Genomic DNA, 115,343 nt, shown 5'->3' with positions numbered 1-115,343 from the left:
TCAGCGCCTGCGGAGGCTGGGGCGGGGACACACGACCGGGCGGTACGAGCAGTACCGGCAGGACCGCGAGCAGCGGGAACGGCAGGAGGACACGGATCACCTTCTGGTCCGCCCTCCGGGGCAGCCAGGAGGTCGTCGACGCGTTCAATCGCGGCCACGACACCATTCAGGTCGACTACCAGCAGGTCCCCGGAGGGATGCAGGGTGGTTACGCCAAGCTCAGCAACGCGGCCCGGGCCGGCAACGCCCCGGACATCGCCACCATCGAATACCCCCAGGTCCCAGGCTTCGCCATCGACGGAGTCTGTCTCGACATCACGGACCTGGTCGGCGAGGGGCTCCGCGCCAGGATGCTGCCGCAGGCCCTGGGGCTGACCACTTTCGAGAAGCGGGTGTTCAGCGTCCCGCTCGACATCGAGCCCATGGTGCTGCACTACCGTACCGACCTCTTCGAGCGGTACGGGCTTGCGGTCCCCCGCACCTGGGAGGACTTCGAGGAGGCCGCAAGGACCGTACGCCGCAAGAGCGGCGACCGCCGGATGGCGCTCTTCCCGACGGACGGTGACACCCATCTCGCCGCGTACGCCTGGCAGGCGGGGGCCCGGTGGTTCGACACGGCGGGCGGTGCCTGGAACGTCTCGCTCGCCGACGCGTCCACCCGCCGTGTGGCGGCCTTCTGGCAGCGCCTCACCGACGAGGACCTGGTCTTCATGAACGCGGTGGAGAGCCGGCACAGCGACGTCCAGATCGGCGACGGCCTGGTGGTCAGCCGGCTCAGCGGGGCGTGGGACGCCGGTGCGCAGATGAAGGCCCGGCCGGGGCAGAAGGGACAGTGGGCGCTCGCACCACTCCCCCAGTGGGACCTTGCCGACCCCGGGGTCGGCACCCACGGCGGGTCGACCTTCGCGGTCACCAAGGACAGTGCGCACCCGGAGGCCGCGATGGAGTTCATCGAGTGGCAGGTGTCGCATCCGGACGCCCTCCGTGCCCGGCTCTCCAGCGGAGCCAGCAGCCAGTACCCCGCGGCGCCCGGGCTGGTCGAGGTGGGCCGCAAGGCCTTCGACCGCGCCTACTACAGCGGCCAGGACATCTACACCCTCTTCGAGCAGGAGGCCCGCAAGGTCCGCCCGGGCTGGATCTGGGGCCCCCGGATGACGGCCACCGGCAAGATCCTGAGGGACGGGCTGGCGCAGGTGAGCGGAGGCCGGGGTTCCATCCTCGGGGCGGTCCGTGCGGCCCAGGAGGGCACGATGCCGGACCTCAGGGCGCTCGGTCTCTCCACCACCCGGCGCTCCACCTGACCGGCGGTCCGCATCCCGTTCCCAGCAGCAGAGAGGCAGGTGACACCATGACCGGCGCCACCCCCGCGTCCGTACCGGCGGAAACCGCCGTTCGGCCGTCACCGAAGAGTCCGGCCTCCGCCGTACCGCCCCCCGCGGCCCGCAAACCCGCCCGACGGCGTGAACTCGGCGCCTGCGGCGTCCTGATGACCCCGTTCTTCATCCTTCTGGCGACCGTCTTCCTGATCCCGGTCGCCACCGCCGTCCAGCTGAGCTTCTTCAGCGACGACCAGCCCGGACTCGGCTTCGGACCTGAACGGACGGTCTTCGCCGGACTCCGCAACTACACCGCCGTACTGGCCGACCCCACCTTCCTCGGCGGTCTCGGCATCGTCGCCCTGTACTGCCTGGTCTACATCCCGCTGATGGTGGCCGGCGCCCTCGTGCTGGCGCTGCTGCTCGACTCCGGGGTGGTGCGCCTGCGGGGCACCGTCCAGCTCGCCCTGTTCCTGCCGCACGCCGTGCCGGGCATCATCGCGGCCCTGATCTGGCTGTACCTGTACACCCCCGGCATCAGCCCGGTCATCGACCTGCTCGGCAGGGCCGACATCACCATCGACTTCCTCGGGGTGCACACGGTGCTCCCGTCCATCGTGAACATCGCGCTGTGGAGCAACCTCGGCTACAACATGGTCGTGTTCTACGCCGCCCTGCAGGCGGTCCCCCGCGAGGTGATCGAGGCGTCCGTCGTCGACGGCGCGGGCCCCGTCCGCACGGCCCTCCAGGTCAAGACTCCGCTGGTGCGCTCGTCGATCGTGATGGTCGCGATGTTCACCCTCATCTTCGCGCTCCAGCTCTTCACCGAGCCGATGCTGCTCAGCCAGTCGACCCCGATGATCAACTCGCGTTTCTCCCCCAGCATGTACATCTACGACGCCGCCTTCACCCGCAACAACTACGGCCTCGCGGCCGCCGCCTCCGTCATCCTGCTCCTGTGCACCATCGCCCTCTCCTACGGCGTCACCCGCTGGACCAACCGCGCCGACGCCGCCGAGGGGGGCGCCCGATGAGCGCGTCGACCGTATCCCGCACCGCCTCGCCCCGGCGGCCCCGGCTCCTCGGACGCTCCGTCGTCAACCTGGTGGTCTTCGTCTCGGTCCTGTACACCCTGCTGCCGGTTCTGTGGCTGGTGCTCGCCTCGACGAAGGACAGGGACGCGTTGTTCAGCAGCGACATCCTGTCGCTGAGCGGCTTCTCCTTCGTCCGGAACATGAAGGACCTCTTCGCCACCGACGGCGGGCTGTACGGCCGCTGGTACGGCAACAGCCTGCTGTACGCGGTGCTCGGCGCGGCCCTGGGGGCGCTGATCAGCGTCGCCTGCGGCTACGCCTTCGACAAGTACCGCTTCGCGCACAAGGAGAAGCTGTTCGGCCTGGTGCTGGCCGCCGTCATGGTGCCGCAGACCGTACTCGCCCTGCCGCTCTACCTGATGGCCTCCGGCGCCGGCCTCGTGAACACCTTCTGGGCGGTCTTCATCCCCGTCCTGTTCAATCCGTTCGGTGTCTACCTGGGCCGGATCTTCAGCCGGGGATACGTACCCGACGAGGTGCTCGAGGCCGCGCGGATGGACGGCGCGGGCGAACTGGCCGCCTACTTCCGGGTGGCGCTCCGCATGCTGGGGCCGGGACTGGTGACCGTGTTCCTCTTCCAGCTCACCGCCATCTGGAACAACTTCTTCCTGCCCATGGTGATGCTCTCCGACCAGGACCTGTATCCGGTCAGCCTCGGCCTGTACTCCTGGAACAGCGCCGCGTCCGTGTCACCCGAGTACTACCCGGTCGTCGTCATGGGCTCGCTGCTTGCGGTCCTGCCTCTGATCCTCGCCTTCGCCCTGCTCCAGCGATTCTGGCGGTCCGGACTGACGGCGGGCGCCGTCAAGTGACCGCGCCGCCCCGCCCGGACCACCGCACAGGAGAACCATGCCCAGCACTCCCCCCGCACCCCGCCGGCCGCGCGCCGCGCTCGCCATGGGAGCGGACACCGCCGCCGCGGTGCTCACCCCCGACTCCCTGGCGGCGCTGGCCGAAGTGTGCGATCTCGCGCCTCTGCCCGCGATCGACGACTTCACGACCGACGAGGCCAGGGCCGTACTCGCGGACACGGAGGTCCTGATCACCGGCTGGGGCTGCCCGCCGGTCCACGCGGGCGTCCTGGCCGCCGCTCCCGCGCTGCGGGCCGTCGTGCACACGGCAGGCTCGGTACGCGGCCATGTCACCGACGCCTGCTGGGACAGGGGCATCGAGGTGTCGTCGGCCGCGGCGGCCAACGCGCTCCCGGTCGCCGAGTACACCGTCGCGATGATCCTGCTGTCCGGCAAGCGGGTCCTTGAGCGGGCCCGCGACTTCAGGGCCGCCCGCATGCGCGACGCGTGGCTCGCCACACCGGCCGACGTGGGCAACTACCGCCGCACGGTGGGCATCCTGTCCGCCTCGCTGATCGGCCGACGGGTGATCGAGCTGCTGCGGCCCTACGACCTGCGGGTGTTGCTGCACGATCCGTACGTCACGGACGAGGAGGCCGACGGGCTCGGCGTCCGCCCCGTCACCCTGGCCTCTCTCTTCGCGGAGAGCGACGTGGTCAGTGTCCACACCCCGCTGCTGTCCGAGACGACCGGGCTGGTCAGCTGCGGGCTCCTCGCTTCCATGCGGCCGGACGCCGTCCTGATCAACACCTCACGGGGGGCCGTCGTCGACCAGGACGCCCTCACCGACGCACTGCGGGCGGACCGGATCCGGGCGGTTCTGGACGTGACCGACCCCGACCCGCTTCCGGCCGACCACCCGCTGTGGAACTGCGACAACGCGACCATCACCCCTCACCTCGCAGGTTCCCAGGGCAACGAACTGCGGCGGCTGGCCGGCCTGGCGGTCGGCGAGGTCGCCCGCTGGGCCGCGGGCGACGGCTTCGCCCATCCCGTACGACGCGAAAGGCTGGCATTTCTCGCATGACCTCCACTCCCTTCCGGCTCCCCTCCGAGGACCGCGCGCGGAGCCCGCACACCGGCTACACCCGGGACCACTGGGAAGCGGTGGCGGACGGACTGCTGGGCGCCGCCTGGAAGTGGGCCACCCCCGGCCGGGCCCTCCTCGACCTGCCGGGCCGCCCCTCCCGCTCCGGGGTCCGGTCCGACGGCCTGGAGGGCTATGCCCGTACGTTCCTCACCGCCGCGTTCCGGGTCGCCGGCGCGAAGGGCGAGGACCCGCACGGCTGGCTGGAGCGGTACGCCGACGGGCTCACCGCCGGAACGCGCTCGGCCGGGCGGGACGACGCGGAGTCATGGCCACTGGTCCTGGACCACACCGTCTTCGGCCAGCCGATGGTGGAGTCGGCCTCGGTGGCGATCGGGCTGAGGCTGACCCGGCCGTGGCTGTGGGACCGGCTGGACGCCACCACGCAGGACCGTGCGGAGGAGTGGCTGCGGGGCGCCCTGCGGCACACACCCGCCCCCAACAACTGGTACCTCTTCCCCTTCTCCGTCGCCGGGTTCCTGGAGTCGGTGGACCGGGGCGACGCGGAGACGGCACGGGTCCGGCAGCGGGCGCTCGACCTGCTGGAGGTCTGGTATCGCGGCGAGGGCTGGTACGCCGACGGGGACGGGCGTGCCTTCGACCACTACAACGGCTGGGCGCTGCACCTGTATCCGGTGCTGGACGCGTACCTGTCGGGCGACGCGGGGCTGTCCGCGCACTACGGGGCACGGCTGAGCGAACATCTGGAGAGCTTCTCGCTGATGTTCGGCGCGGACGGCTCGCCACTGCACTTCGGGCGCTCCCTCACCTATCGTTTCGCGGCGGGCGCGGCGGTCGGGATGGGCGCGGTGTCCGGGCACACCCCGCTGGCGCCGGGCGTCTCGCGCCGGCTGATCAGCGGCTCGCTGCGGTATTTCCTGGAGCGTGGCTCGGTCGGTGACGACGGCCTGCTCAGCCTGGGCTGGCACGGCCCGCACGAGGCGACGCTCCAGGTGTACTCCGGTCCGTCGTCGCCGTACTGGGCGTCGAAGGCCTTCGTCGCCCTGCTCGCTCCGGCGGGACACCCGCTGTGGACCGCGGCCGAGGAACCGGCCCCGGGCGAGGGCCCGGACCGGGTACTGTCCCTGCCTTCTCCGGGGCTGCTGGTGCAGTCCACGCAGGCGGACGGCATCGTGCGGCTGCACAACCACGGGAGCGACCATGTCCGGCCGCACGAGGGCGAGACGGCGGATGTGTCGGATCCGCTCTACGCCCGCCTCGCCTACTCGACGGCCACCGGCCCCACGGCCTCCGCGAACGCCGCGGACAATCATCTCTCGCTACGGATCTCGGGTTCGCGCAGCAGCCGGGTCCGTATCCATCCTCTCGGGGCCGGGCACGGGGCGGGCTGGGGCTGGGCGGCGTCCTGGCACCGCCCGGTCTTCCCGGAGGGTCCGCCGGCCTGGCCCGGACTGCGGGTGGAGAGTGTGACCGTCGTCCGGGGGCGGTACGAACTGCGGGTGCACCGGATCCTGGGCGCCCCCGCAGGGACACTGGCCGAGCAGACGGGATGGGCGGCGGATCCGGGGGGCACGGTGCGCTCCGCGTTGCACGGGCTGCACGGCTGGGCGGGGTCGGAGGACGTACGGGCCCCGCAGGGCACGGCGTTCACCCGCTGGGCTGTGCTGCCCCGACTGGCCGCGGACGTGAAGGGCACCGAGGCGCTGGTGGCCCTGGCCTCACTCACCGCGGACCCCGAGGCCGGTCCTCTCGCCTCGGCGGCGAGCGTCCTGGAGGCGAGCGGGGAGGCGGTCGCGGTGCGGTGGGCCGACGACGGCGCGACGACCCGCGTCGGCTTCGCCCCGCTGGAGGTCACCCACGGCCCCTGAGAGCCGCGGCGCCGGGCACAGACGGCCGCCGTCGCGTGCGGGTCGCACGACGGCCGCCGTCGTGCCCGTGGCCGGTGACGCACGACCGCGAGGGAAACGGAAAGCGTCACTCGCCCTAACGGAAGACCACGGAATCAGTAATGCAGAGAAACGGTGCCCGAGGATTCGCGAAATACCCTCGAATCATTTTCAAAAAGCGCGTCGCGAGGTTACGCTGAGGCCGCTTCGCCGAGTGGCGCGGCGGCTGCGGAAACGCCTGGAGAGGGCGTCGGACTCAGCCTTCGGGGGGTGCGGGGGATCCGGGCTCGGCTCTGCCGTGCGGTGGAAGTGGCTGATGACACACATTCGTCCGCCCGCGCCGTTCATTCATCGAACGGCCCGACGGGAGCACCACCGAGCCATTACGAACCTTTCTCCGCAGACCTGGAATTTCCCTGACGACGAGCGAGGAATACCTGTGCGACGCATTACGTCCGTTTTTCTGTCCCTGAGCGCCGTTCTTGCCGCCTCCGTACTGGCCTCGCCCGCGGCCGGAGCCGCGCCCCTGGCCGGCAGACCGGCCGCCGTGCCCAGCGGCTGGGAGGCGGTGGACGGCGCCGAGCTGGCGCGCATCTCCGGGGAGGCAGCCACCCGGCGGACCCCGCTCACGGCCGGTGACGGCCTCTCCACCACGGCTGCGGAGACCGGACTCCTGGCCCTGCAGTCGGCCCGGAACGGACAGTTCGTCGCGACCGAGATGAATTACGCCGCCCCGAACACCGGGGTGCTGCGAGCCCGTTCCGCCGAGGTCGGCGGCGCCTGGGAGGGCTTCGGCTTCGAGTGGGACGAGGCTTCCCAGACGTACGCCGTCAAGTCCCTGGCGAACAACCGCTATGTGGCGGTCGAGAAGAACTTCACCGGCAGCGCGCAGAACGTGCTGCGTGCCCGCTCCACCAGCGCGGGCGGCTGGGAGCGGTTCGTCCTCTACCACAACGAGGTCCTGGACCGCTGGGCGCTCCAGTCCACGCTGAACGGGCTCTTCGTCGCCATGGAGAACAGTTACACCGGGACGCTCCAGTACTCGCTGCGCGCCCGCTCCACCGAGATCACCGGGTCCTGGGAGGAGTTCGCGCTCTACGGCCTCGGCGCCTGACACACGGCCGGCGTGCCTCGGTGCCTGCGGGTGCACGGGCACCGAGGCACGAGCCTTGCCAGGGTGTGTGGGAGGGCGTTCGCGATTCCGGGACGCCCCCCCGCATCCTGTTCACAGCAGCCACAGATGTCGGCTGAAAGATCGATCAGCCCACCGGGTCGGTGCCGTTCCAGCGCGGTGACGTCGAGGTCGGGGCCCGGGCCACGGCGACGGGCCCGGACTGCCAGCAGCCGGTGACCGTCAGCGAGACGGCTGCCGTCCGCCTGAGCCGGGGCTGACGTATCCCGGGGCCACGCCCGCCGGCCCCGCCCCCTGGATGCCGGGCCGGGGCCGCCCCGCGCCCTTCGTCCGGACCGGGTCTGGACCTGGGCGCGCGAGCCCGGCACGGTCCGGACGTGGGGCCCTAGGCGTCGGTGCGGATCACCACGGCGAGGGTGCGGGGGCCGTGGACGCCTTCCACCCGTTCCAGTTCGATGTCGGACGTCGCGGACGGGCCGCTGATCAGGGTCGTCGGCCTTTCCGGTACCAGGCGGGCGACCGCCTCCGGGACGCCCGCCACGACCGAGGACAGGTCGACGACGCACACATGGAGGTCGGGGACGAGGGAGAGCGCACGCCGGCCCTGGTCGGGTGATCCGTCCAGGAAGATCGTACCGGTCTCGGCGCAGCTGACGGCGGAGGCCGTCACCACGCCGTCCAGTGCGTCGAGGCCCGGCGCGGGGATGTCCGCGGAGTCCCGCTGGACCTCGCCGTCGTAGGCGCTGAGCCAGTGTGCGTCCAGCCCGTCCGGGACACCGATCCGCCGGGCGCCGCGCCCGCGCAGGATTCCGGCGATCACCTCGGCCGTGCGGTCGCCCGCGCAGGGGTGGACCTGCGCCTTGTAGTCGACCAGGCGGGCGGTGAGGAGCGCGAGGCGTTCACCGTCCGGGAGGGTGCGGCCGGTGCGGTACTCGCGGGGAATCCCGGTGCCGGGGGCGGGTGCGGGTGCGAGGGCCAAGGCGTCCCTGATCCGTCCGAGGACCGTGTCACGCGCGGTGGTCGTCACTGTTCCTCCTGATGGTCGCCGGCGCGTCGGGCTGCGCCCTCCTTCGCGGCTTCCCGCAGGGCGGCCGTGCCCTCGGCGGAAGCCAGCCAGGCGCGGAAGGACTGCCCGGGCGGGGCGGCGGTGTCGCGGCTGTCGCTCCAGCCGTCGAACGGTGCGGGCAGGTGCGAGAGGGTACGGTCGCGTCCGCCGACGCCGAGGGAACGGCTGAAGGAGGCGGCCTTCTGCGCGGCCGTGTAGATCCTGGGTGACTTCATCACGGCGGCGGCGGCTTTCATGGCCAGCTTCTCCGCCGTGGTTCCGGACCGTTCGGTGTGCTGGTGGCGCAGCTCGACGAGCATCGAGGGGATGTCGATCTTCACGGGGCAGGCGTCGAAGCATGCTCCGCAGAGGCTGGAGGCGTACGGCAGCGAGCTGTTGGGGTCGTCCTTCGCCTCGTGCATCCCGGCGAGCTGCGGGGTGAGTACCGCGCCGATCGGACCGGGGTACGTCGACCCGTAGGCATGGCCGCCCGCGCGTTCGTAGACGGGGCAGACGTTGAGGCAGGCCGAGCAGCGGATGCAGTTGAGCGCCTCGCGGCCGGTCGTGTCGGCGAGCGCGGCGGTACGGCCGTTGTCGAGGAGGACCAGGTGGAAGTCCTGCGGTCCGTCGCCCGGTGTCACGCCGGTCCACATCGAGGTGTACGGGTTCATCCGCTCGCCGGTCGAGGAGCGGGGCAGGAGCTGGAGGAAGACCTCCAGGTCCTGGTAGCGCGGCAGGACCTTCTCGATGCCCATCACCGTGATGAGGGTGTCCGGCAGGGTCAGGCACATCCGGCCGTTCCCCTCCGACTCGACCACCGTCAGGGTGCCGGTCTCGGCGATGCCGAAGTTGGCACCGGAGACGGCCACCTTGGTCGTCATGAACTTCTCACGCAGATAGGCGCGGGCCGCGGCGGCGAGGTGCGCGGGCACGTTGTCGAGATCCGGGTCGACGCCGGGGATCTCGTCCAGGAAGATCTGCCGGATCTCGTCGCGGTTGCGGTGGATCGCGGGTACGAGGATGTGCGAGGGCTTGTCGCCGGCGAGCTGCACGATGAGCTCGGCCAGGTCGGTCTCGTACGGGGTGATGCCGGCCGCTTCGAGGTGCTCGTTGAGGCCGATCTCCTGGGTGGCCATCGACTTGACCTTGATGACCTCGCTGCTGCCGGTCTCCCTGATCAGCCGCGTGACGATCTCGTTGGCCTCGACGCCGTCGCGCGCCCAGTGGACGGTGCCGCCGCGTTCGGTGACCTTCCGCTCCAGTTGTTCCAGGAGTTCGGGAAGCCGGTTCATGGTGTCGGTCTTGATGGCCGCTCCCGCGTCGCGCAGCCGCTCCCAGTCGGGGAGTTCACCGGTGACGTCGAGGTGCTTGGCCCGGATGGTGCGGGTGGCCCTGCCGAGGTTGCGGCGCAGCTGCTCGTCGCGGAGCTCGTCGTGGGCCGCCTCGGGGAACTTCCTGTCACCGCGCAGGTTTCCCGTGCCGTACGGGGAGCGGGGCGGGGTGGCGGGCATGCCGAGGAACGTGCTCATCGGGCGGCCTCCGTCAGGGTGTACGGCGCGGTGCGGGTGGATCCGAGGACCTGGGCGAGATGCAGGGTGCGGGTACCGGACTTGATGCGGGAGAGCCCGCCGCCGATGTGCATCAGGCAGGAGGAGTCACCGGCGGTGCACACGGCGGCGCCGGTGGACAGGACGTGACGCATCTTGTCCTGGAGCATGGCGGTGGAGGTCTCGGCGTTCTTCACCGCGAAGGTCCCGCCGAAGCCGCAGCAGGAGTCGGCCTCGGGAAGCTCGGCCAGGTCGATCCCCTCGACGGCGCGCAGGAGCTTCAGCGGCTTGTCACCGACCCGGAGCATGCGCAGGGAGTGACAGGTGGGGTGGTAAGTGACACGGTGCGGGAAGTACGCGCCGACGTGGGTGACTCCGAGGACGTCGACGAGGAGTTCGGAGAGCTCGTACGTCTTGGCCTTGACCGTGGCGACCCCGGCGCGCAGCGCGGCGTCCCCGTAGCGCTCGGCGACGATCTCGTGCTGGTGGCGGACCGACCCGGCGCACGAGCCGGACGGCATGACGACCGCGTCGATCGAGGCGTCACCGAACTGTTCGGCGAAGTTGCGCACCAGTGGAACGGGTTCGCGCTGGTAGCCGGTGTTGACGTGCATCTGGCCGCAGCAGGTCTGGTCCGGCGGGAAGACCACCTCGTGGCCCAGGCGGGCAAGCAGCACCGCGGTGGATTTCACCGCCTCCGGGAAGAGCGTGTCTCCCAGGCAGGTGGCGAAGAGTCCGATACGCATGGGGCCTCCCCGGTCTCTTTATGGTCCGACCATACTAGCCTCGGTCCTAGTGAGGAAGCCCGCGGGCACGCCCGGTGGTGGAGAACGCAACGGGGGCGGGGGCGGTGCGTCCGCACCGCCCCCGCCCCCGCCCCCGTTCGCAGCAGCGTGGCCGCGCTACCGGGCGTCGTTCCCGTCCACCAGCGTTCCGTGCAGGCCCCGGATGTGCTCTTCGACCAGGTCCGCCGCCTCGCCGCCCCGCCCCTCGCGCACCAGCCGCAGCAGCTGCGCGTGCTGGGAGTTCAGGGCACCCGCCGTCGCCGGCCAGTCCCCGGCCTCCTCCAGGGCCCGCAGGATCAGCGGCCGGACGGATTCGCGCACCGCCGAAGTGAGCGTGGAAGTGAGGGCGTTGCCCGAACTCCCGGCGATCAGCACGTGGAAGCGGGTGTCGAGATCGTTGAAGTCGGCGACCCCCACGTCCGGTTCGCCCATCCGCCGGACGAGTTCCGCCGCCGCGTCGAGGTCCTCGGTCCGGGCGTGCCGGGCGGCGGCCTCCCAGCTCGAGCGCTCCAGGACGACGCGTGCCTCCAGCACGTCGTGCAGGCCGTAACTGCCCAGCGCGAAGTGCAGACGCAGCAGACGGCCGAGCGCGTCGTCCGGGTTGCGGACGATGCGGGCTCCGGAGTCCGGGCCCCGGCCGGGCTGGGCGACCAGGACGCCGATGGTCTCCAGCACCCTGAGCGCCTCGCGCAGCGCGGACCGGCTGACGCCGAGCACGGGCGCGAGCTCCCGCTCGGGCGGCAGGCGGTCGCCCGCCTTGAGCTCTCCGGCGAAGACCCGCTCCTCGATGCTCTGGAGCACGAGCTCGTGAGTACGGGACTGCCGTACGGGTTGCCACTCCACGGGCATCCGCTACTCCCTGTTCCGGGCGATAAGCATGTTCCGACTATGTCACACAGATCGTGTGGTCGGACCAAAGTCCCGGAGGGAGCTCAACGGGAACCCGGCAGGCTGCCACGTGGCCTGTTCCGCTGCGGGTCGAGGAGCTGTCCCGCCATCCCCGCCACCACCAGCCCTGCGGCGATGAGCAGACCGTGACCGATGACGATGCCGGCCACCAGGCCGACGATCCCGGCGGCGAGCCACAGCCATGTCCGGCTGGGGCGGTGTCCGCGGGGCGTGCCGGCGTGTTCGGGGTGGTCGCTGCGGAGCCGGTCCTCGACACCGCGCAGCCGCTCGTCGTAGTGGGGCATGGTGACTCCCTCCCGGATCAGGATCCGTTGGGCTGGACTCCATCGTCCGGCCGTGCGGGTGCCCGGGACCATCGGGGCTGACACCCATGTCCGAGGGGGTGCGCCATGCAGACGTGGCCGGGAGGCCCGGGCCCGAGGGCCTGACCGGCGATAGTGGAGGGGGCGTCCGCCCGCAGACCCGTCCGAGGAGGCCGTGCGGTCTTGTCCCTGTTCTGGCGCATCTTCCTGCTCAACGCCGCGGTGCTGGTCGCTGCGGGGGCCCTGCTGCTGCTGGGCCCGATCACCGTGTCCGCACCGGTGGTGCTGACCGAGGCCCTGATCCTGGCCGGCGGCATGGCCCTGATGCTCGGTGCGAACGCGCTGCTCCTGCGCCTGGGACTCGCACCGCTGCAACGGGTCACCCGCGCGATGACGACCATCGACCTGTTGAGCCCGCGGCCGCGCCCGGAGGTCGCGGGCGAGGGCGAGGTGGCGGCCCTGATCGAGACGTTCAACAGCATGCTCGACCGCTTGGAGGCTGAGCGCGCGACCAGCAGCGCCCGTGCTCTCAAAGCCCAGGAGGCCGAGCGCCGCCGGGTCGCGCAGGAGCTGCACGACGAGGTGGGCCAGACCCTGACCGCGGTCCTGCTCGAGCTGAAGCGGGTGACCGGTCACGCCCCTGAACCTCTGCGCGAGGAGCTGGCCCAGGTCCAGGAGATCACCCGGGGGAGTCTCGACGAGATCCGCCGGATCGCACGCCGTCTGCGCCCCGGGGTACTGGAGGAGCTGGGACTGGTCAGCGCGTTGACGGCTCTCGCCACGGAGACGCCGGTACCGAACGGCCTGACGATCAGGCGGCGGCTGGAGAGGGACCTGCCACCGCTCGGCGAGGAAGCGGAACTCGTCGTCTACCGCATCGCGCAGGAAGCGGTCACGAACACCGTCCGTCACGCCGGGGCCACCCTGCTCGAACTCTCCCTGTACCGCAGCGCCGACGGGGTGGAACTCCGCATCCGTGACGACGGCCGGGGCCTGGGGGACGCCGCCGAGGGAGCCGGCCTGCGCGGCATGCGCGAACGCGCCCTGCTCATCGGTGCCACACTCGGTATCGCCGCCGGTGTGACGGGCGGCACCGACGTACGCCTCGACGTGCCCGTACGGAACGGAAGCGCCTGACCATGCCGCACTCCCCCGCCGGGTCCGGGAGGACCCGCATCCTGCTCGCCGATGATCACGCCCTGGTCCGTCGCGGGGTGCGGCTGATCCTCGACGGCGAACCGGACCTCCAGGTCGTCGCCGAGGCGGGTGACGGCGCCGAGGCCGTCGAAATGGCGCGCGCCGAGCGCCCCGACCTGGCCGTCCTCGATATCGCCATGCCGCGCATGACGGGCCTCCAGGCGGCCCGGGAGCTGTCCCGGGTCATGCCGGAGCTGCGGATCCTGATGCTCACCATGTACGACAACGAGCAGTACTTCTTCGAGGCACTGAAGGCCGGCGCCTCGGGCTTCGTACTGAAGTCCGTCGCCGACCGGGACCTCGTCGAGGCGTGCCGTGCGGCCATGCGCGACGAGCCGTTCCTCTATCCGGGTGCGGTCACCGCCCTCATCCGTAACTACCTGGAGCGGGTCAGGGACGGCGGCGGCGTACCGGAGCGGACGATCACCGAGCGCGAGGAGGAGATCCTCAAGCTGGTCGCCGAGGGCCACTCGTCGAAGGAGATCGCCGGCCTGCTCGTGATCAGCGTCAAGACCGTCGAACGCCACCGGGCCAACCTGCTGCAGAAGCTGGGGCTCCGTGACCGCCTGGAACTCACCCGGTACGCGATCCGGGCCGGTCTGATCGAACCGTGAGGGCCGGGGCCCCGCATGCGCGCACCCGGCACGGGCAGCGGCCGGGTGGCCGCCACCCGCACACGACCGGCGGATCCCGGCGACCGTTCGCCAGGAACGCCGCCTGCGGGACGGGTTGTTGCGGCCGTGGAGAAACGGGCACGACTGCCGGCACCGCTCCCCGGCCCGGAGGCCACGCCGAGGAGTTTCGAGCGCGTCCGGGGCCGGACTCGCACGACGGCGCCTGAAGTCGTGGTTTCGCCGGGGCCGGCGGCCCGGAGGACGTGACTGCGGCCACGCTGTGCGTTTCATGCGATTCTCACGCGGTGCGCCTACGGTGCTCCTGTGACCCAGACGACACCGCCCGGCTGGCATCCAGACCCCGGGCACTCAGGAATCGGCCCCCTTCATGAACGCTGGTGGGACGGGAGCCGCTGGACCGACCAGCTCCGGATACCCCCCGCGACGGTCCGGCGCCGTCGCATACGCATCGGCGCGGGCATCGCCGCAGGCATCGTCGTACTGGCGGCCGTCGGTGGCGGTGCCTACCTGCTGGGCGACAGGCCGGACGACCGCACCGGCACCTCCGCCACCGCCCCCTCGGAGAGCCCGCGTCCCCCGGGTGCTCCGGGCGGGGGCGGGCAGGACGGCGACGGCGGCCGGGGCCAGCAGATGCCACAGACGGAGGAGGGGTACGCCACCGACGCGGCCAGCGGGATCAGCATTCCCGTACCCGATGGCTGGACCGGTCGGTCCGGGCCGATCGGCGCCGGGGTGACGACCGGCGAGCACGCCTGCCCCGGCGACAAGGCCCAGACCTGTGTGCGCGGCGGGGTGGTCTCCGCACCGGCTCAGGCCCTGGAGGTCGAGGCGACCACGGCGAAGGCCGCGGCGGAGGCCGACATCGAGGCGAACGCCGAGGAGTCCTACGGCGAGAAGATCTACGGTGGCATCACCTCGCACGAGGAACTCAAGTCCGAGGCGGTCACGGTCGCCGGGCAGAAGGGTTACCTGGTGCGCTGGAAGGTGGTGACGAAGAACGGCGACGACGGATACGTCGAATCGCTGGCCTTTCCCTCTCCCCGCATCAGAAGCATGCTGGTGGTGGTCCGCTCGGGCTTCGACATCAGCGCCGAGGCACCGAAGCTCTCGGTCCTGGACGACATCACCAAGGGCATCAAGAAAGCGGAAGGAACCGGCTCGGCTTCCGGTTCCGGCCGGACCGCCTGAGGCATCCGGCCGTCCCCCGGAGGCCGTACCGGACAGTCCCGGTGCGGTCTCCGCTCTCGTGGGTGCTGGAAGCACCCGGGAGGCCGGCCGCGGCTCTCGTCGGGCCGGGCCCGCGTTCCGGGCGCCGCCGTGGGAGACGCGGCCGAAACCGCTCCCGGCGGCAGCTCCGCCCCGGTTCCCGTGCGGGCAGCGGGCCCGCGACTCCGCCCGGCGTCCCGTGACACCCCGGGCCCACCGCACCGGCGTCCGCACCTCTCGTCGTTCTCGTACCGTTGGAGGTGACGTGACACATCCCGGAGGCGGAAGCCATGCACACCCCCCAGTTCCCCGGCGACACCGGTCCGGTGCAGGACGGACTCTTCGGTTTCGAGGACCTGAGCGAGCGGCCCGAGGGCCACCGGCACGCCGGGCCCTCCTTCCGCGACTCCGGGCAGGCGCGCCGGATGCTCTCGGTGCGCGAGATCCATGCCGAGCCGGGGGCCGCGGCCTCGCCGAGAGGACTGCAGGTCATCGCACGCTTCCCTGAGGCCGACGTGCTGCCGATCGAGTCCCACTGGCGTATCCCGGAACTGCACGGGAACAGGGGGAACGTCGAACGCTGGGTCCGGATCAAGAGCACGGTCCTGGTGCTCGGTGAGAAGAAGACGCTCACCGTCCGGGCCAACGGCCGGTCCGCGGACTGGATCGCCCCCGGGGCCTCCAACGGCTGTGCCATGGCCTGCGCCTACTGCTACGTACCGCGGCGCAAGGGGTACGCGAACCCCGTCACCGTCTTCACCAACATCGATCACATCGTTGCCCGACTGCGCCGGCACGTCGCCGGCCAGGGCCCCAAGAGGGAGCCGAACCAGTGCGACCCCGAGGCGTGGGTGTACGACATCGGGGAGAACAACGACTGCTCCGTCGACGCGTTGATCAGCGAGAACACCGCCGACCTGGTGCGGGCCTTCTCGCGGTGGCGCACGGCCAAGGCGTCCTTCGCGACCAAATTCGTCAATCCGGATCTCCTCCTGCTCGAACCCCGTGGGCGCACCCGTGTGCGGTTCTCCGTGATGCCGCCGGAAGACTCACGCCTGCTGGACATCCGCACCAGCCCCGTCGAGGAGCGCATCGCGGCGGCGGCGGACTTCGTCGAGGCCGGGTACGAGGTGCACTTCAACCTCTCCCCCGTCGTCATCAGACCCGGCTGGGAGCAGGCCTGGGGCCAGCTGCTCCAGCACATGGACGACGTCCTGCCGGCCACGGTCAAGGAACAGGCTGCAGCTGAAGTGATCATGCTGACGCACAACCGGGACCTTCATGACGTCAACATGTCCTGGCACCCGCGCGCCGAGGACACCATCTGGCGTCCGGAGCTCCAGCAGGCGAAGCTCTCGCAGAACGGCAGCTGGAACGTGCGCTACCGCGAAGCCGCCAAGGCCGCGGCGGTGGAGACGGTGCGCCACCTGGTGCGCACACATGCTCCGTGGCTGCCGATCCGCTACGCGTTCTGACACCCCCGAGGGCGGATCCGACACCTCCGAGGGCGGAACGGCCGACGGGGAGGCCGGGCCCCAAGAACGGCCGAGGGCCGGTTTCGGATACTTCCGAAACCGGCCCTCACCTACGACTGTCTCCAGTCGGGACGACAGGATTTGAACCTGCGACCCCTTGACCCCCAGTCAAGTGCGCTACCAAGCTGCGCCACGTCCCGATGCCCGTCTGACCTGGGGTTTCCCACCTGGCTGAACGCGCATGAGAACAATACCGCATTTCAACCGGTGCTCACGAACCCGTTTACGGCCACCCCGCCTCGACCATGTTCGGCGCCGGACACCGGGCCCCGGCGAACAGCGCACCCGCGCCGGTCGCGGCCAGGACGAGCCGGACCGTTCGGCCCTCCGGCCGCGGCCGGCCCCCCTCTCCGCAGGGCACGTCGTGACGTGTCGGCCATGTGGCTCCACGGCCGATCCGGCCACCCGGCACCCACGCGGGCCCGGGGCACCGAGGGGCCGCTACGCGCCCCGGCACCCATTGACCCGGCCATGCCATGAACCTACGCTGAACCACGCGCTTTCCAGAAAGCGCTTTCTGTCCCCTGCACGGCCCCACACCGCACCGGGAGCGCGCTCATGGACAGCCGACCGTTACCCAGCAGTCCCTCGCCCCCCGTTCTCCCCCCGGCGTCGATCGCCGTCATGACGATCTTCGCGCTTCTGGTCGTGATCACCGGCTCGGTGGCTGCGGCTTCGTTCCCGAGGCCTCCGGCAGCGGCTTTCCGTGTGCTGGTGTATTCCGGGGAAGGGCCCACCTCCCCGGACGCGGCCCGTGCCGGTGCCGAGGCGGTGAGGGAACTCGGAGCCCGAAACGGATTCGCGGTCGAGGCGACGGATGACCCGGGCGTGTTCCACGGCACCCGCCTGGAGCGGTTCCACGCGGTCGTCTTCAACAACGCCTCGTCCGCACAGGACGGGAAGAACGGTCTCGACGAGGAAGGGCGCACAGCCCTGCAGAGGTACATCCGGGCCGGTGGCGGCTGGGTCGGTCTGCATGACGCCTCCGCCGGCATGCGTGACTGGGACTGGTACGAAGGGCTGGTCGGTGCGGTCCTCGACCGGGGCACACCGGTACAGGCCGGAAGGATCAAGGTCCTCGACCACGCGCATCCCTCGACGGTGACGCTGCCCGACCTCTGGGAGCGTACGGAGGAGTGGTACAACTGGCGCACCAATCCGGTCTCCACGGTGCACGCCCTCGCGCAGATCAGGGTGCGCGACGGCATCACGGGCCTCGACGAGGGTGTGGACCACCCCTGGTCATGGTGCCAGGACTACGACGGCGGGCGCTCATGGTTCACCGCCGGCGGCCACGCGCCCTCGGCCTTCCGGGAGGAAGGCTTCCTCGCCCATCTGCTGGGCGGTATCGAATGGGCCGCGGGAGTGAAGCCGGGCGACTGCACCGCGACCCGGGCCGATGCCTTCCAGCGGACCCCGCTCGCGGCCGGTGGTCCCAGCGATCCCGTCGACATGGCGGTCGCCCCCGACCGCCGCGTGTTCGTCGCCCGGCGCAGCGGCGAACTCGAGGTCGTCGACCAGCGGACGACGAAGGTCTCCACAGCCCTTGACCTGGCGTACACACCGAAGACGGCCGCCCGTTCGGACGGGCTGACCGGCCTCGCACTGGATCCGGGCTTCGCGAAGAACAACTGGCTCTATCTGCTGCGTTCCGACACGACGGGGAAACGGCTGGCTCTCTCCCGTTTCACGGCCGACGGGGACACGGTCGATCCCGCGTCGGAAAGGGTCCTGCTCACCCTTCCGGGGAGGCGGTCCATCCGCAGCGGGGAGACCCTGCCCTCCGGCTCGCTCGCGTTCGACCGGGAGGGCCGTCTGTACGCGGCCTCGGGCGACGTCACGCTCCCCCTCGCCTCGGGCGCCCCGAATGATCTGCGGGGCGCGATCCTGCGCATCACGCCGCAGGACGACGGCACCTACACCGTGCCGGAGGGCAATCTCTTCGGACCGGACACCGCCGGTACCCGCCCGGAGATCTACGCGATGGGCATGCGGAACCCCTACCGCGTCACCGTGGACCCGGCGAGCGGCACGCTGCTGGCCGCCGACACCGGTGCGGACGGCACGGTGGGGCACTTCCGGATCACCGGGGCGGGGCGGATCGGCCGGCCGTACTGCACCGGCCGCACCGCCCGTGGACCGGCGGACTGCGCCCCGCCCGTCCACGGCGCGCCGGCCGCCCTCGACGAGGGCGGCGGCGGTGCGATGAGCGGCCCCGTCTACGCCTACGACCCGGGGAACCCCTACCGCACCAAGTTCCCCGAATACTTCGCCGGAAAGTGGCTGACGTACGACCCGGCCGGCCGGCACTTCACCACGCTCTCCTTCCAACGGGAGGACCAGACGTTCACCGATCCTCGGTTCGGGCCGGTCAGGGCCGGTGAACTCCAGTCCGTCAACGGCGTGTTCGAGGACATCGAGTGGAAGCGTCCGACGGCCGCCGTCTTCGGCCCGGACGGCGCCCTGTACGTCATCGATGCGGGACTCGGCAGCGGCACGGGCCGCGACGGCGGCAACGAGGGCTCCGGAGTCTTCCGGATCGACCACGTCGGTGACGCCCGGCTGCCCGGCGCGGCCGTCACCGCCGATCGCGACAACGGCCCGGCGCCGCTCACGGTGGCTTTCACGGGTGCGGGATCCGGGCTTCCCGGAGACGACCCGGTCACATACGCCTGGGACTTCGACGGTGACGGCGCCACCGACTCGACGGAGGCGGACCCTTCGTACACCTACCGCGCCGAAGGCCGGTTCACGGCGCGCCTCACAGTGACCGGGCCCGAAGGTACGACGGCCATGGCCGGCCAGGAGATCACCGTCGGCAACACCCGGCCCCGGATCTCCGTCCACCGGCCGCCGGACGGAGGGGTGTTCCGCCCCGGCGACACCCTCGTCTTCACGGTGGAGGTGTCGGACGACGAGGACGGGAAGGGCGCTTCGGTCGACTGCTCACGGGTCCTCGTACGCTCAGGAGCCGGCCGTACCGGCGTGCTGCGCCGCCTCGCAGGCTCCACGCGGTGCCGGGGCTCGATCGTCACGGAGGCCGGGGACGCCTCGGCGTCCGGCACCCACCGGATCACGGCGCTGTACACGGACAGGGGCACCCCGGGCGCCCCTCAGCTCACGGGGGCCACCTCGTTCACCCTGCGCACGGCGTTCCAGGAGGCGGAGCAGTTCACGTCGACCGGGGGCGCACACGGCGGAGCCGTGGCCGGCAGCCGTGCGCAGGCCTCGGGCGGCAGGGCACTGACGGAGATCGAGGACGGCGACTGGATCGCCTTCGATCCGGTGCACCTGGGAAACACCGGGTCGGTGACGGTCGGTGCGACGCCGTGCGGTACCGGCGGAACCGTCGAATTCCGGGCCGGGTCCCCTGAGGGCCCTCTCCTCGGCTCGCTGCGCGTCCCCGGAGCAGAGGGCGAGGGCGAAGCCGTGTCTCCGGCAGCCGCCTTGAAGGACCCCGGCGGAAGCGTGCCGTTGTACCTGGTGTTCACCAGCTCGGCCTGGAGCAGCGAGAAGCCGGACCTGTTCACCCTGGACTGGCTGCGCTTCCACGGGCCGGGGGCGCGGAAGCCCGGGCCGCCGTGACGACGGAGCCGCCGCCTGCGCGGTCGGTGGCCCGACGCCTCACGGCACTCGATCTGTACGACGGCCTCCCGGACCGGCAGCCTGATGGTGTCGCGTCCGGCCCGGCCCCGGGCGCGACACGGCGTCCACGGCGCGGACCGTACCGGACACCGTGTCCGTACGGCCGGTGGTCGGGGCGCCGGGGTGGGAGCGGAGGCCTGTGCTGTCGGCCACCGGATCGCCCGCGAACCGTGGGTAAGTGCAGGCGTCCTCCAGCACCAGGACCTTGCGGCGTACCAGTACGTACGGGCAGTGACCGCGGTTCCGGGCCGGATGGCGGTCGCTGCGGCTCCCGGCCGCGGGGGCCGGGAAGAGGCCGGCCACTCCGCACGGGGTGTGCGGTGCCGCGGAGAACCGCCGGTTCCCGTCGACGAAGCCGACTGCCGGGAACGGCGTACCGGTCACCTCGGCCACCCGGTGGGCGAAGGCGTCGCAGCTGTCGAACGGGGCGCCGGCACGCTCCCCGGGCCGCGCCTCCGCAACCGCGCGCTCCGGCGCGGTCCGTCCTGGCCGACGGGGGTGAGCAGCGACCGGTCCGTCCCGTACGGAGTCACGGACGGGCTCCGGAAGCCGGGAGCGGCGCGGGGGCCGTGGCGTTGATGAGGTGCTGGACGAGGGTGACCAGCGTCCCGGTGCCCGAACTGGCGATCCGGGCGTCACAGAGGACGACCGGTACTTCGGGCCGCAGATCGAGCGCCGCCCGCACCTCTTCCGGTTCGTAACGGTAGGCGCCGTCGAACTCGTTGACCGCGACGATGAATCCGATGCCGCGCCGCTCGAAGAAGTCGACGGCGGCGAAGCACTCGGCCAGACGACGCGTGTCGGCCAGCACGACCGCGCCGAGGGCGCCCTTGGACAGCTCGTCCCACATGAACCAGAACCGCTCCTGCCCCGGGGTGCCGAAGAGGTAGAGCACGTGCTGCTCGGAGAGCGTGATACGGCCGAAGTCCATGGCCACGGTGGTCGCCGACTTGGATTCGATGCCTTCGAGGCTGTCGGTCGCCGCGCCGGCCTGCGTCAGGAGCTCCTCGGTGCTGAGCGGCGCGATCTCGCTGACGGCCCCCACGAACGTCGTTTTGCCGACGCCGAAACCGCCCGCGACCAGGACCTTGAGGGCCACGGGAAAGTATTCGGAGCTGTCAGAGCTGTCGTCGTAGACCATCAAGCACTGCCTCCAGCAGGGATCGGTCGGTTGGCATGTCGTGGAACGCGGGGGCGTGTGCGGTGACCGCCCCGCAGTCGACCAGGTCGGACAGGAGGACCTTGGTGACGACGGCGGGCAGCCGGAGATGGGCGGCGATCTCCGCCACGGACGTAGGTCCGTCGCAGAGCTCCAGGGCAATGGTGTGTTCGGGGCCGAGAGGGGCCTGGGGCTCCCTCCCCGTGGCCATCACCAGGGAGAGCAGATCGAGCACGGTGGTCGGCCTCGTCCGGCCGTCGATCACGGTGTACGGGCGGATGAGCCGGCCTGCCGCGTCGTCGAGCAACGGCCCGTCCTGCGGGGCCGGCATCTTCACAGCCCCGGGGTGAACGGTGCTCCGGCCGGCTGCCGGAGCGGCGTCGTCAGGTAGGGGCGGACGCTCTTGACCAGCATGGCCATCTCGTACCCCAGGACGGCGGCGTCCGCCTCGCGGCTCGCGAGGACGGCGAGACAGGTGCCGGATCCGGCGGTCGAGACGAACAGGAGGGTCGAGTCGAGTTCGACCACGACCTGTCTCACGCCGCCGTTGTCACCGAACCGGGCGCCGGCACTCCGGCCGAGCGAGTACAGGCCTGCGGCCAGGGCGGCCATGTGATCGGCACTGTCGGCGTCCATGCCGTGGACGGATCTCACCAGGCCGTCCGCCGAGAGGAGGACGGCGCTGCGCGTGTGGGGCACGCGTTGGACCAGGCCGCTCAGCAGCCAGTCGAGGTCCGCGACCTGGCCGGACGGCATTTCGCTCGTCATGGTGCATCTACTCCTTGAAGGTGTTCTCGGTTCGTGGGTCCGGCTCGGGCCGCTGCGGTGCCCGGTGCCCCGGGTTCGCTCGCTCTGCGCCGGCTGCCGAGGTGGTGCCGGTCCCGCGGAGCGGCAGCGGGGCGAGGCCGTGGGGCCGCTGTGCGCCGACAGTAGTGGCGGGCCCCGCGGCAGCGGTCTCGGAACCGGGAACGCCGTACGCGCCCGCCGTTTCCGGATCCTCGGCGGTCTGGGCCTCGGCGAGTTCGACCCCACGCCGGAAGGCGGCCATCAGGCCTGGATCGTGCAGGGTGTTCCTGCTCTCGGCGCGTGGAGCAGGGGCCTCCCTGAGCTGCGGGGCCAGGTGCTCCTGGTTGCTGCGTCTGGGGAGCTGCGGGCGGCCGGGGCCGGCCACAGCGGGTGCGGGTGCTTCGGCGGGAGCACCGGTGTCCGCGACGGACCGCACGGATGCGGCGGGCTCCGGGGCCTGAGCGGGCCGGGGCACGGCGGCGGGCCCGGCCGGCGGGGTGGGCCCGGCGGTCTCCACGGGTACGCCGGCGGGCGGGGGTGCGGCGAGGTTCGGCCGGTCGACCCGCTCGGCGCGCAGCGGCAGCCCCTCCCCTCGGCGCCGGTCCTGCCGGGGCTTCGTGTCCAGCGGCGGCGGGTGCTGCACGGCTTGCGGTGAAGTCACCGAGGACATGTCGTGGGCAGGCGGCCGGTGCACGGCTCCGGGCGGCGGTACCGGCACGGCTCCGGGAGCCGTCATGGCATCGATGTCGATGCCCAGGAGGATCTCGGGGAGCACGAGTACCGCCTGCGTGCCCCCGTAGATGTTGCTCTGCAGACGTACGGCGATGCCGTGTCTGCGGGCCAGGGAGGCGACCACGAAGAGTCCGATCCGCCCGTCCTGCAACAGGTGGGCGACATTGACCTGGTCGGGGTCGGCGAGCAGGGTGTTCATCCGCTTCTGCTCGGGGCCGGGCATGCCGAGGCCCCGGTCCTCCACCTCCAGGGCGAGTCCGGCGGTGACGCGCTGCGCGCGCAGCAGGACCTGGGTGTGCGGGGCCGAGAACACCGTGGCGTTCTCGACGAGTTCGGCCAGGAGGTGGATCACGTCGGCGACCGCGTGCCCGCGCAGGGTCCCGTCGATCGGTGGGACCAGCTTGACCCGTGGGTACTGTTCGACCTCGGCGATCGCGGAGCGCAGCACCTCGGTCATGGTCACGGGGCTGCTCCACTGCCGCCGTGAGACGGCTCCGCCGAGCACGGCGAGGTTCTCCGCGTGCCTGCGGATGCGGGTGGCGAGATGGTCGACGTGGAAGAGGCCCTTGAGCAGGTCGGGGTCCTCGACCTCGTGCTCCAGCTCGTCGAGGATCTGGATCTCACGGTGCACGAGGGACTGCAGTCGCCTGGCGAGGTTGACGAACACCTCGACCTTCTGTTCGCTCTCCTCGTTCCCGTTGCCGCGGAACAGCTGCGAGGCCTGGACGACGGCCGCTACCGCGGCGTCCTGGGAGCGGTTCGTCTCCTGGGCGAGGAGTTCGAAGGCGTCAGCGCCGGGCCCGGCCGCGGGTACCGCCCGGCGGGCCGGCAGGGGCTCGCCTTCGCGAAGGTGCTCCACGACGCGCTGGAGCTCGGCGCGGTGCTCGGCACCGGCTCGCCGGAGCGTCAGAGCGCGGTCGAGTACCCCGTTCGCGACACGGCCGGCACCGAGGAAGGCAGCCGCCACGGCCGCCACGGCGAGGGCCCCGGATCCGCCGAGCGCCGCCAGGAGACTGCTGGACGGGCGCACCCCGGAGGCCCGGATGGTGAAGATGACGGCCGCGGCTCCGCTGAGCACGGCGGCCACGGCCGGCAGGACGGCGGTGCGCAGCAGCTGTGGTCGCAGACGGCCTTCGGAAGCGGGCTGCGGGGCGCGCGGCCTGCTCGCGGCCGAGTGCGAACGGCCACCCGGACGGCCGTGCCGTCCGCCTTCGCGGCGTTCCGGTCGCGCGGTGGGTGCGCGAAGTTGAGACATCATCGTCCTCGGTACATGGGGGCACCAGGAATCGGCGTTCGTGTGGTGACACCTACGGTGGTCGGTCAGGCCCGGGTCAACTGCTGGGCGGGCTCGCCGATAGGAGCCCATCGTTGATCACCGGCAACACACGGTAGTCGTCAATCGCCCGCGCGCGGCGTGCAGTTGTCGAAGTTGCCCGCCAGGCGTCCCGCTCTGGTATGACACCTCGCACGAGCAGCCGAATTCACCTGTCGTCAACCTCGAAAAAGAACAGGAATATCGTCTTCGTGTGCGGATCGTCGGGCCGCCTCCCGCAAAGACGCCGGACACGGGAGATCTCCGGCGGTGACGAGCAGGACCGGTGACCCGCCACGCGCCCTTCGCCGCCCCTCCGGCATCGCCCACCGGTCGGCCGGTGCGCCTGCCCCGTCAGGACGCTCCTGTCAACAGCCGGTTCGGGGCGGTGCTTCGCGTCACCTCGGACGGGCGGGCTGGAGCCCCGCGTACACACCGTCCGCGCTCAGCAGTTCCTCGTGCGTACCCACCTCCGCGATCCTGCCGCCCTCCATGGCCACGATGCGGTCGGCACCCTGGATCGTGGAGAGGCGGTGGGCGACGACGAAGACCGTCCGGCCCTGCACGAGCCTGGTGAGGGCCTCCTGCACGAGGGCCTCGGAGCGGTTGTCGAGCGCGGACGTGGCCTCGTCGAGCACCAGCACCCTCGGGTCACGGATCAGTGCCCTGGCGATGGCGAGGCGTTGCTTCTGACCGCCCGACAGCTGTGCTCCGCGCTCTCCGACGACCGTGTCGAGGCCGCGCGGCAGGCCGTCCACGAACTCCAGCGCGTTGGCATCACGGAGGGCGCTCATCAGCGTCTCCTCGTCCGTGTCCCCCATGCCGTACGTGACGTTGTCGCGGATGCTGCCCTCGAAGAGGATCGATTCCTGGGGCACGACCGACAGGAAGCGCCGGTAGGTCCGCAGGTCGAGCCCGGCCATGTCGGCACCGTCGAGCAGGATGCGGCCCGAGGCGGGCCTGATGAACCCGATGAGCAGGTTGAGCACGGTGGACTTGCCCGCGCCCGAGGCCCCGACGAGTGCGATGGTCTCCCCCGGCCGTGCGGAGAGGGTGAACCCGTCGACCGCCGGCTCCCCGTCCTCGTAGGCGAATCCGACGTCCTCGAAGTCGATGCGCCCGACGACGTTCTCGACGCGTGCTTTGCCGGCGTTGTTCTCCAGGTCCGGTGCCTGCAGCACCTCACCCGCCGAACGCACCGACTCCAGGCCCTTGGTCAGGATGGGCGCCAGGCCCAGCAGCGTCGTCACGGAGCCCGTCAGCACGGTGAAGAAGGAGCTGAGCATCACCACGTCTCCGGGGGTGACGGCCATCCAGCCGTGGTACGCCACAAGAGCGGAGCCGGTCAGGCACAGGACGCCCAGCGTGTTGAGGATGACCCAGGCCAGTGACCCGAAACGGCCGTTGAGCATGTCCAGGCGCATTCCGGCCGCGAACACCTGACGCAGCGACCCGTCGACACGGCCGAGCGCGGTCCGTTCCAGGCCGTGTGCGCGAGTGATGGGGATGAGGGCGGTCATCTCGCCGACGCGGGAGGAGAGCCGCTCGACCTCGCGGCGAAAGGACTCGTTGTGGCTGCGCAGCCGACCTCGCAGCTTCATCACCAGAAAGCCGGAGGCGGGCACCACGACGAGGAAGACGGGCAGGAACTCGGGTACGCGCACACCGATGACGACCAGCCCGCCGGTCAGCGTGACGACGGCACCGAGACCCATGTCGGAACTCTGCTGCACCATTTGTTCCACGGCTTCGACGTCGCGGACCACCTTGGCCTGCAGCACGCTCGAACTCACGCGTGAGTGATAGCCGATGGACAGTTGCTGCATCCGGCGGCAGAGGGCCGACCGCAGAGTCGTGCCCATGCGCCGGATACTGCCGGCCAGGCACCGTACGTACCACTGGTGGAGCGGATAGTTGATCACGAGGATGAACAGCAGGACGCCGCTCGCCTTCCAGATGCCCGACTCGGGGCCGTGCTGGACGACCACATCGAGGACGGTGGCGGTGATCAGCGGCAGCAGCCAGATGGGGCTGTGCTTCACGGCGAATATGGCGACCGCCAGAGCCAGTCGGCCACGGTCGGGGCGGAAAAGGTGTCCGAGGGTACGGACGGGGTTCTCGCCGCGGTAGCGGTGATCGAGGTGGTCGAAGGACGCCTGAGGTTCGGCGGCGAGCGATGAAAGCGCTTTCTCCATAGGATCATCCCACCCGTTCCCGGCGCTGCCGACAAGCCCCGTCCGCGGGAAGAGACGGCGGACCGGGCGGGACCTGCACCCGCGTCGGCCGTTCACGCCCCTGGGCCGGCGGAACTGGCCGACATCTTTCGGAATCACACTGCGTAATCCCTCGTCGACCGGGTATCGGGCCGGGATGTTCAGATATAGGCGTGTACGAGTTCTGACCGTCCTGCTCAGCGGCTGGGCGGTGCTGGCCGCCGTGGAACGATGGGCGGAACGGGCCTCTTGGCCGGACGCGGTGCTGAGCGGGCTCCTGTGGGCGTGCGTCGTGGCCGGCGTCTGGTGGTTCGCAGAGTGGACCCAGGCACCGTTGAGCACCGCACGCGAGGCGGCGGCGCGCAAGGCAGCGGTCCGTGCGGCGGCGCACCCGCAGAACGAGGCGCCGCACGGGCGGGGGGCGGGCACCGGGGACCCGGCCGCTCGTCCGCCCGGCTCCACCACGCCGTCACGGCACTGATCCCCGTTGCCGCACCGTACGACACACGGGACCGCCCGCACGCACTCCGCAGGTGCGTACGGGCGGTCGCTGTCTGCGGGGCTCCCGCGCCTCGGCGGACGGTCCGTGGTCACAGGCCCCTGGAGCCGTCGCCCGCCGCCGTGGACTCGGCCAGCTTCTGGAACTCGCCCAGGTCGTAATTGGCGAGTGCGGAGTCGAGGTTGGTCAGGGCACCCAGGTGCTCCACGAATCCGCTGGGGTCGTACTCGATCTGCAGCGCGACCCGGCTGGAGGTTTCGTCGAGCCGGTGGAAGGTGACCACGCCCGCATGGTGCACACCCTCGATCGTCTTCCAGGCGATCCGGTCCTGCGGGACGACCTCGGTGAGCTCCGCGACGAAGCCCTTGTCGGCGCCCGGCAGGGACAACTGCCAGGAGAACCGGCGCTCGTCCAGCGGATCGACCCGTCGCACATGGCTCAGGAACTTCGGCCACTGTGTCACGTCGCTCCACAGAGCCCAGGTGACACCGACCGGTGCCTTGATGTCGACAGTTTCGACGAGGGAGGAGGACATGAGGAGAACAACCCCTTCTTTCGCTCGGTGACGCCTTGCGGTGCCGACTACCCGATCGTCGGCAGCGCACGCGTCCCCCGTCTTCCCTATCGCGCCGGGCGCCGCCCGGCGGTACTCGCGGCACCGGACCACGGCTCTGCACAGCCCCGCCTCACGGCCGCCGGACACCGTCCGACGCTCACGGGGCGTCGAGCGCGGCTCGCCAGACGGCGCTCTCCACATAGTGGTTGTCGAAGCGCTGGGCGGACCCGGCGGTCTCACCCGGGTCCGCCTCCCCCCGCATCACCCTGCCGAGCAGGCGCAGGTACGCGAAGCGGTCCATGTGGCGGTCGAACACGAACAGGACGTCCGCCGTGGAGCCGGGAGCAGCGGCGAAGGCGTGCGGGGTGCGGGGCGGGACCGCCAGGAAGTCACCTTCCCGCAGGACGGTGACCTCTTCGCCCACGAGCACGCGCAGGGCTCCGCCGAGAACGAAGAACAGTTCGGTCGCCTTGGTGTGGAAGTGGGCCGGTGCCCCCACTGCGCCCTCGGCGAAGGTGGACCGGTAGCTCGTGAAGCCGTCGCCGGCGTGGCGGGCCTCGCCGAGCAGGCGCATCGTGCTGCTCGGGTCGGCACAGGTCTCGGCGTCGGCGTGACGGGTGAACACCGGAGGGAACGAGGTGGTCGCGTTCTCGGTCATGGCACGACTCTACGGCCGTACATACCCAGAGCTGAGAGCCATTCGACCTTGATGGAACTGGGCCAATTCTGCGCTTCTGCGCGCTGCTCCGGCCAAGCCTGTCCGGTCCTGTCCCACGCTCCGGTCCTGTCCCGCGCTCCGCCCCGGGGCCGCCGTGACGAACCACGCGGTGATGTGCCAAGCGTGCGGGTCCGTCGGCCGGCGCCGGCTTCCGCTCGTCCCGAGAGGGTCGGTCCGGTGACCCTCGCATCGGCACCACGGCGGGGCTCCGGCATACCGCAGGCCGGGGCAACGGCTGCGGTGCGGTGTGCGAGCGGTCGTACGAGCCGCCGCGTATGACCGGCCGGCGCGGTCCCACGTGCGCGCCGCCACGGCCCACCGCCCGCTGTCCTTCGGCCGTTGCCCGGTGGACGAGCGTGTGCAGTCCGCAGGAGAGCGTGCTTCAGTGGACCGGTGAACTGCCACAGGGACGAGGACGTCCGCCGGCGGAAGGGCCTGGCATGAAATTCGCGGTGCTCGGTGGTACGGGGCTGATCGGTTCGAAGGTCGTCAGGAAACTGAACGACGGCGGTCACGAAGCGGCGCCCCGTTCGCGGTCCACGGGCGTGGACGTCGTCACCGGTGAGGGTGTGGAGCAGGCGGTCGCCGGGGCCGATGTCATCGTCGACCTGACGAACTCCCCGACCTTCGACGAGGCCGCCCCAGCCTTCTTCCGACGGTCGATGGACAACCTGCTGGACGCCGCCGGGAAGGCCGCGGTGCGCCACTTCGTCGGCGTCGACCAGGTCCCCGCATTGGACTACTACCGCGCCAAGGCCCTCCAGGAGGAGATCCTCGCAGCGGGCCCGGTCCCGTATTCGATCGTCCGCGCCACACAGTTCATGGAGTTCGTCGACGCGGTCCTGAGCTGGACGGCGGACGGTGGCACCGTCCGGCTGCCCGCCGTCCCGATCCAGCCGGTCGCCGCCCAGGACGTCGCCGACGTGGTGGCCGAAGTCGCCGCGGGCGCTCCCCTGAAGGGGATCCGCGACATCGCGGGACCCGAGGTCTTCCCCCTCGACGAACTCGGCAGGATCACCCTCGCGGCCCGTGCGGACAGCCGTACCGTCACCACGGACGACACCGCCGGTATGTTCGCCGGCGTTCGAGGAGACGTCCTCACGGGCAGGGGCGACGCCTCGATCGCCCCCACGCGCTACAGGGACTGGCTGGCGTCACACCAGGAAGAGGCGTCCCCTCCCGGATGAGGCGCCTCCCGCGCCCGTCTGGCTCGCCGAGCCTCGCACACGTAATCGCCTTTCGTGCTGAGCTGCCGGGCGCTACTGTCCGGGTACAGCGAGTTGTCCCACGAGGAGTCGCAGACATGCCCGGTCGTCCGAGCACGCCTTGACGTCACAGGCCGTCATCGGCTTGTCATCGCGTGCCGTTCTCGAGGTCACGGCACAGCGAGCCTTCTCCTGCCCGCATCGCGGGCGCACTCCGTGTGCGCCGGACAACGGGCTCGTCATCGGCAACCCGAGGAATCTCCGTGCCGTCCCCTTCCTCCGCTGCGCCCGGCTCCTCCCGGCCTGTTCCGCCGGGTCTGTGGCGGGACCGTGACTTCCGCAGACTCTGGACGGGCCAGACGGCCTCCCAGTTGGGCGAACACACCACTCTGATCGTTCTTCCGCTCCTCGCCGTCCTGACGCTCGGCGCCGGTGCCGGCGAGTTGGGTGTCCTGCGCGCGGTGGGGCAGGCGCCGGTCCTTCTGCTCTCGCTCTTCGTGGGCGCGTGGGTGGACCGGTGCCGGACCCGTACCGTGATGGTGGTGACGGACGCCGGCCGGACCCTCGTACTGGCCGCCGCCGCCGTTGCCGGTCTCCTGGGCCTGCTCGGCCTGCCCGCTCTGCTCGTGGTCACGTTCGCCGTCGGGGCGCTCTCCGTGTTCTTCGACGTGGCCTATCAGGCGTCTCTCGTGCGGCTGGTGAGGCGTGATCAGTTACTGCAGGGCAACAGTGTCCTCGAGGGCAGCCGGTCGGCGGCGCAGATCGGTGGTCCCGCCCTCGGCGGTGCGCTGGTGTCCCTGCTGTCGGCGCCGGTCGCTGCCGCCTCCAACGCGGTGTTCTTCGCGTTGTCCTTCCTGTCGATCCGGCGGATCCGTCGCACCGAATCGATCCCGGAACGCCCGGGACATCCCCCTCGGGTGTCGAAACGAATCCATGAGGGCCTCCGTTTCGTCATCAGCGACCCCTCGCTGCGGGCCGTGTGCCTCGCCTCGGCCGTGTTCCAGTTCTCCTTCGCCGCCATGATGACCACCTATCTGCTCTTCCTTCCGCGGGAACTGCACCTGCCCGGGACCACCGTCGGACTGGCCCTTGCGGCGATGGGCCCGGGCGCGCTGCTGGGCTCGATGCTGGCCGCTCACCTGCCGGGCCGGTTCGGTCACGGCACGGTGCTCGTGTCGGCGGCGGCACTCGGCGACGGGGCGTTCCTGGGTGTGCCCGCGCTGCACGGTTCCTCGACGGTGACGGTTTCCGTACTCCTGGCGGTCAGCATCGTGTTCGGGGCGGGCGGCCAGTTGGTCAATGTGACGGTCATGGCGGTGCGGCAGTCCGTCACTCCGGACGGACTGCAGGGCCGTACGGCGGCGACGATCACATTCGTCGGCATGGGGACCGCCCCGCTCGGCTCCCTGCTCGGAGGGTTCCTCGCGATGGAATGGGGGGTGCGCACCAGCCTCCTGGTGACGGCCGCGGCCATGATGTCGTCCCCGGTGGTGATGGCTCTGTCCCCGCTCGCCCGCCTCGGACGGACGCTTCCGACCGCTCGGATCATGCCGCCGGCGGCTGACCGCTGCGGAACCCGCGAATCCAGCAGGCCCCCTTCAGGGGATGCCGGCTGACTCGCTCGTCTGCAGGGCCGCGCCGGAGTCCGTGCCGGTCGGCTGACCGTGCCGTGGCCGCCGAAGCCGATGCCGTTCGTCGGTACGTAGTCAGCGTGCCTTCGTGACCGGCGCCGGTCACGAAGGCACGGAGGCGCTGCCCTCCGGGGTGCTGCCCTCCGTCACCGCCACTTCCGCCGCGCCGAGTGCGCCGAAGGCGGTGACATGGCCGTACGGGAATGGGCGCGGGCATCTGCGCATGCGAATCCGATACCGGGTGCGGCGTTCCGTCCCCCGGTAATTCCTCACTCCGGAAATTTCCCGTGTGCGAGTGCCCTTTGGCCGGCCTGTCCGTCACCACTGGCTTGTCCGTCAAACCCTCGGCCCGTCCGAAGAGGGCGCCTCGGCCGACGGTCGTCGCTCACTGGCCGGCATGATGCGCCTGGGGGTGGTCACCCCTCATGAGCTGGGCTGATCCGCGCGTGCACCCGGCAAGAGGCGGCAGAAAGGGCAGTTCCGTATCTACGTGAGGGCACTGCGGAAAGTCAAGTGTTGACATGCGCCTGAGCCGTGACTGATCATCACCAATGCATCACGAAGTTTTCCGGCGAGCCGCAATCCCACCATCTTTCCTTTCGAGAGCGGATCACCGGGCAGTATTTCTTCCGTCGTATCCCCTTACGACCACTCGACGACGATCCGACGCACCCTCCCCTGCCCACTCCCGCGCGCCCTCACTCCCCCCGACACCGGGCACGCCCCTCTCGGGCCCCGGCCGTCCGGTGGTCCCGGACCGCCGTGTCCCTCCCCTCCCTCCAGTCCTCTTTGACGGGAAGACCAGGTAAGCCGGTGCAGCACACCCCCGCCTCCGTCCCCGCGCCCCGCTCGTGCGCGGCCCCCGAGAACCGCGCCGAGACCACCCCCCGCTTCCGGCCGGCCTCCTTCGCCCAGCAACGCCTGTGGTTCCTCGCCCAGTTGCCTGGTGCGAATGCCGCGTACAACGAGACCGTGGCGCTCTCGCTCACCGGCCCGCTCGACCACCGGGTGCTGGCCAGGGCCCTGGACGCCCTCAGCGATCGCCACGAGACGCTGCGCACCCGGCTGGTGGCCGAGGCCGGGAGCGTCCAGCAGCTCATCGATCCGCCCGGCACCGGCTTCGCGCTGACCTCGCAGGACCTCAGCGGCCTCGCCGACCCCGACGCCCAGGTCACTGCCCTGCAACGCCGGGAAGCGGAGCAGGAGTTCGACCTGGAAGCCGGTCCCCTCGGGCGCGGCCGCCTGCTGACGCTGGCTCCCGGGCGCCACGTGCTGCTCCTGACGTTCCATCACAGCGTGTACGACGGCGCGTCGATGAACGTCATGATGCGGGAAACCGGACTGATCTACGCGGCCTTGTGTGCGGGCGGCCCGGTTCCCCTGGCACCGCTCGCCACGCAGTATGCCGACCACGCGCGAGCCCAGCGCGAGGCGGTACCGGCCGGTGCCCTCGCGGACCAGGAACGCTACTGGGAGCAGGCGCTGTCGGACGCGCCGCCCGTTCTCGACCTGCCGGCCGACCGGCCGCGCCCGGTGGAGCAGCGGTACGAGGGGGGCCGGGTCGAGTTCGAGCTGGACGCGGACGTGGTATCGGCGCTGCGCGCGCTGGCCCGGGCGCACAGCGCCACCCCGTTCGTGGCCGTGCTGACCGGCTGGAGCGTCCTGCTCTCCCGCCTGTCCGGCCAGGACGACATCGTTGTCGGCAGTCCGGTGGCGAACCGGCGCGGGCCCGGCGCCGCCGGTCTCATCGGCTTCCTGGTCAACTCGCTTCCGCTGCGCGTCGATCTGTCCGGTGCGCCGACCGCCGCCGAGGCACTCGTCCGTACTCGGGCTGTCGTCCGCGAAGCACTGGCCCACCAGGACCTGCCCTTCGAACGCATCGTCGAGCTGGTCAATCCGCCTCGCAGCGCCGCTCACACCCCGCTGTTCCAGACCATGCTGGCCTGGGTCCCGGACCGCCGGAACCTGCTGGACCTCCCGGGCGTCGAGACCCGGCCGCTGCCGATCGCCGACGCCCCGGCCAAGTTCGATCTCGCGCTGTCGGTGACCGAGTCCGAGGGGCGTCTGCTCGGCCATCTCGACTACGCGACCGCCTTGTTCGACGACGCCACTGCGCGGCGCTGGGCGGAGTATCTGCGGCGGCTGCTGACCGACATGGCCCACCGTCCCGACCGTGACATCCGGGATCTGGAACTGATGGGCCCCGAGGAGTCGCGGCGGCTGGTGCGCGAGGGCGACGCCACACCGCCGGGTGGCGGGGGGCCGGAGAACGATCCGCAGGCCGCCGACGCGGTGGCCGATCCGGTCGCCCTCGCCCTGCGGTCGGCGTCCGGGATCGCGGCGCTCTTCGAGGCCCAGGCGCGGGCGCGCGGCGGACTGACCGCGGTGGTCGACGGTGAGCGGTCGCTCGACTACGCGACCGTGGACCGCCGCGCCAACCGGCTGGCGCACGCCCTCGTCGCCAGGTCCGTGCGCCCCGGTGACGTGGTGGGACTGCACGCCGGACGGTCGTGCGACCTCGTGGTCGGCATCCTGGGCATCCTCAAGGCGGGCGCCGCCTACCTTCCGCTCGACCCCGGGCAGCCCCGTGAGCGGCTCGCCGGCATGGTCGAGGACGCCGCCTGCCCCGTCGTCCTGAGCGATCAGGGCGATGACACGGACCGGTCCGGCAGCTGGCTCGCGCTCGCCGCCGTCGAGGCCGAGGGGACGGAGAGCGAACGGCCGCCGTCCGGCACCGACCGCGCGCCGGACCGCACGGCGTACGTGATCTTCACCTCCGGGTCCACGGGGCGGCCCAAGGGCGTCGCGGTGGAGCACCGCAGTGTCCTCAACCTCTTCGCCACCTGGCACGACCGTATGGGCACGACCCCCGGCGAGGCCGGTTCGGCCTGGTCCAGCATCGGCTTCGACGCCTCCGTCCACGAACTGCTGCTCCCCCTGACCACCGGCGGTGTGCTGCACCTCGTCCCCGAGGCGCTGCGCGGCGACCCGGAGGCCCTGCTGGAGTGGCTGCGCGAGCGCCGGGTGGCCCAGGCGTTCCTGCCGCCGGCTTACGTCAAGTGGATCGACGAGGACCCCGCCGTACGGCTGCGCGGGCTGGCGCTGCGCAAGCTGCTCACCGGGGTGGAGTCGCTCACCGAGGCCGCCCTGCACCGCATGACCCTGCACCTGCCCGGCCTGCGGATCTGCTTCGGCTACGGGCCCACCGAGGCGACGCTGTACAGCACCGCCTACTACGCGCCGCGTCCGCTGGAGCGCCCCTGCCCCATCGGCCGTCCGCTCCCCGGCACCCGTCTCTACCTGCTCGACACCCGTATGCGGCCCGTGCCGCCGGGCGTGGTGGGAGAGGTGTACCTCGGCGGGTCCTCCCTCGCCCGCGGCTACCTCAACCGCCCCGACCTGACCGAGGAGCGGTTCCTGCCCGACCCGTTCGTGCCCGGCGAACGGATCTACCGCACCGGCGACCTGGCCAGGCGGCAGCCGGACGGCGAGGCGGTCTACGCGGGGCGCGCGGACGACCAGGTCAAGCTGCGCGGGTTCCGGATCGAACCGGCGGAGGTCGAGGCGGCGTTCATGGCACTGCCCGGTGTCCGGGAGGCCGTGGTCCTCGCCGACCGCGACGCCGCGGGGCAGATCCGGCTGGTCGCCGGGGTCGGCCGGGGTACGGCACCGGCGCGTGCCACCGGCGACTGGCGCACCGCGCTCTCCCGCCGTCTGCCCGACTACATGATCCCCGCCGTCGTGGTCGACCTCGACACCCTGCCGCTCAACCGCAGCGGCAAGGTCGACCGTGCCGCCCTGCTGGCGCTGGCCCGCGAGCGGACCGCCACGCAGGTCAACACCGCCAGCCCACGCGACCACGTCGAGCATGCCCTGTACCGGATATGGCGGAGCGTGCTGCTCCACCCGGACATAGGCGTCGGCGACGACTTCTTCGAGGTGGGCGGCACTTCCCTGTCGGCCATCAAGATGGCCCACGCCGCCACGGAGGCGTTCGGCCGGCATCTGCCGGTGGCCGAGGTCATGACGCGGCCCACGATCGAGGCGCTCGCCGCGCTGCTGCGCGAGGACGGCGCCGACTCCGCCCCGGGCAGTCTCATCGAGTTCCGGCGTGGTGCGGGGCCGCGGGTGGTCTGTGTCCACCCGGCCGGGGGCACCGCGTTCTGCTACCTGCCGCTGGCCGAGCAGCTGCCCGCCGAGGCGGGGCTCTACGGTATCCAGTCGCCGGGCGTGAACCCCGGCGAGGACGTCCTGCCCACGGTGGAGGCCATGGCGGAGGAGTATCTGCGCCTCCTCGGCCCGATGGACGACGGCCCCGTGGTACTGACCGGCCTGTCCTACGGGGGGCTGGTCGCCCACCGGATGGGGGAGGTCCTCGGCCGGGCCGGGCGCCGTGACGTCAGTGTCGTCCTCCTCGACACCCAGGCCACCGACGACGCCGCGGCCCGTGCGGCGATCACCGCCGTCGACGAGGCGGAGTTCCGCGACAAGCTTGTGAGGTTCAACGGGATGTACCCCGGCATGGACGACGCGCAGATCGAGCGCTACTTCCGGCTGTACAACCACAACCGGTCGACGGCCCGGGAATACCTGCCCGCCGCCTCCCCGGCCCGCCTGGTCCTCGCCCAGGCCGTGCCGGACGGCGACGACACGCCGTTCCACGCCGAGGTCCGTGCCTTCTGGCGGCGGCGGGCCGAGGGCGACTTCCAGGTCGAGACCCTCGCCTGTGACCACTGGGAGATCCTCGAAGGTGCCGAAGCGGTCCGTGTCGGTGCCCTGCTGACGGCGGAACTGGCCCACCACGGCGACCGGTCCGCCCCGGCGTCCGCCGCCGCCCTCCCCGTGGCGGGAGCCCGATGAACACCGACGTCACCTCCCCTTCCGGCGACGCCTCCCCGAGCCGGCCGGCCTCCGCTCTCGCCGACGCGGTGCTCGCCCGGGCCCGGCGCACCCCGTCCGCCGTCGCCGTCGAGGACGACACGCACCTGCTCGACCGCGCCGGCCTCGACCGCCTCAGCGGCCGGGTGGCCGCGCGGCTGCGCGGCCTCGGGGTGGGCCCGGGGCAGGCCGTCGCCGTCTGCCTGCCGCGCTCCTGGCGACTGGTGTGCGTGATGCTCGGCATCCGTCGCGCCGGCGCCGTCGTCGTCCCCCTGGACCGGCTCAGCCCGTCCGACCGGCAGCGGCACATCCTCGACGACTCGGGCGCCGTCGCCGTCGTCCACGACGAACTCCCGGACACCGGCGGGGATTTCCTCGCCCTCGACGCCGACCTGCTCCTGCGTGACGAGGAACCGGACGCGGTGCGGGAGGCCCGGACCGCTCCGCCCGCGAAAGCGCCGGCGGATACCGGGACGGGTTTCCTCTTCTACACCTCCGGCAGTACGGGCCGCCCCAAGGGCGTCGAGGTCACCGACGCGGGCGTGCTGCGGCTTGCCGAGCCCGGTTACCTCGGCCTGCGACCCGGCGCCCGGTACGCCTGCCTGTCCAACCCGGCCTTCGACGCCCTCAGCTTCGAGGTCTGGGTACCGCTGCTGACCGGCGGTGCCTGCGTGATCCTCGACGACGAGCAGGTGCACAGCCCGCACCGGCTCGCCAGGGCGCTGACGGACCGGCGCATCGACACACTGTTCATCACGGTCGCGTTGTTCAACACCGTCGTCGAGAAGGTGCCCGACTGTTTCGGCAGCGTCTCCCAGGTCCTCGTCGGCGGCGAGCAGCTCGACGCGCGGCTGATCCGCCGGTGGTACGAGGCCAACACCGCCTCGCGCACCGTCCTGCACAACGTGTACGGGCCGACGGAGGCGACCACGTTCGCCCTCTGCCATCCGATCCCCCGGGACTTCGCGGGCGCCACCGTCCCCCTCGGCACCCCGCTGCCCGGCACGCGCACGTTGCTGCGCACCGAGGACGGACGCACCGCGGAGCCGGACGAGATCGCCGAACTGCTCCTCGCGGGACCTGCGTTGGCCCGGGGTTACCGCAACCTGCCCACGCAGACCGAGCAGAGCTTCGTCATGCTGCCGAACCCGGAGGGCGGGGCGGGCGGCGAGGAGCGCTGGTACCGCACGGGCGACCTCGTGCGCCGGGACACCGAGGGCCGGGTGACCTACGTCGGCCGGGCGGACCGCCAGGTGAAGGTGCGCGGCTTCCGCATCGAGCCCGGGGAGGTGGAGCGACGCGTCCTCGCCCATCCGGCCGTGCGCCAGGCGTACGTGTGCACCCGTCGCGACGAGGCGGGCCGCAACGAACTGCTCGCCTTCGTCGTCCCGGGCGGCGGTCCCGGAGACCTCTCCTTCGACGCCTACGACCGGCACCTCACGACCGGGCTGCCCCCGTACATGCGGCCCCATCACACCCATCTCGTACCGGAACTGCCGCTCACCGCCAACGGCAAGGTCGACCGGGACGCACTGCTGCGCGACGCCCCGGCACCGTGGCGGCGCCCGTACGAGGACGAGGCGCGCGTCAGCGACGAGCAGCGGCCCGTGCTCGATCTCGCCGAGGGCGTCCTCGGCGTGGCCGGCCTGCGCCCCGACGACCGGTGGATACCGCACGGCGGCGACTCCCTGAAGGCGCTGCGCTTCCGCTTCGAGGTCATGCGGCGTTTCCACGTCGACCTGCCGCAGAACCTGGTGCTCACCGCCGACTTCGCCGCCCTGGCCGAGACCGTGCACGCCCGGGACGCCGCGGCCGGCGAGCACCCGCCCGTGCCCGCCGCCTCCGGTGAACCGACCGCGCCGGCCACCAGGGAGCAGGAACGCCTCTGGTTCCTGCACCAGCGGGACCCCGAGGACCGCGCCTACGACGTACCTCTCGTCCTCCGCCTCCGGGGCGGCGTCGACCGGGCTGCCCTGCGCCGGGCGGTGCGCGGGCTGGTGGAACGGCACACGGCCCTGCGGACACGACTGGTCCCCACCCCGCACGGGCTGCGCCAGCGGGCGGGGGATCCGTACGACCCCTGGGAGCCGCTCGACGGCGGCGAGGCCCTGGATCCGCGGGGCCTCGACGACGGCGAGGGCGAGGGGTGGCGGGACCTCGCCGACCGGTTCTTCGACCACCGCTTCGACCTCACGGACACCCGTATGCTGCGCGCCGCGTGGGCGGGCGGTCCGGACGCGGGGGTGCTCCTGCTGCACCTGCACCACGTCGCCGTGGACGGCTGGTCGCTCAACCTCCTCTTCCGCGACCTCGGCGACACCTACTCCGCCGCGCTGCGGGGCGAGCCGGGCGGGTCCGGCACCACGTCCGCGTGCACGCCGCTGGACTTCGCACGCTGGCAGCGGGAGTGGCAGGCGAGCACCGCGTACGGACGGCGACGGGCCCGGCTCGGCGAACGCTACGGTCGTGACGGCGAACTGTCGCCCGTCCTGCCCGCCGCGGAGGCGGTGGCCGTCCGGCCCCGGGCGAGGCTGCTGCGGACCTCCCTCGACTTGGTCCGCCGGGCCGCCCTGGACCGGCTCGCCGCCGAACGCGGGCTGACCCGCTTCCAGGTGCTGGTGTCCGCATTCGCCGCGAGCGTGTACGGCGTGACCGGCCAGGAGCGTCCCCTCGTCGCGTCGCCGGTCTCCGGCCGGTCGCGTCCCGAGTTCGCCGACACCGTCGGCATGTTCGCCAACACCGTGCTGCTGAAGTTGGAGCTGTGCCCCCGCGACGGTCTGGCCGCCCAGCTCGCGTCGCACGCCGACACCGTCCGGGACGTCCTGGAGGACCAGGAGGTGGCCCTGGCCGACCTGTTGTCCGATCCGGTGCTCCGCGAGCGCACCCCCCTCTTCGACTACCTGTTCGTCCTGGAGAACACCGACTTCTCCGCGCTGCGGCTGGACGGCTGCGAGGTGCGGCCCCTGTGGCCCGAACCGCTCGGCGCCAAGTGCGCACTCACCCTGTCCGTCGTCGAACACGAGTCCGGCTTCGACTGCCTGTGGGAGTACCGCGACGACCTCGGCGCCGAGCGCGCGGAGGCGGCGGCGCGGCTGTTCCGCCGGTGCCTGGACCACTTGACCGGCGACGACGTCACCTTGCGCGAACTGGTCGCCGACCATCGCCGCGGTCTGCCCGACACCGGCCGGGGCGAGGCGCTCGTCCCCGACTTCCCGACCGTCGCCGACGGCTTCGCCCGGCAGGTGGCCGCCACCCCGCACGCTCCGGCCCTCACGGACGGCGGGACGACCCTCACGTACGCCGAACTCGACGCGCAGGCACACGCGCTGGCGGCCGATCTGCGTGCCCGCCATCCGCTGCCGGCCGACCTCACCACTCCGGCGTCCGTCGCGCTCTACCTCCAGCCGTCCGTCGAGCACATCGTGGCGCTGCTGGCCGCCGCCCGGCTGGGCGTGACCGTCGTTCCCCTCGACCCCGCCTATCCCTCGGCCCTGCTGCGGCACGTGCTCGAGCAGGCGGCCCCCCTGTGCGTGCTGGTGACCCGGCGGGACCTCGGTGTCCTGGAGACCCTCGCGCCGCCGTCGCTCCCCCGCCACGTCGTCACCCTCACCGACACACCCGCCGACATGTCCGCCGGCACCCCCGCCGCACTGCCCGTGCCGTACGCGCACGAGAGGACGCGCCCGCTGTACACGCTCTTCACGTCGGGCTCCACCGGCGTCCCCAAGGGCGTCCAGGTCCCCGACCGGACCCTGTGCAACCTGCTGACCTGGCAGCGCGTCGCGGGCGGACTGGACCGGCCGGCCCGTACCCAGCAGTTCTCGATGCTCTCCTTCGACGTCTCCTTCCAGGAGATCTTCACCACGCTGTGCTCCGGGGGCCTGCTGCACCTGGTCGATCCCGGCTGGCGGCACGACGCGCCGGCCCTGCTCGAACAGTTGGAGTCGGCGGCGGTGGAACGTGTCTTCCTTCCGTACGTGGCGCTCCAGTTGCTCGCCGAACACGGTGTCCGCACCGGGCGGTATCCGTCACGGCTACGCGAAGTCGTCACCGCGGGCGAGCAGTTGGTGTGCACCGACGCGATCCGCCGTTGGTTCGCCGGACTGCCGGGCGCGCGTCTGTTCAACCACTACGGTCCCACCGAGACCCATGTCGTCAGCGCTCTGTGCCTGGAGGGTGACCCGGCCGGCTGGCCGCTGCGCCCCGCCATCGGACGGCCCGTGGCGGGCGCGGTCCTCCGGGTGGTGGACGGCAGCGGTCTCCCCGTCCCGCCGGGGGCCACCGGCGCGCTGCTGATCGGCGGACCGATGGCGGGCCGTTGCTACCTCGGCGACCAGGCCGCGCACCGTGAACGCTTCACCGACGACCCCGAGCTGGGTGTGCTGTACCGGACGGGCGATCTCGCCCGCTTCGACGCGCGGGGCCTCCTCCACTACGCGGGGCGGGACGACGCCCAGATAAAAATCGCCGGTCACCGGCTGGAGCTGGGGCAGGTCGAGGCCGCGCTCCTTCAGTACCCGGGCGTGGTCAACGCGGTCGCGGCCGTGGCGGACGGCCGCCTGGTCACCGCGCTGGAGTGCCGGGGCGAGGACCCCGATCCGGCCCGGCTCGCGGAACACCTGTCGGCGTTGCTGCCCGCCCATGTACGCGTCGCCCGTTTCCGTCGTGTGACCACGCTGCCGCGCACCCCGAGCGGCAAGCTGGACCGGCGCGCGACACTCACCGCCCCCGGTCACGATCTGCGCCGGGGAGAACCGGCCGCCGCCGTCCTGTCCCCGCTGGAGGAGCGTCTGACGGCGCTGTTCGAAGACGTCACCGGCGCACCGGTCGGCATACGGCAGCGGTACTTCGACGCCGGTGCCACCAGCCTGGACCTCATGCGGTTCCAGCTCGCCTGCGCGGGCGAGGACGGGCTCTCCTTCTCCGTACCGGACCTCTTCGAACACGTCACGCTCCGCGCCCTCGCCGGTTTCCTGGAGGGGCGGCGCGGAGGGGAGGACGCGGTGGCTCATGTGGCGGTGACACCGGACGGGAAGACGGACGGGGCCCTTCCCGTCCGGGTGACGGGCGTGACCGCACCGGACCGGGACGGCGGCGCGATCCGGTCCGGCCGGGACACCGGCGGGGTGCGGCCGGCCCCGGAGGCCGCCGACGAACCCGTCGCCGTCATCGGCATGGCCGTACGGCTGCCGGGCGCGCCCGACCTGGCCGCCTTCTGGGACCTGGTGGCCTCCGGCCGCCGTGGCATCGAGCACTTCTCCGCGGCGGACGGCCGTGTCGGTGCCCGCAGCCAGATGAAGGGGCTTCTCACCTTCGACGCGGGACGCTTCACCCTCAGTCCGGGCGAGGCCCGGCTCATGGACCCGCAACAGCGCCACCTGCTGATGAGCTGCGTCGAGGCGCTCGCCCATGCCGGCATCGGCGACCCGGCCGGCCGGGGGGTGGGGCTGATCGCGGCGTGCGGGGAGAACACCTACTTCCAGAACATGCTGCGCGAGGGCGATCCGGACACGCTGCCCGACGCCTTCCGGCTGGCCCTGCACCACGAGAAGGACTTCCTCGCCACCAAGGCGGCCTACCACCTGGGGCTGACCGGCCCCGCCTTCACCGTGCAGTCGGCGTGCTCCAGTTCGCTCGTCGGCGTGCACCTCGCGGCAGGACTGCTGCGCCAGGGCGACGCCGAGGTCATGCTCGTCGGCGGTGTCCTCGTCGACACCGAACTGACCGGCGGCTACACCTACCGGCCGCAGCACATCTTCTCCCCCGACGGGCACTGCCGGCCGTTCAGCGCGGACGCCGCGGGCACCGTGGGGGCCAGCGGCACCGGTGTGGTCGTCCTGAAACCCCTCGCCGCCGCCCGCCGCGACGGCGACACGGTGTACGCGGTCGTGACGGGCTCCGGTATCAACAACGACGGCTCGGACAAGCTCAGTTACAGCGCGCCCGCCCGCTCCGGCCAACGGGCCGCGATCCGTGCCGCCCTGCGCCGCAGCGGCCGTACGGGAACCGACCTCGGCTATGTGGAGGCGCACGGCACCGGCACCGCCCTGGGCGACCCGGTGGAGGCCGCCGCGCTGCGCGACGCGTACGGCCTGGCGGACGACGCAGGTGTGGCGTTGTCCTCCGTCAAGAGCCAGATCGGGCACCTGGGCGCCGCTGCGGGCGTCGTCGGCATGGTCCGTGCCGTGCTCGCGGTCCACCACGGAGTGGTCCCGCCCACCGCGGACTTCGACCGCCTCAACCCGGAGATCGACGCGGGACCGTTCCGGGTGCCGGTGACGGCCGAACCCTGGCCCCAGGACGTGCCCCGGGTGGCCGCCGTCAGCAGTTTCGGGATCGGCGGGACCAACGCCCACCTGCTCCTGGAGCACCCCGCCGACCGGCCGTCCGGACCGGCGTCCGGCACCGCCACGCCCGCCGCTGTGCCGTGCGTGGTGCTCTCCGCGAGCAGCGAGGCCGCCCTGCGTGCCGACGGCCGCCGCATCGCCGACTACCTGGACGCACACCCCGCCGCCTACCCGCAGGTGCTGCGGCACCTCCAGGCCGGGCGCCCCGCGCTCGGTCACCGTGCGGCGGCGGCGTGCCCGGACGCCGCGTCGGCCTCGGCCTGGCTGCGCGCGCCGTCGCCGGTCGCCGCTCCGGTCGCCGTCCAGGCCGCCGGGGAGGAGGTGCCGGTGCGGAGCTGCGACCCGCGTCAGCTCGCGGAGGCGTGGACGGCCGGTCGCACCGTCGCCTGGCCCGAGGGACCGGCCTGCGCTCCCTGGGACTTCCCGCCGCCCGCTCTCGACCTGTCCGAGTACGACTTCCCGCGTGTCCCCGGCCGGGCCGCGCCCGCACCGGTCCCGGAGGACGCCGGCCCGCCCTCTCGACGGTTGCCCGCCGATCAGTGGCTGCACCAGCCGCAGTGGACCCGGCTGCGCCGGGCCCGTACCGGTGTTCCCTCGGGGCCGGGCACGGCCACCGGTGCGGTCCCCGGCGCCGTGAACGTCCCGGGGGTGCCGGCGGACAGCCCCGCGGAGTCCCGTACCGCACGGCGTACCGCCCTCGTCGTCACCGCGGACATCGGCGGCGGCACCGGTGCGGACACCTGGCGCTTCCTCGAAGACCACTACGCCCGGGTGGTGCGGGTGCGTCCCGCGTCGGCTCTCGGCCGACTCGCCGGCGACCGTTACGAGGTCGCCCCCGACGACGCGGCCCAGCTCGCGGCCCTGCTCACCCTCGTCGGCGACAGTTCCGCCCGGACGGACGGCGGAGCCGACGGCATCGACTGGCTGCACGCGCTGCCCCTGGCCCTGGACGGCCGGGTCGACGAGCGCGCGCTGGAGGACGCCCAGCGGGTCTGCCTCGACGCGGTGGCCGCGCTGGGCAAGGCCCTCGCCGGCCTGCCGGAGGTCTCGAGGCCCCGCGTGTGGCTGCTGTCGCACCGGGCACAGCCCGTCACCGGCGCCGTCGCCACCCCCCTGGCCGGCCTCCTCGCTGCGGGCGTCGAGACACCCCGCCAGGAACTGGGGGTGGTCCCCCGCTGGATCGACCTGCCCGGCCCCGACCCGGCGGACTGGGCACCGTACCTGCCGGAACTACTGCGCGACGACACGCTCGCCCCGCGCGTGGTCGCCCTGCGCGACGGCTACTGGTGGCATCGCCCGGTCCAGCCGGTCCCCGCGCCCGCGTTCCCGTCCACCGCCGACCGGGTGGCGGAGCCGGGTACGCATCTGGTCCTCGGCGGGACCGGCGGCATCGGTGTCACCCTCGCCGCCCGTCTGCTGGCGGATCCCGCCAACCGCGTGGTCCTGGTCGCCCGCGGCACCGAGGTGCCGGCGAGGCTACGGCCGTACGGGGACCGTGTGTCCCTGGTCGGCGCCGACCTCGCCGTGGAGGACCTGGACGCGATCGCCGACCGGCTCGCCCCGCACCTCGACGGCCTCGCCGGTGTCGTGCACGCGGCGGGCACGGCCGCGGGCGGTCTCCTCGCCGGGCGGGTGGCCGCCACGGCCCGCCTCGTCACCGCGGCCAAGCTGCGCGGCGCCCTGCTCGTCGAACGGCTCACGGCCCGCCACACCCCGGCGTACGTGGCCTACTGCTCGTCGATGGCGGCTCACCACGGCGGGGTCGGCCAGTTCGACTACGCGGCGGCCAACGCCTGCCTGGACGCCTTCGCCCACCACGCGCCACCGGTGGGCGGCGGGGCGACCGTCCGGTTGAGCATCGGCTGGGACATCTGGGGCGAGGTCGGCATGGCGCGGCAGGCGCCGGCCGGCGGCACCCGCCACCAGGAGCACCTGAAGGTCGCGCTCACCCCCGAGGACGGCGCGGCGGTCTTCGCGCACGCCCTGAGCCTGCGGCTGCCGCACCTGATGGTCAGCACGACACCTCTGCCGCAGGCCCAGCTCTTCTACGAGGCAAGGCCCGCCGCCCACCGGACCCGGTCGGGGGAAGGCGCGACGGAGGTCGCGGCCGAGGGAGCCCTGCCGGGTGAACCGGCGGCCGGCCTCACCGAGGTCCTGTGCGAACTGCTCGGCGTCGACACCGTCGACCCCGACACTCCCCTGTACGACCTGGGGGCCGACTCGCTGACCCTCCTGGAACTGCTGGAGGAGGTGAAACGCCGTCACGGCACCGACATCGACCTCGCCGCCCTCGGTCACCGCGTGACCCTCACGGAGATCCTGGGGAAGCTGGGCGGCGACGCCCGTCGACCCGCCCGGTCGGGCGCCGAGGCGGAGGTCGAGGTCTGGCAGCGCGGCACCGGTGAGGACGTCCTGTGCCTGGTCCATCCGGTCGGCGGCGACATCCAGGCGTACCGGCCGCTGGTCTCGGCCCTGCCCGGCGAACTGACGGTCTGCCTGATCCCCGACCCGACGCTGCGCGACCCGCGGCTGCCCGCCCGGTCGATCGCCGACCGCGCCGCCGACTATCTGCGGGCCGTGCGGGCCGCCTTCCCCGACGCGGGTCCCCGGCTGCGGCTGGCGGGCTGGTCGTTCGGGGCGTGGACCGCCCTGTCGATGGCGGCCCTCGCCGAACGGGACGGGCGGCCCGCGGCGGGCCTGTACCTTCTCGACCCTCCGCCGCCCGGCGCCGGAACGGAGTTCGCCGCGTACGAAAAGGCGCAGGTGGACGAGGTCTTCGCCCGTGAGCTGGGCGGCAGCCGCGCCGACGGCCTGACCGATCCGGGCCGCGCGTACGCCGAGCGCCTCGCCCGCTGCTGCCGGGCCAACCTGGCCGCCATGGCCGAGCACCGGCTGCCGCGGATCACCACGACACCCACCACGGTGTGGCTCGCCGAACGCCCGGTGGACACCCAGGTGCTCGCCCCGCGCCCGACACCGCCGGGTGCCTGGGACGCACACCTGCCCCGGACCTCGCGGGTGCGCCGGGTCGACGCCGACCACTACGGCCTCGTCGCCGCGCCGCACGCACGGGACGTCGCCGCCGTACTCGCCGCCGGCCCGCGTCCCTCCACCCGGCAGCCCTGAGGAGGCACTCCCCCATGGCATCACACCCTTATACGAGCCTGCCGGAGCGCTCCTTCTGGCGCAGCGCGGTCGCCGAACGGGACCCGCTGGACATCGCTGACCTGTGGACGCCGAAGTGGCCGATCGGGCAGGACGCGCCCGTCATCACCGCGGGGTCCTGCTTCGCCGGCCACATCGGACGCGCCCTGCTGGAGGAGGGCATGCACTGGTACGACGCGGAGCCGCCGCCCCCGGGGCTGACCGCCGAGCAGCGGTCGGCCCGCGGCTACCGCCGGTTCTCCTTCCGTACGGGGAACATCTACACCGCCGCCGCGCTGCGCCAGTGGATCGCCTGGGCGCTCGGCTCCCGCAGGCCCCCCGGGGAGGTCTGGGAGGAGGACGGGCGCTTCTACGACCCGTACCGGCCCACGGTGGAGCCGGGAGGATTCGCCTCGCCCGGTGAGCTGCTGCGCTCCCGCGAGGTCACCCTCGCCGCGCTGCGCACCGCGCTGGCCGAGGCGGAGGTCTTCGTCTTCACCCTCGGCCTGACCGAGGCGTGGCACGACACGGAGCGGGACACCGTGCTGCCGATGTGCCCCGGGACCGTCCGCGGTTCCTTCGACGCCGGCCGGCACATCCTGTGCAACCACACGGTCTCGCAGGTGCACGAGGACCTCACGGAGGCACTGGCCATGGCCCGGGGTGTCAACCCCGGGCTGCGGACGGTCCTCACGGTCTCTCCTGTGCCGCTGACGGCCACCGCCACCGGACGGCACGCCCTGGTCGCGACCACCTTCTCGAAGTCGGTGCTGCGGGCGGCGGCCGGGCAGCTCGCGGACGAGGACGACCACGTCGACTACTTCCCGTCGTACGAGATCGTCACGGGCCTGCCGGGGCTCCCGGTCCTCCCGGCCCCTCCGGGTGACCGGGACCCGTCGGGTGCCTCGGACACGCCGGATTCCGGGGGCCGGCGGGGCTTCTTCGAGGCCAACCTGCGTACCGTCCGTCCCGAGGGCGTGGCCTACGTGATGGGGCACTTCTTCCGGGCCCTGCGGGGCGGACCGCCCCGCACACCGCACACTCCCCCGCAGTCGCCGCCCACCGGCGGAGAGGACCACTCCTGTGACGACGCCCTGCTCGACTACTACGGCCCCCGCCCGGTTCCTCCTGCTCGGTGACTCCCACGCGGCCTGCGTCGGTCAGGCCGCGCGGGCCGCCGGACTGCCCTTCGCGGGCGGGCCGCTCGGTTCGGGCCGGGATTTCCTGGGCCCCTTCTTCGACACCGACGGCGCCGAAATCCGCTTCCGCGCGCCCGAAGGACAGCGGCTCTACCGGGAGTTCCTCGACGCCCTGGGCGCCGGAGGGCTCGCCGGGCTGCCGGTGCCGCTGGTGTGCACCTTCGGGTTCAGCGCCCACACGGTGGCCACCCGGCAGAACTGGGATGTCCACCGCGACCGCCGCGGTGACTTCCCGGAGCCCTTCCTGCTCAGCGCGTTCTTCTCGGCCCTGGTGCGGGCCATGACCCGCGGCGCGCTCGCCTTCTACGACCACACGGCCGCGCTCGGTCTGCGGGTGGTGGCGGTCATGCCGCCGCAGCGCGTCCCCGGCATGTCGGACGCCCGGGTGTTCCACGCCGCGCAGGACGTCGTCCGTGACGAGATCGCCGCGCGCGGCGTCGAGGTCGTCGACCTGCGCGCCCGGGTGACCGACCACTCGGGGGACCAGCGCCCCGCCTTCTGCCTGCCGGACGACACGATCCACGGCAACCTCGCCTTCGGCCGCCTCGTGGTCGCCGAACTCCTCGACCGGGGACTGTGATCCGCCCCCGCCGCCGTCCGTTCCAGTCCTCTCCCCCGCCCCGACCCGGAGGTCCCCATGGAGCAGTACGCCCTTCAGGCTGTCGAACGTCTGACCACCCGGCCCGCCGAGCCGTACGAGACCCTCTCGGTCAGCCCCCTCACCCCGCTGCTGGGCGCGGAGGTCTCGGGCCTCGACCTGTCGCAGGAGCTGACGCCCCAGCAGGAGAAGGAGGTCAAGCACGCCTTCCAGTCCCACCACGTCCTGGTCTTCCGCGACCAGGACCTCACCCCCGAGCAGCACAAGCGGTTCGCGGGCGTCTTCGGTGAACTGCACCCGGTCACCCTCCCCGTGGAGGGTTCCGACCCGTACATCCTGGAGATCAGCGCGGACAAGGACTCCCGGGCCGTGGCCGGCAACGGCTGGCACTCCGACGGTACGGCGGACCCTGCGCCTTCCCTCGGGTCTTTGCTGTACCTCACGACCGTTCCCGAGGGGGGCAGCGGTGGCGACACCCTGTTCGCCAACATGCACCTCGCCTACGAACTGCTCTCCCCGGCGATGAAGGAGTTCCTCGGCGGACTGACCGCCCTGCACGACGGCGCCCTGCCGTGGACCGCCGCCGGGCAGAACCCTCCGGCCGAGTACGACGTGCCGCGCACCGAGCACCCCGTCGTCGTCCGGCACCCGGAGACCGACCGTGAGCTGCTCTTCGTGAACGCCCCCTACACCTCGCACATCACCCAGCTCTCCCGCACCGAGAGCGACACGCTGCTGGGCATGCTGTACGCGCACGTAGCCCGCACCCCGTTGCTGCAGTGCCGCGTGCGGTGGCAGTCGCGCACCCTGGTGGTCTGGGACAACCGCAGCGTGCAGCACCACGCCGTGTGGGACTACTTCCCCCTCACGCGGCTCGGCCGCCGGATCGCCGTCGAGGGCACGCCCCTGCACCGCTGATCCGTTCCGCGCACATCATCGATCCTCTGGGAAAAGGAGGGCGGTACCGCATGACTTCCATGACCGACGGGGTGGCGGGGTTCCTGACCGCGCTGAGGTCACCGGACGCCGGGCCCGGGTCCGTGTCCGGCCCGGCATCTCCCTTAGGGCTGTGGCCTGTTGCGACCGCCCTTCACGACGAGTTGCCGGCCGGCGCCCGCGGCGGCTGGGCCCTTCGTCTGCACACGCTGCTCCGGGAGCGGTACGGGGAGGACACGGTCACCGGTCTGTCGGTGGGCTCCGGCCTGTCGGTGGTCCACGACTGGCACCGCCACACGGTCCTGCCCCTCGTCGCCGAGGCGGTGCCCGGCGCGGAGGCGGTGCCGGTCTCCTCACTCGCCCGTCTGCACACCGGGGCGGCCGCGGGGCGACCGGCTGCCCCGGACGCCTGGCGGACCGCGCTGCATCCGGTCCTGCTCCACCTCCACGCCGCGGCGTACGACCGGACGGCCGCCTACACCGAGGGCCACGCGGGGGCCCGCGACTACGCGCTGTCCCAGGGCCGGTCCCCGGCCGAGGCCGACGCCTACGGTCACGAGTACGCCGAACTGAGCTGCGCCGCCGGCGCGCGCGCCTTCGCCGAGGCGCACGCGCTGGCCCTGAGCGACGCGTTGGCGCTCGCCTACTCCGCAGACGACCGCGGGGCCTATGCGGACACCTTCCCCGGTTCCCACGTACGAGCGGTGGTCCGTGCCTGTGAACAGGCCGGGCCGCATGCACCGGCCGCCGGGAATCCGGCCGCGCGTCTGTCCGAGGGGTTCCTCACGGCACTGGCCGGGGCGCGGCCGCTCCGGAACCGGTGATCGCGCGGTCGCGGGGCCCTGCAACCGCCGGCGGCGGGCCGGCCGCAGGGAGCCTCGCTCGGCCTTCGACGCGTCCGGGGCGGCCAGGGCGAGGGTCACGATCCGCCGCCGGACCAGCGGCGGTTCCGGTGGCGCGGCGCCCGGCCCGTCCCGGGGCACCAGGACGCGCAGGGCACGCGGCCGAATGGTGCAGGCCACGGGTGTAAGCAGCATCAGGGCCTCGGCGTCGGCGGCCACCGGGATGGTCGCGGCGCCGGTGACCTCACCCCTGCGCGGCCTCGGGAGGGTCGGCGCCCCGTCGCCGGCGGGGCCGGGGCCGGAACGGTGGAGTGCGGCGGTCCGGGCTCCCCGGTGATCCAGGGCCCGGCGCTCCAGCACGCGCCGCGCGCCGAATCCCCCTCGTGGATCACCGACCCGACCACGGCCGGTTACCAGCGGCGAACGACCCAGCTCATCGGCCGGAAGACGCTCCGGTACCCGGACCGTCTCACCAAGCTCGTCCCGGCCGACGTCACCGCTCACCCGCGAGGTCCAGATCACCCCTGCTCGTCCCGGCCGCACCCCCAGCGATCCGGGGACGCCGCCAGGGGTGTGCGATCGGACCGGAGACCGCCCGCCACCACGGCTGGACCGGCAGCTCCCCCGCCGGCTCGAACGGCTCGCCCGGCCTCGGGAACGCCACCGTCTGGCCGGCTTCCTCGGCCGCGTCCTTCATCCACTCCCCCGGCTCCGCCCACGCATGCGGCGCGAGGTTGAACGTGCCCCAGTGGATCGGCATCAGCGCACCATGCGGCCGGCCTCCCTGGAGGTCCAGGTGCGCCCGCAGTCCTTCTGCCGGTGTCATGTGGATGTCGGGCCAGTACTCCGAATAGGCGCCGACCTGGATCATCGTCACGTCGAAGGGGCCGTGTTCGGCGCCGATGTCCTGGAAACCGGAGAAGTAACCGGTGTCCCCGCTGTGGTAGACCCGGTGCTCCGGGCCGGCCACGGCCCACGACGCCCAGAGCGTGTGCTGCTGGTTGCGCAGCCCTCGTCCGCAGAAATGCCGCGCGGGGGTGGCGGTCAGGCTGAGGCCTGCGATCTGCGCGGTCTCGTTCCAGTCGAGTTCGCGGACGCGGTCCGGGAGCACCCCCCACCGCTCCAGGTGGGCACCCACGCCGAGCGGCACCGCGAACACCGTGTCCGTCCTGGAGAGGGCCCTGATCGTGGGCAGGTCCAGGTGGTCGTAATGGTCATGGGAGATCACGACGGCATCGACGGACCCGAGCGAGGCGAGAGGCAGCGGGACAGGGTGCAGCCGCTTCGGCCCGGCGAACGCGAACGGCGAGCACCGCTCACCCCAGACCGGGTCGAACAGCACTCGCCGTCCGTCGATCTCGACGAGCACGCTGGAGTGGCCCAGCCAGGTCACCCGCAGGCCCGTGGCCGACGGCGCGGCCAGGTCGGCCAGGGTCGTGGCATGGACGGGCACGGCGCCGAGGGGGGCTCTGCGGGCCCGTTCCTCCTTGCGGAAGTACACCTTGGCGAAGTCGAGCATGGAGCCGGACGGCCTGGTCCGCGCTCCTTCCGGGTTCTGGAACACTCCGTCGGTGAAATTGGGCGAGCGGCGGATCCGCTCCATCCGCGCCCCGGCCGGGTCCGCCCCGAAGGCATCGGGGCGGAGTGAGCGGAGTCGGGTACGGAGTGAGGGCTGGGGGTCGGCGCCGGTCACAGCATCTCCTGAGGGAGTCGGTCGTCTCATTATGGTCGGGAGGCGCGACAGAGCGAGAGCCCGGCGGTGGGAGGAGCAGCGTCGAGCGTTTTCCCCGGAGCCGTGTCGCAGGGGCGTCGCATCAGGTACGCGGTTGGCCGTAGACGTGCTCGATCCGCAGAGTCAGGACGACTCTGCGGTCCTGGACCATCACCCGACGGTAGTCGTCCCAGTCGGGATGCTCTCCCCGCACGTCCTGGTAGAGGGTGACCAACTGCTCCACGGTCGCGTCGTGGGGGTCGGCGGCGGGCGGAGTCAGCTCGGCGGTGACGTCGGCGACGGTCCAGGCCCACCGGTCGTCGCTGGTCACGTGGTAGCTCGCCCGTGGGTCGCGGCGGAGGTTGCGGGTCTTCGCCCGGCCTTCCGTGATGGAGACACGGATGACCCCTTCTTCGGGGTAATAGGCGTGGTTCACATTGGACAGCTGGGGCCTACCATCACTCTTGAGAGTGACCAGCACCCCGCCGTCGCACTCTCCGACGAGTCGGAGCAGCGCCTCGCGCCCGGGTTCGGTGTCCGTCATGCCGACTCCAACGTCCGTACCCTCCGCAGGATTCCGCATTCTGGGTACGAGGACGTCACATCCGGTGCTCCGCGGCGTCGGCCGCTGCCCCATGACGCCCCTGCCCCGCCCCTGCTGATCTCCGCGAACTGTGGTCCTCGGGCGCGCCGCCTCCCGCCGGGCGGCGCCAGGGGCGGTACCGGCTGTGACCCGCGCGCCCGCGTCGCCCGTGTCCTGGAGCGGACGGCTGCGGGCAGCCGCGCACGCGCTCGTGACGGCCCGGCTTCCGGGGATGGCGGAACCGCTCGGCTGGTGCCGGTGGCCGACGGGGTCCTGGGGCCGGCAGCCAGGATCTGGGAATTGGCTAAGGTAACCGAGTGGCGAGAGTACGGCTGAGCGTGGCGGAGCGTCGTGAGGACCTCCTGCGCGCTGCCGTCGAGCAGATCGAGGTACGGGGCGTGTCCGCCGTCCGTATCGCCGATGTGGCCGCTGTTCTCGGGGTGAGCAACGCCCTGGTGCTCTACCACTTCTCGTCCAAGGAGAAACTGGTGGCCGCCGCCTTCGCCTACGCCGCCGAGGCCGATCTCGCGCATCTGCGCAAGCTGCTGACCCGTCGCACCAGCGCGGTCCGGCGGCTTCGGGCGGCCGTTCGTTGGTATGCGCCGACCGGCCGGGCCAAGGGATGGCGGTTGTGGATCGAGGGCTGGGCCTCGTCCCTGCGTGATCCTGCGCTGCGTGAGGTGGCCGGAGATCTCGACCAGCAGTGGAAGGCGGAGCTGGCCGAGGTCATCGAGGAGGGTGCTGCGGCGGGTGAGTTCCACTGCGAGGACCCGATGTCCGTGGCCTGGCGGCTGACTGCGTTGCTGGACGGACTGGCCGTCCAGATGATGTCGTACGCGGGTCCGCTCTCCCGGGCCACGATGCTGCAGTGGACCGAAGAGGCGCTCGCCCGCGAACTCGGCATCGCCCACGAGGCTCTGACCGCCTGAGGCGCCGGGCACAGGTCGCCCGGGCACCGGGCTCGACCTGTCCGGACGGGGCGCGGGGGCCCCGGAGGAGCCGCCTGCCCGGTCCAGGGCCGGCACGCAGACCGTTCGAGGACACCGGGGCCCAGGACCGGCCGGCGGGGGCGGCACGCATCCGGTCAGGTCTGGCGCACCGGCGCGTAGGCCTCGCCCTCGAGACCGAAGGTCCAGGCGACGCCCTCCTTCGCGGTCCGGGTCCTGGGCGGTACGCGCAGCCAGTAGGTGCGGTGCGTGCCATCCGGCTCGGGGGTGGAGTTGACGACTTCGACCATCACGACGTCCTCGTCGCCCTCCATCGCTATGCGCCAGAGGACCCCGGTCCCGTCCCGGTGCACCGGCTCCGCGCCCGACTCCGCGAGGTAGCGGTCGTAGCCGTAGTACTCGAGCATCACGCGGCGCAGCTCCGCGTTCTCCTCGGCGCGGATCCGGTCCGGGGTCAGGCTCGCCAGACCGCCCAGGAATTCGGCCGGCACAGGCATCCCTCGCCAGGCGTACAGGGCGAAGCCGTCCGGGTAGGCGACAGCCGGCCCGTCACCCCGGTCGAGCCGCCCCGCCTCGTCACGGTGGAGCACCTCGGGCCGGTCGCTGATCACCACCGCGTGCTCGTAGGGCCACCACCAGCCGGCGTTCCTGGCCACCTCCGCCAGACCGGTCAGCCGGTCGCCGTGGCCGTCGAAGGCTGCGAGCCAGGCAGCGTCGTGCTGTCCGAGGACCGCGTCGAGCAGCACGAGACGGATGCCGGATTCGTCCTCGGGGCGTGACGCGAGCTCGGTGACGACCCCTGTCCGTATCCGCTCGGCCAGTGCGGCCGTGGTCTCCCAGAGCTGGGCCCCGGTGGCGGACCACAGGGAGGACCAGCCGGCCGGGCCCAGTTCGTCGTACATCCGGCGCCGTTCCTCCGCCCAGGGCCGGGTACGGACCTCTTCGCGCACCGAGCGGCCCGCGCCGGAGAGCTTCTCCACCGCCTCGACCGCTGCCCTGGGCGAATCCGCCCAGATGATGCGCTCGGGCTCGTCGAGCCCCGCGCTGCGGTAGGCGAGCCGAACCCCGTCCTCGGCCGCGTCCCGGTCGGCCCTGCCCGTGGCCGCCGCCACGGCCCGCCACGTGTTCACATGCTGCATCGGTGTTCCCCGTCCCCTGTTCCTGTTCCCTGTCCGCACATCACCGCACGCCCCACACGGTGGGTCAGTCCGCGACGATCCGGACCGCGCCCGGGGCGTACTCGCGCTGGCGCACGACGCGGTACCAGCCCTGCGGCAGCGCTATCGCGGCGTGCTCCTCGTGGACCACGCGCCCGCCTTCCGGGAGATGGAGCAGCATCGGGCCGAAGGGTCCCGCCTCCCTCATCAGCCGGCCCGGCCCCTGCACGGCGTGCGCGTGGCCGGTGACCTCACCCAGCGCCAGGACCAGCCTCCCCCGCCCGTCGCGCGGTTCGCCCGGTGCGTCGAGGAGATGCGCGGGCACCTCCGACTCCTCCAGCGCCATCATCAGCACGTCGCCCTGCCGGTACACAGACGTCTCCCCTCCGGCTCGGCACCCCTTGTGCCGGCCACGGGGAAGACGCTACGAGAGGGGTCTGACATCGGCGGGAACCCGGGCCCGGTCACGCCGTTGTCAGTGACGCTTGATAGACCTTGCGGACATCAGCCGTCCCCAGTATCAGGAGCTCAGTGCCATGTCCGACGCGGACCGTCTGCACGAGTTGCTCGGCCTCCCGGCCGTCGATTTCCGGCGCGAGACCGACGGGACGGCCCTTCCACCGGCCGATTCCGCGGCCTGGCGCATCAGCGTCGACCCGTTCGACCCCGACGAGGGGGGCGTCAGCTGGGAGGAGGAGTTCAAGGCCTTCCTCGAAACCGTCGACCCGTCAGGCGTCCAGGCTCTGATCATCGGGCAGTGGGGCGAGTGCTACGAGGAGACCTCCGCCTACCCCATCGGGCTCGTCATCGCCGCGGCCCGTCGGCTGACCTCCCTCAGGGCGGTTTTCGTCGGGGACCTCGTGGTGGAGGAGGCCGAGATCTCGTGGATCGAGCAGTCGGACGTCACCGCTCTGCTCACCGCCTTCCCGGATCTGACCCATCTCGGTGTACGTGGTGGCACCGGCCTGGCGTTCCCTCCCGTCGAGCACGAGTCCCTGCGAGGGCTCGTCATCGAGAGCGGTGGGCTGCCCGCGGAGGCGTTGCGCGGAATTCTGGGCAGCGAGCTGCCGGCTCTGGAGCGCCTGGAGCTCTGGCTCGGTGTCTCCGCGTACGGGGGCGACGTGGTCGTTCCGGACCTCGCGCCACTGCTCACCGGCACCCGCTTCCCCCGGCTCCGCCACCTGGGCCTGTGCAACAGCGAGTTGCAGAACGAGATCGCCGCCGCGGTCGCTTCGGCACCGGTCGTCGCGCAGCTCCGTTCGCTCGACCTGTCGAACGGCACACTGGGAGACGAGGGCGCGGCGGCGCTGCTCGAGGGCCAGCCGCTCACCCACCTCACCTCACTCGACCTGCACCACCACTTCCTGACCGTTGCCATGGAGCGCCGCACGGCGGAGGCGCTGGAGCCGCACGGTGTGTCGGTGAATCTGTCCGATCGATGCGAACCGTGGGACGACCGCGGCCCGGAGGGCCGCTACACCGCGGTCGCGGAGTGAGGGCACGATGACCGGCATCATTCACCCCGACGTCTTTCACGGCCCGCCGGTCCACGCCTCCGTGCTGGATTCGCGCCGTCACCACCTCCCGGACCCCGCCCTCTCCCGCATCGAGGAGCTGGTCTCCCCGGCAGGTGCCCGGGTCGGGCCGGACGAGGCGGTCGACCGGGACCCCGAGGACGACGAGGCCCGCCATGTCACCGTCGGCGCATAGCGAACCGCCGCGCTTCGCGGTCGTCGGCAATCCCGCCAACCGCAGGGTCGGCCTCTTCCAGGACGCCGTGCGCGCCGCGGGTCTGCCCGCCGCGCGCACGGTGTCCTGGCTGGAGGTGCTGCGGGAGGGGGCCGTCTTCCTCCCCGGGGAGACCGTGCGCATCGATTCGCCCGGTGAGGACGCAGAGGTGGACCGGCTGTTGCGTGGGGGCGACGACCCGGCCAGGGTCGAGGGGTCGGCCCGCTGGTACGCACGGTTCACCTCGGCGGTGCAGGAGGTCGCGCGGGTGGCCCGGGCGGCGGGTGCGGTGCTGCTGGACGGCCCGCAGGACATCGCTGTGCTGTTCGACAAGCGGCTCTGCCACGGCGTACTGGACTCTGCCGGGGTTCCGGTGCCGGACTCCCCCACCTCGGGACCCGGCGCGAGCCCCGTGCGGGGGTGGGCGGATGTGCGTCGGCTGATGGCGGAACACCGCATGCCGCGGGTGTTCCTGAAACCCGCGCACGGTTCCTCCGCCTCCGGCGTGATGGCCCTGGAGACGGCGGGGCCGGGCAGGATCCAGGCGTCCACCTCCGTGGAGCGGGACGAGGAGGGCCGGCTGTTCAACTCGCTGCGGGTGCGCCGCTGCACGACGGAGCACGAGGTGGCGGCGCTCGTCGATGCCCTGGCCCCGGACGGACTGCACGTCGAGCGCTGGCTGCCCAAGGCGTCCCAGCGGGGCCGCGTCGCCGACCTCCGGGTCGTGGTGGTCGCGGGACGGGCGACCCATGCTGTCGTGAGGACGAGCCGGTCCCCCATGACCAACCTGCACCTGGGGGGTGCGCGGGGGGATCTGGACGAGGTGCGGGCCGCCGTCGAAGCCGCGGGCGGCAGTTGGAGCGCCGCACTCGCCGTGTGCGAGCGGGCTGCGGCCTGCTTTCCGGACACGTTGTGCGTGGGCGTCGATCTGCTGCCCGCGACGGGGTGGCGGCGTTTCGCCGTGGGCGAGGTGAACGCCTTCGGGGACCTCCTGCCGCGGCTGACCGGTCTGCCGGGCAGCGGCGCGGAGGCGCTGGACACCTACGGTGCGCAGGTCGCCGCCGTACTGGCGGCCGTGTCACACGACGACCGGTCCGACGGCGTCCGCCGTGGGACCGGCCCGACGAACAACGAGCGAGCAAGGAACGACCGTGTCAGAGAAGTCTCCTGATCCCACGTCCTGTGACGGGCAGCCCCCCGGTCCCGACATGAACGCGATCGTGGGCAGCCACGACCTTCTCCTCGTCACCCTGGACACCCTGCGGTTCGACGTGGCCGAGGAGCTGGCAGCGGCCGGGCGCATCCCGAACCTCCTCCGGCACCTGCCCGGCGGTGTCTGGGAGAAGAGGCACGCCCCGGGCAGCTTCACCTACGCCTCCCACCAGGCGATCTTCGCCGGATTCCTGCCGACGCCCGCCGCTCCCGGCCCTCACCCGAGGCTGTTCGCCGCGCGTTTCGCGGGCAGCGAGTCGACCGCGGACGGCACCTTCGTCCACGAAACCCCCGACTTCCTCTCCGGTCTCACCGCCGTGGGCTATCGCACGGTGTGTGTCGGTGGAGTGGGTTTCTTCAACCGCCGCCCACCACTCGGCTCGGTGCTGCCGGACATGTTCCAGGAGAGCCACTGGGAGCCGGAGTTCGGTGTCACTTCTCCGACGTCCTTCGAGGCCCAGGTCTCGCGGGCCGAACGCGTCGTCGCGGAACTCCCGCACGAACAGCGGTTGTTCCTCTTCGTGAATGTGTCGGCGCTGCACCAGCCCAACTGGTTCCACCTGCGTGGTGCCACCGCCGGCTCCGGTGACTCCAGGGCCACCCACGCCGCAGCGCTGGAGTACGTGGACCGGCACATCGGGCGTCTCTTCGCGGCGGCGAGCAGTCGTCGCAGGTGTTTCGCCATCGTCTGCTCCGATCACGGCACGGCGTACGGCGAAGACGGCCACACCGGTCACCGGATCGGTCACGAATCCGTCTGGACCGTGCCCTATGCCCATTTCTTCCTCGAACCAGGGGCGACCCGATGACCACCACGGCCCGCATCCGTCCGTACCGCAGCTACGTCTACGCCTACCCGCACAAGACGGCCTACCGCCCTCTCGCCGACTCCCCCGCCGGACGTCCGTCGCTGAGCGAGCTCTGGGCGGCGGAGCGCAAGGACGCGCTCTCGCTCTACCTCCACATACCGTTCTGCGAAGTCCGCTGCGGGTTCTGCAATCTGTTCACCCGGATCGGCGCGCCCGAGGAGCTGACGACGCGTTACCTCGACGCGCTGGACCGGCAGGCCGCCGCCGTCCGGGATGCCCTGGGTGACGAGGAGCCTGTTCGTTTCGCCGCCGCCGCGTTCGGTGGCGGTACCCCCACGTTCCTCACCGCCGACGAGCTGGAGCGCCTCTGCGACATCGCGGAGAAGCGGATGGGCGCCGGCCTCAAGGGGATGCCCCTGTCGGTCGAGACCTCGCCGTCGACGGCCACGGCGGACCGGCTGGCCGTGCTGGCCGGCCGGGGCACCACCCGGATCAGCATCGGCGTGCAGAGCTTCGTGGACGCCGAGGCACGGGCCGCCGTCCGCCCGCAGCACCGTTTCGAGGTGGAGGCGGCCCTCGGCCGGATCCGCGACGCCGGCGTCCCGGTCCTCAACATCGATCTGATCTACGGCATCGAGGGGCAGACCGGGGCGACCTGGCGCGCCTCGCTGGATGCCGCCCTGGCCTGGCGCCCGGAGGAGCTCTACCTCTACCCGCTGTACGTGCGGCCGCTGACCGGTCTCGGAAGGCTGGGTTCCGGAGCAGAGGCATCGGACACCGCATGGGACGAACAGCGGCTGCGGCTGTACCGCACGGGCCGCGACCACCTGCTGGCCCATGGCTACGAGCAGGTGTCGATGCGGATGTTCCGCCGCACCGGGGCCCCGCACGCGGGCCCCGACGACCACGCCTGCCAGACGGACGGCATGATCGGGCTCGGCTGCGGCGCCCGCTCGTACACCTCCTCCCTGCACTACTCCTTCGACTACGCCGTGGAGATGCGGGAGATCCGGGGCATCATCGACGACTTCACCGCCACCGAGGACTTCTCCCGTGCGGAGGTCGGCCGGTACGTCGACGACGGCGAGGCGCGCCGGCGCCACCTTCTCCAGTCGCTCCTCCAGGCCGAGGGCATGCGCGCTGCCGGGTACCGCGAGCGTTTCGCCACCGACGTGTACGAGGACTTCCCGGCCGAGCTGGAGCTCTTCACGGCGCGCGGCTGGCTGGATGATTCGGCGGCCCCCGACCTGCTGCGTCTCTCCCCCGAGGGCCTGGCCCATTCGGACGCCCTGGGCCCGGAGCTGTTCTCCCCGGCGGTGCGGGCCGCCATGGCCGCCTACGAGGCGAAGTGAGCCCTCCGATGAGCATGGACCTGACGATTCTTTACCGGGGCCCGCTCGCCTCGTGCGACTACGACTGTCCCTACTGTCCGTTCGCCAAGCGGCGGGACAGCAGGGAGCAGCTGCGGACGGACCGCGCGGCCCTGGAGAGGTTCACTGCGTGGGCGGCCGAGCAGACCGGCGACCGGTTGTCGGTGCTGTTCACCCCGTGGGGCGAGGGTCTGGTCCGGTCCTGGTACCGGAGGGCGCTCGTCGAGCTGTCGCGATTGCCGCACATCGGCCGGGTCGCCGTACAGACCAACCTCAGCGGCCGTACCGGCTGGCTGGCCGAGGCGGAACGCGACAAGGTCGCCCTGTGGTGCACCTACCACCCCGGTCAGACGCCGTACGAACGGTTCCTGGGCCGGTGCCGGGAGCTGACGGCCCTCGGGGTGCGGTACAGCGTCGGGATCGTCGGTCTCGACGAGCATCTGGGGGAGGCCCGCCGGCTGCGTGCCGCGCTGCCGCCCGAGGTGTATCTCTGGGTCAACGCCGCCGAGGGGCACGCCTATTCGGACGAACAGGCGGGCCGGTGGACGGCCCTGGACCCGCTGTTCCCGTACAGCAGGCATCCGCACCGCTCGGCCGGGCTGCCCTGCCGGACCGGCCGGTCGGTCATATCGGTGGACGGTGACGGGACGGTGCGCCGCTGTCACTTCGTCCGTGCGGAACTGGGCAATCTCTACGACGGCAGCTACCGCGGCTCGCTCGGCCCGCGCGGCTGTCCGCTCGATGTGTGCGACTGCCACATCGGCTACGTGCACCTGGAGACACTGCCGCTGTACGACGTCTTCGCGGGCGGCGTGCTGGAGCGGATACCCGCCCGCCCGCTACGGGTACCCGCCCCGGGCGGGCTCGTGCCCCCCGGCCCCACCCGGCGTCCGCTCCCCGTCGTCAGCCGCTGACGGAGCGACAGCGGCCAGGGGGCGGCATCCGGAGACGAAGGGTCAGAGCGGCAGCAGATCGGGACGCTTGGCCGCGATGTGGTCCCCGGAGGACTCCCCGCGCAGCCGGCGGCCGATCCACGGAACGAGATATTCACGCGCCCACTGGATGTCGTCGCGCCGCAGGTCCAGTGCCCCGCGCTGGGCCTGCGGGGGCCACACCTGGTCGGGGTCGGCCGGTACCTCGATGCCGAGGACCTGGGCGGCACGCAGCGCGACGCGGGTGTGCCCCTCCGCCGAGAGGTGCAGCCGGTCGTTGTCCCAGGCGCGCCTGTCCTGCACGGACCGCAGGGACCACAGGTCCAGCACCGGGCAGCCGTAGCGGTCGGCGATGGACCGGACGTGCGCGGTGTACATGGCGATCTTGCCCCGCAGGTGCTTGAGCACGGGGATGCCGCGGGTGTCGAAGCCGGTGGTGACCATGACCGTGCCGACCGTCCGTGTCAGATCGGCGACCGCGCGCTCGAACCGGATCGCGACGTCGTCGGGGTCGGAGCCGGGACGGAGGATGTCGTTGCCGCCCGCGCAGAAGCTCACCAGATCAGGTGCCAGCTCCTTGGCGCGAGGGACCTGTTCCTCGACTATCTGGTCGAGGAGACGTCCGCGTACGGCGAGATTGGCGTAACGGAAGTTCCCGTGCGTGTCGTCCGCCGGACCTACCACCGCATCGGAGCCGGGGAGCTGGTCCGCGAGGAGAACCGCGAGCCGGTCCGCCCAGCCGACGAGCGTCCCGCCGGGACCGGGGTCTCCGACTCCCTCGGTGAAGCTGTCGCCAATCGCTGCGTACGACCCGATGATGCCTCGTCGTCTGTTTCTCGAATCGTCTGCCACAAGGGTTTATCTTGCACCTTCGATTGTGACCTACGCGACCGTAATAAGGGGTTGACGGGTGGTGAGAAAGACCACCCGGTCAGTTTTTGGTAAAGCCGGAACAAGGAGAGGGGCGGTGCGCCGCCGCGCACCGCCCCTCTCGCCCGCCTTCGGGTGGTGTGCCTCAGACGGAGACTCCGTGCGAACGCAGGTAGGCGATCGGGTCGACGTCCGAGCCGTAGCCCGGGCCGGTCCGGACCTCGAAGTGGAGGTGCGGACCGGTGGAGTTGCCGGTGGAGCCGGAGAGGCCGATCTGCTGGCCACCCGTGACGGCCTGGCCGGCCGACACCCCGAGCGAGGACAGGTGCGCGTACTGGGAGTACATGCCGTCGCTGTGCTGGATGACGACCTCGTTGCCGTACGAGCCGCTCCAGCCCGCGGAGACCACCGTGCCCGGGCCGATGGACCTGACGCTGGTGCCGGAGGCCGCCTGGAAGTCGGCACCGGTGTGGTAACCGCTGGACCAGCTGGCGCCGGAGGCGCGGTACTGGGTGGTGACACCGGCGCCCTCGACCGGAGCGGCGTAACCGGAGCTGCCGCTCTCCGACGCACCGGCGTCGGTGGTCGCCGCGGCCGCCTTCTCGGCCGGAGCTGCCGGGGCGGCGGCCTTCTCGGCCGGGGCCGCCTTCCCCGCCGTCGAGGGGACGGCCTCGGAGGCCTTCTCCGCGGAGCCGGACACCTTGGCGCCGAGGGTCAGCTTCATGCCCGGGAGGATCAGGCCCGGGTCCTCGCCGACGACCTCACGGTTGTCCTGGTACAGCTTCTGCCAGCCGCCCTTGACCTTCTTGTCGGCAGCGATCTTCGAGAGGTAGTCGCCGGAGACCACGGAGTAGGTCTTCGGGGCACCCTTCGCCGCGGCCGCGGAGCTGAGGGTGCTGTGCGCGGCGGCGGACTTGGCAGCCGGAGCGGCCTGCTCGGCGGCGTGGGCGCCGGTGGCGCCGATCAGCGGGAGGGCGAGAACGGCGCCGCCGGTCCCTGCGGCGAGGACGCCTCGGGAGATCGGGCCGGTCTTCGTACGACGGTGCTTGCCTTTTGCGGGCATGGGGGGTTTCCTCTCCGGCGCCTGCGAGGTGAGCTGTCGGGTTCGGACTGGAGATGCCCGGCCGCGCGGTGCGTGCGGCTTGACCCCTAGCCGTACCGGATCCCTCCGGCCGGCGGCCTACCTGGTTCCCCCGCTCCTGCCACACGTGAGTCGGTGCGGATTCCGGGCGGCGGCAGGATTAGGCGTTCCGTCCGGATTGACCGTGACCGTAAGCGAGCCGGGACGCCACGGACAAGCCGCGGATCACGGACCGGAATCCGCTCTTCATTTCCGGTACGGAATTCCCGTCACACTCCGTGGATTACGGATCTTGGCTTTCCGCTCGGCGTCCGGAATAGTCGTCGGCACCTTCACCACGCACCGTCACAGATATGATCCCGCTCACCTGCCTCGACCCATCTACTGAATAAGTAGGGCATGTTCACAAAAAAGCACCAATACGGACATGCGGCGACCGTCATCTCCGGTGAGGCCCGCACCGGGCGGCCAAGACGGTTGCCCGATGCAGCCATGTCGTATCGTCGCGGGCGTGCCCCGTCGGCGAGCGGCGCCGACGCCTGACACTCCAGGAGCCCTTGTGACGCAGTTGCCAGAGGTCCCGCCGGCCCGCCCCGAGCCGACGGACGTCGACCTGACCGGCGTCCGCAACTTCCGTGACGTCGGCGGACTTCCGACCGTGGACGGCCGCACCGTGCGGTACGGGCGCCTCTACCGCAGCGGTCACCTCGCCCACGCCACCGAGGCCGACGCCGCCTTCCTCGCCGGACTCGGGCTGCACACGATCTTCGACTTCCGCAATGCCGCCGACCACAAGCTCGACGGCCTCGACATCGAGCTTCCCGGTGTCCGGAACGTCAGCATCCCCCTCTCCGATCCCGCCGACGGCGCGGAGTTCTGGCGGCTGGTGCGTGACGGGAACATCCAGCAACTGCGCTCGATCCTGGCCGACGGCAGGGGGACGGAGCGGATGGTCGCCTCGTACCGCTCGATCATCAAGGACCGCACCGCCGAACACAGCCGCGTGCTGCACGCGCTGGCCGAGGACAGCGTGCCGGCGCTGATGCACTGTGCGGCGGGCAAGGACCGGGCCGGCCTGTCGATCGCGGTCTCACTGCTCGCGGTCGGCGTCGAGAAGGAGGCCATCGAGGCCGACTACCTCAAGTCGAACGACGCGCACCGCCGCTACAAGGTGAAGCGCAGCGACACCTCGCCCGCAGGGATGTCCGACGAGGTGATGGAGCTGCTCAATCCGCTCTTCGGCGCCCACGCCGAATACCTCGACGCGGCGTTCGCCACCATCGAGGAGATCTGGGGCAGCACGGACCGCTACCTCTTCGAGGGACTGAAGATCAGCGACGAGACCCGCGCGAAACTGCGCGAACGCCTCGTCGAGGAGGCGTGACGCCGGAGGTCAGCCCTCCCCCGCCACGGTGAAGAGAAGGAAGAGGAAGGCCGCGACGACGTGTCCGGCCACCAGGTAGGCGACGAGCCGGATCACGAGACCGCGGGGGATGCGCCGCTCCTGCGTGTCCGCGCTCTTCGCCTTGCGCGGGTTGCGCGGGGTGAGCGGGTCGTAGTACTCCGAATCGGACATGTCAGTCCTCTCTTCCGGCCGCTCGGGCCAGGGTGACGAAGGGGGGCGCGATCGCGGAGAGCGCGCGGTGGTGAAAGGTGCGGACGGTGGGTGCGCGGGATCAGAGCCGGTGGATCCCGCCGCCCAGGCACAGCTCGGCGGCCGGGCTCTGCAGCAGTGTGTGGACGAAGAGCAGGCGCGTCCCAGCGGTGTCGAGCGCCGCGATCCGGTGCGGGGTGAGCGAGTCGAAGTGCGCGCTGTCACCCGGATCGAGGTCGTGCACGGTCTCCCCGAGCACGATCCGCAGTCGGCCGTCGAGGACGTACAGCCACTCCTCTCCGGGGTGGACACGCACGAGATCGCCTTCGGCACCGTAGGGGACCTGGACGCGCAGCGCCTGCATGGCACGGCCCGGTCCGCCCGCCTGCCGGTAGAGCCAGCCGCCCGTTTCGGCGCCGCGCGACGGACCCTCGGGCGGACCGCCGCGCACGATCGCGTCACGCTCGGGGGGCAGCTCTCCCAGGAGCTCGGAGACAGTCGTACCGTAGACACGGGCAAGGCCGAGGAGCATCGGCAGCGAGGGCTGCCTACGACCCGTTTCGAGCCGGGAGAGGTGGGCCGGGGAGAGGCCCGCCCGTCCGGCTGCGGCCTCCAGGGTGAGGCCGCGACCACGACGCAGGTCGCGCAGGCGTGGCGCGATCCCCGGAAGCTCGTCGGCCGCCTCTGTGCCAGGAGGGTTCATGGCTCCATTGGGCCAGGAACTTTCCTCTGAGGCAAATAATTTGCCTCAGAGGCAAGCCGCTCAGCGATCGGCGAGGGCCTGCTTCACCAGTGTCCTGCCGAAGTCCCACATCAGCCCGCCCCCGTTGTGCGCGTCGTCCATGACGGCGGTGAAGGCGGTCACGAAGCGATCGACCTCCGGTTCCCCGATGACCAGCGGCGGAATCAGCTTGATCACTTCCAGGTGATCACCGGAGACCTGGGTGAGGATCCGGTGCTTCCGCAACAGCGGCACCACCACCATCTGCGCGAACAGGCCTTTGCGCGCGGCCTGCAGCATCGCCCAGCGGCTGCGGAGTCCGAAGGAGGACGGTCTGCCGAATTCGATGCCGATCATCAGTCCGCGGCCGCGGACCGCGTGCAGCAGTTCGTAACGGCCCACGAGCGCGGTGAGCCGTTCCCGCAGCAGATCGCCGGTGCGGCGGGCGTTGGCGACCGTCTCCTCCTGCTCCATCACGTCGAGGACGGCGAGCCCGGCCGCCATGGCCTGGGCATTGGATCCGAAGCTCGCGGAGTGGACGAGGACCCGGTCCATGGACGAGTAGACGCGCTTGAAGATCCAGTCCTTGCCGAGCGTCGCACCGACCGGTACGTAACCGCCGGAGAGCGCCTTGGCGACACAGAGCAGATCGGGTTCGACTCCCTCCTCGTGCTGGTAGGCGTAGAAGTCACCGGTCCTGCCGAGCCCGGTCTGCACCTCGTCGGCGATGAGCACGGCCTCGTGCCGGTGCAGCAGCTCCTGTGCCTCCCGCAGGAATCCGGGCGGTGCGGTGTGGACGCCCTTGCCCTGGACCGGCTCCACGACCAGCCCGGCCACATCACCGTGCTTCAGCTCACGTCGCAGCGCGTCGAGGTCGCCGAGCGCGATGGCCGTGTCGGGCAGCAGGGGCGCGAACCCCTCCCGGAAACCCTTCTCGCCGTTGACGGACAGCGAGCCGGCCGTCAGCCCGTGGAAGGCGTGGTCGCAGTAGAGGATCCGTGGCTTGCCGGTGGCGTACCGGGCGAACTTCAGCGCGGTCTCGACCGCCTCCGTACCGCTGTTGCCGAAGAACACCCGGTCCAGGTGCGGGCTGTGTGCCAGCAGCTTCTCGGCCAGCAGCCCGGGAAGCGGCTGGCAGTCGAAGCGGGTGAGGTCGGCCAGCGAGGCGTCCAGGACGTCGTGGAGCGCCTTGCGCACGACGGGGTGGTGCCTGCCCAGCCCCATCACACCGAAGCCGGCGAGCATGTCGAGGTAGTCGTTGCCTTCCGCGTCCCAGAAGTACGCTCCCTCGGCCCGCTCGTAGACCTTGTCGAAACCGAGGGTGTGCAGCATCCTCGGCAGCTGGTGGTTGAGGTGCCGGGTGTGCAGCTCGTAGCGTTCGGCGCCCCGCTCCGCGAGGATCCGCGTCAGATCGAAGTCCGGCCGTTCGTCCTTCATGCCCCGTTCCCCTTCCTCGGCGTGTTCCGCCCTCCCGCTGCCACCGTCGGGCGCCGCCGGCCCGGCCCGGACGTGAGGCGAAGGGCTGCTCTCCGCGAACGGCCCGGCCGGCAGCGCGGGGGGCCCGGTGCGACCGCCTCCCCCGTGGTCACGCCGTCACCGGCTCCCGCCGCCGACGGTCTCCCTCGCCGCTCGCAGGGACTCCTTGAGCGATCCCATGGTGGCGAGCACCGCGGTGGGCTCGTACCCGCAGTGCGCCATGCAGTTGGCGCATCGCGGGTCCTTGCCCCGGCCGTACTCGTCCCAGTCGGTGTCCTCGACGAGTTCCCGGTACGTGGGCACGTACCCGTCGCTCATCAGGTAGCAGGGCCGCTGCCAGCCGAAGAGCGAGTAGTTGGGGATGGCCCAGGCCGTGCACGGGAAGTCGGCCTTGCCCTCCAGGAAGTCGAGGAAGAGCGGTGAGTGGTTGAGGCGCCACCGGCTGCGGTTGCCGCCCGCGAAGGACTTCTTGAAGAGCTCGCGGGTCTGCTCGACGCCCAGGAAGTGTTCCTGGTCGGGTGCCTTCTCGTAGGCGTAGGCAGGCGAGATCATCATTTCGTCGACCTTCAGTTCGTCGTTGAGGTAGTCGAGGACCTCGATGACCGTCTGAGGGGTGTCGGTGTTGAAGAAGGTGGAGTTGGTCGTCACCCGGAAGCCGCGGCGCTTGGCCTCCTTCATCGCCTCCACCGCTTCGTCGAAGACGCCTTCCTTGGCGACCGACTCGTCGTGCCGCTCACGCAGTCCGTCGATGTGCACGGCGAAGGCGAAGTAGGGCGACGGAGTGAACTTGTCGAGCTTCTTGCGCATCAGCATGGCATTGGTGCAGAGGAAGACGTACTTCTTCCTTGCCACCAGCTGGCGCACGATCTCGTCGATCTGCGGATGCATGAGCGGCTCGCCACCGGCGATGGAAACCATCGGAGCGCCCGATTCCAGGACCGCCCCGACCGCCTGCGCGACCGGCATGCGCTGTTTGAGCACTCCGGCCGGGTGCTGGATCTTGCCGCAGCCCTCGCACGCCAGGTTGCAGGCGAACAAGGGTTCCAGCTCGACGATCAGCGGGAACTTCTCCCGCTTGCGGAGCTTCTGTTCGAAGAGATACGTCGCAACCTTGATGGACTGACGGAGCGGCATGGCCATCTGGGCTCACCTCCTGGGGAGCAGCAAAGATCGGTGCCATTCATGAAAAGCCGGAAGCACGGCACGGAGAACGCGGAATGCTGATATTCCACCGCGGAACGTGCCGATGCGGACGAGCTCATGCTCCGGAGCGTCCACGACCACCCGTACGGCCGCAACCGGGCGTGGCCCCGTCCGCACCGCGGTGCGGAGGGTCGCCGCGGACTCCATGTCCACCGCGATGGCACCGGCGGCCCTGAGCCCGGCCCGCTCCGGCCCCCGGACGACATGTCCGGAGCCGGTCAGCGGGCCGGTGTGGACCGTGCGGCCGGGCACCGCCCTGACCAGGGCGTCGACCAGCAGGCCGGTGCCGGTGCAGACCGTGGTGCCGCCGGAGTCCCGGGTCTCTTCGGCCACCACGAGATCACCCGGGTGCATGCCGGGTTCCAGTCCCGCGCAGAAGCCGGAGGCGATGACCGCGGTGCCTCCGGCGCCGTTCGGTCCCAGCGCGCGGCGCACGGCGCTCTCCGCTGCCCGCGGGCCCATCCCGGACCTGATGATACTCACGGGCCCGGGGCCCGGGACGGCACTCCTCCTGCCGGTACGCAGGGCGAAGCGCTCGATGCCGAGCGCACACGCGATCAGCAGTGGCGTGACGGGACCGGGCGGCTCCTGTGCACCACCCATCGGCTCAGGCCCCCTTGCCCGTACGGGCGCCGGCCCCGGCAGCGGTGACGAAGGGGTCGCCGTACACGTACCGGCCGAGTGCGGTGAGCGGGAAGACCTGCCGGTACAGGTGGTAGTTGATGGAGAAGTCCCAGGGGAAGCCGGTCCCGGTGAAGTGCGGCTCGTCCCAGGATCCGTCCGCCTGCTGGGTCTCCGCCAGCCAGGCGACCCCCCGCTCCACGGACCTGCTCTCCCGTTCACCCGCGGCCAGGAGGGCCAGAAGCGCCCACGCGGTCTGGGAGGCGGTCGAACTGCCGTGCCCGATCCACTTCTCCTCACGGTAGGACCGCAGGTCCTCGCCCCAGCCTCCGTCGTCGTTCTGGACGGACTTCAGCCAGTCGGCGGCCCTTCGCACCGAGGGGTGCGCGGCCGGCAGTCCGGCGGCGACGAGGGCGGGTACCACGGAACCGGTTCCGTAGATGTAGTTGACACCCCATCGGCCGAACCACGCGCCGCTCGCCTCCTGTTCGGCGAGAAGCCACTCGATGCCCCGGCGGGTGCGGGGGTGGTGGGCCCGTCCCTCGACGGCGAGCATCTCCACCACGTGTCCCGTCACATCGGCCGACGGCGGGTCGATGACCTCGCCGAAGTCGCAGAACGGCAGCCGGTTGGGGAACGGGCTGGTGTTGTCCGCGTCGAAGGCTCCCCAGGCGCCGTTGCGTGACTGCATGCCGAGGCTCCAGCGCACCCCGCGCTCGATGGCGGCCTCGACCCTGGCGGGGTCGGGGTGGCGGACACGGCGCAGCGCCAGCACGACTTCGGCGGTGTCGTCGATGTCGGGGTAGTTGTCGTTGTGGAATTCGAACGCCCAGCCACCCGGGGCGAGTCCGGGTCTGCGTACGGACCAGTCGCCGGGCCGTACGATCTCCTCGGCGAGCATCCAGTCGGCCGCCCGTACGAGCGCCGGATGACCAGGGCTCACACCCGCGTCGGCGAGGGCGATGGTCGCGAGGCAGGTGTCCCAGACCGGGGACTGACAGGCCTCGATCATGCGGGCACCGTCCTCGCGCCACACGGCGAACCGGTCGAGCGATTCCAGGCCCGCTCGCATGACCGGATGGTCCAGGTCGTAGCCGAGCAGGTGCAGGGCGATGACGGAGTACACCGCGGGCGGCTGGATGCCGCCCCAGCAGCCGTCGTTCTCCTGACGCTCGATGATCCACCGGGCGGCGCTGTTCATGGCGATACGCCGCAGTCCGCGCGGTGCGACCTTGTGGTAGAGGTGCAGCGCCTTGTCGAGCCGCTGGAAGACACCGTCCCAACTGGCGGCGGGAGCGGCGGGCCTGTCCGGACCGGGGCACGCCGGGTCGGTGTGCAGTTCGTCCAGGGCGAAGGGGGCGGGACGTACGGGCCGCTTCGCGGACACGATGGTGAGCGGCACGATGGTCTGGCGGGCCCAGCAGCCGAAGTCGTAGATGTTGAGCGGGACCCACTTCGGGAGGAACATCAGCTCGGGCGGGAGCTCCGGCAGGTCGTCCCACTTCCACCAGCCGAAGAGCGCGAGCCAGATCCGGGTGAAGACCCGCGACGCGGCGATGCCGCCCTGTTCCCTGACCCAGCCGGCCGCACGCCTCATGTGGGGGTCGTCCGGCCGGTCCCCGGCCAGCCGCAGGGCCACGTACGCCTCGATGGTGGCGGAGAGGTCGGGCGGTCCCTCGAAGAAGGTGTTCCAGGTGCCGTCGCCGAGCTGCTCGCCCCGGATGAAGCGGGCCGCGGCCTTGACGGTGTCCGGGTCCTGGATTCCCAGGAACTGGCGGAGCAGCAGGTCCTCCGCGTCCATGGTGACGTTGGTGGCGAGGTCGCCCTTCCACCAGCCCTGCTCGTCCTGTCTGCCGAGGAGGTGCTCCACCGAGCGTTCCGCGGCCCGCCGCGCGACGGCCGCCAGGTCGTCCGCTGCAGTGGTTGGTTCGGTCGGGTGTCCGGCCGGGGCTGCGCGGAGGTTCGCGGCCCCGGTGGTCCCGTCGGTCGTCGCTGTCATGGCTTCCCCTTCGTGCAGTTTGGTCCTCTGCTGTGCTGGGGTCTCCGTCGGCGGGCGCCCCGTGGGGCGCCCGCCGGCGACTGCGAGTCATATCTGGATGGTGATCATCTCTTTCGTACGACCACGAAGTCGGCGAGCTCGGTGAGCTGCGCCCGCACTCGTTCCGGCATGTCGACGCCGTGCAGCGCCTCGATGGCTACCGTGTGCTGACGGCGGGCTTCCTGGGCGGTCCACTCGCGGCCGCCCGCCTCCTCGATGAGCGCCGCACGGACGGCGAACTCCTCTTCGGAGAAGCTGTCGAAGTCGCTGCTCTTGGCGTCGGCGGCGAGCAGTTCACCCAGCCGCTCCGAGGCGGGGCCGCCCGCGGCGAGCGCCGCGACGACGGGCAGGGACTTCTTGCGCTGGCGCAGGTCGCTCCAGGTCTGCTTGCCCGTGGACTCCGGGTCGCCCCAGATCCCGAGCAGGTCGTCGACGGCCTGGAAGGCGAGGCCGAGGTGGTAGCCGTACGCCTCCAGGACGTCGGCGGTACGGTCGTCGGCTCCGCCGAGCACGGCTCCGATGGAGACGGCACAGGCGAGAAGGGCACCCGTCTTGTTGCCCTCCATCTCCAGGCACTCCTCGACGGTGACCCGCTCGCGGTGCTCGTAGGAGATGTCCTGGGCCTGTCCGTCGATCAGCTTGCGGCTGGCCGTGGTCAGCCGGCGGGCGGCCCGGCCGGCCTCGACGGTCCCGAGCTCCAGCAGGATCTCGTTGGCCAGGGCGAAGAGCGCGTCGCCGACGAGGATCGCCTGGGCGGGGCCGTGCACCTTCCATACCGTGTCACGGTGGCGGCGCTGTTCGTCGCCGTCCATCAGGTCGTCGTGCAGCAGCGAGAAGTTGTGCACGAGCTCGACGGCCACGGCCCCGGGGATCCCGGCCTCTGCCGGGGCGCCCGCCGCCTCCGCGGACAGCAGGGCCAGCGCGGGACGCACGGCCTTGCCTCCGTCACCGTCGGCCGGTCGGCCCTGGGCATCGATCCAGCCGAAGTGGTAGGCCGCGACGGTGTCCATGGGCGGCGCCAGCCTGTCCACGGCAGCTCGCAGCACCGGCGCTGACAGGGCCCTTCCGCGCTCCAGAAGCGCGGTGACGTCCGTGGTGTCCGCCACGGTGTCGTAAGCCGGATTCGCCGGGGTCACAGACTCTCCTCTTGTTCCGGTGGTACTGCTCATGCCGCCTCCTGCAGCGGATGTACGTGGGGCCGGCCGAGGGCCTGGAGCGCGGCGGCCGCGGCACTGAAGCCACTGCGGACGGCACCCTCCATCGTGGCGGGCCAGCCGGTGGCGGTCCACGCCCCCGCCAGGTGCAGCCCGGCGGCACGGGTGTGGGTTCCCGGCCTCAGACGTCCCGTACCCGGTGCGGGTGCGAAGGTCGCGGTGCGTTCCCGGGTGACGAAGAAGTCGCGGATCCCGGCCCCCCGCGCCGCCGGGAGCAGCCGCTCCAGTTCGGGCAGGTAGCGCTTGCGCAGTTCCGCGACGGGCAGATCGATCTCGTCCTGCGCCGCGGACTGGGACACCGCGAGGTACTGGCCGCCGCCCCGGAGACCGGAGGACGCCGTGCGGTCGAAGACCCACTGCACGGGGGATCCGAGCGCGGCGAAGAACGGCCTGCGCAGCACCTTGCGGTCGTAGACGACGTGGACGTTCAGGATCGGTGCGTCGGTGAGGTCGAGCAGCCGGCCCGGGTCGTCGAGCGCCCCCTCGGGCAGCAGCCGGTGGGTCTCCCCCTGCGGCACGGCGAGGACGACGGTGTCCGCCTCGAACCGTTCACCGTCCGTCTCCACGGCCCAGCGGCCGTCCCCGGCGCGGGTGAGAACACCGGCCCGGGTGCGCACGTGGATCTCCACACCCGCCGATTCGAGCGCCTTGCGGGCCAGGGTGTCGTGGAGGTCGCCGAGGGGCACGGCGGCCCAGCCGATGTCGGCGGCTCCCGGTTCGGAGAGGAGCCCCGTCCTGAACACCTTCGCGGCAAGCGCCATGGAGGCGTTCGCCGCCGTGGCGTTGAGCGTGGCGACGCCGACGAGGTCCCAGAGGGCCTCGACGGTGCGGTGCGACTGCCCCTGGCGGCGGAGCCAGGTGGCGAAGTCGATGCCGTCGAGCGCGGGGTCGGCGGGGTCGAGGCGGCCCAGCGCCAGGGCGGCCCGGGCGACACCCGCCTTCTCGGCGGGCGACAGGTGCGGATAGGCGGCGAGCCCTCCGGCGAGGTGCAGCGGTACGGGCAGACCGGTACGGCGCAGCCGTCCGAGCCTCGGCCCCCCGGGCCGGGCCACGTCGAGTACGGGCACGTCGAGGCGGTCCTGCAACGGGGCGAGGTGGGCCCCCTCGATCCGGTCGAGGAACCAGCGGTAGGCCGTGCAGCAGCGCAGGTAGACGTGCTGGCCGTTGTCGACGGACAGGTCGCCACGCCGGAAGGAGAAGGCGAGTCCACCGAGCCGGGGGCGGCCTTCGAGCAGGGTCACGCCGAGCCCCGCGTCGGCGAGCCGCAGTGCTGCGGTCACACCTGCGAGGCCGCCGCCGACGACCACCGCGCGGGAGGACCCGGGGGTCCGGCCGGTCATGTCTGCTCCCTTCGCCGTGCCACCGGGGTCGGCGGTGTACGCCGCGCCGTCGCGGACAGGGACGCACCGGGGCGGCCGGGGGTTGCCCGCCCCGCCCGCCGGCCCTGATCCGACATCAGACCCTCCCCCTGGCCGTACGCCGTGAGATGTACCGCGCGTCGAGGCCCGACAGGCCACGTACCGCAACGTACGCCTTCTCGTGGCCGGGCAGCGAGACCCTGCCGCGCAGGACGGCCTCGGGATCGCGTTCGATCCGGTCCAGGAGCCGGCGGTAGATGCCGGCCATGGCGGCCACGCAGGCACCGCTGCGGCGGTCCAGCATGGGCAGGAGCCGGTACCCCTCGGCGAAGAGCGCCCGGGCGCGCCGCACCTCGAAGCGCACCAGGCCGGCGAAGTCCGACCCGGGGGGCGGGGTGGCCCGGTGGAATCCGGCGGAGCAGCCGAATTTGGCGAGGTCGTCGGCGGGCAGATACGTACGGCCGTTGCCGGCGTCCTCGCGTACGTCACGCAGGATGTTGGTGAGCTGGAGCGCGAGGCCGAGGGTGTCGGCGTACTCCGCGGCGCGTTCGGCGCCGGGCGCGCCCGTCTCCGTGCCGAAGACGCCCAGGCTGAGGCGCCCGATGGCACCCGCGACGCACCGGCAGTACGTCTTCAGGTCGTCCCACGTCTCGTAGGTCGCGCCGCGCACGTCCATCAGCACGCCGTCGATGAGCTCGTCGAGACCGCCGAGGGGCAGCGGGAACCGCTGCGCCGCGTCGGCCAGCGCGACCGCGACCGGGTCGGTGTCGTCCTCGTCGACCGCCTTGTCCCGGATGCGGCCGAGCAGGCCCCGGGTGTCCTCCAGCCGGGCGTGCTTGGTCTGCGGATCCAGCTCGCCGTCGCCGATGTCGTCGACCCGGCGGGAGAAGGCGTACAGCGCCGACATGGCCTGCCGCTTCTCGTACGGCAGCAGCCGGATGCCGTACGCGAAATTGCGGGCCTGCTGTCCGGTGACGGCCTCGCAGTAGCTGTATGCGGCCTGTACCGGTGCCGACATGTACGTCGTCTGTCCCTCCACGGTCCGGCTCACCCCTCTCTGTGCGCTCTTCGCAGGACGTCTCCCACTTCGCGCAGCAGTCTGGGCGCGGTGGGCTTGGGCGGTCCGGGCAGTACGTCGAAACCGGCGGCCGAGATCGCGCCGAGTGCGGCCCGCCCGCCGCCGACGAATCCGGCGAGCAGCAGCTTGAGCCGGCCGTGGACGCTGCCCACCAGGGGGACGCCCTCGTCCAGCAGGTCACGGGCACGCTCCGCCTCGTACGCGACCAGGGCGCGTACCGCCGCACCTGCGGACGGTACGGCCAGATCCGGTTCGCCGACGTGGAAGCGGGCCATGTCCTCGGCGGGCAGGTAGATCCGGTCGCGTCCGAGGTCCTCGGCGACGTCCTGGAGGTGTTCGGCGATCTGCAGAGCGGTGCAGACCGCGTCGGAACGGCGGATCCGGTCGGGACTCGCGGTGCCGGTGATCTGCAGGACGAGGCGTCCGACGGGGTTGGCGGAGAGCTCGCAGTAGGCGAGCAGTTCGCCGTAGGTCCCGTAGCGGCGGACCTTCTGGTCCTGCCGGTTGGCCTCGACGAGTCCGAGGAAGGGTTCGGGGGTGAGCGCGCAGCGCCGCACGGTGGGGCGCAGGGTGCGCATCAGGGGGTGGCGCGGGCCGTCGCCCGTGGCCGCGAAGACGCGGTGCAGGTCCGCTTCGAGGGCGTCCAGTGCGGCGAGCCGGTCCTCGCCCTGCCCGGGTTCGAGACCGAGGTGGCGGGCGTCCGCGCCGCCCGGAGCCAGATCACCGTCACCGATGTCGTCGACGAGGCGGGCGAATCCGTAGACGGCCATCAGGTCGTCGCGCCAGGCACGGGGCAGGAAGAAGGGGGCCACGGGGAAGTTCTCGTCCGCTGCCTTGTCGAGTGTGGCGGTCACGGCGGCGTCGGCGCTCGCCCGCTGGGCACGGGTCACTGCGTACCGCCCGACGCGGGGACGGCGAAACCACGTCGGAGCTGGAGATTTTCCATCATTGCCGTCATATCTCCCGTTCTACACTGCTGACCCAAAACATCCCTTTTCGGACACGCCGCTCGTCCGGCCGAGTGCGACTGCGTACAACGGGCGATGTGCCGGGGGCGTATCACCCCAGTTTGCTGCGAATCAGCACCGTTACAGCTTACGTTGTACAGCTCACAGGGCCGCGCCGGGGTGCGGCACCGCTGCGGCCACCGCACCGGACTCCGCCAACCTTTCCCGAAGTGAGGGCAGTTGACGTCATCCGCCGGGAGGAGACCCCGGGCTGCCGCTGCCCTCCCACACCCGTTCCGCGACGGGTCCGCGCACCGCGAGGGCCCCCGCCTTCGTGCTCCGGCGGGGGCCACACGCACGAGGGTTACTTACCGGTCTCCCGCTCGTAGGCCTTCAGTACCTCTTCGGTGGGGCCGTCCATCAGGAGTTCGCCCTTCTCCAGCCACAGCACCCGGTCGCAGGTGTCCCTGATCGTCTTGTTGTTGTGGCTGACCAGGAAGACGGTGCCCGCCTCCTTGCGCAGCTCGCGGATCCGCTCCTCCGAGCGGACCCGGAACTTGCGGTCGCCGGTGGCCAGCGCCTCGTCGATCATGAGGACGTCATGGTTCTTGGCCGCCGCGATCGAGAAGCGGAGCCGGGCCGCCATGCCCGAGGAGTACGTACGCATCGGCAGCGTGATGAAGTCGCCCTTCTCGTTGATCCCGGAGAAGTCCACGATGCCCTGGTACCGTGCACGGATCTCCTCACGGCTCATGCCCATCGCGAGACCGCCGAGCACGACGTTGCGCTCACCGGTCAGGTCGCTCATCAGAGCCGCGTTGACACCGAGCAGCGACGGCTGGCCGTCCGTGTACACCTTGCCGTGTTCGGTCGGCAGCAGGCCGGCGATGGCCCTGAGCAGCGTGGACTTGCCCGAGCCGTTGGTGCCGATGAGCCCGATGGCCTGGCCCCGGTAGGCGGTGAAGGACACGCCCCGCACCGCGTGCACCTTGCGCACACCACGCGGTTCGCTCTTGCCGCGGCGCATGATCCGGCTCAGCGCCGCGGTGGCGCTGCCCTTCCCGCCGCCGGTGCCGTTGACCCGGTACACGATGTGTACGTCGTCCGCGATCACGGTCGGGATGTGTCCCTGGGACGATTCCTCAGCCACGGCCGTACCGTTCCTCTGCCTTCCAGAAGTACACGAAGCCCACGACGCCGACCACGAGCGCCCAGGCGAGCCCGACGGCCCAGACGTGCTGCGGCAGGTTCTCGGAGCCGTAACCGTCGATCAGTGCGAAGCGGACCAGGTCCATGTAGACGGCCGCCGGGTTGTACTGCAGCACGTCGGCGATCCACTGCGGCTTGTCCTCCAGCATCACGGGGATGGAGAACATGACACCCGAGCCGTACATCCAGGTACGCATGATGAACGGCATCAGCTGGGCGAGGTCGGGGGTCTTGCTGCCCAGCCGGGCCATGACCAGCGCCAGACCGGTGTTGAACACGAACTGCAGGGCCAGCGCCGGAACGATCAGCAGCCAGGAAAGCCTGGGATAGCTGCCGAAGCCGATCGCCACGGCGAAGAGCACGATCAAGGAGTACAGGAGCTGCTGGAGCTGCTGGAGCGAGAAGGAGACGGGCAGCGAGGCCCGGGGGAAGTGCAGGGCCCGGACCAGGCCGAGGTTGCCGGCGATGGACCGTACCCCTGCCATGACCGAGCTCTGGGTGAACGTGAAGACGAAGACTCCGGTCACCAGGAACGGGATGAAGACCTCCTGGCTCATCCCCCTGTTGGTGCCGAGGATCAGGCCGAAGATCAGGAAGTAGACGAGGGCGTTCAGCAGCGGTGTGGCCACCTGCCACAGCTGGCCGAGCTTGGCCTGGCTGTACTGCGCCGTCAGCTTCGCCCTCGAGAACGCCAGGATGAAGTGCCGCCGGCCCCAGAGCTGCCGGATGTACGCGAACAGCCCTGGCCGGGCGCCGCTCACCGTCAAGCCGTACTTGTCGGCCAGCTGGGACGCGCTCAGTCCCTCGTCGGCGGACGGCGGGCTGCTCAGCGCAATCCCGCCGTCGTGGGTTGTGTCACTCACAGTTAAGAACTCTCGTCTTCACAATGCGCAGCCGGGCGCGGCCGAGGCGGACAGGTTCCCCGTGCGGAATGGATACGGCCCATGGTCTCAGAGGAGAGCCTCTCAGATCACCGGTGGCCGTCCCAGTCTGGTCAGCCGCCATACCGTACGCCACCGGATGGGGCGCCGGGGGCCGCAGGGCTTCGTCCAGCCCTCCCGGAAGCCTCCGAACCACGCTTTGAGCGCGGGCGGGGAGGGCCTGCGGACCAGAGTGAGGAGCAGCCAGACCCCGACGTAGAGGGGGACCAGCGGGGCGGGCAGGTTCCGGCGGGCGAGCCAGACCCGGTTGCGGGCCACCATACGGTGGTAGACCGCGTGCCGCGAGGGGGCGGTGGTGGGGTGGTTCAGCACCATGTCGGCGCGGTAGTCGATCATCCAGCCGGCGTCCAGGGCCCGCCAGGCGAGGTCGGTCTCCTCGTGTGCGTAGAAGAACTCACCGGGGAGCGGGCCGGCCTCGGCGATCACCTGGCTGCGCACGGCGTTCGCGCCGCCGAGGAACGTGGTGACGCGGGAGGAGCGCATCGGGTCGGAGGCGCGCAGCCGGGGCACGTGCCGTCGCTGGGTGACGCCGGTGTCCGGGTCCGCGATGCGGAAGGTGATGATGCCGAGCTTCGGATCCGCCTCGAAGGCCTGCCGGCACAGCTCGGCGGTATCGGTGTTCGGCAGGTACCCGTCGTCGTCGAGGAAGAGCAGGACGTCCACATCGGCTCCGGACGGGCCGAACGCCTCGATACCTACGTTGCGGCCGCCCGGGATGCCCAGGTTCTCGGGCAGCTCGACGGTCCGTACGCCCGGGGGGACGTCGGGGACCGGTGCGCCGTTGCCGACGACGACCACCTCGATCCGGTCGCCTTCCTGCCCGGCGACCGAGTCGAGGAGGGCACGCAGTTCGTCGGGGCGGTTGCCCATGGTGATGATGACCGCGCCGAGTTTCATGGGAGAGCTCACTTGAGCCTGCTGGACGCCAGGATCGACACCAGGTGCAGGACGGTCTGGAGAAGGGCGATGCCGGCCATGACAGCGACCGCGAGACGGCTGAAGAAGAGATCGTCCCTGACCGTGTCGAGTACGGCCACCACCAGGATGACCAGCGACGCCTCGATGCCGAGGATGAGCCGGTGGAACTTGAGCGCACCGGCCGCCCGGCGGGCCAGTGCCATGCCTGAGGAGCGCGGCTCGGACGCGGACTCCTTGACGGGCGGCAGCCCGCCCTGGTGGCGCGCGACACCGACGAGGTCGGTCTCGGCCTTGATCAGGATGGCGCCCAGCGCGGCGAGTGTGCCCAGGAAGGCCCACAGCCAGTCGATGCGTCCGGGGCCCCACAGGTCCGCGGCACGCAGGCCGAAGCCGACCAGCACGGCCGCGTCGCACAGGTAGGCGGCCACCCGGTCCAGGTAGACCCCACCCAGCGAGAACTGCTTCTTCCACCGGGCCACCTCGCCGTCGACACAGTCGAACAGCAGGTAGAGCTGGACCGCGAGCACACCGAGCAGGGCGCCCGGGATGCCCGGGACCAGCAGGGCGGGAGCCGCGAGCACACCCGCGACGGTCATCACGTAGGTCAGCTGGTTGGGCGTGACCTTGGTGGCCACCAGGTGCCGGGTGATGCGCAGCGAGACCTCGCGCATGTAGAGCCGACCCGCCCAGTGCTCGCCACTGCGCCGGTCCTTCACACCCGGCGGGTGCACGACCGGACGGAGTTCAGCTATGGATGGCTTTTGCATAGTCGGCGTACGCGTCCCTGATCTGGTCGGTGGACAGGTTGAGGTGTTCCAGGATCGTGAAGCGTCCCGGGCGCGTCTGCGGGGCGTAGTCGACGGCCCGCACGAATTCGTCGGTGGTGAAACCGATCTCGCCGGGCAGCACCGGCAGTGCGTGGCGCCGCAGGACGGACGCCATCTGGACGGACTCCTCGTGGGCGCCCCGCAGGTACATGGCGAAGCAGGCGCCGAGGCCGACCTGCTCGCCGTGGCTGGCCGCGCGCTTCGGGTACAGCAGGTCGAAGGCGTGGTTGATCTCGTGACAGGCGCCCGAGGCGGGCCGGGAGTCGCCGGCGACCGACATCGAGATGCCCGTCAGCACGAGCCCTTCTGCCAGCACCTTGAGGAAGGCGTCGTCGCCGACCCCGCCGGGGTGACGCAGCACGGCCTCACCGGCCTGCCTGGCCATGGCGGCCGCGAGTCCGTCGATCTCGTCGCCGTGTACCTCGTGGGCGAGTTCCCAGTCCGCGACGCACGAGATGTTGGAGACCGCGTCCCCGACACCCGAGCGCACATAGCGCGCGGGCGCCTCACGGATCACGTCGAGATCGATGACCACGGCGATCGGGGTCGGGACCCCGTAGGAGCCCCGTCCGTTGTCGTTGTCCAGGGTCGCGACCGGGGAGCAGAGCCCGTCGTGGGACAGGTTCGTGGCGACGGCGACCATGGGCATGCCCACGCGCGCCGCGGCGTACTTCGCCACGTCGATGATCTTGCCGCCGCCGAGGCCGACCACGGCGTCGTAGCGGTTGCCCTTGATGCCGTCGGCGAGCCGCACCGCGGAGTCGATCGTGCCGTCGGTGACCGGGTACCAGTCGGCCCCCGGCAGCACCGGAGCGAGCCTCTCGCGCAGGGCGCGCCCGGAACCCTCGCTGATCGCGATGGCGAGCTTGCCCGAGGCGGAGATCCGCTGGTCGGCGAGGAGACCGGCCAGATCGTCCATCGCGCCGCGCCGGATGTCGACGACGACCGGGGACGGGATGAGGCGGGTCAGTACCGGCACGCGATCTCCCTGCCCCTGGCGAGGTCGTCGTGGTTGTCGATCTCGACCCAGGTCACCTCGCCGATGGGCGCGACGTCGACCGTGAACCCGCGGTTCACGAGCTCCTGGTAGCCGTCCTCGTAGTAGAGGTCGGGGTCGCGCTCGAAGGTGGCCTTCAGGGCGTCGGCGAGCTCCTCGGCCGCCTCGGGCTCGATCAGCGTGACACCGATGTACTCGCCGGTCGCGGTGGCCGGGTCCATCAGCTTGGTGATGCGCCGGACACCCTTGCCGTCCTCGGTGATGACCTTCATCTCCTCGTCGGCGAGGGTCTTCACCGTGTCGAGGGCGAGGATGATCTTCCGGCCCCCGCCGCGCGCGTCCAGGAGGGTCTTCTCGACGGAGACCGGGTGCACGGTGTCGCCGTTGGCGAGGATGACGCCCTTCTTCAGGATCTCACGCGCGCACCAGAGGGAGTAGGCGTTGTTCCACTCCTCGGCCTTGTCGTTGTCGACGAGCGTCAGCGTCACGCCGTACTTCGCCTCGAACTCGGCCTTGCGTGCGTAGACCGCTTCCTTGCGGTAGCCGACGACGACCGCGACCTCGGTGAGTCCGACCTCCGCGAAGTTGGCCAGAGTCAGGTCCAGGACCGTCTTCTCACCGTCCACCGGCACCAGGGCCTTGGGCAGCGTGTCCGTGTACGGACGCAGACGGCGTCCGGCACCGGCAGCCAGTACGAGGCCGATCATGCGAGTTCTCCTTCGTCGTGTACGGCGGGGGCCGAGGAGGACACCCAGAAACGGATGGACTCCACGAGCACCACCAGAGCCACGGCGGCCGCGAGCGCGGTGAGGGCCGTGGTGAAACCGGATCCCTGGATCAGTACGGCGGCGAGGACGGCCACGACCAGGGTGCGGCCCTCGTGCCCGCCGATGGTGCGCACCAGCCACTGGGGCGGCGCTCCGGTGCCGCCCCGGATGCGGTACACCGTGTCGTAGTGATGGTAGGCGACGGCCGAAACGAGGCCGAATGCCGCGGGGACGGCGTGCGGGACGTCGCTGCGGGCGGCCAGCACCAGGAGCGTGCAGTATTCGGCGGCCCGGAAGACCGGCGGGACGAGCCAGTCGAGCGCTCCCTTGAGCGGCCGCGAGACGGCGAGACCGGAGACGGCCGCGTAGACCGCTGCGGCGCCCACGGTCAGCCAGCCGCCGTAGGGGGCGAACAGCGCCGCGGCGACCATGACCAGGGCTCCGGCGAGAGCCAGGAACGGGGCCGTGAAGCCGCCGCCCGGTCGCCTGAGCACGGCGGCGACGCCCTGCGCGAGCGGGCCCGAGTCGGCGAGGTCCGCCAGTGCGCGGGCGGCACGGTCGGTGCGCTGTGCCTTGCGGGTCAGTGAGCGCAGCAGCCGGCCCGCCGTGGTGTAGCAGGCCGCCAGGGCGCAGCCGATGAGCAGGGCGTAGAAGACGATGCGGGGCGTGGTGACAGCGGTGAGCACGGCGATCATGGCCCAGCGTTCACCGATGGGCAGGACTATCATCCGGCGCAGCCACACCGTCCATCCGACGCTGTCCAGCCTGTCCGAGAGCGCGGCGGTGGGGCTCGTGTTGGACACCGCGTCGTGGTTGGCCTCGTTGAACGAGAAGTCGACGACGTGCCGGCATGCCTGGAGGACCATCGCGCCGAGCGCGAGGACCCATACATCGTCACTACCGCCGCCGCGGGCGGCGCCGAGGGCGAGGCCCGCGTAGTACGCGTACTCCTTGGCCCGGTCGAAGGTGGCGTCCAGCCAGGCACCCATCGTCGAGTACTGCAGCGAATAGCGGGCGAGCTGCCCGTCGGTGCAGTCCAGGACGAAGGAGAGGAGCAGGAGCACTCCGGCCGCGACATAGCCGCCGCGGGTACCGGTCGCCGCGCTGCCGGCCGCGATCAGCGCGGTGATCAGCGAGGCGGTGGTGACCTGGTTCGGGGTGAGGCCCCGGCGGGCGCACCAGCGGGCGATGTAGCGGGAGTACGGGCTGATGAAGAAGGTGGTGAAGAAGCCGTCGTGAGCCTTGACCGCACCGCGCAGCCGTACGGCCTCGTCGTCGACAGCGGTCACGGCGGCCCGTGCCGCGGTCCGCTCCCCGGGGCCGGTGGGCACCGCGGCGGTGAGCGAGCCGAGCTCGGGGCGCTGCACCGCGGTGCCCTCCGCGTGCAGGGCCACGGCCAGCCGGCCGGGCACCGTGCGGTCCTCGGCGTCGGATGCGGTCCCGGGAGGCGCGACGGGGCTCCCGGCACCGACGGCGGCCACGGCCCGTTGCAGGGCGCGAAGCAGCGCGGGGCGGGCCTCGGGCTGCGCGGTGAGCGCTCCCGGGATCGACGCGGCGGCGAAGCGGGGGTCGGTGAGTCCGAGCCTGAGGGCGTGGACGTGGCCGACGAAACGGGGATCCACGAGCGCGACGCGCCTGCTCGCGGGGACTGCGGCGAGCAGCGCGGCGGCCTCGGCGGCGTCGGCGGCGGCGGTCACGTCGAAGCCGAGTGACCGCAGATCGTCCTCGAGCGACGATCCGGGTACCGGCGCACCGGTGAGGATGGCGGTCGACAGACGAACTCACTCCTTGGAGCTGACGGGAACGGCACGACATGCGGCCCGGAGGTGGGCCGGCGGCACGTCGGCTGAGGCTATCGGATGAACGGAAGACCGAGTTCATCGCCCGTTTGTGCTCCGTTCGGGCGAATCGGCCATCATGCGGCGCCGTTCGCGATCATCATCGTCGATCAACGCCTCGACCCACAAACCGCGCCCGGAGCAGCGCACGGGACCGGCCGGGAAACGGGGGTGGCGTCGTGGACCTCCTTCGCCGCCCTCCCCGTTTCCCGGCCGGTCTAAGCTGACGTGCATGACGTGGTTGATCACAGGCGGGGCCGGTTACATCGGGGCACATGTGGCGAATGCCATGACGGGAGCCGGGGAACGGGTCGTCGTCCTCGACGACGTCTCGACGGGCGTCGAGGCGAGGCTGCCGGCGGACGTCACGCTGGTGCGGGGGTCGGCCTCGGACCGCGAGGTGCTCGACCGGGTGCTGCAGGAGCACGCCGTCACGGGTGTGGTGCACCTCGCGGCGAAGAAGCAGGTCGGCGAGTCCCTCGAGAAGCCGCTGCTCTACTACCGGGAGAACGTGACCGGTCTCGCCGTGCTGCTGGAGGCCGTGGTCGCGGCCGGTGTGCGGCACTTCCTCTTCTCCTCCTCGGCGGCGGTCTACGGCGTTCCCGACGTGGACCTCATCACCGAGAAGACGCCGTGCGTGCCGATCAACCCGTACGGCGAGACCAAGCTCGCCGGAGAATGGCTGGTGCGCGCGACGGGACGGGCCCACGGCATCTCCACGGCCTGCCTGCGGTACTTCAACGTGGCCGGGTCCGCCGCGCCCGAGCTGGCCGACACGGGTGTCTTCAACGTCGTACCGATGTTCTTCGACCGGCTGACGCGCGGAGAGGCGCCGCAGATCTTCGGTGACGACTACCCGACCCCGGACGGCACCTGTGTGCGCGACTACATCCACGTCGCCGACCTGGCGGAGGCGCACCTCGCCGTTGCCAGGCATCTGGACGAGAGCCCGGACGGCGGGGACCTCACGGTGAACATCGGCCGGGGCGAGGGTGTGTCGGTGCGCCGGCTCGCCGAGCTGGTGGGTGAGGTCACCGGTCTGCGCACGGAACCCGTGGTCGAGCCGCGCAGGCCGGGTGACGCGGCCAGGGCGGTCGCGTCGGCTGCCCGGATGGCCGAGGTGCTGGGCTGGACGGCACACCGCGGGATGCGCGAGATGGTGGAGTCGGCCTGGGAGGGCTGGTGCCTGCACCAGCCGGAAGCCCGCACCCCGCGGTGAGGAACCACACCCCGGTGACGCCCTGACCTGCGGCCGTTTCCGCAGGTCAGGGCATATGACAACGGTGTTCAGTGCCGTGTTGCCCCCTACCCCTCCCCCGTAGTTCACTGGCCGCATCGGGCGAGGCGCGTCCGAGCTGTCCGAGGGACACGACGGGTGTACGGAGGCGTTCGCATGGGGGCTGGCCACGATCACGGGCACACGCACGGAGGGCCTCCCCCGACGGGCACGGCCGCCGCCGCGTACCAGGGCCGGCTCCGGGTCGCCCTGGGCATCACCCTTGGTGTCATGGTCATGGAAATCATCGGCGGGCTCCTCGCGGACTCGCTCGCCCTGATCGCGGACGCCGCCCATATGGCGACCGACGCGCTGGGGCTGGGCATGGCCCTGCTGGCCGTCCACTTCGCCAACAGGCCCGCGGGCCCCAACCGCACCTTCGGTTACGCCCGCGCCGAGATCCTCGCCGCCCTGGCCAACTGCCTGCTGCTCCTCGGCGTCGGCGGTTATCTGGTCTTCGAGGCCGTGGACCGCTTCGTCACCCCCGCGGAGACCAGGGGCGGGGTGGCCATAGCGTTCGCCGCCGTGGGCCTGGTGGCCAACGTGGTCTCCCTGTCCCTGCTCATGCGCGGACAGCGGGACAGCCTCAATGTGCGGGGCGCCTATCTCGAGGTCGTCGCGGACACACTCGGTTCGGTGACGGTGCTCGTGTCCGCGGGCATCATCATGGCCACCGGCTGGCAGGCCGCCGACCCCGTCGCCTCGTTGCTGATCGGCCTCATGATCGTCCCCCGCACGGTGAAACTCCTGCGGGAGACGCTCGACGTGCTGCTGGAGTCGGCGCCCAAGGGGGTCGACATGGCGGAGGTACGCGCCCACATCACGGCTCTGCCCGGCGTCCTGGAGGTCCATGACCTGCACGCCTGGACGATCACCTCGGGCATGCCCGTCCTCTCCGCCCACGTGGTCGTGCACCAGGAGATGCTGGACTCGATCGGGCACGAGAAGCTCCTGCACGATCTGCAGGGCTGCCTCGGCGACCACTTCGACGTCGAGCACTGCACTTTCCAGCTGGAGCCCAGCGGGCACGCGGAGCACGAGGCGCGGCTCTGCCACTGACCCGCCGGACGGCCGCCGCGGCCGGTGCCGAGGTCTGCGTCGCGTCTCCGAGCCCGGAGCCCGGTGGAGAGAGAAGGAGCTGAGGCCGAGGACTGCCACGACGACGGCTGCCCGGTGCGGCAATCGGTCCTTCCCCGTCTTCCGGGTCACCGGCTGACCGCTCGGCACTCCACGCGCCGCGTCGGCCAGGGCCCTCTCACCCAAAGGTTCCCGCCTTGACCGACCACACGTACGACGCTTTCTTCGCGCTGCACCACCGGCTGCCCCGGCAGGGCCCCGGTTCCGATGCCACCACACGCCGGCTGCTCGCCATGGCGGGCCCGCAGCCGGGCCGCCCGCGCGTCCTGGACCTGGGCTGTGGCCCGGGCAGGGCCGCCCTGCTGCTCGCCGCCGAGGCGGGCGCCGAGGTGACGGCGGTCGATCTGCACCAGCCGTTCCTCGACGAGCTCACCGAGGCCGCCGAGGCCCGCGGGCTCGGTGACCGGATCCGTACCGTCAGGGCGGACATGGCCGACCTCGCAGGGCCCGGCTTCGCCGACGGCTCCTACGACCTGGTCTGGGCCGAGGGTTCCGCTTACTCCGTCGGGTTCGACACCGCGCTGCGGGACTGGCGGCGGTTGCTCGTCCCCGGCGGCTCGATGGTGATCACCGAGTGCGTCTGGACCACCGGCTCCCCGTCGGCCGGTGCGCGCGCCTTCTGGGACCGGCACGCCTCGCTGCGTCCCGTCGCGGGCAACACCGCGGCTGCCGTGGAGTCGGGGTGCCATGTGCTCGGGGTGCTGGTGCAGCCCGACAGCGACTGGGACGAGTACTACGTCCCGCTGGCCGAACGGGCCGCCGCGGCGGATCCCCCGGCTCCGGGGACGGCCGAGGTGCTCGCGGCCGTCCGTGAGGAGCTCGAGGTGCGCCGTCGTCATGGCGCGGAGTACGGCTACGCCGGCTATGTGCTGCGTCCCTCCGATCCGCGCTGGCGCACGCGCCCCGAGACGTCCGCCGACCGCGACGCGGTGCACGGCGTCGTCACGGCGGCCTTCCCGACCCGGGACGAAGCCGATCTGGTCGACGCCCTGCGCACCGACCCGGAGGCGTGGCTGCCCGGCCTTTCGTACGTGGCCGAGGCTCCGGACGGTTCCGTGGCGGCCCACGCCCTGCTGACCCGGTGTCTGGTCGGGGACGCCCCGGCGCTCGCGCTGGCCCCGGTGTCGACCGCGCCGGGTCACCAGCGCCGGGGGGCCGGGCGGGCGGTGGTCCGGTCGGCGCTGGACGCCGCGCGGCTGCGCGGGGAGCCGCTCGTTCTGGTGCTCGGGCACCCGGAGTACTACCCGGCCTTCGGTTTCGTGCCGGCATCGCGATTCGGGATCAGGCCGGGCTTCGAGGTTCCTGACGAGGCGATGATGGCACTGGTCCTCGACGACTCCGTGCCGGTGCCGACGGGCACGATCCGCTACCCGGCGGCCTTCGGGGTCTGACGCGGTGTCCGTCCCGCCGCACCCCCGGTGACGTGGCGGGACGGACATGCCAGCACCCGAAGAGCGGACAAGCGGCTCCTGTACGGCAGACTTGACCCCACTCGAGGGGCCCGGCGCACGAGGCCGGGGACCAAAGCGAAGGATGGGTATGCCGACCACACCAGCCACCCCGGCGCACAGCTCGTCGAACGCCACAGCAGACGCGATCATGCTCGAACTGGTCGACGAGGACGGCACCACCATCGGCACCGCGGAGAAGCTCGCGGCTCACCAGGCCCCCGGCCAGCTGCACCGGGCGTTCTCCGTCTTCCTCTTCGACGAGCAGGGACGGCTGCTGCTGCAGCGCCGCGCACTCGGCAAGTACCACTCCCCCGGCGTGTGGTCGAACACCTGTTGCGGCCATCCCTACCCGGGAGAGGCTCCGTTCGCGGCGGCCGCCCGGCGTACGTACGAGGAGCTGGGAGTCTCGCCCTCGCTGCTCGCCGCGGCGGGCACGGTCCGCTACAACCACCCGGATCCGGTGTCGGGGCTGGTGGAGCAGGAGTTCAACCACCTCTACGTCGGGATGGTGCAGGAACGTCTGCGGCCGGACGGGGAGGAGGTCGGCGAGACGGCCTTCGTGACCGCCGGTGAGCTCGCGGAGCGGCATGCCGCAGCGCCGTTCTCGGCGTGGTTCATGACCGTGCTGGACGCCGCACGGCCCGCGATCAGGGAGCTGACGGGGTCTTCCGCCGGCTGGTGAAGCCGCGCACCCTCCGGGGGCGGTCAGAGCTGCGTCTTCAGTGGCAGCGCCGCCCAGATGACCTTGCCGCCGCCCGCGGTGTGCTCCACGTCGCAGGCGCCGCCCGCCTCGGCGGTGATCTCACGCACCAGGAGCAGCCCGCGGCCGCCTGTCTGCGCGTGGTCGGTGACCAGCGCGGCCGGACGGTAGGGGTGATTGTCCTCGACGGAGACCCTGATCCGTTCCGCCCCGATGGCCACCTCGACCGCCAGCTCGGGCGAGAGGAGCGCCGCGTGCCGGACCGCGTTGGTGACCAGTTCGGACACGATCAGCAGCAGACCCTGGAGGACGCCGTCCTCGATGGGCACCCCCTGCCGGCCGATGAGGTCCCGCACGGCGTGCCGGGCCTGCGGAACCGAGACGTCGACGGCGGGGGCGGTGAAGCGCCACACCCCCTCGTACGACACGGGACGGGCCGGAACACTCCCACGGCTCTCCATAGACCGCCACCCGCTCTCGGCTCGCATGCCACTGACCATCGGGTAACGAGTGTCGGTAAGAGGGTGGTCAGGACCACAGCTCTGATCACAAGTGGCGCCTTGTGGAAATGATTTGACCGAGTAGGTAGGACAGCGTCAGGTGATTGGACTACTTCCCACCTGCTTCGGGCGTCATCCGGTCCGTCACCGGGCTGACGGCCCGCCGTCGGCCCGTGCCGTTCGGCCGCGGCGCGGCCGTCGGCGGCTCCTCCCGGTGCGCGCCCGCGTCGTGGCCCCTTCCCGATCATGGTCCGGATCGTACGGATAGCATCCGGCGCATGGACCTCAGGGAGCAGACGGCGGGTACGGAGCCGCGGCTGGAGCACGCGGTCGCGGACGGCGTCGCCACTGTCGTCATCAGCAACCCCGCCAAGCGCAACGCCATGACCTCGGACATGTGGGAGGCGCTGCCCGTGCTGCTGGAGGAGCTGGCCGCCGACGCCGGTGTACGCGTCCTCGTGCTCACCGGCGCCGGCGACACCTTCTGCGCGGGCGCGGACATCGCCTCCCTCCGGGACCCGGGCGGGCGGCCGCAGGCGCTCGCCGTGCGGGCCGAGGAGGCCTTGGCCGCCTTCCCGCGGCCGACGCTGGCCGCCGTACGTGGATACTGCGTGGGCGGCGGCAGCCAGCTCGCGGCCGCGTGCGATCTGCGCTTCGCCGAGGAGGGCGCTTCTTTCGGCGTCACCCCGGCCAAGCTCGGGATCGTCTACCCCTCGTCCTCGACACGCCGGCTGGTCGCGCTCGTCGGGCCGGCCGCGACGAAGTTCCTGTTGTTCTCCGGGGAGCTGATCGGAACGGAACGGGCGCTGCGCACAGGACTGGTGGACGAGGTCCTGCCGCCGGGCGGGCTGGGGGAACGGGTGCGCGCGTTCGCGCGGGTCCTGGCGTCGCGTTCACAGCTGACCCAGGCCGCGGCGAAGGAGTTCGCCGACGGCCGCGAGGACCGGGACGCGTACTGGTCGCGGCAGGCGCTCGGCAGCGGCGACACGGCCGAGGGGGTCGCCGCCTTCCTGGAGCGCCGCGCCCCCCGCTTCACCTGGACGACGGGGAGCGCCGGTCCCCCGCCTGCTTCAGGATGAACCGGCTCCTGGCCCGCCACCCCTCGACCATGGCCGCCGGGGCCTTGTCCGGTGACCCGCAGTCGTAGGGCGGCCGGGGATCGTACTCGGTCAGCAGCTGGACGCTCCGGGCGTGGTCGTCACCCGCGATCCTGCCCAGCAGGGTGAGGCCCATGTCGATGCCGGAGGAGACACCGGCAGCGGTCACGTACTTGCCGTCGAGGGCCACCCGCTCCCCCGTCGGCTCGGCCCCGAAGGTCTTCAGGACGTCGAGGGCGAGCCAGTGCGAGGTGGCACGCCGGCCTGTGAGCAGGCCGGCGGCGGCGAGCAGCAGGGAACCGGTGCACACCGAGGTCGTCCAGGTACTGGTGGCATCGGCTGTCCGCAGCCAGCCGAGCAACGCCTCGTTCTCCATCTGGTCGCTCTGCCCCGGGCCCCCCGGCACGATCAGCACATCGGGGGCGGTCACGTCCGCGAGCGCCCGGTCGGCGACGAGCGAGAGGCCTCCGTTGTCGTTGCGCACCGCCCCGGGCCGCTCGGCGACGAAGACGGTCTCGACACCGGGAGCCCGGCTGAGCATCTCGTAGGGACCCACGGCGTCGAGCGCGGTGAAGCGGTCGAAGAGCACGATGGCGATCTGCATGATGATCCTTCCTCTGCTGCTGTCGTGGTGCGGGCAGGACCGCTGTCGCGGTGCTGCGGCGGTGCCGTCCCGTCAGGCGGGCCGGCCGCGGAAGCGGCGCCGGTACTCGGCGGGCGCGGTCCCGAGGGCCTTGACGAAGGCACGGCGCATCGCTTCCGGGGTGCCGTAACCGCTGGCGCGGGAGATGCCGGTGATGCCGTCGCTCGTGTCCTCCAGGAGCCGCCGTGCCTGTTCGATGCGTACGCGTTCGACGTACCGGCCGGGGGGCAGCCCGGTCTCGGCCTGGAACGCGCGGGCGAAGTGCCGGGGCGAGAGCCTGGCGCGGGCCGCGAGCGCCTCCACCGAGAGGTCGGCGTCCGGATGCCCGGTGATCCAGTGCTGGACCTCGCGCAGGGGCTCGCGTACGGCGGTCTGTGCGGTGAGCTGGGCACTGAACTGCGCCTGGTTGCCGGGGCGCCGCAGGAAGACGACGAGGTGGCGGGCCACGGTGAGCGCCACGTCCCGCCCGTGTTCCTCCTCCACCAGGGCGAGCGCGAGGTCGATGCCGGCGGTGACGCCGGCCGAAGTCGCCAGGCGTCCGTCGCGTACGAAGATCGGGTCGGGGTCCACGCGCACCGCCGGGTACGTCCGGGCGAGCGTCTCGCACACGGACCAGTGGGTGGTCACCCGGTGGCCGTCGAGCTGGCCCGCCTCGGCGAGGAGAAGGGCGCCGGTGCACACCGAGACCAGGTCACGGGCCCGCGGGGCGTGTGTGCGGAGCCAGCTGACCAGCTCCGGATCGGGCGTCCTCGTGCCGACGCCTCCCGGTACGAGGAGCAGATCGGGCACCGGGGCGTCCGCGAGGGCGACGTCGGGGACGAGTGTGAGGCCGCTGGAGCAGCGGACCGGTGTTCCGCCGAGTGAGGCGGTACGCAGGTCGTAGGAGATGCCGGGGAAGCAGGAGGCTCCGGCGAAGACCTCGACCGGGCCGCTCACATCGAGGCTCTGGACGCCGTCGAAGAGGACGACGAGTACGGATCGCTGCTTCATGTCCGCCATCCTGGGCGTGCCGTCCGACGGCCGCAATGACGAGTTCCCCACCTTTCCTGCCATGCGGGTCCCACGGTCCACCCGGGTCTACCCCACGTACCAACCAGTCGGTAACGTGCGGGCATGAGTACTCTTCCGCCGCGTGCAGGACGCCGCTGCCACAATGCGCTCAACCCGTTGCACTCCTGTGTCTACTTCTCCCCCGACCTCGGCAGGGAGTTCGGGGAACTCGGCGTCGAGGACGGGAGCCGGGTCTACTTCGCCGCGCGCGGCGCGGCCCTGGGTGCCGTCGGGGCGGGCACGGTCACCGCCACCTTCTACAACTTCGACCACGAGCTGGTGGCCCGCCATCTGCCCGCCGTCTGGTCGGACATCACTCCTCAGGCGGCGCTCGACGCCCGCCTGCGGGCAGCCGACTCGACGCTGCGCCGGGTACTCGGCGAGGAGGTCATCGGTTCCCCGGAGATGGCGGAGGCGGCCGGGCTGGCCCTGCGGGCCGCCGAGGCCTGCACCCGCCACGCCCGTCCGCTGTACGCCGCCCACGCGGACCTGGATGTCCCGGACCAGCCGCATCTGGCGTACTGGCACGCGGCGACACTGCTGCGTGAGCACCGCGGCGACGGGCACCTGGCCGCACTGCTCACGGTCGGCCTCGACCCCCTCGAGGCCCTGGTCAGCCACACCGCCACCGGTAAGGGAATGGCGCCGCGCTGGATCCTCGCCACCCGAGGCTGGCGGCGTACGGACTGGGACGCCGCGGTGGAGCGGCTGCGCGGCCGGGGCGTACTGGACGCGGAGGGTGAGCTGACCGACGCGGGCACCGCGCTGAGGGCCGGTCTGGAGGAGGCGACGGACCGCATGGACGCCGCACCGTACGAGCATCTGGGCGCCGCGGGCGTGGACCGGCTCACCGAACTGGGCCGCGGATTCCTCTTCACCGCCGCCTCCGCCGGAGCCTTCCCCGACGACCTGGTCGGCAAGGGCTGAACCCCGTACGCGTTTACGCCGGACGGAACCGGCCAGGCGGTAGTCACACCCTACGGAGGAGGCACACCGTGTTCCGTGCGATCGCAAACGCCCTGAGTACCGTCGGCTCGGCCGTGGCCACCGTGGTGACTCTCCCCTTCCGGCTCGTGGCAGGCCTTTTCGGCGGTGCATCGCGCAGCGGCAGGACCCGGCGCGCATAAGACCGTCCGCCCTTTGCAGGGCGGTCCGAGCCCGAGCAGCTTCGAGAGGACGCGGGGGCCGTGATCGACCAGGTCACGCGACACGGCCCCGGCAACCCGGCACAATGCAGGCGAAGGGGCCCACCCGTGTGGAGCACCCCAGTGGCACAGCCAGTACGAGAAGGCGAGTCGGGAAAACCGTGACGACGTCCATCGAAGGCAGGATCGCCGAGGAGCTCGGCGTACGTGAGCGTCAGGTGCAGGCGGCCGTCGACTTGCTCGACGGCGGGTCGACCGTGCCGTTCATCGCGCGCTACCGCAAGGAAGCGACCGAGATGCTCGACGATGCGCAACTGCGCACGCTCGAGGAGAGGCTGCGGTATCTGCGGGAACTCGAGGACCGCCGTACGGCGGTCCTCGGGTCCGTACGTGAACAGGGCAGGCTCGACGCCGCCCTGGAGGCGCAGATCCGGGCGGCCGACACGAAAGCGCGGCTGGAGGACATCTACCTCCCGTTCAAGCCGAAGCGCCGGACGAAGGCGCAGATCGCACGTGAGGCGGGGCTGGAACCCCTGGCCGACCGGCTGCTCGGCGACCCGTCCCTCGACCCCCTCACCGCCGCCGGCGCGTTCGCCGACGCCGAGAAGGGTGCGGCGGGCCCGGCGGCGGCGCTGGAGGGCGCGCGGGCGATCCTCGCCGAGCGCTTCTCGGAGGACGCCGATCTCACCGGTGAACTGCGCGAACGCATGTGGGCGCGTGGCAGGGTCGTCGCGAAGGTGCGGGAGGGCAAGGAGGAGGCGGGCGCGAAGTTCGCCGACTACTTCGACTTCGCCGAGCCGTTCACCGCTCTGCCCTCCCACCGCGTCCTCGCGATGCTCCGGGGCGAGAAAGAAGACGTGCTCGACCTGGTCCTGGAGCCGGAGGAACCGTCGGAGCAGCCGGGTCCCTCGTCCTACGAGAACCTGATCGCCCGCCGGTTCGGAGTCGCGGACCGCGGCCGGCCCGGGGACGCATGGCTGGGCGACACGGTTCGCTGGGCCTGGCGCACCCGGATCCTGGTGCACCTCGGGATCGACCTGCGGCTCCGGTTGCGTACGGCGGCGGAGGACGAGGCCGTACGGGTCTTCGCGTCGAACCTGCGTGATCTGCTGCTCGCCGCCCCGGCCGGCACCCGGGCGACTCTGGGGCTCGACCCCGGTTTCCGTACGGGTGTGAAGGTCGCCGTCGTGGACGCGACCGGCAAGGTCGTCGCGACGGATGTCATCCACCCGCATGTGCCGGCGAACGAGTGGGACCGGTCGCTGGCCACGCTGGAGCGTCTCGCCAAGGAGCACCAGGTCGACCTGATCGCGATCGGCAACGGCACCGCCTCCCGCGAGACCGACAAGCTTGCCGGTGAACTGTGCGACAGAAACCCTGAGTTGAAGCTCACCAAGGTGATGGTCTCGGAGGCGGGCGCTTCCGTGTACTCGGCGTCGGCCTTCGCCTCGCAGGAACTCCCGGACATGGACGTGTCGTTGCGCGGCGCGGTCTCGATCGCACGTCGGCTGCAGGACCCGCTGGCGGAGCTGGTGAAGATCGACCCGAAGTCCATCGGCGTCGGTCAGTACCAGCACGACCTGTCCGAGGTGAAGCTGTCACGCTCCCTGGACGCGGTGGTCGAGGACTGTGTGAACGGCGTGGGGGTCGACGTCAACACCGCGTCGGCGCCGCTGCTCTCGCGCGTGTCCGGCATCGGGTCGGGACTGGCCGAGAACATCGTCGCCCACCGGGACGCGAACGGCCCCTTCCGGTCCCGGCGCGCGCTCAAGGACGTGGCACGGCTGGGCCCGAAGGCGTACGAGCAGTGCGCCGGCTTCCTCCGGATCCGGGGCGGCGACGACCCCCTGGACGCGTCGAGCGTGCACCCGGAGGCGTATCCCGTGGTCCGGACGATGGCGAAGCGGACAGGCGGTGACGTGGCTTCGCTGATCGGCGACACGGCCACCCTCAGGTCGTTGCGGCCGGACGATTTCGTGGACGAGAAGTTCGGTCTGCCGACCGTCACCGACATCCTCAGGGAACTGGAGAAGCCCGGCCGCGACCCGCGTCCCGCCTTCCGGACGGCCACGTTCAGGGAAGGCGTCGAGAAGCTCGGCGACCTGGCCCCCGGGATGGTGCTGGAGGGCGTCGTCACGAACGTGGCCGCGTTCGGCGCATTCGTGGACATCGGCGTCCACCAGGACGGTCTCGTCCATGTGTCGGCGATGTCGCGGACGTTCGTCAAGGACCCGAGGGATGTCGTGAAACCGGGCGACATCGTGAAGGTGAAGGTCATGGACGTCGACATCCCGCGCAAGCGTGTCTCGCTGACCTTGCGGCTCGACGACGAGGCGGCGGGCCGGGGCGGCGGGCAGAGCCCGAAGCAAGGCGAGCGGAACCCGCAGGGCGGAGGTGAGCGGCCGCCCCGGCAGCGGCAGGGCCGGGACGACCGCCAGGGGGCTTCCGGCCGGCGCCGTGACCGGCGCGCGGACGGTGGCAACGGCGGCGGGGCGGCACGCCCGGCCGCCGCGCCGGCCAACAGCGCGATGGCCGACGCGCTGCGGCGTGCGGGGCTGGCGGGCGGCTCCGGCAGCCAGGGCGGTCGCAAACGCTGAGGCAGACGTGCGGGCGGACGGGGGCTCACCCTGTCCGCCCGGTGTCGTTCCCGCCGGTGCCGGGCCACGGAAACGGCTCGGCGCCGTCACGTGGGACGAGTGCTGCCGGAAGCATTGACATGCCCAGGGCTCGCCCTCACTCTGAGTGCCAGCCCCGGATGCAACCGGTTGCACCATGCCGACCGCCTCCCGGCAGCACGGACCACATGCCGGAGGAGTGAGGTCTCTCCACCTCTCGCACTCCCACCGGCTCCCTGGTGGAAAGGACTGCCATGCCGCCCACAGCACGAAGCCCCACGCCCACCTCTCTGGCGACGGCTGCCGGATTCGCCCCCTCCGTCGGCGTACGCACTTCTTCGGCCCCCTGAGCACCTCTTTTGTGCAACCGGTTGCACACCGCCACGCACGAGCGTTCACGGCCTCGCGGCCTCCTGTATGCGCCGGGAGCGGGAAAGGGTACGTTCGGGGCGGGCGAGGGAGCAGGAGCGGGAGCGGCAAGGGGAACCAACTGTGGCGATGACCATCCGTGATGTCGCGCAGGCCGCGGGGGTTCACGTCTCCACCGTCTCGCGGGCCTTCTCGGCCTCCCATCTCGTGAAGCGGGAGACCCGGGACCGGGTCCTGGCCGTCGCCGCGGAGCTGGGCTACCGGCCCAACGAGACGGCACGGGCACTGACCACCGGCCGCACCCGGAATCTCGGACTGATCGTCTCCGACATCGCCAATCCCTTCTACCCGCCCCTCATCAAGGCCGCTCAGGCATACGCCCGCGTCCGCGGCTATCAGGTCTTCGTGGCGGACACCGACGAGGACGCCCATGCGGAGGAGGAGCTGATCCGGACCCTGGCCCGCCAGGTCGACGGCGTGGTCCTGGTCAGTCCCCGGCTGGCCAACGACGTCATCGCCCGGCTGGGCGGGGACCTGCCCTTCGTCCTGGTCAACCGTCAGGTGGCGGGTCTCTCCGCCGTCCTGATGGACGTGGCTCACGGCACGGCCCTCGCGGTGGAACACCTCGCGGGGCTGGGTCACGGGCATCTGGCCCTGGTCGGCGGCCCGCGAGGGTCGTGGACCAGCGCGGAGATGCGACGGGCCGCCGGCCGGGCAGCCGCTGACCAGGGCGCACGGCTCGACGTGATCGGCCCCAACGCACCGACGGAGCAGGGCGGGATCAAGGTGACGGCCGCCGTACTCAGGACAGGAGCCACCGGTGTGATCGCTTACAACGACCTGATCGCCATCGGACTCGTCGAAGGGCTGGAGGAACGGAAGGTCCGGGTGCCACGTGACATCAGCGTGATCGGCGTGGACGACACCGTGGCCGGGCGGCTGAACCGGCCCCGGCTCACCACGGTCGCGATGCCCACCGCTCCGGCCGGCAGGACGGCGGTCGATCTGCTGATCCAGATGATCGAGGCGGTTGAGGCGGTCGGCGCCGGTCCCGCCACGGCACAGACCACCCTGGCCACGTCACTGGTCGTCAGGGACTCCACCACGGCGCCGGGTCCGCAGGCCGGCTGATCGTCCGCACCATCTTGTTGACCGCCCAGGACGGGTGTCGTACCGTCACCAATGTTCACATATTCGAACCTGGTTCATCATATGGAACCTTGTTCCGGAGCCGGTTCAGCCTTCACCACCGCACCAACCATTGACAGGTGCCTGCGGAGGACGCCGCAGGCGGTGAAAGGAATAGCCAGTGCGTACTGAGAATCAGCACGTCAGAAGACGTGGCGGTCGTGCGGCCGCCCTCTTCGCAACCGTGGTTTCACTGCTCGCCGCAGGACTCACCACGCTCTTCTCGACCGGCTCCGCTTCGGCAGCCCCGGCTGCGGGTTCGTACAGCCTGGCGAACGCCGCCAGCGGTCTGTGCCTGGGCGTACCCGGCTCGAGCACCTCTGCGGGCACGCAGCTCGCCCAGAGCACCTGCAACGGTGCCGCCGGCCAGACCTGGAAGCTCACCGCGTCAGGCAGCGGCTACACCCTGACCGCAGCGAACAGCGCCAAGTGTGCCGGCGTGCGGGGCGCGTCCACCAGCGCCGGCAAGGCCGTGGAGCAGCAGGACTGCAGCGGCGCCGCCTCCCAGGTGTGGACCCTGACCGCGGTCAGCGGCAACACCTACCGCGTCGTCAACGGCAACGGCGGCAAGTGCCTCAACGTGAAGGACAGTTCGACGGCCCCGGGCGCCCTGGTCCAGCAGAACTCCTGCGACTCGGTGAGCAGTAAGAGCTGGACCTTCACCGCCTCGGGCACCGTACCCACGGACCCGCCGACCGACCCGCCGACCGACCCGCCCACGGACCGGCCGTCGTGGCCGGCCGCCAACGGCAGCCAGGCCGTCTCCGCCACCATCGAGGTCTCGGGCACCTACGACGGCGGCATGAAGCGCCTGTACGGCAGCGGTGACCTGGGCAGCGGCGGCCAGGACGAGGACCAGCCCCCGCTCATCAAGCTGGCAAACGGCGCCACCCTGCAGAACGTCGTCCTCGGTGCTCCGGCCGCCGACGGTGTGCACTGCGCGGGCACCTGCACGATCAGGAACGTCTGGTGGGAGGACGTGGGCGAGGACGCCGCGACCTTCCGCGGCGGCTCCTCCTCGACGGTCCGCACGATCGACGGCGGGGGCGCCAGAAAGGCCGAGGACAAGGTGTTCCAGCACAACGGTGCCGGCACCCTGGTCGTCAAGAACTTCCAGGTCGAGGACTTCGGGAAGCTGGTCCGCTCCTGCGGCAACTGTTCCACGCAGAACGCCCGGCACATCCAGCTGCAGAACATCTGGGTGACGGCTCCCGGTGACACCCTCGTCGGGATCAACACCAACTACGGCGACACCGCGCGGTTCTCGGACGTCACCGTCTACGACGACGACGGCCGTGACCTCGACATCTGCACCAAGTACAAGGGCACCACGAGCGGCGAGCCCAGCAAGATCGGCACGGGGGCGGACGGCACCCACTGCCTTTACTCCTCGTCCGACATCAATTACGTCGACTGAGGCGCGAACCGCCGTCCGGGGCCCGTCCCTCCCCTCGGGGGGGGACGGGCCCCTCGCGCATCAGCCGGCCTCGGTGACCTTGCCGTCGGACACCTCGACGCGGCGGGTCGTACGGACCGCCTCCAGCATCCGCCGGTCGTGCGTGACCAGCAGCAGCGTCCCGGTGTACGCCTCCAGCGCCGACTCCAGCTGTTCGATCGCCGGAAGATCCAGGTGGTTCGTGGGCTCGTCCAGGACGAGCAGGTTGACGCCCCTGCCCTGGAGGAGTGCGAGACCCGCCCGGGTGCGTTCGCCGGGCGAGAGCGTGGTCGCGGGGCGCAGCACGTGAGCTGCGCGCAGGCCGAATTTGGCGAGCAGCGTACGCACCTCGGCGGGCTCGGTGTCCGGGACGGCGGCGCAGAACGCGTCCAGCAGGCTCTCCGTACCGTGGAACAACCTGCGCGCCTGGTCCACCTCGCCCACCACGACGCCCGAGCCGAGCGTGGCGTGGCCGGCGTCGAGCGGGAGCCTGCCGAGCAGGGCGGCGAGCAGCGTGGACTTGCCCGCGCCGTTGGCGCCGGTGATGGCGACCCGGTCCGCCCAGTCGACCTGCAGGGTGGCAGGACCGAAGGAGAAGCCCCCCCGGACGACGGCGGCATCGCGCAGGGTGGCCACGACGGAACCGGAGCGCGGCGCGGAGGCGATCTCCATCCGCAGTTCCCACTCCTTGCGGGGTTCCTCGACGGCGTCGAGGCGCTCGATCATGCGCTGCGTCTGTCTGGCCTTCGCGGCCTGCTTCTCACTGGCCTCGCTGCGGAACTTGCGGCCGATCTTGTCGTTGTCGGTGGCCTTGCGGCGGGCGTTCTTCACCCCTTTGTCCATCCAGCCGCGCTGCATCTGGGCACGGCCCTCGAGCGCGGAGCGCTTGTCGGCGTACTCCTCGAACTCCTCGCGGGCGTGCGCACGGGCGCGTTCGCGTTCCTCCAGGTAGGAGGCGTAGCCGCCGCCGTAGAGGTTGATCTCCTGCTGGGCGAGATCGAGCTCCAGGACCCTGGTGACCGTCCGCATCAGGAACTCGCGGTCGTGGCTGACGACGACGGTGCCGGCGCGCAGTCCTGACACGAAGCGCTCCAGCCGCTCCAGGCCGTCGAGGTCGAGGTCGTTGGTGGGCTCGTCGAGCAGGAAGACGTCGTAGCGCGACAGCAGCAGTGAGGCCAGGCCGGCGCGGGCCGCCTGGCCGCCGGAGAGGGCCGTCATCGGAAGGTCGAGGCCGATGGTCAGGCCGAGGTCGGCGGCGACCTCCTCGGCACGTTCGTCCAGGTCGGCGCCGCCGAGGGACAGCCAGCGCTCCAGCGCGTCGGAGTACGCGTCGTCCGCGCCGGGCGCCCCGTCGACCAGGGCCTGGGTCGCTGCGTCCATGGCGGTCTGGGCGTCGGCGACCCCGGTGCGGCGGGCGAGGAATTCCCGTACGGACTCGCCCGCACGGCGCTCGGGCTCCTGCGGGAGGTGCCCGACGGTGGCGGTGGGCGGGGAGAGCCTCAGCTCACCCTCCTCCGGCCGGTCCAGCCCTGCGAGCAGACGGAGCAGCGAGGATTTGCCCGCGCCGTTGGCTCCGACGAGACCGATCACGTCACCGGGCGCGACCACGAGGTCGAGTCCGGTGAAGAGTGTGCGGTCGCCGTGCCCGGCGGCGAGTTCCTTGGCGACGAGAGTGGCAGTCATCAGGAAGCCGATCCTAACGAACCTCCGGCACCTCTCCTTCCGCCGGCCACGGGTGCGGCCATGGGGCGAAGGAGCTGCCGGGCGGTGGTCCGCCGGTGCACGACCACGGCGCCCGGGACTGCGCGCGGGCCGCGGCCCGGCCGGTGGGCCGGGCCGCGGCCTCGGTCAGGCCGGGCCCCCCTTGTGGCGTTCGTCGCTGGTGACGTCCGCGGGGCCGGGACCGATCCGGATCTCGAAGTCCCCGTCGTACTTGGCGTGTCCCTGGATGACCGCGGTTTCCACGGCTTCCACACCGAACTCCCTGCGGACGATCATCGGGTCCTGTCGCAGGTCCCGCATCAGGGAGACGCACATGCCGATCATGACGATGGTGAACGGCGCGGCCACGAGGATGGTCAGATTCTGCAGCCCTGCCAGCGCGTCTCCCTGGCCGTCGCCGACGAGCAGCATGACCGCCGCGACGGCGCCGGTGACCACGCCCCAGAAGATCACGACCCATTTGCCGGGTTCCAGGACGCCCTTCTGCGAGAGGGTGCCCATCACGATCGACGCGGCGTCGGCACCCGAGACGAAGAAGATGCCGACGAGGACCATCACCAGGATGCTCATGAGGGTGGCGACCGGGAACTGCTGCAGGACGCCGAAGAGCTGTGCCTCCGGGGTGTCGCCGACGTCGGCGAGCCGGCCCGCCTCCTCCAGCCGGATCGCCGATCCGCCGAAGACGGCGAACCAGACCAGGCTGACCGTGCTGGGCACGAGGATGACGCCGCCGACGAACTGACGGATCGTCCGGCCCCGGCTGATCCTGGCGATGAACATGCCGACGAAGGGCGTCCAGGAGATCCACCACGCCCAGTAGAAGACCGTCCAGCTGGCGAGCCAGTCGGCCACCGCCCCTTCACCGGTGGCTTCGGTGCGCCCGGCGAGCTGGGCGAGGTCACCGAAGTACGCGCCGATGGAGGTGGGCAGCAGGTCGAGCACGATGATGGTGGGCCCCGCGACGAAGACGAAGAGCACCAGGGCCAGGGCGAGCACCATGTTGATGTTGGACAGCCACTGGATGCCCTTCTCGACACCGGACACGGCGGAGAGGACGAAAGCGACCGTCAGCACGGCGATGATCGCGACCAGCAGGCCCGTGCCGGTCTTCTCCATCCAGTTGAGCTCCTGGAAGCCACTGCCGATCTGGAGCGCGCCGAGACCGAGCGAGGCCGCGGAGCCGAACAGCGTCGCGAAGATGGCGAGGATGTCGATGATCCGGCCGATCGCCCCGTGCGCGCGCTTCTCCCCGATGAGCGGTACGAAGACGGAGCTGATCGTCTGCCGCCGGTGCCGGCGGTAGGTGCTGTACGCGATGGCGAGCCCGACGACCGCGTAGATCGCCCAGGGGTGCAGGGTCCAGTGGAAGAGGGTGGTGGCCATCGCCGTCTGCATCGCCTCGGCGGTGTCGGCGGGGCGGGTGCCGGGTGGCGGATCGACGAAGTGGGCCAGCGGCTCGCTGACGCCGTAGAACATCAAGCCGATTCCCATACCGGCACTGAACATCATGGCGACCCAGGAAACCGTGCGGAATTCGGGCTCCTCCCCCTCCTGCCCGAGCGAGATCTTCCCGTATCGGCTGATCGCGAGCCAGAGGGCGAAGACCACGAAACCGGAGGCTGCCAGCATGAAGGCCCAGCCACCGTTGTGGATGAGGCCGTTGAGCAGTTTGTTGGAGACACTCTCCAGTGAGCTGGTGGCCGTGGAGCCCCAGACCACGAAGGCGACGGTGAGCACCGCCGTGACGCCGAAGACCACCCGGTCGGTCGTGGCGCGCCGGCCATGGTGCGGGTCGGCGGGTAGATCGGCCGTGACGGGGAGGTAGTCTCCCCGCCCGCCGGTTCCCTGCTCGTCGTGTGACACAGATGGCACCTTTCACGCAGTGCGAGATTTCGCTCTCCGTAGGCAGTACCACATGCGCTGCGCGTCTCGCGAGATCAACAAGCCGTTCCCCGTCGACCGCGTATACGGCGAACCCGCCGTCAGAACGCCGGGGAGGGGGGCCGGCTGATGGCGCGGCTGCTGAGGGAGCGGCTGAGCAGCGGCACCGGTGCCCGGACCGGGTCCGTGATCACCCCGGCCGAACCGGTCCGCCGGGTCCCGGCCCGAGCCCTCTGAAGGCCAGGGGCGCCGCTCGGCGGTGCGCGTCACCCCGGTCCGGCCGCTCCGGCAGCCCGCCGGCCACCGGCCCGCCACTCGGCCCGTGCCGACCTGGCGAGGGGCAGGTAGCGCAGCCGCTCGGGGAGCAGCGGTACGACCCACCGCACCACGGCGCCGAAACGCCGCAGGCGGCGCTCCTGCTCCGGGGACCAGTCGAGCCCGATGGCGTCGCGGGCGTCCGGCGGCATCAGCCCGATGGTGATGAAGCTGCGGAACCGCGCCAGTGGAGGGAGAAGCACCGGCCACAGCGCTTTCAGCAGAAGCCTCGGCATCAGGGGCCCCCGGTCGGGCGGCGGCACAGAGGCATCCGTGGCGATCAGCTCGCGCACGACGGCGGTCGCCTCCACCTCGTCGGCCAGCATCGTGCGGTAGTACGGCCAGAACTCCTCGATCGTCTGCGGCATGTCCCGGTCGTGGATGCCCAGGATCCGGCCGACCTGGAGCCACTCCCGGTACAGGACGCGCTCCTGCGCGTCGGTGAGGGGGCGGACCAGGTAGCGCGACGCGTGCCGGTAGACGGGGAAGCCGGTGGCGTGCACCCACGCGTAGTTCGCGGGGGTGAGCGCGTGGTAGCGCCGGCCCCGGGTGTCGGTTCCCTGGATCGTGCGGTGCACCTTCCTGAGTCTGCGCCCCTCCTCCGCGGCGGCCTCACCCCCGTACACCCAGAGCTGGAGCGAGTTCAGGGACCGCTCTCCACGCCCCCAGGGGTCCGTGCGGAAGACCGAGTGGTCGTCGACGCCGGCGCCGACGGCCGGGTGGGCGACCTGAAGGGTGAGGGCGGCAGGCAGCATCAGCAGTCCGCGGATGTCGCCGGCGAGGCTCCACAGGACGCCGCCCGGCGGAGGCGGTGCGGGCTCTCCTGCGCTGGTCATGCGGGCGCTCCCAAAGGTCGGCGGGTGCTCGGACCGGTGCCGGGCCCGTAGTGCTCCAGTATGCGAGCGCGAGCGTTCCGGCGACCAGCGGGGCAGCTCCGGTACGCCTCCCTCCTCTCCTCCGTGCGGGGCGTCTCCTTCCATCTGTGTCAGCGGTGTTGACGCACCTTGTGAAACAAGTCAATAGTGTTTGTAACTTTGACTCTCGGGATGAGCGGCAGACGGCCCGCCGCGAAGTCCGTCGAGGTGTCCCGGGTCCGTGTCGGCACCCGGAACGCCGCCGTACCGGCCCCACCGCGGGACCCGTACCCGAACGGGCCGTATCCCCGAAGGAGGTGCAGACCATGGGCCGCTACACCCGACTGCGCGAGATCCGCCGGCTGGACCCCGTCGGCGACTGCGCCGAGATACTCCGGCTGATGTCTCAGTACGAATTCCCGTGGGACTACCGGCAGGGCATCAGCGTCGCCTTCCTGCGCGACTACGGCGTCCCCAGGATCTCCGTACTGCTCGATCGCACACAGGAGTTCGAGCGCAACGGTCAGAAGCGCTACGACGACACCGTCCTGTTCGGGTACGAGATGGCGGCGGACGGTTTCGATTCGGAGCGTGCCCGGGCCGCGGCCCGCCATCTCAACCGGATCCACGGCAGGTACCGCATCCCGAACGAGGACTATCTCTACGTGCTGGCGACCACGGTCGTCGGCCCCAAACGCTGGATCGACCGGTTCGGGTGGCGGCCCCTGTGCGCGCAGGAGACGGGAGCGCTGGCCGAGGCGGGGCGGCGAATGGCCGCCATGATGGGCATCGAGGGAGCTCCCGGCACGTACGAGGGCTTCGAGAAACTGCTCGACTCCTACGAGGACCGGATGTTCGCGTACGATCCCGCGAACCGCCGGGTCGCCAATGCCACCTTCCGGGTCATGGCCGCCTGGTACCCGGCCCCGCTGCGTCCTCTGGTGGCCAGGTTCTCGCTGGCCCTCCTGGACGAGCCGTTACTGGCGGCGCTGGGTTTCCCGGCCCAGCCCCGGTGGGTGCGCGCGGCGGCCACACGTCTGGTACGCGCCCGGTCACGCGGTGTACGCCTGTTGCCCGCCCGGCCCCGGTGGCTGCCCTCCAGCCCTCGGCCGCGCAGTTACCCCTTCGGATACCAGCTCGACGACCTCGGTCCGCACTGGGCGCAGAGCCGTCCTCTGGAGCCCCTGCCCGTGGAGAAGACATGACGCCCGGGACCGTGCGGTGCACGGCATCGAGGGCATCCGTGCCGCGGTGGCCCGGGGCGCCGGCCGGAGCTGGGCCGCGTCCGGCCGGCGGGAACGCCGTGCCGCGGTGGAAGCGCGAGACGGCCGGGCCGACGAGTTCGCCGAGGTGATCGCCGCCGAGACCGGGAAGCCGGTGCACGACGCCCGCTCAGTGGTGCGGGCGAGGCGGGGTACGGGCGGACCCACGGCGCGGAAGGGCTGCGGGCCTCGTCGCGCCGCACTCGGTCACCGTACGGCGGTCCGCGCCGGCGGTGGACCTGATGCCGCTCTCGATGCCGCGGGAGACGGCCCGCCCGGGCGGCCGGACCGGGCAGGAAGCCGCATGCCCGGTTCCGAGGAGGGTCACCCGGCGCTGAGCAACGGCACCAGATAACCACGGGCGAAGGCACGCACCTGCTCGTCGTCGTCCAGCTCGAAGCAGCTCACCGGATTGAGGAGGAAGGAGACGGTGATCCGCACCATCAGTTCGGCGACCGGGGTCGGGTCCGTCTCCGGCCTTCCCTCGGCGCGCTGGGCACGCCGGAGCCGGTCGGCCAGATATCCGCGCATCGCGAGGAAGGCGGGTCCGCTCTCCAGGGTGAGGAAGGGGAGCATGATCTCCGGCTCCAGCTTCAGCAGCCCGCCCACCAGCGGGTGTTGACGAATGTGTTTGAGGACGGCCACGAAGCCGGCGACGAGCCGGTCCTCCATGGTGGGCAGTGCGGCCACCGCCTCGTCCACGTCCACGACGAATCTGCGGTACTCCCGCAGCAGGCAGGCGGAGACCAGGCTGTCCTTGTTGCCGATGCGGCGGTAGACGGTGACCCGCGAGACCTTGGCGCGCTTGGCCACGTCGTCGACGGTCGAGCGGCGCAGCCCGAAGGTCATGAACTGCTCACGCGCCGCGTCCAGGATCTGTTCGCTCAGCGCATCGGACGGCAGTGTCTCGCCGAGCGCCCTGGCCAGCAGTGTCTCGTTGCCACCCGGTGCCGCCATGGGCCCTCCCCGTCCGTTGTCACCACTCAACCATATCGACAACGCAACAGTGTTACCTCGTCCGCTTCTTTGTAACGCCTCCCTGGGGGGTCTCACCGGGCGGCGGGCGTCCGCCGCGGGCAGGGCACTCAGCCGCCGAAGTCGTACATCGTGACGTCGATACCGCGGCTCACCAGCCGGCCGGTGACGAGGGGCCCGGGCCAGGTGCCGCCGGCCAGCCCGCGGCCGATCCGCGGCATGTGGACGGAGGCCCCCAGCTCCGTGACCTCGGCGGCCACCCGGTCCGGCCCGGCGTCGATCGCCTCGTACCGCACCGGTGCTTTCTTGCTGCCGGTGCGTATCCCCCGCCGGCCCGCCACGTTCGCCACCCAGATGTACGGCTCGACCTGGACGAACTGCGCGGCTCCCCGCCCGGAGCCGCTGCCCGGGCGCTCGCGGTGCCAGCGGCGGTACGCGGCTCCGGCCCGGTCCAGCGGCGGCACAGGGCCAGGACGACACCCTCGCCCCACCCGCCCGGGTCGTTGCGGCAGCGCACGGTCGGCTCGACGCCCGTGCCCCGGGGCACGGGCGTCCCCCCGCACGCATGTGATCCCCGGCATGCCCTCACCGTACGGGCCGCCACTGACATCGGGGCTCGTGAGCGGCTACCGGCGGTGGTGGCTCAGGACCCGTCCTCCTCGTACAGCACGTCGAGTACCCCAGCGGACTGATCGCGGTTCACCCTGCGGCGGAGCTTCGGGGAAGGAGTCAGCTCGCCGGCCTCCGCTCCCGCGTCAGCAGCCGGTAGCGCTTGATCTGTCCGGTGCGGTTCAGCCGGGCGCCGGCGGTCTCGACGGCGCGCGACCTCCTCGTGCACCTCGGGGTGGGCGGCCGGGTCGCCCGTGATCCCGCCGGCCGCCGCCCGGACCGGTGCCGTCGCCGCGCCGAGGGCGAGCGGAGCCGTCCACAGCGGCCTTCGGAACCCAGGGAGGCCGTCAGAGCGGACACTTTCACAACTGTGGTGCGACAGCAATACTGTTGCATCTGATCCGCCCAGACCCCTCAGTACGGGTCTGCCCGTGACAAGGAGTGGACATGGCGACCGGGACGGACGAACCGACGCTGACCGTCGACGAACTGGCGGCGCGTGCGGGGGTCACGGTGCGCACCGTGCGTTTCTACAGCACCAGAGGCCTGCTGCCGCCTCCGGTGATCGGGCCCCGGCGCGTCGGGCACTACGGCCCCGACCACCTGTCCCGGCTGGCCCTCATCGAAGAACTCCAGCGCCAGGGCATGACGCTGGCGGCCATCGAACGCTACCTCCAGCAACTGCCGCCCGACCTGAGCGCGCAGGACCTGGCGATCCACCGTGCCCTGGTGGCGTCCTGGGCACCGGACTCGGCCGAGGAGATGGAGCGCGCCGAGCTGGAGCGACGGGCGGGCAGGCCCCTCGGCGCGCAGGACGTGGACCGGCTGGCGGCCATGGGGGTGCTGGAGCCCCCCCGGACACCCGGGGGGCCTCTCAGCGTGGATCTCGGCCTGCTGCGGCTCGGAGTGGAGCTTCTGGACGTACCCATCGCTCACGAGACGATCCTGGCCGCGCGCACGGTCCTGCTGGAGCACACCCGCTCGGCCGCCCACGAGCTGACCCGGCTGTTCCGCGACGAGGTGTGGAACCCCTACCGGGAGCGGGAGTCGGACCCGGAACACGTGAAGGCGATGAAGTCCCTGTCGGCCCATATGCAGCCGATGGTGCTCCAGGCGCTGCTGACGGCCTTCCAGCGGTCGCTGAAGGAGGAGCTGCGGGCCGCGTTCACCGCGAAGGAGGAGTGAACACGGCCCGCGGGGGGCGTCAGTCGTGGAAGGTCTCGCCCCTGGCGGCCTTCTCCACGAGCAGCGGCGACGGCAGGAAGCGGTCGCCGTAGCGCTCCGCGAGCTGCCGGGCCCGCGCCACGAAACCGGGGAGACCGCCTTCGTAACCGTTGATGTACTGGAGCACACCACCGGTCCAGGCGGGGAACCCGATGCCCATGATCGAGCCGATGTTCGCGTCGGCGACGGTCATGAGGACGTTCTCCTCCAGGCAGCGGACGCTGTCCAGGGCCTCGGAGAAGAGCATCCGCTCCTTCATGTCCTCGAACGGGATCTCGGTGCCCCGTCGCGTGAAGTGCTCGCGAAGACCCGGCCAGAGGGCTCCCCGCCTGCCGTCCTCGCCGTACTCGTAGAAGCCCGCTCCCCCGCTGCGCCCGGGCCGCCCGAACTCGTCGACCATCCGGTCGACGACCTCGTCCGCGGGGTGCGTGGCCCAGGTGCCGCCCGCTTCCTCGACGGCGCGCCGGGTCTCGTCGCGGATCCTGCGGGGCAGGGTGAGCGTCAGCTCGTCCATGAGGGAGAGCACCTTGGCCGGGTAACCGGCCTGCGCCGCCGCCTGTTCGACCGATGCGGGTTCCACACCCTCGCCGACCATCGCGACGCCCTCGTTGATGAAGTGGCCGATGACGCGTGAGGTGAAGAAGCCGCGCGAGTCGTTGACGACGATCGGGGTCTTCCTGATCCGGCGGACCAGGTCGAAGGCGCGCGCCAGGGCCTCGTCGCCGGTCTTCTCGCCCTTGATGATCTCGACGAGCGGCATCTTGTCGACGGGCGAGAAGAAGTGCAGCCCGATGAAGTCCGCCGGCCTGCTCACGCCTTCGGCGAGCACGGTGATGGGCAGCGTCGAGGTGTTGGAGCAGAGCAGCGCGTCGGGGGCGATGACGTCCTGGATCTCCTGGAACACCTTGTGCTTGAGCGCGGTGTCCTCGAAGACCGCCTCGATCACGGCGTCACAGCCCGCGAGGTCGGCCACGTCTCCGGTCGGAGTGATACGTGCCAGCAGCTCGTCCCGCTGCGCCTCGGTGGTACGGCCCCTGGAGAGCGCCTTGGTGAGGAGCTTCTCGCTGTACGCCTTGCCCTTGGCCGCGGCCTCGGTGGAGACGTCCTTGAGGACGACGTCGATACCCGCGCGGGCGCAGGAGTAGGCGATGCCCGCACCCATCATCCCGGCCCCCAGGACGGCGACCTTGCGGACCTGGCGCTCCTGCACGCCCGCCGGGCGGCTGGCGCCGGAGTTGACGGCCTGGAGGTCGAAGAAGAACGCCTGGATCATGTTCTTCGCGACCTGGCCGGTGACCAGCTCGGTGAAGTAGCGAGCCTCGATGGTCTGCGCGGTCTCGAAGTCCACCTGCGAACCCTCGACCGCCGCGGCCATGATGTTGCGTGGGGCGGGCATCGGCGCGCCCGCGAGCTGCTTCTTCAGGTTGGCCGGGAAGGCCGGCAGGTTGACCGCGAACTTCGGGTTCGAGGGGGTCCCGCCCGGGATCCGGTAACCCTTGACGTCCCAGGGCTGCTGCGACTCGGGGTGGGCGTCGATGAAGGCCCGCGCCTTGGCGAGCATCTCCTCACGGGTTCCGGCGACCTCGTGGACGAGACCGTTCTCCAGCGCCCGCCGCGGAGTGTACTGAGTGCCCTGGAGGAGGACCTTCAGCAGGGCGTCGGCGATGCCCATCAGCCGTACGGTGCGAGTGACTCCGCCACCGGCGGGCAGCAGACCGAGCGTGACCTCGGGCAGACCGATCCGGGAGCCGGGGGTGTCCAGGGCGATGCGGTGGTGGGCGGCGAGTGCGATCTCGTAACCGCCGCCGAGGGCCGCGCCGTTGATGGCGGCGACGACCGGCTTGCCGAGGGTCTCGATGGTACGGAGGGACTTCTTGATGGCGGTTCCGGCGTCGAACGCCTGCTGGGCGTTCTCGGGACCGATCTTGATCATGTCCTTGAGGTCACCACCCGCGAAGAAGGTCTTCTTGGCGGAGGTGTAGATGATGCCCCGGATGGAGTCCTTCTCGGCCTCGGCGCGCTCGGCGACGGCCGCGATGGACTCCTTGAAGCCCTGGTTCATCGTGTTGGCGGACTGGTTCGGGTCGTCGAGTACGAGGGTGACGACGCCGGTCTCGTCCTGTTCCCAGCGGATGGTCGTGCTCTCGGTCATTGCTGTTTCTCCGTAGGCAGAGGGGCCGGGGACGGTCAGAGACGCTCGACGACGGTGGCGATGCCCATGCCGCCGCCGACGCAGAGGGTGGCGAGGCCGTAGCGCTTGTCCTGCCGCTCCAGTTCGTCGATGAGCGTGCCGAGGATCATCGCGCCGGTCGCACCGAGCGGGTGGCCGAGTGCGATGGCACCGCCGTTGACGTTGACCTTGTCGAGGCTCAGGCCCATGTCCCGGGCGAAGCGCAGGACGACTCCGGCGAAGGCCTCGTTGATCTCCACGAGGTCGATGTCGTCGATGGTGAGTCCTGCCTTGGCCAGCGCCTTGCGGGTGGCGGGGGCGGGCCCGGTGAGCATGATGGTCGGCTCGGAACCGGATACCGCGGCGGAGACGATCCGGGCGCGCGGGGTGAGACCGTAGCGCTCGCCGGTCTCCTTCGAGCCGATCGCGACGAGGGCGGCGCCGTCGACGATCCCGGAGGAGTTGCCCGCGTGGTGGACGTGGTCGATCTTCTCGACCCAGTGGTACTTCTGGAGGGCCACGGCGTCGAAGCCGCCCATCTCGCCGATCGCGGCGAACGAGGGCTTGAGGGAGGCGAGCGAGTCGGCGGTGGTGCCGGGGCGCATGTGCTCGTCGTGGTCGAGGACGAGCAGACCGTTGCGGTCCCTGACGGGGACGACGGAGCGGGCGAAGCGCTCCTCCTTCCAGGCGATCGCGGCGCGCTCCTGGGACAGGGCGGCGTACTCGTCGACGTCCCGGCGTGAGAAGCCCTCGATGGTGGCGATGAGGTCGGCCCCGATGCCCTGCGGGGCGAAACCGGTCTCGAAGCTGGTCATCGGGTCCATGGCCCAGGCGCCGCCGTCGGAGCCCATGGGGACCCTCGACATCGACTCGACGCCACCGGCCAGGACGAGGTCCTCCCAGCCCGAACGCACCTTGGCCGCAGCCAGGTTGACGGCCTCCAGGCCGGAGGCACAGAAGCGGTTCTCCTGTACGCCGGCGACGGAGTCCGGGAGGCCTGCGGCGATCGCGGCGATCCGGGCGATGTCGGAGCCCTGGTCACCGAGCGGGCTGACGACGCCGAGGACGATGTCGTCGACGGCCGCGGGGTCGAGGCCGGGGAACCGGTCACGGATCTCGTGGATGAGGCCGACGACGAGGTCGATCGGCTTGGTGCCGTGCAGGGCGCCGTTGGCCTTGCCGCGGCCGCGCGGGGTGCGGATCGCGTCGTAGACGAATGCTTCGGTACTCAAGGCAGCTGCCTTTCGGGGTCGGGGCTGGGCGGGGATGTCAGGAGAGCAGCGAGCGGCCGATGATCTCCTTCATGATCTCGGTCGTGCCGCCGTAGATGGTCTGGATGCGGCCGTCGGTGAATGCCTTGGCGACCCGGTACTCCGCCATGTAGCCGTAGCCACCGTGGAGCTGGAGGCATCGGTCGGCGACGCGCTTCTGCAGCTCGGTGGCCCACCACTTGGCCATCGAGGCGTGGACGGCGTCGAGCGTCCCCTCGGAGTGGTCGACGATGCACCGGTCGAGGAAGGCGCGGGTGACGGCGCACTCCGTGGCCATCTCGGCGATCTCGAACCGGATGTGCTGGAGCTTGGAGAGCGGGCGCCCGAAGGCTTCGCGCTCCTTGACGTAACGGGTGGTGATCTCCAGGAGGTGTTCGGCGGCGGCGATCCCGGCGACCGCTATGCCCATGCGCTCCTGGGCCAGGTTGGTCATCAGGTGGATGAACGCACCGTCGAGCTCACCGAGGAGGTTCTCCTTGGGGACGCGTACGTCGTCGAAGAACAGTTCGGCGGTGTCCTGGGACTTCTGACCGATCTTGTCGAGGTTACGGCCCCGCTCGAAACCCTCGGCGCCGCGCTCGACGACGAGCAGCGAGAGGCCCTTCGCGCCGCCCTCGGGCGAGGTCCTGGCCACGACGATCACCAGGTCGGCGAGGATGCCGTTGGAGATGAAGGTCTTGGAGCCGTTGAGGAGCCAGTGGTCGCCCCTGTCCTCGGCGCTCGTGCGGATGCCCTGGAGGTCGGAGCCCGCGCCGGGTTCCGTCATGGCGATGGCGGTGATGGTCTCGCCGCTGCAGAAGCCGGGCAGCCAGCGCCGCTTCTGCTCCTCGGTGGCGAGACCGGTGAGATAGGGGCCGATGATGTCGTTGTGCAGGCCGAGCGCCAGCCCGGGCGCCCCGGCCCGGGTGAACTCCTCGGCCAGTACGGCGCTGTAGCGGAAGTCCGGGTTGCCGCCGCCCCCGTACTCCTCGGGGACGGCGAGGCCGAGCAGCCCCTGACGGCCGGCCGCGAGCCACGCCCCGCGGGAGACGATGCCGTCCTTCTCCCACTGCTCGTAGTGCGGGAGGACCTCCTTGGCGAGGAAGGTGCGGACGGTCTCGCGGAACGCGTCGTGCTCTTCGGTGAAGATCTGCCGCTGCACTTCAAGCCCCCTGGAGCCAGTTCTTGACGGTGGAGATCAGGCGGGCCGGCTCGGGGCCGACGGGCGTGACGTTGAGCATGGTGACCCCGGCCTCGCGGAAGGCCTCGATGCGGTCGCGTACGTAGCCTTCGGGGCCGCAGAGGGTCATGAGCTCGCAGAACTCGTCCGGGACGGCGGCCTCGGCCTCCTCCTTCTTCCCGGAGAGGTAGAGCTCCTGGATGGTGGCGGCCTCCTTCTCGTAGCCGTAGGCGACGGCGAGGTCGTTGTAGAAGTTCTTGCCGGGCGCGCCCATGCCCCCGACGTACAGCGCGATCTGCGGGCGTGCGAGGTCCCGGGCGGCGGCCGCGTCGTCGCCGATGGCCAGCAGGCCGCCCGCGACGGTCTGCAGGGGGCCGAGCGCAGGGTCGCGTTTCGCGGTGCCCTCGGCCAGTGCCGTGCCCCAGACCTGCTGGGCCTTCTCCGGGATGTAGAGGGCGGGCAGCCAGCCGTCGGCGATCTCGGCGGTCAGGCGGACGTCGGCGGGGCCGAGCGAGGCGACGTAGAGGGGGACGGTCTCGCGCACCGGCCTGGTGAGGATCTTCAGCGGCTTGCCGAGCTCGCCGCCCTTCTCCTTCGGCAGGGGCATGTCGGTGATGCCGTGGTGGTCGATGACCTCGCGGCGCCAGATCCGGCGGCAGAGTTCGACGGTCTCGCGGGTCCGGCCGAGCGGTCTGTCGTAGGGCTTGCCGTGCCAGCCCTCCACGACCTGCGGGCCCGGGGCGCCGAGTCCGAGGAGGGCACGGCCGCCCGACACGGCGTCGAGTCCGGCGCCGGTCTGGGCGATGAGGGAGGGGGTACGGGAGTAGACGTTGAGGATCGCCGCACCTGTCTTCAGGCGCTCGGTGCGGGCGGCGAGGTAGCCCATGAGGGTGGGCGAGTCGAAGCCGTACGCCTCGGCGACCCAGACGGCGTCGAGTCCGGCGGCCTCCAGTGCCGCGGCCTCGTCGCAGGCGGCACGGGGGTCGCCCGCGTAGTCCAGCGGCAGGGAGAGTTCCATCAGCCGGTCGTTTCCTTCCCGGTGGTCAGCAGGCCCGGCAGCTCCCAGTCCGCGGCGACCGCCTCGGTGTCGGCCCCGGGCAGCGCGGGCCCGCTGCGTACGGAGACGGGCGTCGCCGAGAAGCGGGGTGCGGGTGCGGGCTGGGTGAGGCCGCTGTGCTCCACGAAGGTGGAGCGGGCGGCGAGGTGGGGGTGGCGGGGCGCCTCACGGAGCGAGAGGACGGGGGCCACGCAGGCGTCCGTCCCCTCGAAGATCTCGGTCCACTCGGCGCGCGTGCGGGTGCTGAAGCGGTCGGCGACCAGGGTGCGCAGTTCCTCCCAGCGTCCGAAGTCATTGCGGTCGGGGGCCTCGTCCCCGAGTCCGAGGAGCTCGGCGAACTCCCCGTAGAAGCGGGGCTCCAGGGCCCCGACCGCCATGTACCGGCCGTCGGAGGTCTCGTAGGAGCCGTAGAAGGGGCAGCCGCCGTCGAGGAGGTTGGAGCCACGCCGGTCCTGCCAGCTGCCGGCCGCCAGCATCCCGTGGATCATCGTGGCGAGATGGGCCGCGCCGTCGACAATGGCGGCGTCGACGACCTGCCCGGTCCCCCCGGGCGTACGGGCGTGCTGGAGGGCGGCGAGCACGCCGACGACGAGGTAGAGCGAGCCGCCCGCGTAGTCTCCGACCAGATTGGCGGGCACCGCGGGCGGTTCGCCGGGTCTCCCGATCATGGACAGGGCGCCGCTGAGGGCGATGTAGCCGATGTCGTGTCCCGCCCGCTCGGCCAGCGGTCCGTCCTGGCCCCAGCCGGTCATCCGCCCGTAGACGAGCCGGGGATTGCGTTCCAGGCAGGCGTCGGGGCCCACACCGAGACGCTCGGCGACGCCCGGCCGGTAGCCCTCGATCAGGACGTCGGCGCGCTCGACGAGATCGAGGACCTGCCCGGCTCCGTCCTCACCCTTCAGATCGACGAGGACCGATCGCTTGTTGCGGTTGGTGAGGTCGAAGGCGGGCTCGATGCCGATCACCGAGCCGCCGGGCCGGTCCACGCGCACCACATCGGCGCCGAGGTCGGCGAGGAGCATCGCGGCGAACGGCCCCGGGCCGATGCCCGCCAGTTCGACGACGCGCACCCCGGTCAGCGGGCCCTGAGGCCCGCGCCCTGTCGTTGCCATCAAGCCCCCAGCGGTGTGACACAACTGATGTAACATCGATGATGCTAAGAATGGACCACGCTCCGCACAACCCTTTTGGGCGAGCAAGCGCTTAGCACTTTCCCCGGAGCCTCTCGCACCGGAGCCCGCCCGGCCGTGCGGCACCACGAACACCTCCGCTAACCTCTGCCTGCTACATCGGCGCCGGCCCCTGCGGAGGCACGCATGAACAGGCAGAGTGGGGCAGAACGCCCTTATGACGTCGTCCTTTTCGGAGCCACCGGCTTCGTGGGGGCCCTCACGGCCGCATACCTCGCCGCACACGCCCCCGAAGGCTGCCGTTGGGCCCTGGCAGGCCGCGACCGCGACAAGCTGGAGCAGCTGCGCGGGCGTCTGGCCGCGCGCCACCCGCACTGCGCGGACCTGCCCCTGGTGACGGCCGATTCGGACGATGCCGGCAGCCTGCGCGAACTCGCCGAGTCCTCGCACGTGGTGGCGTCGACGGTCGGACCGTACGTCTGGTACGGCGGGAAGCTGGTCGCCGCCTGCGCGGAGGCCGGGACCGACTACACCGACCTCACCGGGGAGGCGGAGTTCGTCGACCGGATGTACCTGGACCATGACGGCCGGGCGCGTGAGACCGGGTCCCGCCTCGTGCACGCCTGCGGTTTCGACTCCGTACCGCACGACCTCGGTGCCTTCTTCACCGTCCAGCAGCTGCCCGAGGGCGTCCCGCTGACGGTCGACGGCTACGTCCGCACCGACGCGGTCTTCTCCGGCGGCACCTTCGCCTCGGCGCTCACCGCGATGGGCCGCGGCCGTCAGACGGCGCGGGCCGCGCGGGAACGGCGCCTGCACGAGCCGCGCCAGGTCGGCCGCCGGGCCCGCGCCCCGCAGGGCACACCGCACTTCAGCCCGCAGACCGGCACCTGGGCCCTGCCGCTGCCGACCCTGGACCCCCGGGTCGTGGAGCGGTCCGCCCGGGGGCTGGAACGCTACGGCCCCGACTTCCGCTACCGGCACTTCGCCTCGGTGAAGCACCTGCCGGTGGCGCTCGGCGGAACGGCGGCGGCGGTCCTGCTCGCGGGAGCCGCCCAGGTCCCCGCCGCGCGGCGCTGGCTGTCGGCCCGGGTCGAACCGGGCACGGGCCCCGGCGAACAGCGCAGGAAGCGCAGCTGGTTCACGGTCCGCTTCATCGGGGAGGGCGGCGGCCGGGAGGTCTGGACGGAGGTGTCGGGCGGCGACCCGGGTTACGACGAGACGGCGAAGATGCTGGCCGAAGCGACTCTCGCGCTCGCCTTCGACGACCTGCCGGCGACGTCGGGTCAGGTCACCACGGCCATGGCGATGGGCGATGCGCTGCTGGAGCGGCTGCAGACGGCCGGGCTCCGCTTCCGGGTCGCGGCGGTGCGCTGAGCCCGGAAGGCGCGCGCACCCGGTCGGTCAGAGCATCCAGGACGCCAGTGTGACGACCATGGACACGGTCCAGCCCGCGCCCGCGAGGACGCCCAGGGTCATGCCCACGGCCACGCCGCGCTGGGAGAGACGTACGGTTCCGGTGCTCATCTGAGGTGCGTGGTGGTCGATCATGCATACCAGCCTGCCCCTGATGTTCGACAAACAACATCCGTATATGTACTCAGTCGGCAACAGGTTCCCGGGCGGGCGTTCTCGCTCAGCCGATCACTTCCTTGAGTGCGGACCGGCAGAGGGCGTCCGCCCTGCGCGTGGTCTCCGGCTGACGGAAGTCGCGGGCCAGCGCGAGCGTGTGGGCACACGCGTCGTCCAGACCGGTGCGGTGCCCGACGGAGACGAAGACGGGCTTGGTGTCGTCCTGCGTGCGCAGGGCCCGGCCCACTTCCTCGTCGCCGTCCATCAGCGGGGTGAAGTCACCACGCCGGGGTCCCGGCTGCTCGTAGCGGAAGGTGAAGGGGTTCTTCGCGACGCCGATGACCGGCAGGCCGGTGAGCACGCCGAGGTGGCTGGCGAGCCCGAACCTGCGCGGGTGCGCCCGCCCGTAGCCGTCGCAGACGACGAGCCCCGGGTCCACCGGCAGGCCCTCCAGCGCGGCCAGGACGGCCGGGAGCTCGCGGAAGGCGAGCAGCCCGGGGACGTACGGAAACGTCACACGGCCGTCGGCGGTGGACTCGGCGACCACCTCGAGGGTCACCGGGTCCAGGACGACGGCCGCCGCGACGACGAGGTCCCTCTCGTCGTCGTAGGCGACGTCGACTCCGGTGACCCGGCCGGTCCCGGGCGGCGGCCCGGGCTCGTCCAGCACCACCCGTGCGCGCAACGCGTCCTGGACGGCACGGGCTTCGGCTTCGTCGGCGGGCATCCGGAAAGTCGTCACGACGGGCCAGTCTAGGCAGCCCGGTAGCCTGGCGGTCATGTTCGTACTCGAGTTGACCTACACCGCACCGGTCGAGCGCGTCGACGCCCTCATGACGGAGCACATCACCTGGCTGGACGCGCAGTACGCGGCCGGGGTGTTCATCGCTTCCGGGCGCAAGAACCCCCGCGACGGCGGTGTGATCCTGGCCGTGGGCGACGACCGTGCCGAGATCGAGAGGATCGCGGCCTCCGACCCCTTCGCGGCGCACGGGGTGTGCGCCTACCGGATCACGGAGTTCCTCGCGACGAAGACCTCGGACGCGCTCGCACCGTACCGGCAGCAGCTGCCCGGCTGACGCACGTCCCGTGTCCGGGAACCGCGCCGCGCCGGGCGAGCGGCCTGCGGCCGGGCGTCCCGCGGGCCGCGCTTCAGTGTCCGGCGGTGCGTTCGGCGAGGTCCTCGTCCGTGATGGGGCGGACCACCCGGCAAGGTGTTCCGAACGCGACGGTCATCGGGGGAATGCTGCGGCTGACCACACTGCCGGCGCCGATGACCGACCCGTATCCGATGCGGACGCCGGGCAGGACCACCGCGTTGCTGCCGATCCACACCTTGTCCTCGATCACGACCGGCTCGGAGAACCTCCCGAAGTCAGCGCGCCGCGAGGGGTGCACCGGGTGCCCCGTCGTGGTCAGCGTGACGCTGGGAGCGATCATGACGTCGTCGCCTATGCGGATGTCCACGTCGTCGACGAACGTCAGGTTGACGTTGCCGAAGAAGTCGTCGCCGATGTGGACGTTGCTGCCGAACGCCGCGTGGAACGGCGGCAGCAGCACCGTACGTCCACCGACCGAGCCGAAGATCCCGGTGAGGAGCGAGCGGCGTCTCTCCGTCTCGCCCGGGGGCGTCCGGTTGTAGTCGAAGATCTGCTCCGTACGGCGCCGGGGGGCCGGAAAGGCCGCTTCCGACTCGGTGTAGGCGAGTCCCCCGGCGATCCGGGCCAGAACTTCCTCGTGGTGAGCATCGGTCACAGCGGAACGATCCCTTCATCCGGCTTCTCCGGCGGCCGGCAGCACCTGTACGGCGCATGTGCGCCGTCACCGCAGCCGCGCGGCCCGGCAGCCGCCGTCCGGGACACGGTCGACCGTGTCGTAGGAGCCGGTGTCCACGGTCCGCCAGGTACGCCCGCCGTCGTGGGTGGCATCGGTTCCGGCCGGCCCCACGCCGAGCGCCGGCCACCGGCTGTGCGGCGGCCAGGCGACGCCGGGCCGGCAGGAGGGCGGCGGCGGGGCGGCCGCCGTTCCCGGTGACGGACACGGCGTCCGGCGACGCCTGGTCCGCCCGGTGGTGGCCGCCGACCGCGATGCCGTGGCGGTGGAGGCTAACCCACCGGTGGCCGGGCGTCCAGGGTGCCTCACGTGAAACGGGGCAGTCGATCAGCAGGAGGCAGGGCGGTGACGCAGCTCACGCCGCCCGCCGGTGCACGGATGAAGGCGTTCCGTCGTCTACTCCAGTGCCGGGAACCGTTCGTCCGAGGCGAGAGGGAGCAGGTCTTGTCCAGCGTTATCGAGCAGTCCGTGCAGGCGCGTATGGTCGCGTCAGCGCCGCGTATGGAGACCCTGCCCGCCACTCTGCACTACGACCGCAAGGACCCTTTCGCCGTCCGCATGGCGTTCCCGGCTCCGGCGACCCTCGAAGGCACCGAGGTCTCCTGGGAGTTCTCCCGTGAGCTGCTCGCCTCGGGCATGGACGCACCGGCGGGTGCCGGTGACGTCCG

Annotated in this window: 93 protein-coding genes, 1 tRNA gene, 2 pseudogenes and 1 riboswitch (2 of these 97 running past the window's edge); of the genes and pseudogenes, 43 read left to right on the top strand and 53 right to left on the bottom strand. The window is 71.6% G+C overall.

Annotated features, from left to right (window positions below; genetic code table 11):
* From ACF1FZ_RS20630 to ACF1FZ_RS20605, 6 genes are all read left to right on the top strand, one after another.
* Window positions 1–1,301 carry the 3' portion of an ABC transporter substrate-binding protein gene (locus ACF1FZ_RS20630; RefSeq protein WP_391774837.1) on the top strand. The gene continues 67 nt to the left of window position 1, outside the view, so the window shows 1,301 of its 1,368 coding nt (coding positions 68–1,368); the start codon falls outside the window, past its left edge; the stop codon is at window positions 1,299–1,301.
* 47 nt (window positions 1,302–1,348) lie between these two features.
* A complete protein-coding gene (locus ACF1FZ_RS20625) occupies window positions 1,349–2,350 on the top strand; it encodes a carbohydrate ABC transporter permease (protein WP_391774836.1) in 1,002 nt (333 codons plus the stop codon).
* Complete coding sequence (locus ACF1FZ_RS20620) at window positions 2,347–3,222, top strand: carbohydrate ABC transporter permease (protein WP_391774835.1); 876 nt, start codon at window positions 2,347–2,349, stop codon at window positions 3,220–3,222. The genes ACF1FZ_RS20625 and ACF1FZ_RS20620 overlap by 4 nt, the downstream gene beginning before the upstream one ends.
* Window positions 3,223–3,259: 37 nt before the next feature.
* The gene (locus ACF1FZ_RS20615) at window positions 3,260–4,288 is read left to right on the top strand and encodes a hydroxyacid dehydrogenase (protein ID WP_391774834.1); all 1,029 of its coding nucleotides are present in this window, start codon (window positions 3,260–3,262) and stop codon (window positions 4,286–4,288) included.
* Window positions 4,285–6,177, top strand: a complete 1,893-nt coding sequence (locus ACF1FZ_RS20610; RefSeq protein ID WP_391774833.1) for a DUF2264 domain-containing protein — start codon at window positions 4,285–4,287, stop codon at window positions 6,175–6,177. The genes ACF1FZ_RS20615 and ACF1FZ_RS20610 overlap by 4 nt, the downstream gene beginning before the upstream one ends.
* Window positions 6,178–6,634: 457 nt before the next feature.
* On the top strand, window positions 6,635–7,309 hold the full coding sequence (locus ACF1FZ_RS20605) for a hypothetical protein (protein WP_391774832.1): 675 nt from the start codon (window positions 6,635–6,637) through the stop codon (window positions 7,307–7,309).
* A 403-nt stretch (window positions 7,310–7,712) separates the two neighbouring features.
* On the opposite strand, the gene ACF1FZ_RS20600 is transcribed toward ACF1FZ_RS20605, so the two are convergent.
* From ACF1FZ_RS20600 to ACF1FZ_RS20580, 5 genes are all read right to left on the bottom strand, one after another.
* On the bottom strand, window positions 7,713–8,354 hold the full coding sequence (locus ACF1FZ_RS20600) for a lactate utilization protein C (RefSeq protein ID WP_391774831.1): 642 nt from the start codon (window positions 8,352–8,354) through the stop codon (window positions 7,713–7,715).
* The gene (locus ACF1FZ_RS20595; RefSeq protein ID WP_391774830.1) at window positions 8,351–9,901 is read right to left on the bottom strand and encodes a lactate utilization protein B; all 1,551 of its coding nucleotides are present in this window, start codon (window positions 9,899–9,901) and stop codon (window positions 8,351–8,353) included. The genes ACF1FZ_RS20600 and ACF1FZ_RS20595 overlap by 4 nt, the downstream gene beginning before the upstream one ends.
* Entirely contained in the window at window positions 9,898–10,665 is a 768-nt protein-coding gene (locus tag ACF1FZ_RS20590; protein WP_391774829.1) for a (Fe-S)-binding protein, read from the bottom strand. The genes ACF1FZ_RS20595 and ACF1FZ_RS20590 overlap by 4 nt, the downstream gene beginning before the upstream one ends.
* A gap of 156 nt (window positions 10,666–10,821) precedes the next feature.
* Window positions 10,822–11,553, bottom strand: a complete 732-nt coding sequence (locus ACF1FZ_RS20585; RefSeq protein ID WP_391774828.1) for a FadR/GntR family transcriptional regulator — start codon at window positions 11,551–11,553, stop codon at window positions 10,822–10,824.
* Between the two features lie 83 nt (window positions 11,554–11,636).
* Window positions 11,637–11,897 (bottom strand): hypothetical protein, encoded by a 261-nt coding sequence (locus ACF1FZ_RS20580; protein WP_391774827.1) that lies wholly within the window; start codon window positions 11,895–11,897, stop codon window positions 11,637–11,639.
* Window positions 11,898–12,098: 201 nt separating this feature from the next.
* On the opposite strand from ACF1FZ_RS20580, the gene ACF1FZ_RS20575 reads away from it, so the two are divergent.
* The 4 genes from ACF1FZ_RS20575 to ACF1FZ_RS20560 all read left to right on the top strand — a co-directional run bounded on the left by ACF1FZ_RS20575 (window position 12,099) and on the right by ACF1FZ_RS20560 (window position 16,428).
* On the top strand, window positions 12,099–13,052 hold the full coding sequence (locus ACF1FZ_RS20575; protein ID WP_391774826.1) for a HAMP domain-containing sensor histidine kinase: 954 nt from the start codon (window positions 12,099–12,101) through the stop codon (window positions 13,050–13,052).
* Between the two features lie 2 nt (window positions 13,053–13,054).
* On the top strand, window positions 13,055–13,726 hold the full coding sequence (locus tag ACF1FZ_RS20570; protein ID WP_391774825.1) for a response regulator: 672 nt from the start codon (window positions 13,055–13,057) through the stop codon (window positions 13,724–13,726).
* Window positions 13,727–14,050: 324 nt separating this feature from the next.
* A complete protein-coding gene (locus ACF1FZ_RS20565) occupies window positions 14,051–14,935 on the top strand; it encodes a DUF2510 domain-containing protein (protein WP_391774824.1) in 885 nt (294 codons plus the stop codon).
* A 308-nt stretch (window positions 14,936–15,243) separates the two neighbouring features.
* Complete coding sequence (locus ACF1FZ_RS20560; protein ID WP_391774823.1) at window positions 15,244–16,428, top strand: spore photoproduct lyase family protein; 1,185 nt, start codon at window positions 15,244–15,246, stop codon at window positions 16,426–16,428.
* 126 nt (window positions 16,429–16,554) lie between these two features.
* Here ACF1FZ_RS20560 and ACF1FZ_RS20555 read toward each other — a convergent pair.
* A tRNA-Pro gene (locus tag ACF1FZ_RS20555) sits at window positions 16,555–16,628 on the bottom strand.
* Window positions 16,629–17,046: 418 nt separating this feature from the next.
* Here ACF1FZ_RS20555 and ACF1FZ_RS20550 point away from each other — a divergent pair.
* A complete protein-coding gene (locus ACF1FZ_RS20550; protein ID WP_391774822.1) occupies window positions 17,047–20,073 on the top strand; it encodes a ThuA domain-containing protein in 3,027 nt (1,008 codons plus the stop codon).
* 589 nt (window positions 20,074–20,662) lie between these two features.
* Here ACF1FZ_RS20550 and ACF1FZ_RS20545 read toward each other — a convergent pair.
* From ACF1FZ_RS20545 to ACF1FZ_RS20525, 5 genes are all read right to left on the bottom strand, one after another.
* Window positions 20,663–21,274, bottom strand: a complete 612-nt coding sequence (locus ACF1FZ_RS20545; protein ID WP_391774821.1) for an ATP/GTP-binding protein — start codon at window positions 21,272–21,274, stop codon at window positions 20,663–20,665.
* Window positions 21,252–21,623 (bottom strand): DUF742 domain-containing protein, encoded by a 372-nt coding sequence (locus ACF1FZ_RS20540; protein ID WP_391774892.1) that lies wholly within the window; start codon window positions 21,621–21,623, stop codon window positions 21,252–21,254. Before ACF1FZ_RS20540 ends, ACF1FZ_RS20545 begins: the two co-directional genes overlap by 23 nt.
* A gap of 2 nt (window positions 21,624–21,625) precedes the next feature.
* Window positions 21,626–22,060 carry a roadblock/LC7 domain-containing protein gene (locus ACF1FZ_RS20535; RefSeq protein WP_391774820.1) on the bottom strand — a complete coding sequence of 145 codons (435 nt, stop codon included), beginning with the start codon at window positions 22,058–22,060 and terminating at the stop codon, window positions 21,626–21,628.
* A 7-nt stretch (window positions 22,061–22,067) separates the two neighbouring features.
* Window positions 22,068–24,065 (bottom strand): ATP-binding protein, encoded by a 1,998-nt coding sequence (locus ACF1FZ_RS20530; protein ID WP_391774891.1) that lies wholly within the window; start codon window positions 24,063–24,065, stop codon window positions 22,068–22,070.
* Window positions 24,066–24,520: 455 nt separating this feature from the next.
* A complete protein-coding gene (locus ACF1FZ_RS20525; protein WP_391774819.1) occupies window positions 24,521–26,317 on the bottom strand; it encodes an ABC transporter ATP-binding protein in 1,797 nt (598 codons plus the stop codon).
* A 175-nt stretch (window positions 26,318–26,492) separates the two neighbouring features.
* Between ACF1FZ_RS20525 and ACF1FZ_RS20520 the strand changes: the two genes are divergently transcribed.
* On the top strand, window positions 26,493–26,816 hold the full coding sequence (locus tag ACF1FZ_RS20520) for a hypothetical protein (RefSeq protein WP_391774818.1): 324 nt from the start codon (window positions 26,493–26,495) through the stop codon (window positions 26,814–26,816).
* 109 nt (window positions 26,817–26,925) lie between these two features.
* On the opposite strand, the gene ACF1FZ_RS20515 is transcribed toward ACF1FZ_RS20520, so the two are convergent.
* A complete protein-coding gene (locus tag ACF1FZ_RS20515; RefSeq protein WP_391774817.1) occupies window positions 26,926–27,369 on the bottom strand; it encodes an SRPBCC family protein in 444 nt (147 codons plus the stop codon).
* A gap of 178 nt (window positions 27,370–27,547) precedes the next feature.
* The gene (locus tag ACF1FZ_RS20510) at window positions 27,548–28,048 is read right to left on the bottom strand and encodes a cupin domain-containing protein (protein WP_391774816.1); all 501 of its coding nucleotides are present in this window, start codon (window positions 28,046–28,048) and stop codon (window positions 27,548–27,550) included.
* A gap of 500 nt (window positions 28,049–28,548) precedes the next feature.
* Between ACF1FZ_RS20510 and ACF1FZ_RS20505 the strand changes: the two genes are divergently transcribed.
* The 8 genes from ACF1FZ_RS20505 (at window position 28,549) to ACF1FZ_RS20470 (ending at window position 48,870) form a co-directional block, all read left to right on the top strand.
* On the top strand, window positions 28,549–29,295 hold the full coding sequence (locus ACF1FZ_RS20505) for an SDR family oxidoreductase (RefSeq protein ID WP_391774815.1): 747 nt from the start codon (window positions 28,549–28,551) through the stop codon (window positions 29,293–29,295).
* 281 nt (window positions 29,296–29,576) lie between these two features.
* On the top strand, window positions 29,577–30,929 hold the full coding sequence (locus ACF1FZ_RS20500; protein WP_391774814.1) for an MFS transporter: 1,353 nt from the start codon (window positions 29,577–29,579) through the stop codon (window positions 30,927–30,929).
* Window positions 30,930–31,757: 828 nt separating this feature from the next.
* Window positions 31,758–35,804 carry an amino acid adenylation domain-containing protein gene (locus tag ACF1FZ_RS20495; protein ID WP_391774813.1) on the top strand — a complete coding sequence of 1,349 codons (4,047 nt, stop codon included), beginning with the start codon at window positions 31,758–31,760 and terminating at the stop codon, window positions 35,802–35,804.
* Window positions 35,801–45,295 (top strand): amino acid adenylation domain-containing protein, encoded by a 9,495-nt coding sequence (locus tag ACF1FZ_RS20490; protein WP_391774812.1) that lies wholly within the window; start codon window positions 35,801–35,803, stop codon window positions 45,293–45,295. The genes ACF1FZ_RS20495 and ACF1FZ_RS20490 overlap by 4 nt, the downstream gene beginning before the upstream one ends.
* Window positions 45,296–45,309: 14 nt before the next feature.
* Entirely contained in the window at window positions 45,310–46,452 is a 1,143-nt protein-coding gene (locus tag ACF1FZ_RS20485; protein ID WP_391774811.1) for a GSCFA domain-containing protein, read from the top strand.
* A complete protein-coding gene (locus ACF1FZ_RS20480; protein ID WP_391774810.1) occupies window positions 46,397–47,092 on the top strand; it encodes a hypothetical protein in 696 nt (231 codons plus the stop codon). The genes ACF1FZ_RS20485 and ACF1FZ_RS20480 overlap by 56 nt, the downstream gene beginning before the upstream one ends.
* 57 nt (window positions 47,093–47,149) lie before the next feature.
* On the top strand, window positions 47,150–48,028 hold the full coding sequence (locus ACF1FZ_RS20475) for a TauD/TfdA dioxygenase family protein (RefSeq protein ID WP_391774809.1): 879 nt from the start codon (window positions 47,150–47,152) through the stop codon (window positions 48,026–48,028).
* Window positions 48,029–48,078: 50 nt separating this feature from the next.
* Window positions 48,079–48,870, top strand: a complete 792-nt coding sequence (locus ACF1FZ_RS20470; protein ID WP_391774808.1) for a hypothetical protein — start codon at window positions 48,079–48,081, stop codon at window positions 48,868–48,870.
* A 511-nt stretch (window positions 48,871–49,381) separates the two neighbouring features.
* Here the strand turns inward: ACF1FZ_RS20470 and ACF1FZ_RS20465 are convergent.
* Entirely contained in the window at window positions 49,382–50,581 is a 1,200-nt protein-coding gene (locus ACF1FZ_RS20465) for an MBL fold metallo-hydrolase (RefSeq protein ID WP_391774807.1), read from the bottom strand.
* 121 nt (window positions 50,582–50,702) lie between these two features.
* Window positions 50,703–51,143, bottom strand: coding sequence for a PPOX class F420-dependent oxidoreductase (locus ACF1FZ_RS20460; protein ID WP_391774806.1), 441 nt, complete (start codon window positions 51,141–51,143; stop codon window positions 50,703–50,705).
* 356 nt (window positions 51,144–51,499) lie between these two features.
* Here ACF1FZ_RS20460 and ACF1FZ_RS20455 point away from each other — a divergent pair, with 356 nt between their 5' ends.
* Complete coding sequence (locus ACF1FZ_RS20455) at window positions 51,500–52,111, top strand: TetR/AcrR family transcriptional regulator (protein ID WP_391774805.1); 612 nt, start codon at window positions 51,500–51,502, stop codon at window positions 52,109–52,111.
* 155 nt (window positions 52,112–52,266) lie between these two features.
* Here ACF1FZ_RS20455 and ACF1FZ_RS20450 read toward each other — a convergent pair whose 3' ends face one another.
* Together ACF1FZ_RS20450 and ACF1FZ_RS20445 are read right to left on the bottom strand one after the other, a co-directional pair.
* Complete coding sequence (locus ACF1FZ_RS20450) at window positions 52,267–53,268, bottom strand: DUF6745 domain-containing protein (protein WP_391774804.1); 1,002 nt, start codon at window positions 53,266–53,268, stop codon at window positions 52,267–52,269.
* Window positions 53,269–53,332: 64 nt separating this feature from the next.
* Entirely contained in the window at window positions 53,333–53,659 is a 327-nt protein-coding gene (locus tag ACF1FZ_RS20445; protein ID WP_391774803.1) for a hypothetical protein, read from the bottom strand.
* Between the two features lie 163 nt (window positions 53,660–53,822).
* Between ACF1FZ_RS20445 and ACF1FZ_RS20440 the strand changes: the two genes are divergently transcribed.
* The 6 genes from ACF1FZ_RS20440 to ACF1FZ_RS20415 are packed head-to-tail and all read left to right on the top strand — an operon-like array spanning window position 53,823 to window position 59,319.
* The gene (locus tag ACF1FZ_RS20440; protein WP_391774802.1) at window positions 53,823–54,782 is read left to right on the top strand and encodes an STM4015 family protein; all 960 of its coding nucleotides are present in this window, start codon (window positions 53,823–53,825) and stop codon (window positions 54,780–54,782) included.
* 7 nt (window positions 54,783–54,789) lie between these two features.
* Window positions 54,790–54,996: a hypothetical protein gene (locus ACF1FZ_RS20435; RefSeq protein ID WP_391774801.1), complete on the top strand. Its 207-nt coding sequence runs from the start codon at window positions 54,790–54,792 to the stop codon at window positions 54,994–54,996.
* Complete coding sequence (locus ACF1FZ_RS20430) at window positions 54,977–56,185, top strand: STM4014 family protein (protein WP_391774800.1); 1,209 nt, start codon at window positions 54,977–54,979, stop codon at window positions 56,183–56,185. Before ACF1FZ_RS20435 ends, ACF1FZ_RS20430 begins: the two co-directional genes overlap by 20 nt.
* A gap of 37 nt (window positions 56,186–56,222) precedes the next feature.
* Window positions 56,223–57,035 carry an STM4013/SEN3800 family hydrolase gene (locus ACF1FZ_RS20425; RefSeq protein WP_391774799.1) on the top strand — a complete coding sequence of 271 codons (813 nt, stop codon included), beginning with the start codon at window positions 56,223–56,225 and terminating at the stop codon, window positions 57,033–57,035.
* Window positions 57,032–58,387, top strand: coding sequence for an STM4012 family radical SAM protein (locus tag ACF1FZ_RS20420; protein WP_391774798.1), 1,356 nt, complete (start codon window positions 57,032–57,034; stop codon window positions 58,385–58,387). The genes ACF1FZ_RS20425 and ACF1FZ_RS20420 overlap by 4 nt, the downstream gene beginning before the upstream one ends.
* A 14-nt stretch (window positions 58,388–58,401) precedes the next feature.
* Window positions 58,402–59,319, top strand: a complete 918-nt coding sequence (locus tag ACF1FZ_RS20415; RefSeq protein WP_391774890.1) for an STM4011 family radical SAM protein — start codon at window positions 58,402–58,404, stop codon at window positions 59,317–59,319.
* Between the two features lie 42 nt (window positions 59,320–59,361).
* On the opposite strand, the gene ACF1FZ_RS20410 is transcribed toward ACF1FZ_RS20415, so the two are convergent.
* Window positions 59,362–60,189: an SGNH/GDSL hydrolase family protein gene (locus tag ACF1FZ_RS20410; RefSeq protein WP_391774797.1), complete on the bottom strand. Its 828-nt coding sequence runs from the start codon at window positions 60,187–60,189 to the stop codon at window positions 59,362–59,364.
* Window positions 60,190–60,352: 163 nt separating this feature from the next.
* Window positions 60,353–61,270 (bottom strand): peptidoglycan DD-metalloendopeptidase family protein, encoded by a 918-nt coding sequence (locus tag ACF1FZ_RS20405; protein ID WP_391774796.1) that lies wholly within the window; start codon window positions 61,268–61,270, stop codon window positions 60,353–60,355.
* Between the two features lie 5 nt (window positions 61,271–61,275).
* A riboswitch (cyclic di-AMP (ydaO/yuaA leader) is annotated at window positions 61,276–61,436 on the bottom strand.
* 411 nt (window positions 61,437–61,847) lie between these two features.
* On the opposite strand from ACF1FZ_RS20405, the gene ACF1FZ_RS20400 reads away from it, so the two are divergent.
* The gene (locus ACF1FZ_RS20400) at window positions 61,848–62,672 is read left to right on the top strand and encodes a tyrosine-protein phosphatase (protein WP_391774795.1); all 825 of its coding nucleotides are present in this window, start codon (window positions 61,848–61,850) and stop codon (window positions 62,670–62,672) included.
* A 9-nt stretch (window positions 62,673–62,681) separates the two neighbouring features.
* Here ACF1FZ_RS20400 and ACF1FZ_RS20395 read toward each other — a convergent pair whose 3' ends face one another.
* The 17 genes from ACF1FZ_RS20395 to ACF1FZ_RS20315 form a co-directional block, all read right to left on the bottom strand.
* The gene (locus tag ACF1FZ_RS20395) at window positions 62,682–62,864 is read right to left on the bottom strand and encodes a DUF6126 family protein (protein WP_391774794.1); all 183 of its coding nucleotides are present in this window, start codon (window positions 62,862–62,864) and stop codon (window positions 62,682–62,684) included.
* A 100-nt stretch (window positions 62,865–62,964) separates the two neighbouring features.
* Entirely contained in the window at window positions 62,965–63,585 is a 621-nt protein-coding gene (locus ACF1FZ_RS20390; protein WP_391774793.1) for a helix-turn-helix domain-containing protein, read from the bottom strand.
* Window positions 63,586–63,645: 60 nt separating this feature from the next.
* Window positions 63,646–65,040 (bottom strand): aspartate aminotransferase family protein, encoded by a 1,395-nt coding sequence (locus ACF1FZ_RS20385; RefSeq protein ID WP_391774792.1) that lies wholly within the window; start codon window positions 65,038–65,040, stop codon window positions 63,646–63,648.
* A gap of 156 nt (window positions 65,041–65,196) precedes the next feature.
* Window positions 65,197–66,219: an adenosyl-hopene transferase HpnH gene (gene hpnH / locus ACF1FZ_RS20380; RefSeq protein WP_391774791.1), complete on the bottom strand. Its 1,023-nt coding sequence runs from the start codon at window positions 66,217–66,219 to the stop codon at window positions 65,197–65,199.
* A 6-nt stretch (window positions 66,220–66,225) separates the two neighbouring features.
* On the bottom strand, window positions 66,226–66,885 hold the full coding sequence (locus ACF1FZ_RS20375; protein WP_391774790.1) for a 1-hydroxy-2-methyl-2-butenyl 4-diphosphate reductase: 660 nt from the start codon (window positions 66,883–66,885) through the stop codon (window positions 66,226–66,228).
* A 4-nt stretch (window positions 66,886–66,889) separates the two neighbouring features.
* Complete coding sequence (gene shc, locus ACF1FZ_RS20370; RefSeq protein WP_391774789.1) at window positions 66,890–68,902, bottom strand: squalene--hopene cyclase; 2,013 nt, start codon at window positions 68,900–68,902, stop codon at window positions 66,890–66,892.
* A 104-nt stretch (window positions 68,903–69,006) separates the two neighbouring features.
* Complete coding sequence (locus tag ACF1FZ_RS20365; protein ID WP_391774788.1) at window positions 69,007–70,110, bottom strand: polyprenyl synthetase family protein; 1,104 nt, start codon at window positions 70,108–70,110, stop codon at window positions 69,007–69,009.
* The gene (hpnE, locus tag ACF1FZ_RS20360; RefSeq protein ID WP_391774787.1) at window positions 70,107–71,495 is read right to left on the bottom strand and encodes a hydroxysqualene dehydroxylase HpnE; all 1,389 of its coding nucleotides are present in this window, start codon (window positions 71,493–71,495) and stop codon (window positions 70,107–70,109) included. Before hpnE ends, ACF1FZ_RS20365 begins: the two co-directional genes overlap by 4 nt.
* Before the next feature lie 115 nt (window positions 71,496–71,610).
* The gene (gene hpnD, locus ACF1FZ_RS20355; RefSeq protein WP_391774786.1) at window positions 71,611–72,531 is read right to left on the bottom strand and encodes a presqualene diphosphate synthase HpnD; all 921 of its coding nucleotides are present in this window, start codon (window positions 72,529–72,531) and stop codon (window positions 71,611–71,613) included.
* A gap of 29 nt (window positions 72,532–72,560) precedes the next feature.
* Window positions 72,561–73,481 (bottom strand): squalene synthase HpnC, encoded by a 921-nt coding sequence (gene hpnC / locus ACF1FZ_RS20350; protein WP_391774785.1) that lies wholly within the window; start codon window positions 73,479–73,481, stop codon window positions 72,561–72,563.
* Between the two features lie 421 nt (window positions 73,482–73,902).
* Complete coding sequence (locus ACF1FZ_RS20345; protein WP_391774784.1) at window positions 73,903–74,688, bottom strand: ABC transporter ATP-binding protein; 786 nt, start codon at window positions 74,686–74,688, stop codon at window positions 73,903–73,905.
* The gene (locus ACF1FZ_RS20340; protein WP_391774783.1) at window positions 74,681–75,610 is read right to left on the bottom strand and encodes an ABC transporter permease; all 930 of its coding nucleotides are present in this window, start codon (window positions 75,608–75,610) and stop codon (window positions 74,681–74,683) included. Before ACF1FZ_RS20340 ends, ACF1FZ_RS20345 begins: the two co-directional genes overlap by 8 nt.
* 102 nt (window positions 75,611–75,712) lie before the next feature.
* On the bottom strand, window positions 75,713–76,585 hold the full coding sequence (locus ACF1FZ_RS20335; RefSeq protein ID WP_391774782.1) for a glycosyltransferase family 2 protein: 873 nt from the start codon (window positions 76,583–76,585) through the stop codon (window positions 75,713–75,715).
* 8 nt (window positions 76,586–76,593) lie between these two features.
* Window positions 76,594–77,373, bottom strand: coding sequence for a CDP-alcohol phosphatidyltransferase family protein (locus ACF1FZ_RS20330; protein WP_391774781.1), 780 nt, complete (start codon window positions 77,371–77,373; stop codon window positions 76,594–76,596).
* Window positions 77,351–78,412 (bottom strand): iron-containing alcohol dehydrogenase family protein, encoded by a 1,062-nt coding sequence (locus tag ACF1FZ_RS20325; protein ID WP_391774780.1) that lies wholly within the window; start codon window positions 78,410–78,412, stop codon window positions 77,351–77,353. The genes ACF1FZ_RS20330 and ACF1FZ_RS20325 overlap by 23 nt, the downstream gene beginning before the upstream one ends.
* Window positions 78,400–79,137: a sugar phosphate nucleotidyltransferase gene (locus ACF1FZ_RS20320; RefSeq protein WP_391774779.1), complete on the bottom strand. Its 738-nt coding sequence runs from the start codon at window positions 79,135–79,137 to the stop codon at window positions 78,400–78,402. Before ACF1FZ_RS20320 ends, ACF1FZ_RS20325 begins: the two co-directional genes overlap by 13 nt.
* Window positions 79,134–80,894, bottom strand: coding sequence for a DUF5941 domain-containing protein (locus ACF1FZ_RS20315; RefSeq protein WP_391774778.1), 1,761 nt, complete (start codon window positions 80,892–80,894; stop codon window positions 79,134–79,136). Before ACF1FZ_RS20315 ends, ACF1FZ_RS20320 begins: the two co-directional genes overlap by 4 nt.
* Before the next feature lie 373 nt (window positions 80,895–81,267).
* On the opposite strand from ACF1FZ_RS20315, the gene galE reads away from it, so the two are divergent.
* The 4 genes from galE (at window position 81,268) to idi (ending at window position 85,581) form a co-directional block, all read left to right on the top strand.
* Window positions 81,268–82,254 carry a UDP-glucose 4-epimerase GalE gene (gene galE, locus ACF1FZ_RS20310; RefSeq protein WP_391774777.1) on the top strand — a complete coding sequence of 329 codons (987 nt, stop codon included), beginning with the start codon at window positions 81,268–81,270 and terminating at the stop codon, window positions 82,252–82,254.
* A gap of 174 nt (window positions 82,255–82,428) precedes the next feature.
* Entirely contained in the window at window positions 82,429–83,370 is a 942-nt protein-coding gene (locus ACF1FZ_RS20305) for a cation diffusion facilitator family transporter (RefSeq protein ID WP_391774776.1), read from the top strand.
* Window positions 83,371–83,585: 215 nt separating this feature from the next.
* Window positions 83,586–84,839, top strand: a complete 1,254-nt coding sequence (locus ACF1FZ_RS20300) for a GNAT family N-acetyltransferase (RefSeq protein ID WP_391774775.1) — start codon at window positions 83,586–83,588, stop codon at window positions 84,837–84,839.
* Between the two features lie 148 nt (window positions 84,840–84,987).
* Complete coding sequence (gene idi / locus ACF1FZ_RS20295) at window positions 84,988–85,581, top strand: isopentenyl-diphosphate Delta-isomerase (RefSeq protein WP_391774774.1); 594 nt, start codon at window positions 84,988–84,990, stop codon at window positions 85,579–85,581.
* A gap of 23 nt (window positions 85,582–85,604) precedes the next feature.
* Here the strand turns inward: idi and ACF1FZ_RS20290 are convergent, their stop codons facing one another.
* Window positions 85,605–86,060, bottom strand: coding sequence for an ATP-binding protein (locus ACF1FZ_RS20290; protein ID WP_391774773.1), 456 nt, complete (start codon window positions 86,058–86,060; stop codon window positions 85,605–85,607).
* Between the two features lie 317 nt (window positions 86,061–86,377).
* On the opposite strand from ACF1FZ_RS20290, the gene ACF1FZ_RS20285 reads away from it, so the two are divergent.
* Entirely contained in the window at window positions 86,378–87,178 is an 801-nt protein-coding gene (locus ACF1FZ_RS20285; protein WP_391774772.1) for an enoyl-CoA hydratase/isomerase family protein, read from the top strand.
* Here the strand turns inward: ACF1FZ_RS20285 and ACF1FZ_RS20280 are convergent.
* Together ACF1FZ_RS20280 and ACF1FZ_RS20275 are read right to left on the bottom strand one after the other, a co-directional pair.
* Window positions 87,132–87,800: a DJ-1/PfpI family protein gene (locus tag ACF1FZ_RS20280; RefSeq protein WP_391774771.1), complete on the bottom strand. Its 669-nt coding sequence runs from the start codon at window positions 87,798–87,800 to the stop codon at window positions 87,132–87,134. The genes ACF1FZ_RS20285 and ACF1FZ_RS20280 overlap by 47 nt on opposite strands.
* 72 nt (window positions 87,801–87,872) lie before the next feature.
* Complete coding sequence (locus tag ACF1FZ_RS20275; protein WP_391774770.1) at window positions 87,873–88,829, bottom strand: GlxA family transcriptional regulator; 957 nt, start codon at window positions 88,827–88,829, stop codon at window positions 87,873–87,875.
* Window positions 88,830–88,952: 123 nt separating this feature from the next.
* Between ACF1FZ_RS20275 and ACF1FZ_RS20270 the strand changes: the two genes are divergently transcribed.
* The 5 genes from ACF1FZ_RS20270 to ACF1FZ_RS20250 all read left to right on the top strand — a co-directional run bounded on the left by ACF1FZ_RS20270 (window position 88,953) and on the right by ACF1FZ_RS20250 (window position 95,623).
* Entirely contained in the window at window positions 88,953–89,816 is an 864-nt protein-coding gene (locus ACF1FZ_RS20270; protein WP_391774769.1) for a hypothetical protein, read from the top strand.
* Between the two features lie 68 nt (window positions 89,817–89,884).
* On the top strand, window positions 89,885–90,016 hold the full coding sequence (locus ACF1FZ_RS20265) for an LPFR motif small protein (protein WP_391774768.1): 132 nt from the start codon (window positions 89,885–89,887) through the stop codon (window positions 90,014–90,016).
* A 179-nt stretch (window positions 90,017–90,195) separates the two neighbouring features.
* On the top strand, window positions 90,196–92,631 hold the full coding sequence (locus tag ACF1FZ_RS20260; RefSeq protein WP_391774767.1) for a Tex family protein: 2,436 nt from the start codon (window positions 90,196–90,198) through the stop codon (window positions 92,629–92,631).
* Window positions 92,632–93,147: 516 nt separating this feature from the next.
* Window positions 93,148–94,149 (top strand): LacI family DNA-binding transcriptional regulator, encoded by a 1,002-nt coding sequence (locus tag ACF1FZ_RS20255; RefSeq protein WP_391774766.1) that lies wholly within the window; start codon window positions 93,148–93,150, stop codon window positions 94,147–94,149.
* A 178-nt stretch (window positions 94,150–94,327) separates the two neighbouring features.
* On the top strand, window positions 94,328–95,623 hold the full coding sequence (locus tag ACF1FZ_RS20250) for a pectate lyase (protein ID WP_391774765.1): 1,296 nt from the start codon (window positions 94,328–94,330) through the stop codon (window positions 95,621–95,623).
* Between the two features lie 60 nt (window positions 95,624–95,683).
* Here the strand turns inward: ACF1FZ_RS20250 and ACF1FZ_RS20245 are convergent, their stop codons facing one another.
* From ACF1FZ_RS20245 to ACF1FZ_RS20235, 3 genes are all read right to left on the bottom strand, one after another.
* A complete protein-coding gene (locus ACF1FZ_RS20245; protein ID WP_391774764.1) occupies window positions 95,684–97,324 on the bottom strand; it encodes an ABC-F family ATP-binding cassette domain-containing protein in 1,641 nt (546 codons plus the stop codon).
* 165 nt (window positions 97,325–97,489) lie between these two features.
* The gene (locus ACF1FZ_RS20240; protein WP_391774763.1) at window positions 97,490–99,226 is read right to left on the bottom strand and encodes a BCCT family transporter; all 1,737 of its coding nucleotides are present in this window, start codon (window positions 99,224–99,226) and stop codon (window positions 97,490–97,492) included.
* Window positions 99,227–99,510: 284 nt separating this feature from the next.
* The gene (locus tag ACF1FZ_RS20235) at window positions 99,511–100,395 is read right to left on the bottom strand and encodes an oxygenase MpaB family protein (RefSeq protein ID WP_391774762.1); all 885 of its coding nucleotides are present in this window, start codon (window positions 100,393–100,395) and stop codon (window positions 99,511–99,513) included.
* A gap of 344 nt (window positions 100,396–100,739) precedes the next feature.
* Between ACF1FZ_RS20235 and ACF1FZ_RS20230 the strand changes: the two genes are divergently transcribed.
* Window positions 100,740–101,618 carry an oxygenase MpaB family protein gene (locus ACF1FZ_RS20230; RefSeq protein WP_391774761.1) on the top strand — a complete coding sequence of 293 codons (879 nt, stop codon included), beginning with the start codon at window positions 100,740–100,742 and terminating at the stop codon, window positions 101,616–101,618.
* A 381-nt stretch (window positions 101,619–101,999) separates the two neighbouring features.
* On the opposite strand, the gene ACF1FZ_RS20225 is transcribed toward ACF1FZ_RS20230, so the two are convergent.
* Window positions 102,000–102,632 carry a TetR/AcrR family transcriptional regulator gene (locus ACF1FZ_RS20225; RefSeq protein WP_391774760.1) on the bottom strand — a complete coding sequence of 211 codons (633 nt, stop codon included), beginning with the start codon at window positions 102,630–102,632 and terminating at the stop codon, window positions 102,000–102,002.
* A 128-nt stretch (window positions 102,633–102,760) separates the two neighbouring features.
* Window positions 102,761–103,231, bottom strand: a pseudogene (locus tag ACF1FZ_RS20220) (Appr-1-p processing protein).
* A gap of 475 nt (window positions 103,232–103,706) precedes the next feature.
* Between ACF1FZ_RS20220 and ACF1FZ_RS20215 the strand changes: the two are divergent.
* Window positions 103,707–104,444, top strand: a complete 738-nt coding sequence (locus tag ACF1FZ_RS20215; RefSeq protein WP_391774759.1) for a MerR family transcriptional regulator — start codon at window positions 103,707–103,709, stop codon at window positions 104,442–104,444.
* Window positions 104,445–104,463: 19 nt separating this feature from the next.
* Here the strand turns inward: ACF1FZ_RS20215 and ACF1FZ_RS20210 are convergent, their stop codons facing one another.
* The 5 genes from ACF1FZ_RS20210 to ACF1FZ_RS20190 are packed head-to-tail and all read right to left on the bottom strand — an operon-like array spanning window position 104,464 to window position 111,252.
* Complete coding sequence (locus ACF1FZ_RS20210; RefSeq protein WP_391774758.1) at window positions 104,464–106,635, bottom strand: 3-hydroxyacyl-CoA dehydrogenase NAD-binding domain-containing protein; 2,172 nt, start codon at window positions 106,633–106,635, stop codon at window positions 104,464–104,466.
* A gap of 35 nt (window positions 106,636–106,670) precedes the next feature.
* On the bottom strand, window positions 106,671–107,885 hold the full coding sequence (locus tag ACF1FZ_RS20205) for an acetyl-CoA C-acetyltransferase (RefSeq protein ID WP_391774757.1): 1,215 nt from the start codon (window positions 107,883–107,885) through the stop codon (window positions 106,671–106,673).
* Between the two features lie 37 nt (window positions 107,886–107,922).
* Window positions 107,923–109,065, bottom strand: coding sequence for an acyl-CoA dehydrogenase family protein (locus ACF1FZ_RS20200; protein ID WP_391774756.1), 1,143 nt, complete (start codon window positions 109,063–109,065; stop codon window positions 107,923–107,925).
* Window position 109,066: 1 nt separating this feature from the next.
* Complete coding sequence (locus ACF1FZ_RS20195) at window positions 109,067–110,101, bottom strand: LLM class F420-dependent oxidoreductase (RefSeq protein ID WP_391774755.1); 1,035 nt, start codon at window positions 110,099–110,101, stop codon at window positions 109,067–109,069.
* Window positions 110,101–111,252 carry a CaiB/BaiF CoA transferase family protein gene (locus ACF1FZ_RS20190; protein ID WP_391774754.1) on the bottom strand — a complete coding sequence of 384 codons (1,152 nt, stop codon included), beginning with the start codon at window positions 111,250–111,252 and terminating at the stop codon, window positions 110,101–110,103. The genes ACF1FZ_RS20195 and ACF1FZ_RS20190 overlap by 1 nt, the downstream gene beginning before the upstream one ends.
* A gap of 204 nt (window positions 111,253–111,456) precedes the next feature.
* On the opposite strand from ACF1FZ_RS20190, the gene ACF1FZ_RS20185 reads away from it, so the two are divergent.
* The gene (locus tag ACF1FZ_RS20185) at window positions 111,457–112,647 is read left to right on the top strand and encodes a saccharopine dehydrogenase family protein (RefSeq protein WP_391774753.1); all 1,191 of its coding nucleotides are present in this window, start codon (window positions 111,457–111,459) and stop codon (window positions 112,645–112,647) included.
* A gap of 27 nt (window positions 112,648–112,674) precedes the next feature.
* Here the strand turns inward: ACF1FZ_RS20185 and mmpA are convergent, their stop codons facing one another.
* Both mmpA and ACF1FZ_RS20175 read right to left on the bottom strand, forming a co-directional pair.
* Entirely contained in the window at window positions 112,675–112,821 is a 147-nt protein-coding gene (mmpA, locus tag ACF1FZ_RS20180) for a morphogenic membrane protein MmpA (RefSeq protein WP_014152821.1), read from the bottom strand.
* An 85-nt stretch (window positions 112,822–112,906) separates the two neighbouring features.
* Window positions 112,907–113,569, bottom strand: a complete 663-nt coding sequence (locus ACF1FZ_RS20175; protein WP_391774889.1) for an endonuclease V — start codon at window positions 113,567–113,569, stop codon at window positions 112,907–112,909.
* 52 nt (window positions 113,570–113,621) lie between these two features.
* On the opposite strand from ACF1FZ_RS20175, the gene ACF1FZ_RS20170 reads away from it, so the two are divergent.
* The gene (locus ACF1FZ_RS20170) at window positions 113,622–113,921 is read left to right on the top strand and encodes a YciI family protein (protein WP_391774752.1); all 300 of its coding nucleotides are present in this window, start codon (window positions 113,622–113,624) and stop codon (window positions 113,919–113,921) included.
* 73 nt (window positions 113,922–113,994) lie between these two features.
* Here the strand turns inward: ACF1FZ_RS20170 and ACF1FZ_RS20165 are convergent, their stop codons facing one another.
* Window positions 113,995–114,597, bottom strand: a complete 603-nt coding sequence (locus ACF1FZ_RS20165) for a sugar O-acetyltransferase (RefSeq protein WP_391774751.1) — start codon at window positions 114,595–114,597, stop codon at window positions 113,995–113,997.
* A 66-nt stretch (window positions 114,598–114,663) separates the two neighbouring features.
* Window positions 114,664–114,937 (bottom strand): annotated as a pseudogene (locus tag ACF1FZ_RS20160) (oxidoreductase); the annotation flags it as partial.
* A 182-nt stretch (window positions 114,938–115,119) separates the two neighbouring features.
* Here ACF1FZ_RS20160 and ACF1FZ_RS20155 point away from each other — a divergent pair.
* Window positions 115,120–115,343: the 5' portion of an SsgA family sporulation/cell division regulator gene (locus ACF1FZ_RS20155; protein ID WP_391774750.1), read on the top strand. The gene runs 193 nt beyond the window's last position; 224 of the gene's 417 nt are visible here — the first part of the coding sequence; the start codon lies at window positions 115,120–115,122; its stop codon lies off the right edge, out of view.

It is taken from the genome of Streptomyces sp. NPDC014623, from assembly GCF_043088245.1.
Classification (GTDB): domain Bacteria; phylum Actinomycetota; class Actinomycetes; order Streptomycetales; family Streptomycetaceae; genus Streptomyces.
The sequence above is the reverse complement of the archived record's forward strand: the minus strand, read 5'-3'. Positions and strand labels throughout refer to the sequence as shown.

Bases quoted from the DNA above. Each gene is read 5' to 3' on its own strand.
- ACF1FZ_RS20365 (WP_391774788.1), bottom strand. From the start codon at position 70,110: ATGAGCAGTACCACCGGAACAAGAGGAGAGTCTGTGACCCCGGCGAAT.
- ACF1FZ_RS20585 (WP_391774828.1), bottom strand. From the start codon at position 11,553: ATGCCCGTGGAGTGGCAACCCGTACGGCAGTCCCGTACTCACGAGCTC.
- ACF1FZ_RS20420 (WP_391774798.1), top strand. From the start codon at position 57,032: ATGACCACCACGGCCCGCATCCGTCCGTACCGCAGCTACGTCTACGCC.
- ACF1FZ_RS20395 (WP_391774794.1), bottom strand. From the start codon at position 62,864: ATGTCCGATTCGGAGTACTACGACCCGCTCACCCCGCGCAACCCGCGC.
- ACF1FZ_RS20290 (WP_391774773.1), bottom strand. From the start codon at position 86,060: ATGGAGAGCCGTGGGAGTGTTCCGGCCCGTCCCGTGTCGTACGAGGGG.
- ACF1FZ_RS20190 (WP_391774754.1), bottom strand. From the start codon at position 111,252: ATGGCAACGACAGGGCGCGGGCCTCAGGGCCCGCTGACCGGGGTGCGC.
- ACF1FZ_RS20175 (WP_391774889.1), bottom strand. From the start codon at position 113,569: ATGCCCGCCGACGAAGCCGAAGCCCGTGCCGTCCAGGACGCGTTGCGC.
- ACF1FZ_RS20515 (WP_391774817.1), bottom strand. From the start codon at position 27,369: ATGTCCTCCTCCCTCGTCGAAACTGTCGACATCAAGGCACCGGTCGGT.
- ACF1FZ_RS20540 (WP_391774892.1), bottom strand. From the start codon at position 21,623: ATGCCGGCCCCGCAGGACGGGCCGTTGCTCGACGACGCGGCAGGCCGG.
- idi (WP_391774774.1), top strand. From the start codon at position 84,988: ATGCCGACCACACCAGCCACCCCGGCGCACAGCTCGTCGAACGCCACA.
- ACF1FZ_RS20625 (WP_391774836.1), top strand. From the start codon at position 1,349: ATGACCGGCGCCACCCCCGCGTCCGTACCGGCGGAAACCGCCGTTCGG.
- ACF1FZ_RS20510 (WP_391774816.1), bottom strand. From the start codon at position 28,048: ATGACCGAGAACGCGACCACCTCGTTCCCTCCGGTGTTCACCCGTCAC.
- ACF1FZ_RS20530 (WP_391774891.1), bottom strand. From the start codon at position 24,065: ATGTCTCAACTTCGCGCACCCACCGCGCGACCGGAACGCCGCGAAGGC.
- ACF1FZ_RS20490 (WP_391774812.1), top strand. From the start codon at position 35,801: ATGAACACCGACGTCACCTCCCCTTCCGGCGACGCCTCCCCGAGCCGG.
- ACF1FZ_RS20320 (WP_391774779.1), bottom strand. From the start codon at position 79,137: ATGATCGGCCTCGTACTGGCTGCCGGTGCCGGACGCCGTCTGCGTCCG.
- ACF1FZ_RS20535 (WP_391774820.1), bottom strand. From the start codon at position 22,060: ATGACGAGCGAAATGCCGTCCGGCCAGGTCGCGGACCTCGACTGGCTG.
- ACF1FZ_RS20485 (WP_391774811.1), top strand. From the start codon at position 45,310: ATGGCATCACACCCTTATACGAGCCTGCCGGAGCGCTCCTTCTGGCGC.
- ACF1FZ_RS20280 (WP_391774771.1), bottom strand. From the start codon at position 87,800: ATGCAGATCGCCATCGTGCTCTTCGACCGCTTCACCGCGCTCGACGCC.
- ACF1FZ_RS20330 (WP_391774781.1), bottom strand. From the start codon at position 77,373: ATGCAAAAGCCATCCATAGCTGAACTCCGTCCGGTCGTGCACCCGCCG.
- ACF1FZ_RS20210 (WP_391774758.1), bottom strand. From the start codon at position 106,635: ATGACCGAGAGCACGACCATCCGCTGGGAACAGGACGAGACCGGCGTC.
- ACF1FZ_RS20405 (WP_391774796.1), bottom strand. From the start codon at position 61,270: ATGCCCGCAAAAGGCAAGCACCGTCGTACGAAGACCGGCCCGATCTCC.
- ACF1FZ_RS20570 (WP_391774825.1), top strand. From the start codon at position 13,055: ATGCCGCACTCCCCCGCCGGGTCCGGGAGGACCCGCATCCTGCTCGCC.
- ACF1FZ_RS20520 (WP_391774818.1), top strand. From the start codon at position 26,493: ATGTTCAGATATAGGCGTGTACGAGTTCTGACCGTCCTGCTCAGCGGC.
- ACF1FZ_RS20230 (WP_391774761.1), top strand. From the start codon at position 100,740: ATGGGCCGCTACACCCGACTGCGCGAGATCCGCCGGCTGGACCCCGTC.
- ACF1FZ_RS20505 (WP_391774815.1), top strand. From the start codon at position 28,549: ATGAAATTCGCGGTGCTCGGTGGTACGGGGCTGATCGGTTCGAAGGTC.
- mmpA (WP_014152821.1), bottom strand. From the start codon at position 112,821: ATGATCGACCACCACGCACCTCAGATGAGCACCGGAACCGTACGTCTC.
- ACF1FZ_RS20545 (WP_391774821.1), bottom strand. From the start codon at position 21,274: ATGGTCTACGACGACAGCTCTGACAGCTCCGAATACTTTCCCGTGGCC.
- ACF1FZ_RS20580 (WP_391774827.1), bottom strand. From the start codon at position 11,897: ATGCCCCACTACGACGAGCGGCTGCGCGGTGTCGAGGACCGGCTCCGC.
- ACF1FZ_RS20475 (WP_391774809.1), top strand. From the start codon at position 47,150: ATGGAGCAGTACGCCCTTCAGGCTGTCGAACGTCTGACCACCCGGCCC.
- ACF1FZ_RS20390 (WP_391774793.1), bottom strand. From the start codon at position 63,585: ATGAACCCTCCTGGCACAGAGGCGGCCGACGAGCTTCCGGGGATCGCG.
- ACF1FZ_RS20460 (WP_391774806.1), bottom strand. From the start codon at position 51,143: ATGACGGACACCGAACCCGGGCGCGAGGCGCTGCTCCGACTCGTCGGA.
- ACF1FZ_RS20275 (WP_391774770.1), bottom strand. From the start codon at position 88,829: ATGAAGCAGCGATCCGTACTCGTCGTCCTCTTCGACGGCGTCCAGAGC.
- ACF1FZ_RS20235 (WP_391774762.1), bottom strand. From the start codon at position 100,395: ATGACCAGCGCAGGAGAGCCCGCACCGCCTCCGCCGGGCGGCGTCCTG.
- ACF1FZ_RS20430 (WP_391774800.1), top strand. From the start codon at position 54,977: ATGTCACCGTCGGCGCATAGCGAACCGCCGCGCTTCGCGGTCGTCGGC.
- ACF1FZ_RS20550 (WP_391774822.1), top strand. From the start codon at position 17,047: ATGGACAGCCGACCGTTACCCAGCAGTCCCTCGCCCCCCGTTCTCCCC.
- ACF1FZ_RS20560 (WP_391774823.1), top strand. From the start codon at position 15,244: ATGCACACCCCCCAGTTCCCCGGCGACACCGGTCCGGTGCAGGACGGA.
- ACF1FZ_RS20525 (WP_391774819.1), bottom strand. From the start codon at position 26,317: ATGGAGAAAGCGCTTTCATCGCTCGCCGCCGAACCTCAGGCGTCCTTC.
- ACF1FZ_RS20375 (WP_391774790.1), bottom strand. From the start codon at position 66,885: ATGGGTGGTGCACAGGAGCCGCCCGGTCCCGTCACGCCACTGCTGATC.
- ACF1FZ_RS20185 (WP_391774753.1), top strand. From the start codon at position 111,457: ATGAACAGGCAGAGTGGGGCAGAACGCCCTTATGACGTCGTCCTTTTC.
- ACF1FZ_RS20245 (WP_391774764.1), bottom strand. From the start codon at position 97,324: ATGACTGCCACTCTCGTCGCCAAGGAACTCGCCGCCGGGCACGGCGAC.
- ACF1FZ_RS20335 (WP_391774782.1), bottom strand. From the start codon at position 76,585: ATGAAACTCGGCGCGGTCATCATCACCATGGGCAACCGCCCCGACGAA.
- ACF1FZ_RS20440 (WP_391774802.1), top strand. From the start codon at position 53,823: ATGTCCGACGCGGACCGTCTGCACGAGTTGCTCGGCCTCCCGGCCGTC.
- hpnD (WP_391774786.1), bottom strand. From the start codon at position 72,531: ATGTCGGCACCGGTACAGGCCGCATACAGCTACTGCGAGGCCGTCACC.
- ACF1FZ_RS20450 (WP_391774804.1), bottom strand. From the start codon at position 53,268: ATGCAGCATGTGAACACGTGGCGGGCCGTGGCGGCGGCCACGGGCAGG.
- hpnH (WP_391774791.1), bottom strand. From the start codon at position 66,219: ATGGCCATGCCGCTCCGTCAGTCCATCAAGGTTGCGACGTATCTCTTC.
- ACF1FZ_RS20195 (WP_391774755.1), bottom strand. From the start codon at position 110,101: ATGGAACTCTCCCTGCCGCTGGACTACGCGGGCGACCCCCGTGCCGCC.
- ACF1FZ_RS20425 (WP_391774799.1), top strand. From the start codon at position 56,223: ATGAACGCGATCGTGGGCAGCCACGACCTTCTCCTCGTCACCCTGGAC.
- ACF1FZ_RS20610 (WP_391774833.1), top strand. From the start codon at position 4,285: ATGACCTCCACTCCCTTCCGGCTCCCCTCCGAGGACCGCGCGCGGAGC.
- galE (WP_391774777.1), top strand. From the start codon at position 81,268: ATGACGTGGTTGATCACAGGCGGGGCCGGTTACATCGGGGCACATGTG.
- ACF1FZ_RS20285 (WP_391774772.1), top strand. From the start codon at position 86,378: ATGGACCTCAGGGAGCAGACGGCGGGTACGGAGCCGCGGCTGGAGCAC.
- ACF1FZ_RS20225 (WP_391774760.1), bottom strand. From the start codon at position 102,632: ATGGCGGCACCGGGTGGCAACGAGACACTGCTGGCCAGGGCGCTCGGC.
- ACF1FZ_RS20415 (WP_391774890.1), top strand. From the start codon at position 58,402: ATGGACCTGACGATTCTTTACCGGGGCCCGCTCGCCTCGTGCGACTAC.
- ACF1FZ_RS20615 (WP_391774834.1), top strand. From the start codon at position 3,260: ATGCCCAGCACTCCCCCCGCACCCCGCCGGCCGCGCGCCGCGCTCGCC.
- shc (WP_391774789.1), bottom strand. From the start codon at position 68,902: ATGACAGCGACGACCGACGGGACCACCGGGGCCGCGAACCTCCGCGCA.
- ACF1FZ_RS20435 (WP_391774801.1), top strand. From the start codon at position 54,790: ATGACCGGCATCATTCACCCCGACGTCTTTCACGGCCCGCCGGTCCAC.
- ACF1FZ_RS20590 (WP_391774829.1), bottom strand. From the start codon at position 10,665: ATGCGTATCGGACTCTTCGCCACCTGCCTGGGAGACACGCTCTTCCCG.
- ACF1FZ_RS20215 (WP_391774759.1), top strand. From the start codon at position 103,707: ATGGCGACCGGGACGGACGAACCGACGCTGACCGTCGACGAACTGGCG.
- ACF1FZ_RS20170 (WP_391774752.1), top strand. From the start codon at position 113,622: ATGTTCGTACTCGAGTTGACCTACACCGCACCGGTCGAGCGCGTCGAC.
- ACF1FZ_RS20270 (WP_391774769.1), top strand. From the start codon at position 88,953: ATGAGTACTCTTCCGCCGCGTGCAGGACGCCGCTGCCACAATGCGCTC.
- hpnE (WP_391774787.1), bottom strand. From the start codon at position 71,495: ATGACCGGCCGGACCCCCGGGTCCTCCCGCGCGGTGGTCGTCGGCGGC.
- ACF1FZ_RS20385 (WP_391774792.1), bottom strand. From the start codon at position 65,040: ATGAAGGACGAACGGCCGGACTTCGATCTGACGCGGATCCTCGCGGAG.
- ACF1FZ_RS20470 (WP_391774808.1), top strand. From the start codon at position 48,079: ATGACTTCCATGACCGACGGGGTGGCGGGGTTCCTGACCGCGCTGAGG.
- ACF1FZ_RS20255 (WP_391774766.1), top strand. From the start codon at position 93,148: ATGACCATCCGTGATGTCGCGCAGGCCGCGGGGGTTCACGTCTCCACC.
- ACF1FZ_RS20620 (WP_391774835.1), top strand. From the start codon at position 2,347: ATGAGCGCGTCGACCGTATCCCGCACCGCCTCGCCCCGGCGGCCCCGG.
- ACF1FZ_RS20595 (WP_391774830.1), bottom strand. From the start codon at position 9,901: ATGAGCACGTTCCTCGGCATGCCCGCCACCCCGCCCCGCTCCCCGTAC.
- ACF1FZ_RS20305 (WP_391774776.1), top strand. From the start codon at position 82,429: ATGGGGGCTGGCCACGATCACGGGCACACGCACGGAGGGCCTCCCCCG.